Here is a 115,343-nt window from a genome sequence, read left to right as displayed (position 1 = left end):
CAATTCTTAGTAAAACTCTTTGTATTTGACTCTCTAAACATTAATTTTTCAAATACCAAGAAACAATTATAACATAAGCCTAGTATCATAATAGTTGTTCCTAAAAAGCCTCCCTGTGTCAATATAGAAGCATTAATACAATACAATGTTGCAAATGCAAAGCCGCCCAAAATAACAAATTCTATTTCTTGCTTGCCAAAATACGCTCTTGCTATAGATAGTATGGCAATAATTAAGATATCTGGCAATAAAAATGAATTAAATGCTATGCTATGTATTCCTGGAAATTGAAAAGCGTCGTAGAAATTTTGATTGGTTAACAATCCTATCCACCAAAAAGAAATTAATGCTGCTTGTAATAAATATGCTGTTCCTTTCATGAATAATATTTTTGTAAGACTTTTCTTTTAGCTCTCTTTTTTTTGCTCTAGTAATTCTTTTGCCGCTCTTTTAGCAGCTTCAACAAGGCTCGGATTGGCAATTATTTCGAGTAGTTCGTCTGTAGATTTATTTTTAAATCTTTTTTTGAAAAACTCCATATTAGAGGAAGGCTTAACAAGTTTGGACTCTAGGCTTCTTTTTTCCTCCAAATAATCTAAGAAAATCTTCTCATTGGTCAACACATAAGAACCCAAAAAGATAAGTACGCTAATAATATCTACTGTGATAAAAACAATCAGGTCAAAAGGTAGAAAATCTACTCGATTTAAACTGGCAGCAATTGCTATAAGCCCCAAAAAAATAATCCCTTTTCTTCGATCAAAATAAAGCAAAAAACCATTTATTAGCAAAAGACTAGCACCTATAAATGCATTCAACCAATCTGTCTCGCCAAAAATAAGCGTTATAAATAAACCAATAACAAGCATAACAAATGTAAAGACACTACCTTCCTTATTAGGATTCATTTCACCATCGTCATCCAAGACTAAATTATTCATTGCAATTGGGTTAAAAGAGTCATTAAAAATAATAACAACGCTGCTAACGATTGTAAAAAATAAAAAGCGCAATACTCAACAAAGAGCACTGCGCCAAGTAATTACAGGTTGTTATATCTATATAGTCATAAAAACACTCCATTTAGTGTTCTTACAACCTTCTATTTTACCTTAATTAGTTTTGAGATTTGAACTTTTTCAAAGCCTCATTCAAACGAGGAACAACCTCGAATAAATCGCCAACAACACCATAATCTGCCGCCTTGAAGAAAGGAGCCTCAGGATCTTTGTTGATTACAACAATCACTTTAGATTGATTGACACCCGCCAAATGTTGGATAGCACCAGAAATACCTACTGCAATGTACAACGTTGGACGAATCGCAACACCTGTTTGACCAACGTGCTCGTGGTGAGGACGCCAGTGTACATCTGCTACAGGACGAGAACAAGCTGTTGTTGCGCCCAAGATATCAGCCATTTCTTCAATCATACCCCAGTTTTCAGGACCTTTCATACCACGACCAGCAGAAACTACTAATTCAGCCTCTGGCAATGGCACAATACCTTCTACAGTAGATTGTTCTTTCACTTTTACACGTGCCGCAGGAGCCTCAATAGCCAATGTTTCTACTGCTACATCGCTTCCACTTGCCTCTGGACGGAAAGTATTCGGAGCAATAGTCAATACTTTGTTAGTTGACTTGATTTCGTAAGTAGCAAAACCTTTACCAGAGAATACTCCTTTTTGAACAGAGAAGTTTCCAGCAGTAGGTACGCTAATAACAGCAGATGCCATCCCTGCTTCCATACGAACTGCCACACGACCAGCCAACGATTTACCAGAAGAAGAATGTGCAAAAACAACACAATCTGCACCTAGTTGCTCAGCAGCTTTGCTGATAATAGCAGCATATACTTGAGAATCAAAATCATCTGAAGCAGCAACATTGTATACTTTTGATGCGCCATATTGTCCCAACTTGTCAGCACCTTCAGCTGTTCCGATTGTCAAAGCGATACATTCTGTACCCAACGCTTGTGCCGCCAAATTGCCATAAGTTACTGCCTCTAAAGCAGCTTTTTTGATAGAGCCCGTTAAGCTCTCTGCAAATACTAAAACAGCCATATTATTAAATCACTTTTGCTTCGTTATGTAATAAATTCACTAACTCCTCCATGTTCTCTGGATCAATTAGTTTCACCCCAGTTTTCTCTGCTGGGTAGTCGTATTTAACTACAGTAGCCAAATCAGCAGCTTCAACAGCTGGGATTACTGTAATTGGCTTACGCTTTGCCATCATAATGCCACGCATGTTTGGAATACGTTGCTCTGCCATACCTTTAGCACAACTCAATACAAAAGGAGCTTCTACTTCAACCGTTTCTTCTCCTCCTTCTATATCACGATTAATAGTTGCAGTTGTTCCTGCCACATCCATCTTGGTACCATAAGAGATAAATGGCATATCCAAAAGCTCTGCTACCATAGCTCCTACTTCAGAACCATTGTAGTCGATGGTTTCTTTACCTAACAAAACCATATCAAAACCTTCTGCTTTTGCATACTCAGCTATTTGCTTAGCTGTAAATAGAGCACTACTTGCTTCTGCGTCTACACGTACAGCACTATCTGCACCAATTGCCAATCCTTTACGAATAACTGTTTCATTGGCTTTTGGTCCTACGTGAAACAAGGTCACAGAACCACCTACTTGCTCTTTCAACTCCAAAGCACGTACCAATGCATACCACTCATCGTATGGGTTCATTATAAACTGAACACCATTTGTATCAAATTCTGTATCACCATTAGTGAACTTGATCTTAGTAGTTGTATCTGGCGTCTGGCTTACACAAACTAATAATTTCATAAAATTGTATTTATTTTTAAAACTTTCAATATTTTTTGAAACAACGCCAAATATAGATAAGTCTAAGTGATTTTTATAATGAATTTGCACTTTATTTCAACAATTCCACTTCAGTACTCTAAAATTCAGTAGTAAGATCAATTTTTAATACTTATTTGTGTTGATTCTCACCCTTACAACAACAATTTGAGTGGATGGTTGATGCTTTTTTTATCTAAATTGATAGTTTAATATTCAAATTTGAAGTTGTATATTCGGAATACTTTAGGATCTTTGATTCCCAACTTAATTAAGAATGCTTACCAAAATCTACGAATTATGTTCCTTCAAAAACATTTCTTTTTTTATGCATTATGTGCTATTCTAAGCTTACAAAGTTGTGCAGAGCGCGTTGGGTGTATTGATCCAAAAGCCGTTAACTATGATTCTAATGCGCAGTTAGCTAGCAATGATTGTGTTTACCCTACCTTGGCCATCGAATTTGATTTTAAAATGGGCAATCTTCCTTTTGAAATCAATCGAATTTATACCATAAATGGTCATAAAACTGCCTTTAAGGAGCTTCAATTCTATATTTCTCAAATCAAATTAGTACGATCTGATCAAACGTCTATAGAGGTTAATAATTTATATCCACTGGTAAAAAAGACGAATACTCACATCCCCATAGGAACTGCTTTTTTAGAAACGTATGAACAACTTCAGTTCAACGTAGGAGTTGATCCAGCTGCCAATGCTCTGATAACAAACTACTTGACAGATGCTTCCCATCCTCTTGCCTTACAGTCTCCTGATACCATGCATCTAAGTTTAAACGAAGGTTATATTTTTCTAAAAATGGTTGGGAAAGTAGATCGAAATGGGGATGGTATTCCCAATGAAAATGAATCTTTTGACTTTCGAATCGGTAGCAATACTTTATTACAAAGCATTGATTTACCTATCCAAAAAACGTTAACAGAATCAGCAGAAGTCATAGCACTAGAAATAGATGTAGCAATGTTATTAGATAGTGTCAATTTGCAGATAGAGAAAAAAACACATACTTCAGATAACTTTGCTTTAGCTCAAAAAATAGCCCATAATATTCCTCAAGCGATAACCGTTCAATATTAAAACATAGGAGTTATCCATGAAGTAACAACATAACTGATTACTATATCACAATAGTTCGTTGAAAAACTTTATTAGTTTGATAATTAATAAGTTATGATTTTATCGCATTTTGTGTTAAAATTTTGATTATCAAACTAATATAAATGTGCTTTTTTATCTTTTTGGTAACTAAGCTTGCGATCTCACGAGCGTAGCGAGCTAAAAAAGTAAAAAATCAACGAACTACTAATATCAATTACTAGTCTTTTTTAGATTGGACGTATTCCTCAACCAGATCTTGCAGAATATCCAATGGCACCTTTCCATTTGTCAATAAAACTTCGTGAAATTCTCGTATATCAAATTGATCTCCTAACGCTGTCTCTGCATATTTCCTCAATTCCAAAATAGTAATCATTCCTACTTTGTAAGTTACCGCTTGCCCAGGCAAAACAATATGTCGTTCCACCATTTTTTCACAAGTAGATACCTGATTAGGAGTATTCTCTTTATAATAATCAATCGCTTGATTTCTTGTCCATTTTTTGTGATGAATCCCTACATCTACTACCAATCGGCAAGCCCTCCACAACTCCCAAACCAATCGACCAAAATCCGAGTAAGCATCTTGATAGGCTCCCATTTCTTTGGGTAAGTATTCTGCATACATGCCCCACCCCTCAATATATGCGGTATAAGAATCCTCTAAACGACGAAATTGTGGCAAATCAGATAAAGACTCCTCTATAGAAATTTGCAAATGGTGTCCAGGTATAGCTTCATGGTAGACACTAACATCCATTTCATATTTAGGCAAATCCCCCATATCTCTAGTATTTACGTAACAAACCCCAGGTGCATTACTTCCCAATACAGAGGTCTTATAAAAAGTTGTAAATGTCGACTCTCTAAAGGATTCTATAGACCGAACAACAACATCTTTGTTTGGCTTAGAAATAAACCAAGTATCCAATTGCACAATCATTGAATCAATAATTTTTCTTACATTTTTTAAGTAGTCATTTCTTCCTTTGTCTGTATTAGGGTAATAAAATTGGGGATCACTACGTAAAAAGCTGAAAAACGCTTGCAGATCGCCTTTGTAATTTAGTTTTTTGATAATCGCCCGCATCTCTTCATGAATTCGAGCGACTTCTTCTATCCCTAAGTTATAAATCTCATCTGCCGTTAAAGAAGTTGTGGTTTGCTCTCTTAACTTGAAGGCATAATACAGTTCTCCTGCCTCCCATTGCCAAACACCTATACCATCACTTGCCTTGGTTTCCAAAACTTTTAAATGGTGATATAATTTTTGATAAGAAATAATAAACTTTTGATTAAAAGCATCCAACAAACGCTGTTTTAGAGTTGTCTTTTGCTCATTTTTTAAATCAAGTAAAGCTATTTTTTGCTCAAATTTTTTAATAATTAAATTGGGCGCATCAGGTGTCGTCTTGATAATCTCGTTAATAGAAGCCAATACCGTAGGAAACAAAAACTTGGGTAAAATAATGCCCTTTTTTTCACGTATAATCAAACCCGCTATTAATTCATCAATCTTCTTTGGAACATTTCCAACCCTACTAATATACGCTTCAGCATCTCTTAAGTCATTAATTTCATGCTGATTAATTAACAAAGCAGGAATCCTTAGATGCACACCATTCATTGCATTAATAGGATAATTATGATAACGATAACGATAGGCTTCTATTTCTGTTTTGAGTTTATCTTTTAACAACCTCGCACTCAACAAAGTTGCCTCGTCCAAGCAAGCTTCTCTTAGAATACTATCTTCTAAATAACTGAGTATAGCTTGGTTGTAAGAATGCTCAATTTTAAGATGTTCTGTACTCAAGGATGTCCACTGGTTGTTACTATCTTTTCTGCCCAACCTACTTTGCCATTCGGGATCTCGAAGTATTCGTTCTTCAAAGTAACGTTCAAATAACAAATTAGCCTTAGTTGTTCCTGCTTCTATTTCTGCGGTAGTACAATCCCTAGTTAACTCAAATGAATCTGGAGTTTGCTCCTTAAAGAGATACAGATAGCTTACATAAAACAATACCGCCAACAATACCGCAATAACAAACTTAACTTTTATATTAAAATATCCTTCCATTTTAGATTCCAATAGACTATCAAGTGTCAATCTCTTAGACAGAGTGTAGCACTCAACAAACATCAAAAATTCAATTCTATCTTTCTTATTCTACCTTGACATTTACCAATAGTGGTTTGCTAATTTTTTAGCAGATTACTATTAGAATAATACTCCGTTGCTTTTTTAGTTTTCTTACGAACCCGCAGGCTCACGAAGTAAAAACATAAAAAACCATCTTGCATTAGCTTGATTATCAACCTTTTAGCACAAAAGCCAACAAAAGTACATCTTACTAATAATCAACTGCGAAGCACTCATGCAATAAACTAATACGATTTTTCAACGGAGTAATGGTTAGAATAAATCCGTCATCTTATTACAAAATTAATAAATAATGCTAATTTTGCGCTAATATGAATATACTAACTGAAACGAGGCATTTATTACTAAAAGAAATTCGTTTGGAATTTCGCCAAAAATATGCGATTAGCGGCATTTTATTGTATGTTATATCGACTGTTTTTGTCGTTTACATCACATTAGGGCAAGAAGTAGGTGGAGCAGTTTGGGCTGCTTTATTTTGGATTATTGTACTATTTGCCTCTGTCAATGCTATTGCAAAAAGTTTTGTTCAAGAAAGTCCACGTCGGCAACTCTATTATTATGCTCTATCCAATCCTGCTTCTGTTATTTTGTCCAAAATGCTCTACAACGGATTGTTACTTTTAGTTATTTCCTTTCTTGCTTTTGCTGTTTTTTCAGTCGTGGTTGGTAACCCTGTTAAGTATCCAAGTTTATTTTATCAAACTCTTGCACTTGGAGCAATTGGTTTTTCCATTACCTTTACATTCATTTCGGCTATTTCTGCCAAAGCCAATCAGAGTGCCACACTCATGGCTATACTAAGCTTTCCTGTCATTATACCGATGTTAATGACCTTAATGCGCCTAACAAAAATAGCGATAGGTTTGATGACCGATACGGCGTATTATCAAGATATGCTCATTTTGCTTTGCATTGATGTTATCTTAGGTGCCTTGGCATTTATTTTGTTTCCTTATTTGTGGCGAGACTAACTTGTATATTCTGAAATATACTTTCTTATTGATCTAATACAGCAAATTATGAATACCTAATTTGCGCTCTTCTCTTTAGCTTTTCAAGTTTTGGGCAAATCGCTCTCTCTCCTTACATTCTTAAAAACGAGCTACTTACTAATCCTTTAACGCTTGTTATTTATCTTCTATAATTTGCAAATTTCACCATTATTGTATAACTTCATACATATTCGCTGTTTGGCTATTTCTCATCTTAACATATAGCAGATTGTTTGGTCTCAAAATATTATCCCAAAAAAAACACTTATGCAAACACTATTCAACTTTAGTCCTTTTATATTACTATTATTAGCGGTAGCATGTAATACATCTAATAATTCTAATCCTATAAATATTACCGTTTCAGAAACTAGTATTGAAAAAATGGGATTAGCTGACAATTCTATTATCATGCAAGTGGAAGTTACGAACGGAACGAACCAAGCAGCGACTATCCATTGGGATCGCATCGAGCAACAGACCGTTCTAGGATGGACGTACGAGTTAAATGGGAGCACCTCCAATTCAGGCACTTTAAATATTCCTGCGAATACATCTATTGATGTTACTCTGACCATCACACCTAATGGAAATATCGGTGTTGGAATGGGAAGTATAGAGTTTTACGACCCCATGCACCAACAACTCACCTCAAAAACAGTTCATTACAAATCAACAGCACTCAAGGAATATTTTAGATTGAACTTAGCCAATCCTTCCAATGCTACGAGCTATATCAGCAACTCTACTCCAACAGAGTCATACATTCATCATGTTTGGGTTATCAATGATAATACAACTCCTATCGCAGTTCACTGGAAAAGAACAGAAGAAAGTCGCATACCTTCTAACTGGGTACTGGCAGCAAAAACACATGAAATTTGTTATACTCCCCCCATTTTATCCGACGTATTCACCTCTATCCCGCCAATGGATTCCGTGCCTTTTAAGTTAATTTTTGGTCACCATAACCAGACAGGCTATGGAGAAGCAACACCCATTTTTTGGGTCAACACAGATAGTTCAAATAGTGTTAAATCTCAACTATTTACTTACAAGGTTTTGCCTTAACTTTAATCTATGTTTAGATTATGATTCATTAATAATCTACCGTTTTTTTCGTCGCATTATTTCAGAGGCAACTACTGTTGCAGCGCAAGCAACGTTCAAAGATTCAACATCATTGGCCATGGGAATAAACAAGTGCTTGTTGGTTAATGCTTCTGTCTGAGGAGACACACCATCCGTTTCATTCCCCAACACAAAAATCCCCTTGGTCTCTAATGATTCTTTATAAATATTTGTTCCTTTTTCTCCCGACAAACCATAAATAGAATAACCAAAACTTTTTGCTTTTTTCAACACAGGTGTCAAGCGTTCGCATTTTAGAATACGACTCTTAAATACGACCCCTGCGGAGGCTTTGATGACCAATGAATTGAGCTTTGCACAACCCTTTCTTGGCAATATGATGCCATCTACACCTAAAGCCGTACAAGAACGAATAATCATGCCTACATTGCCTGGAGTTGTAATGCCATCTAAAGCAATGAGTGTCAAATCTGCTCCTTGGTGTGCTTCCAAGAACTGAATCGCATCGTCCATTTGTGGCGTATGAACATCTGCTGCAACTCCTTGATCCTGTTTGGGATGCTTAGACATTCTAGAAACTTGATCTGCTTCCAAACGCAAAACTTCAATTCCTCTTCGCTCACAAGCTGCTATAATTTTTTTGATAATATCAGCTTTTGCTTTTCTAGCAATAAAAACCTTAGCGATATCTAAGGCCTCATTCTCTAGAATTTCTAAGACAGGCTTGCGCCCATAAATGGTCAAAAATTGATCTCTTGGATGTTTCATGATTTTTATACTAACACAATCTAATTGGAGGAACAAAGAACTGTTAATAAAAATGAACTTTGCCAACTAAAAACGAGAAAAAAAGCTGCCCCAATTACTTAGAGCAGCTTTTCTATTTATTACGGTATTATTGAAAGAATTCAACAGTATGCTTCTATTTCTAAAAGCTCATTCTTTCCGAAAAGTGAATCTTAACAGATTATTTCACCATCGTTTTTTTCTTTCTAGTTTTGTACTCTTCCATGATTTTTTCAGAAGTAGAGTCAGAAGCAACAGAAGAAGTATTCTCAAATTGTTGAGTTTCGCCCAAAGCTACTTTACCAATGTATCTATTTCTAGGTACGTGGTTAACGTTTTTGTGGCAAATGATTTGATAAGCAGAAGAACCACCAATAGCTGCAATTCTAGTAGACCAACCCAAGAATACTTGATACATTCTAAATTGCATTCTTCCGTATTTCTCGATTACTTGGTCTTTGTTGCTCATCCAGTTGTCATACCATGCAGCAATTGTTTTGCTGTAGTGGATACCAACATTCTCCACAGATTGGATTTCAAATCCTGCTTTTTCGATTCTTCTAAGATCCCAACTTACAGGCATACTTGCATCTGCACCTGGGAAAATATATTCATTCATGAACAATCCCCAAACAATTGTTTCTTGGTCTGGTCCACGCAACAAAGATTTTCTTTCTCTCAAAGCAGCAATTTGCAAGTAGAAAATACCATCGTCTTCCAACAAATCATAAATTTGCTCCATAAATTTTTGGAAGTACTTGATACCTACGTGCTCAGCCATTTCCAAACAAGTAATTTTATCATATTTTCTTCTAGGGATGTCTCTATAGTCCATCAAAAGGATTCTAGATTGATCTTCCATACCATTTTCTTTGATCAATTTTGTTCCCCATTCAGCTTGTTGAGGTGTAATCGTTACACCCGTTGTATCCATATTGTAGTTCTTAGCCATGTGAGCAACCAATGTTCCCCATCCACAACCAATATCCAAAAGGCTTTCACCTTCTTTTAATTGCATTTTTTGTGCAATCAAGTCCAGCTTGTTATCTTGAGCTTGCTCTAGTGTTTCGTCTTCAGTTTTGTAGTATCCAGAAGTATAAACCATACGTGGTCCTAAGAACCATCTGAAAATATCGTTTTGATCATCATAGTGGCTCAAAATAGTCTCTTCGTCCATTTTTTGTGAATGGCTCATGATTTCTGGTAGAAACTCTGTAACAAAGAATTTGTAGTGGTGACCTACAAAGTTAAAATCACACAATTCTTTAATGTTATCGATGAATTCCATGAAATCACCTTTCATATCTATATCACCTTTTAGATAATCTTCTATCCAGTGTCCAGCCTCTACTTTATTGCCAGAGTATCTCTTCTTTAATTTTCTGTTTCTTACTTCAACAAAATCTGAAATTCTCATTATTAATAATGATTTTTTAGTGAATAAAAATTAGGAGTTTTGATTGTAATTATTCTAATGATGCAAGAAAATCAAGTTCCCCCTATTTTAGATTTAAAGTTTGTATATTGGGAGTGTGTAAATCAAAAGTACGATTCATCTTACCACACCCAAACAACGACTAATAATCAAAGGGTTAGCAAACACTAGCACCTTTATAATTATTGTCATGACTTATCTCATCAATTAAATTTAGTCGGTATTGGGTATCGTCTAGTCTAATTTTGCACAAATTTATGTCAATAAATCTTATTATTGTAATAATTCCTAAATTTTATTCGCTCTTAGTGCTTGATAAGCAGATAAACAAACTACACATTCAATTAATTTATGTCACTACTTGCTGCACAAAATAGTATAAAAAAAAGCTATGAATTCATCTCTAACCGAGTTGTTTACCATGCTCTTATTTGGTTCTGTTATATGCTAGCACTGTTATTTTTAGATAGTGGAGAAGAAAGCTTCCTTACCATTCTTAGGAATACAGTTATCCATGTTTTTTTTCTAATGCTTATTGTCTATACGAATTACCTCTATTTGATTCCTAATTACCTATCCAAAAAGCGGTTTATCTCGTACCTTTTGCTCTTGCTTTTTACAGCAGCTGTCGTCATGCCCATTGAGATGGTTTTTCTATATTGGAATATTGCTGAGAAAGAAAATATTGAAGCACAGCTTGAGTTGCTAAAAAAACAATACGGTCACTTTATATTCCTATTTTTAACCTTAATCATTAGTACCATTCTAAAAATCACCAAAGAATGGTTGTTGCAACAAGCGGTACAAAAAGACTTAGAAAACAAAAACTTGCAGTCAGAGTTAAGTTTTTTAAAATCTCAAATCAACCCACACTTTCTTTTTAATACGCTCAATAGCCTCTATGCACTAACGTTAAAAAAATCAGACAAAGCGCCAGAAATAGTGCTTCGCCTGTCTGAAATGATGCGATACATGCTTTATAAAAGTAATGAAAAAAAAGTACCTTTAGAGCAAGAGATTAATTACATTCAGAATTACTTAACCTTAGAACGAACTCGTTACGGAGACAAAGCTAGAATCGAATTTGAATGTGCAGGAGATTCTCCAAGCAACTACAGCATTGCCCCCCTCTTGTTTATTACTTTTTTCGAGAACAGTTTTAAACATGGTTTGAGTCAAAGTATTACCGAAGGATTTGTAGAATGCTTAATTTACATAGAAGACAATACGGTTGATTTCACCATTCAAAATAGTAAAACGAAAGAAAAAGACGAACGCTATTTTCAAGGAGGCATTGGCTTGGTTAATGTCAAGCGACGATTAGAACTAATTTACCCTGACAAATACATTTTGGATATACACGAAACAGATGACATTTATTTGGTCAATCTAAAAATTGATTTAAATTAATCTCTTAATTTCTTAGATAATCCATTGCTTTTATACCCCAATACCAATTTTCTATAAACCATAAAAAACTTTTAAAATGAATGTTATAATTGTTGATGATGAGCCATTAGCACAAGAAGTTATAGAGACTTATATCAGTAAGTTTCCTGCCCTAAATTTGATTGCCAAATGCAGCAATGCTGTAGAAGCTTTCGATGTTTTGAATAGCAATAATATTGACTTGATGTTTTTAGACATACAGATGCCTCAAATATCGGGCATTGATTTCTTAAAAACACTTCCTAACCCTCCACAAGTAATTTTCACAACGGCCTATTCAGAATACGCTATGGATGGTTACGAATTAAATGTTGTTGATTACTTACTCAAACCAATTTCTCTAGATCGCTTTGCAAAAGCCGTTAATAAGGCGGTGGCCAAAGAACAGCAAATTCAAGAAAATGAGCCTAATTTGCCAACCAATACAGAACCCGCAGACTATATTTTTGTCAAAGCAGATAAAAAGCTTATAAAAATTCGATTTGACCAAATCAATTACATTGAAGGTCTAAAAGATTATGTTATCTTACATACTCCAAATGGTCGTGTAGTTACTTTACAAACTATGAAAAGTTTAGAAATTAAACTTCCTTCGGATATTTTTATGCGTGTCCATCGATCATTCATTGTTAATTTGGCAAATATTTCTGTTATTGAAGGAAATACGGTTCAAATTGAGAAAAAAATTATTCCTATTGGAAAAAACTACAAAGATGTTTTGTTGAATATTATCAACAAAAATAGATTATAAAGCCATCGTCACCCCGATCTATTTGCCCCAAGAACTTTTTCATCATCTTTTTCTTGAACGTCCTAATCAAACGTTTGAGATTAAATCAAAGAATCAATGGAGCAAAATCAGAAGTTATATTTATTTCAACTTATCAAATCATTGTCTGTATCAGAAAAGGGATATGTCAAAAAATTCTGTGCAAAAAATGGTGCCAACCCCTCTTATTTAAAATTGTTTGATGCTATAGACTTACAAACAACATACAATGAGGAAAGTATTAAAAAGAAGTTCAAAAATCAAAAGTTTGTCAAACAACTATCTGTTGCTAAAAATTATCTGATCAAATCAATTCTAAGAAGTCTTAGAGCTTACCATTCTGAATCTACCAACAACATTCAGGTGCATGAGTTACTCTTAGAAATAGAAATCCTCTATAACAAACGCTTGATAGGTCTTTGCCAAAAATTGATCAAAAAAACTAGACGAATTATTGAAGAAGCTCAACTCTATCACCATGCCGAAGAATTGGCTTTTTGGGATTTTCGGTTGGCGTTATTACTACCCTCTAGCCATCAAATTGATGCTCATATGGAAGCCAATAAGGCTTTTGCCAATAAAGGGTTGCAAGCAACAAGTGTCTTATCTGAATATAGACACCTTGCCTATGATGTATTTAAATTTGGTATCAAAGAAGGATACTCTAGAGAGGAAAAAGCCAAGACAATGGCGCAGGAGTTTAGCGAGCACCACCTGCTAAAAAATTTGCCTGATTCCAACAATGCCAAAGCAGTAGCTCGATACCACAATATTTGGAATAAAATCCATGAAATAAATACAGATTTTGAACAAGGTTATGAATCTAGCAAGGGATTTGTAAAAGTGATCCAAGAAAACCCGAAGGTCTTTGAGGACTACCTAATGTCTACTGTTGTTCCAGCACATTATAATTTATTGGGTTGTTGTATTTTGCTGAATAAGGAAGCCACTTTTTATCCCAATTTGCAATATTTAAAAGACATTCCTAAAACGTATAAGTCAAAGAATGAAACTATTCACCGTCTTACACACTACTATGCGGTTTCTTTGGAGTTACAGTTTTATACTCAAAATGCCTATTTTGACAAAACACCTGCTTTGCTCCCCGAAGCAGTCAAGATTGTTGAAGAAGGAAATTTGATTGCTTTTGGTTTAATTCTTTTTCATATCGAACTGTGTTATAGTATTGCTTACGCCTATTTTGCACTGGGAGATTATGAAGCATCCGAAACATGGGTTAACAGAACATTGGAACATCAAAAAGACAATCTACGAGAAGACATCATGTGCATGGCACACCTACTTCATTTGGTTAACCATGCAGAAATGGGAAGCATCCAATACTTAGATTATAAATTGCGTTCGACTTACAACTTCATCAAACGAATGGAAAAAATTCACAAGTTCGAGAAAGTAACCTTACAGTTTTTAAAAAAACTTATTAATGTCAAAAACAGTACAGAATTTATTACCTTGATAAAAGTTTATAAAGAAAAGTTTGAAGCTATAGAGCACCTGCCTTTTGAACGCATAATTATCAAGAACTTTGATATTATTAGTTGGATGGAAAGCAAACTTCAACATAAAAAATTCCTTACGGTAGCAGCTTCGAGGCGTTCTAAAAATTCAATGTAACAATCCCTCCCCTTCGGATTTATACCAAATATCATGAAAGAAATTGACCATAAAAAAGCGTTTAAGGCTTGGATAGAAACACCAAATGCTATCCTTCCCAAAGTAGCGATTCAAAGCCTTGACTTAAAAGACTTTGAAGCATTAATGATGCAAAAATCATATCCCGACACCCTGTTTTTAGGTTGCCAATTATCCGATGCTGTTGCAGGGCATATTGTTCAAACTGGTGGTACGGTTATACCAAGTTCCAAAGAAGTTTTGTTTAAATCTCACTTAGCGCATCTTTATACCTGTGAAGAATTGTTTGAAGGGTTTGATCCTAATGATAAAATGGGGTATCACAAAACATTGGATTATAAAATTTATGAACAATATGTAGAGCAAGGTAAAGATTTTCCAAAATCTATTCATGTCAGTCTAATGCGTCGTCTGCACGACCACAGTATCACAGAAGCCTTAATGGAAGCCATTGCTGGTCAAAAAGTCGTTGCTATTATGGGAGGACATGGAATTGAAAGAAGTTCTCCTTTTTACCAAAAAGTAGCTCGTATTTCTTGGGAATTAACACAAAAAGGTTTTCTGCTTGTTAGTGGTGGTGGTCCTGGTATTATGGAGGCAACTCATGTAGGGGCTTATTTTGCAACTAGAAGCCTTGACGAAATGAACGACGGTATACAAATGATGTCCGTTAGACCTTCCAATGCCATACCAGGCAAGGAATACAGCGACTGGGATTGGTTGCATCGAGCCATGAAAGTTATAAAAGCCTACCCACTTACAAGTGATTGGATGAAGGCAAAAAGTATGAGTATCGGAATTCCTACATGGCTCTATGGCCATGAACCTCCTGCTCCTTTTGCCACACATATCGCAAAATATTTTGCCAACTCTGTACGTGAAGATGGTTTGTTGGCAATCGCCAAACACGGTGTTATTTTTGCTCCAGGAAGTGCAGGAACTACACAAGAAATTTTTCAAGACGCTTGCCAAAATCATTATGCTGCTTACAATACAGACTCTCGTGTCAAACGCTTTGTTTCTCCTATGATTTTGTTTGGCATTGAGCATTGGACTAAAGTGCGACCTGTTTGGAATTTAATGCAAACCGTTACGCAAAATCAACGCTATCAAGAGCTACTCAGTCTAACGGATGATGCTGATGAGATTATTAATAAAATTGTAGCATATAATCCTGCCGAATACCAATATCCTTCTTCAATTTAAGCAAAGAAACTACACAACAATAGTTCGTTGAAAACTTTATTAATTTAATAATCAGCAAGTTATACTTTTACTACATTTTGTGTTAAAATTTTAATTATCAACTGCGCAGCACTCATGAAGTACCACGAAGTAGCAGCGCAGCTAAACTAATATAAATGTGCTTTTTTATCTTTTTGGTAACTAAGCTTGCGATCTCACGAGCGCAGCGAGCTAAAAAAGTAAAAAATCAACGAACTACTAACACAAAGTAATGCCCTCAAAATAACAAGTCTTGCTAAGCCCTATTTACGTAAATAATTTCAGGGTGTTGACCATCCTCATCCCTTTTGTTTCTACCAAATAACCCAATCACATAGTCTTGTGCTTCTGGATCTTCGACTTCAGACGGATGGACATAAGTGTACATGCCGTAACCATGTCCTGCAATCACCCAACCTTCGGTTTTATTGAGTGTGATGGTGTTAAAGTCACCTGCGGGAGAGCCAACGTGTACAGGACCAAACTCTTTCATTTTTTGCATGGCAAGTGCTTCAATAGTTTCTCCTTTTTCCAAGTTTTCGATAATAATATACGTTCCATTCTTAAACAGTACCCAATCCTTAAAATGTGGATTGATGGCTAATTTAACATGTTCTATCAAAGCTTCTTTGGTAAGGTTGTTATTTTTCATATCTGACTTTTTCATCAGCAACAATCTATTAGAACATTTGGTTCAATAGAAGCAACTAAAAGGCAACTCTTAGTTGCTTCTCTCATAAATATCAGTCTTAAATCACTTTACTGGCAAACAACTATTTTGGTATAAAAACATTGGTTATCCATTTGTATTTTTAAGCTATAAATACCTGCTGCTTGTTCTTGAAGGTTGATTAAATCATACTTGCCATTCAGCCTCTGTTCTTTTACCTTTCTACCAACAGCATCAAATACTTCAACCATACCAAACTCTTGCAATTCTCCTTTCAAATCTATATAAAAAACGCCTTGATTGGGATTCGGATAGATTTTGTAACCAGTACTTTGCAAACAATAAACCGTACTAATCTTGCTATAACTCGCCTCGTTATTTGCCGCTATAACTTTTAGACGATAATAATTTTGTCCATTTATAGGATTCAAATCCTTGAAATTATAGATTTCAGCTTCATTGATGCCAATTACTTGTCCTATAACCTCCCAATCTATACCGTTAGAACTGCGTTGAATTTCAAAAAATCGACTATTTTTTTCTACTTTGATTTTCCAGTGCAACAAAATAGTTTGATTAGAAATAGATTGTGCTTCGAAATCCAAAAAATGATTATCTAGAATAATAGGTTCGTAATAACAATTGATATAATCCTCCATTGCATCTGTAGTAGATTCATAGCATAAGGTAGAATAGCCATTGGCATCCTCCGCTGCTATTTGAGCATTTGTCAATCCCATTATACCTAAATAATACTTATAGAGTTCTGATCGTAAAACTACTTTCTGTGTAAAAGCTGCGGAGGAACTGCTCCTACATTCTAACCCTCCATTAATAATATTGTTGGTATGGGCAAAACCTTTTGTATACATTTTATTAGCCGAATAGTCTCCAACGTCTGCCCTCCATAAATCATGCATTACTTGATGAGCAGAGGGTTTGGGACATTGAGGCATCATCCAAAACCAAATAGCAGATTTAAAAGCTAATACCCCATCTTGCTGGATAGAATCGGGATTATTCAATAAAATGGTGGCATTATTGAATAAAAATTTACTAAATTGACCATAATTATAATTCCACGACAATTGAATAGGTCCTCGACCATAATACCCCACCAAAGGATTCGGTGGGTAGTCCGCATGAGCTTGCGAGTATGCTCCTGCCCCGTTCGTACTATTGTAGCCTAGTTCATGTACAAAATATAGTCCCCAATCTGCATAATCTCCCGACGCACCACCACCAACAGGCAATTGCCAACCTCCAGTAGTTTCTTTAGATATGTTTGCCAAAAAAGCCCCCAATTCTCTTTTGTTATCTAAACTAGATGTCCTATTGATAAAATCTTCAAAATCGACATTGATAATATTCTCAGGGCTTGGGTTCGTATGCCACCACGGGTCAACATTGGAGTAAATATAGGTGAACTGTGTTGATTTCTTTGTAATGGTTATTAATTGCCCCCAAACACCTGGCTTAATTCTGATTTCTACTAAATAGTCTGACATTTCTAAAGCCGCCTGCATCAAGTTATTGTACGAATAAAAGTCTGCTGTGTACCCTTGAGGATGTACGCCAAATGTCCCTGCTCGTTTGGGGAATAAGGCATCCCACTGCGTTTGAGTTAGTAAACTACTCAAGTTACTATTTTGGGAATATGACTTGAATATACATAACACCAATCCTATTGCTAGAACTATTCTAAATCTTGAGTTTTTTTTGTTCATGATTTTCTTCTTTATTCTTTTATAATCTTAATTGATCTTCCCCTATACAATTCTCCAAATCATTGCTTTAGAAAAGGAATTACTTGTTCATTTTTATGAGAATTCAGTACCTTCAAAAAAATAGTACGTTAGTCCCTTTTAAGAGAAAAAAAATAAAAAAAATACTTCTTCTTATTTTAGTTAAATAAGATTTACTGTTTGAACTTTGTCTAACCGTTGCCATAATTTATATTATTTCTATTTTTAAAAATCACTAATACAAGACAAATGTACCCTAGAAATAGAAATCAAGCAAAAAAAACACAATCAACTGGTTAACAAGTACATTCAATTGGTCAATCGACTACCTATTTGTTCAATTCGGCAAAAAGATAGTCTTTTACATAACACTTAAATAGGTGTAGAGCGATTTTTTCTGAAATAGGAAGGGGTTAGCCCCGTAATCTTTTTGAAATTGGCATTAAAGGTAGATATAGAAGCAAAGCCTACCTCTTTAGCAATTCCTTCTATGCTGTAATGGTCAAAATCCGATGAAGCTAACATTTTCTTAGATTCCAAAACACGAAGTTCATTAATCCATTGACTAAAAGTTTTTTGATAATGAGAGTTGATAGCATCTGAAAGATAGGTTCTATTGGTGTTTATTTTTTTGGCTAACTTTTCTAATGTTAGACCTCTATCTTTATGTATTTCGTTTTTATCAATTACTTCTTCAAGCGTCTCTATTATTTGAGAATAATCCATTGTCTTCGAAATTATCCGCTTTGAATGAACAGGCTCTTTTTCTATCTGTATTGATTTCAGTTGCTCTTTTAGCAAAAATTTATTTTTCTCTCTAAGCAAAACCAATTGTCTAGACAAAATTAGGCACCCTATAACTAGTAAAATGCAAAAGAAGAAGAGTACCTTCTTTTTTTCTGCTTCTAATTTTAATAATTTGGCATTCATTTCTTTTTCCAACTCCTCTCGCTGAATCTTATGAAAGAGATCCATTTCTACAATTTTTTCAGATACGATATTGGTATTATAATGATTGCGGATACTATCTGCTACTTTAAGGTGTATATAAGCACTATCCAGTTGCTTGTTTTTGTAATAAAGATCACTCAACGCATATTGAAACCGAAACACATCCAACTTAAAGCCATTTTGCGCTGCTTTAATTAAACCTTGATAGTAGAATTTTTTAGCGAGCTCAAACGAATCCTGTTTCAAATAAATATCTGCAATATTCCCATACGTTCTTAATTCTGCAAAATTGTCTTTATTTTTTTTTATTATCCCCAAAGCATCTAATAGATAACTTTTTGCTACTTCATTTTTTCCCAAATAGCTATTCGTTAGTGCCATATTCAATTTTAGATACAGCGAATTTCTATTCTGCCCCAATAGCTGTTCATACACCTTAGCTCTTTCAAAAGTTATTTTAGCCGCTTGGTGTTTTAAAGAGGCATTCAAACCAACCCCTATTCTAATAATTTTATCTTGAATAATTTCTTTAGGTACATTACTCGAATCAATAATCAAATCCAAACTCTTTCGATATTGCTTGGTAGCAAATTCGGGATGCATAGAGCGCAAAGCGATGCTTCCCATAGTACAAAAGTATTCAGATTGAACAATAGCAGGATATAAATCTAATTTAGAATTTATAGCAACTAATAGATCCAATGCTCTGTCATGATTTCCTAACTTATCAATAGCTCTTGCATAAGCAATCGTATTAATTATCTTTAAATTTTCTTGTTCTATCTCATTGTTAAGCTGCTGATAGATAGAATCTACTTCATAAAGCTTTTGCCCCGTTTTGTACAATTGAGTGTACAGATAAACATCTAAAATTTCATTTTTTGAAGCAGCCTCAAAAAGGCTTATTTTTTTTATTGAATCTTGCCCTTTCAAAGCAACCACACATAATAAAGTAAAAGTAATTATTAGATTAATTATATTCATAATGCATTATTTAAGAGCCTCTACTCTGTAAATCTATACTTTCTATTAAGGAAAAATGTTGGTATAATAGGCTATTCCAAAGCCCCGAAAAGGAATTCAAAAACTTAAAGCGACATCTAAATATTACTCTTTATCAAGAGATAAAGATGAAGTGTAAAATCATAAAAAAGAGCTAAGAGTAAAATTATTACTCTTAGCTCCTATCTATTTATAAGACGTTGATAATGTCTCTATATCCTATTGCTCAGCAGTATCTGGTTTGACTGCTTCTAAAGTAGTATTTTTTACTTTACCAGAACACAGTACTTCTGCTTCAACTCGGCGATTCATTTCGCCACCATTTTTATATTGAATCAATGGTTGCGCCCCTCCATGATGAATTGTAATGATACGATTGGCATCAATTCCTTTGCTCATTATAGTGCGCTTTACCGTAAATACACGCTTTTGAGAAAGTTCTAAATTTTTGAAAGCATTTCCAAAAATATCTGTGTGACCATGTAATACAATTTTTGCTTTGGGATGAAAAGTCAAATAATCAACAATCATGTTAATTGTTTTCATCGCTTTTATACGTCCCACAAATTCAGCTTTATTATCATGAAAATAGATATTGGAAAGAATCACACGCTCATTGCAAGCTAAATCTTCTATAGAAGCCATTTTTTTAGGCATATAATCAATCGGTTCTAGCGATTTTGCCAAAGGATTTTCAACTACTTGTTCCGTTTTATTTTTTTTGTCAAAAGTAGATTCTTCGGCTAACGTTGTTGCATTATTAATATCTGGATAATTAACCTTTTCTTGTTGACTGTAAAAACGTTGGATAACTGCTTCCATTTGCGTTTCTGTTCCTAAAATTTTGCTATCCTTGGTCTTTAGAAGAATATCATTGCAATTGAATCGTTGTGTCCCATCTTCATCCAAATCACCTCCTATCAAATGCACTGTTCGTACAGAACGAGGCATCATTTCAAAGTGCACTTCACAAGTAATTACATCTCCCTTTTGAGCATTTACTTTTTGGCTTTCGTTAGCTGCCAGCTCTACAACTTTCGCCTCGTCGTTTAATCGAATATTTTTAACTGTTGCAGCTCTAGTAATTGTATAAGCTGAAGAGGTTTCTGAACGTGTCGAAGTTGTTAATTTCCAAGATTGGTCTTTGCCCGCACCATAAAAGCCGACTATGTCATTGTCCGCATTGGCTACATATCGAAAAAAAACCACCATATTGTTTTCAGTGTAATCTATTTTGGAGATGAGAAAATCATCTGATAAAGTTCGGTATTTAGGCAGATAGTCGGTATAATCTGCTTCTGATGTTTGAGGAGCGGCATTTGCTTGGGACAGGCTACATAACAACAAGCCTAAAAAGCAAAAAACTGTTGCAAATCTGCTATGATTTCTCATTTTAATTACAAAGTTTTAAAACTATAAGGGGAAGTAATAATATCTTTAATGCTCTTTTCTATGTCCAAGATACACTTTTTTTTAAAAACTTGTTAATACTTTGACAATTAGTTAAAACATACTTAAATTTTATATCCTTAAAAATCAAGGTTTTTTGCCCCATTATATTGTTTAGTTAGTCAGGTATAGAGGTGATTTATATGACATATAACATTTTGTTATAGCAAAAAGTTTTCATTTAGTTGACACAACAGGTTTTGGAACTTAAGATACAAACTTATTTCGGCGATCTAGCTCGTATAAAATTAACTTTTGTAGACACATTTCTCAATATGTGAACTATTGGGGTAGCGTTTTGAGCTTATCTCCGATTGCAACTATAAATAATAAAAAACTTTGTTATATGTCATATTTACCCTCATGAACTCAGCACATAAACCAATAACAATCAGTTAAAAACCAACCCATTGATAACTAAATTTCAAAAAGCATATTAAGAAACAAATAAACCTAGCACTAGTGGTTATTATTAAATTTATCATTTATTAACATTTGTTTAAGTTCAAAGTTTTTCCTAATTTTATCCGTCCGCTTTCAATATCTCACCATCCCCTCACCAATACTAACCATATTCCTACTTTCAATATCTATCCTTTTTTTTTCCTAACGAAGGAGAAAGGGGAATTTTTTAATCAAAAAAAAGAAGATGGCAACAGTACAGGCGAAGATGGCAACTTTTTTCTTGCGAAAGTTAAAAAGTCGTGCGTTTAAATTAATGGACAATCACACCGTTTTCAGGGCAGAAAAAGAAAAAATTTTCAGCCGTGTTCCTTGTCCTAAATCAGTCAAAGTCAAATACTTCAATATAGAGGGAGTAGAAGCCGCACGATTTATTCCAAGAAAATCAAAATATGCCCATAAAATCGTTTTGTATTTACACGGAGGTGGATATACTTCTGGTTCTATCAAAAGTCATGCTGGTTTAATTGGCAAAATCGCTTCTGAGACAGGTATTCCACACATTGCCATCAATTATCGTTTAGCTCCTGAACACACCTATCCAGCAGCATTGAATGATGCCATAAAAGCTTACTTATGGTTGATAGAAAAGGAGCATTTTAATCCCAAAGACATTATCTTGATGGGAGACTCAGCAGGTGGTGGTCTAACATTGTCAACATTGCTAAAAATAAAAAAAATGGGTTTAGAAAATCCTCTAGCTGCTGTTGTTATATCTCCTTGGACTGACTTAACTGTTTCTGGCGATTCTGCCCTTTCTAACCCAGAAAAAGATCCTATTTTAGACGTTGCCAAAGCAAGAGAATGGGGACAATGGTATGCAGGAAATACGCCTTTAGAGCACCCTTTTGTCTCTCCTTTATTTGGTGATTTGTCTGATTTGCCTCCCATATTAATACAGGTAGGGACAGAGGAAATTTTATTAAGTGATGCAGTGCGTTTTGCCGCATTTGCTGCCATGAAAGATTCCGATGTGACCTTAATGATAGAAGACGGGATGTCTCATGTATGGCATTTTTTCTGGCAATATATTCCTGAAGCTAAAACTGCAATTCAAAATATTGCTCAGTATTTAGATAAAAAAATCACACAACAGGAACCCATCAACGAATGGCAAATGATGCGCACAGAAAGTTCTAATTCTATAGGTCGTAGAACAGCAACTGTTGCCAAACTTTCTTATGAGGCTTTTAAATTGGGCAAAAATGTTTTGAGAAAGAAAATTTCTAACTAATCCGACCAAATTAGCCATACCGCTAACTATTTGCGTGATATATCAAAAATATAGCCGAATGACCATAATTATTTGATCATTCGGCTATAAGTTTTTTGTCTTAATATTTTGTTTATTATGTATGGGTAGTAAGCTCAACTACGCTCCTAAATATACTTCAAAGAACGAACGAATCAGTTTCTTTTCCAATTCCTTTGGTGCTGTTGCAAAAGCTCCTGTTGGGCGGTTGGCAAGGATAACATTCAAAGCCAATGCTTTGTGCCCCAAGACACTTGCTAGACCATAAATTGCAGATGTTTCCATCTCCAAATTTGTTACATTTAAGTTATCATAAGAAAATGGTTCCAGCAAATCAAACAATTCAGGCACAATACTCTCCGCTCTAATGGTTCTATTTTGTGGCGCATAAAATCCAGTTGCAGTCGCCGTAATTCCATGTTTCCATTCTGGTGCTTGAAACAAATCAATCAATGATTGAGAAGCACTGCTGTAAGTTGGAGGAATTGGAAAGTCGAAATTTAAGTTATCTAAAAAAGCATTAAAATCTCGCTTCAATCCCTTCGTTCTCTCATTGAGATACTGTTTATAAAAGAGCATCAAACCATCAAATCCTATCCCATAATCCGCTACAACGAAACTTTCTACAGGAATATCTTTTCGGATAGCTCCAGAAGTTCCTAGGCGAATCAACTTCAAAGCCGTGTGTTCTTCTTTAAAAGTCCTAGTTTTGAAATCGACATTTACCAACGCATCCAATTCATTGACTACAATGTCAATATTATCCACTCCTATCCCACTAGCCAAACAGGTAATTCGTTGATTACCAATTCGTCCTGTTGTGGTAATAAATTCTCGTTTCTGCTTTGTCAATTCAATAGAATCAAAATGCGCAGCTACTTTTTTTACTCGCTGCGGGTCTCCAACGAGGATAATTGTTTCTGCAATATCTTCTGGACGAATTCCCAAGTGGTAAATACTTCCATCAGGGTTTATAATCAAATTGGCGTCTTTTAATGCTTCCATAGTTGTCTATTTCTATCTATTTTATATTCTCTACAAGGAGAAAAATTAATATTTAGGTCGTCTAAAAACCTAAACCTCTAAAGATAGTAAAGAAAAAACGTTGCGACAAGAAAAAATGAACATAGATAGTCCTGTACTATTGAAATGCCTTAAATCTGTGGCGGAGACTTTTTCTGCTCCTCCAACAAGGTTAAAATGCGATCTACTTTATTTTCTAGTTTTTTTACATCTTCTTTAATCATCCCTACCTGCTCTTCCAATTCATCGTTATTATCACTAACCATCGCGTCAACAAAAATAGAATTGACAATTGACAACCCGATAACACCTCCAAAAACTAGTATTATAATAAAGTACAACTTGGTAAAAAATGCCTGTAATAGATTTACTTTCCCACCTTCAGCAATAGCTTCAGGAATCGCATTCCAACCTTCTATTGTAAACACTTTGAACATACTATAGTAGGAAACAATAGGGTCACCAAAATATTCAGGTGCAATATTTTGATACATATAGCACGATAAGATGGACATGATAAACACAAAAAGAAAAAAACCTATCAAGACCATAAAAGAAGCACGCATTGCTTCTCGTATGGAATTAAAAATATGCTCTACCTGTGGAAAGAATTGTATAAATCGGAAGAATTTGAAGACTCGAAAAACTCTAAACACCAGTAAGAAACCAATGTTTGCCGTTTCATAATCAATAAACATTCGTGCAACTAAAGGAGGCAACGATAATAAAATTAAGGCAACATCAAATTTATTCCAAGTAGGTTTTAAATACTCTCTTAACCCAAAATGGCGCCCTTTGACAAGCACCTCTACCAAAAAACAAAAAGAGATAATATCATCAATCAACATAAACAGATGATGCGCCTCTACTCCTATTGTTTTAATTGGAAAACCTTGTAGAAAAATAATCACAGCATTGATAGAAATCAAGGCAAGAATTATCTTGTCATTTAGAAAGATTTTTTTCAGTAGATTCATAAACGGATTATAAGGATATTATAAATGCTGATGGTGAACTATTTACAAATAGTTCACCATCAGAAATTTAAAGTGCTGTACTTTCAAAATCTAAGTCTGAATAATACCTGGATTAAATTTCTCTACAGGTGCATTATTAGCAGCTTCGATTCCTTGAGAGATCACAAAACGTGTTTCTGTAGGGTCAATAATAGCATCTACCCACAAACGAGCAGCCGCATAATACGGTGTTGTTTGCTTGTCGTAACGATCTGTGATTTGATCCAACAATTTCTTTTTCTCTTCTGGTGTTACTTCTTCTCCTTTTGCTTTTTGAGAAGCAGTTTGGATTTGGAGCAAAACCTTGGCGGCTTGCGAACCACCCATAACGGCAACTTTAGCTGTTGGCCAAGCAACAATCAAACGAGGATCATAAGCTTTGCCACACATGGCATAATTTCCTGCACCATAAGAATTTCCCATGATAACAGAGAACTTTGGTACCGTAGAATTAGATACAGCAGATACCATTTTTGCCCCATCTTTAATGATTCCACCATGTTCTGAACGAGTACCAACCATAAATCCAGTTACATCGTGCAAGAAAACTAAAGGAATTTTCTTTTGGTTACAGTTCATAATAAAACGAGCTGCTTTATCAGCAGAGTCAGAATAAATCACTCCACCAAACTGTACCTCGCCTTTTGCGCTTTTCACGACTTGGCGATTATTAGCAACAATCCCAACAGCCCAACCATCAATTCGAGCATAAGCACAGATGATTGTTTTTCCATACCCTTCTTTGTATTCTGTAAATTCAGAATTATCCACCAAACGCTTTATTATTTCTTTACTATTGTATGGTTTAGAACGCTCTGCAGGTAAGATACCAAAAATCTCTTTAGGATCTTCTTTAGGCAATTGTGGTGTTTCTCTAGAAAAACCAGCTGTTTCAAATGTTCCAAACTTATCGACTAAATCTTTGATGGTATCCAAGCAAGTCTTATCATCTGGCATTTTATAATCTGTTACACCAGAAATTTCGCTTTGAGTCGTAGCCCCCCCCAATGTTTCTTGATCAACCGTTTCTCCAATAGCAGCTTTTACCAAATAAGGTCCTGCCAAGAAAATAGAGCCTGTACCTTCTACAATCAACGCCTCATCCGACATAATTGGCAAATATGCCCCTCCGGCTACACAACTCCCCATAATAGCAGCAATTTGAGGAATACCTTGGCTTGACATTTGAGCATTGTTGCGAAAAATACGCCCAAAGTGCTCTTTATCGGCAAAAATCTCATCTTGCATAGGCAAGAAAACACCTGCTGAATCCACTAAATAAATAGTTGGCAAGCGGTTTTCCATCGCAATCTCTTGAAAACGCAAATTTTTCTTTCCTGTAATAGGAAACCATGCCCCTGCTTTTACGGTAGCATCATTCGCAATAATCATACATTGACGTCCACGAATATATCCAATACCACCAACAACACCCCCTGCTGGACAACCACCATAATCTGCATACATCTCATGCCCAGCAAAAGCACCTATTTCTAGAAATTCTGTATCATCGTCAATCAAATAATTGATGCGCTCACGGGCTGTCATTTTACCCTTTTTGTGTAATTTATCAATTCGCATTTGACCTCCGCCCAAACCAATGGTTTTAAGCATACGACGCATTTTAGCAACCTCTAGTTTGTTTGTATCTTCGTTTCTATTAAATTCTAAGTCAATCTTTGTAGGTGTTTCCATATTGTATGATTATAATTGATAGTGTTTTGTCATTTAATGATTTATCTTATCTTGACCGATAATTCTATCATTTTATTTTTGTACAAACCTCCAATAGTTCTAAACAAACATACGAAACTGACTATCAAACCAGTTTAAGATGCTTTTGGTATTTTTCATCTATCAAATGAATACTTTTATTTATTGAATAAATAAAAAACAAAGAACTATTAAATTTCAATACAACTTAATTTTTATGGTTGACAAAGATAGAATTTTTTGTGAAAAAATGAACAGCTACACGGTATAATTTCTAGAGCTTACTTTGCTCTTAAAAGGAACCTTTTTAATGGTTTTCGAGTTATTTCATCCAAATATTAGCAATTCTTTGCATTTAATACTGCGCTACTACTGCGTGGTCGCTCGGATTATTACAAACAATAAAACAATACCCTATCATGAAACATAGAGGCAAACATTCTCAAGACAATACTAATTTTGCTCCCAAATGGCATCCTATTTTTGCAGCGGCAGCAGGAGATTTGTCTTTTTTACTTGGCAAGCAGTATGGCGAAAAGTCCGCCTTGGCTTTGGTTGGCAACCGTTATCAACTGAATAAACGCCAACAAAGAGCCTTGAGTTTGATTACTTGCCCTTCTGACAAACTCTATACTCGCTCTCAAAAAGCTCTTCTTCCGCAAGCTTTAAACAACCAATCTGTAGCTATTGATGGGTATAATTTATTGATTACAATAGAAGCGGCTTTATCAAAAGGATATATTTTGGTTGGTCAAGATGGCTGCTATCGAGATATCGCAAGTGTACACAGCACCTACAAAAAAGTCAATGAGACCATTCCTGCTTTGCTGTTAATTGACAAAGCACTCAAAGAACTCGATGTAAAACACGTTCAGTGGTATTTTGATGCGCCCGTTTCTAATAGTGGTCGATTAAAAGTATTACTCTATGAATTAGCAGAGAAAAATAAATCTAATTGGGATGTTGACTTAGTCTTTAACCCAGACTCTACACTTATTGAGAAAGAAAAAATTTGTATTACAGCAGATAGTTGGATTTTAGATGAAGTAGGAGCTTATTTTGATTTGGCTAAATACATTATCACAAAAGAAATAACGGATGCACTTGTCTTAGATTTCTTCTCTTCCACTACGTCTCTCAAACCTGATTAAAAAAACTTAAAAAAAATTCAAAAAAAAATTCAAGATCTATCTAACTGATTCTGAATAACCAACAAGCAACCTCAAAAAAAAACTTAAAAAAAAGACACATTTTTTCTTCTAAAAATTTGCAAATAAAGAAAACTGCCGTATATTTGCATCGCAGTCAACGAAACGGCTACTAAAAAAAAGGAAGTTTGGCAGAGCGGTTGAATGCACCAGTCTTGAAAACTGGCGTGGGTTAATAGCCTACCGGGGGTTCGAATCCCTCAACTTCCGCACAAAAATACCGTAAACGGTTCTTTATGAACTGTTTGCGGTTTTGCATTTTTAGGACTTCTCGAATGCTATTTTTTGCATTTGAGGTAAAAAAAAATGGACCAATTTCAAAATGATCCTTATACTATTAATATAGTAGAAGCTCTTAGGATCGCAGAAAGCATCAAAGCCACTTATGTACGAAAGGTTTCAGCAGACGAATACCGCAACTTTGTAGATCGCTTTGAAGTATACCTCAAAACAAAACAAATGGAGAACATGAAGCTCTCCGAATTTACCAAACGACACGCCGTCCGCTATTTGGATGACATTCTTCTAAGTCGAAAGGTCAACGCCCTTACTCGAAATAACTATATGCGTGTTATGCGTGCGCTCTTTTATGTCTTAGTTGAACGGGAATATGTCAAAGCAAATCCATTTGCTAATATCAAGCGTCTTAAAGAAACCCAAAAACGCAGACGAACCTTCGGCGACCGAGAAAAGAAAACCATTATACAATACATAAAGCACGAGAATAAACAGCTGCTCCTAGCTATTTGCTTATGTTATTACTGTGGAATGCGTCCCAGCGAAATGCGTCGCCTAAGAATCCGAGATATTGACCTCAAACTAGGCTTAATCTTTCTAGATGGCTCTCAAACCAAAAACAAAGACCTTGGCACCATCACCATTCCCAAAGTACTGCTACCGCTTTTAGAAACCTATCAATTTCACAATTTCCCCAAAGGCTGGTATGTGTTCGGAGCTGGTACCTTAAAACCAGGAGCGCAACAATGTGGACGGGATACGATTTCTAAAAAACATAAAAGGGTGGTTGATGATTTGCACGAATGTCGATTTCTTAGCGATGTAGAGGGCAAAACCTTTTACAGCTGGAAAGATACTGCCGCCAAAGATTTGATTGCATTAGGCTTAAACGTCATGGACTTAAAAGCACACTTTCGACACAAAGAATTAACAACCACCCAAAGATATATGCAAACTTACGGCGGTGTTAATGACAACATTCGTGACGTAGCAAACAAAATTTTCTAACCAATCAAAAAACGTGGAGACTTACAAAACGTCCAAAATAGTCCGACTAGCCCGACACATTTTCACAAATAAAACAAAATCAACCACTTATAAACAAAAATTGCGTCGAACTACAAAAAGGGGTAGTCCGACACACTTTACAATCACTTGATAATCAAAACAAAAACACGTCAGACTTTAGTCCGACCTAGTACGTCAGACAGTCCGACATAGTCCGACCAACCGCTCGACGTCGGACTTTTTTTGCTCAAAAATCTTGTTCTTTGAAATTTTAGCCGCAAAATAAAAATCAAAATCTTTCATTTTGTGACAGTTGAGAGACCTCCGCACGAAAAGCACATAATAATCTATTTTTCAAAATATTACAAATTCAAAATACAAAACCCCACATTTAATAAAATAGAATAAGAGCAACCACAAGCAAGGGCTTAAAAAAACTTAAACTACTGCAGCCCAAACTGGGCTGCCTCTCTATTATAACGTGAGCCAAGCGAACACCGCTTTTTATTGGGTCTCAATTGGTAATTTTGTTTATAGATAGATTTTTTCTATTTTTCATAATCTTATAACTAAACTACAGCAAATGAGAACACTTGCAAATATTTTGTGGCACATCCCTTTCTTAGGTTTTGTAAATGCAATAATAGCGTTTCTTTTAGGCTCCTTTTTAATAATTACCGTTATAGGAGCTCCTATAGGACTAGGACTTTTACAGTATAGTAGATTTCTATTAACACCATTTACAGGAAGCATAATAGACAAAAGAGATTTAGGCAGTGAGCAAAACCGCTTATGGTTAGCTTACGGGCGAATTGTGCAACTATTCTATCTACCTTTTGGTATTATATTAACTATCGCAACAATGATACAAATCGCCTTACTTTTCTTTACTATAGTTGGAATTCCTCTTGCCATTATTCTGGCAAAATCTCTAGGCACTTACTTTAACCCAATTAATAAGATTTATGTCCCTAAAATAGTTGCTGACGAAGCAGCAAGAAGAAAAGGAGAACTACACATTGATAAATATTTTAATAAATAAATCTCCCATTAATATTATGAAAAACCTACTATTATTTGCATTAGGATGCACGCTGCTATTTTCAAGCTGCAAAAAAGAAGATGATCCATTTCTAAATAATCAAGCTCCTATTTGTCCGACAGGCTTCACGGGTCCAACTTGCAATGTAGAATTAGAGCCTAAAAAAATAACAATTCAAGGAGTTAGAGTAATTTTATTTAGGTCACATGATGATAATGGATGGCCTTGGGACTTTGGAAGTGATGCTGACATTTATCTTACCATTACAGGAAATGGAAATTTTTTATTAGAAACATCCGTTAAGTCTAACGCTTCTAGTACGGCTAATCATCACTGGTCTTGTTCTATTCCTATTTATGATCCTGAAGAATTTATGGGCTTCACTCTTTTTGATTTTGATAGCGGCTCAAACGATGACTTGATAGGCTCGTTATTTTCAAAACTATACAGTGAAGGGCAAGGCTTTCCTAGTGTTTTAAAATTTAATAACTCATCTATGCGAGTTGAATTAGACGTTACTTACGAGTTCTAAAATTTGCTTTTGTGAAAAGTATTTCTTATTTTCGTAAGCAACAAACGCCAATTTGTTTTTTATATGCAGGAATTTTTTCTGTAATTTTTAAGTTAGGTTAAATAAAGAAATGAGAGTGCTCCTTTCCTTCCTTGTAGTTCGCTGCATGAAGGACAAATTGGCGTTTGTAGGGGTACTCTCTATTTTTAACAAAAGCAAACGCCAAAAAATGAGTTACGTTAAAAATCCATCCCCAAAATTACTGCAGACATTAAGTTTTATTCAAGAGAATAAATACATGATGTTGGACATTTTATTTGAAGCCTCTACACGGCATTGTATCCGAACCGAGGACAACCAACAATATAAAGACGAGGTACTACTGACCTTTGATTTGTTGAAAAATGTAATTTTGGAATCTTAAAGAAATTGAAGCCTGTCCTTTTGGATGGGCTTTTTTTATATATTAGCTTATATTTGACTATATTGCTTTTTTTTTAATTTACCCACTAAGGAATAAACAATGAACATAAATAAACTATACCAACTTACAATTGCATTGGGTCCTCATGTTACAGATTTCGCCCAAACAATTAATTCAGCCTATCAGTATGTTAACAAAAACAACATATCTTACATTAATTATTTAAATCAAGCTATATCGGTGATTAAATTAATAATTGAAAATAATTTTGATGAAGAATACCCCTTACTTTACAGTGGTTTAGGGCTAGACAAAGTATTCAATGACGATATCATAGCTACAATTGAGAACATTATTCGTATAGAAAATAATTTTAACTTGGCTAAAACTGAAATTATGTCTTTAAGACAGGATTACAGCAAGTCAATAAATCATCTAAATCAACTAGCAAATGGTTTAAAACCCTTAGCCCATTTGTTTACTCCTCATTCTAAATCAGTAAATTCATGCATTAGCTTGCACTTTAAGGAAGGGGTTAACATATTAACACTTGAAGACTTAAAAACACATTCTTCTAAATGGGAACAAACATTAAACTCATTTACAAGATTAGCCAATTCTACTAATAACGATTATACTATTGAAGGGATTCAAAAAGGATCATTACTAATAACTTTAGGCGTGGTAACCAGTACCCTTTTTGCTACACTAAAAGGAATAAACCTAGTTTTAGATGCAGTCAAAAAAATATATGAAATAAAAAATTTAAAACATAGTTTAGAGTCTATAAACACAAGTAATGATGAAGCACTCAATCAGGCTAACAAAATTTTTGAAGAGAAAATAAAAAGTAGTATAGAATATGAAAGTGAGAGAATATCACTAGAACTAATTAAGGAATATAATGACGAAAAACAAGACAAGCAAGAAGTCCAAAATGCAATAAAAATTGGACTTAAAGATATAATGAAATTCACATTAAAAGGTGGTTCTATAGATGTGTCATTAAAGCAATCTGCAACCTCCGAAACAAGTGAACATTCAAAAATCCTTACTGAAATGTCTAAAGAGCTAAAACAACATAATAAAACTATAGAAGAAATAAGAATTGAAATGCACAAAAAAAATATTGATCATAATCTTGACTATTTAGACGCACCATAGCAATAAATTTCTTTTACAAAAAGAGCTTATTTTATTAAGGAAATTTTTCATTAAAATAGCTCTTTTTGTATTAATCTATTTCATCAACACAATTACCAAAATCAAAACAAAAAGCAGCAATAAGCCTAGCCCTCCATAAAGTACAATTTTCCCCTCTGTTGTTCCTAAAAAGCTCCCCTGTTGAGTTTGGTAAACATTGGTTATATCTGGAGCATCTTGTGTTCTGCTAGGCTCAAATAAATCCCACCACTTACTAATAGTACCAGGAAGGGTATCGACTGCCTTCATATAAAAATCTGGGTCTTGCCAAAATTGGTCGTCGTAATTTCTACTGCTCATTATTGTGCTTTTTTAAAAAACGATCATAAAGTTTAATTCCATCAAAACTAACAGGACACCAAACCCAAGCGTTATACATCTCTTGATAAGGCGTTAAACCATATTGATACCAGTAATAATCCCAAAAATCATCCAATTCTATATCCGTTAAATGATTTACAGCTCTAATTTCTCCACATCTATTGCCCGCACTACCAAGAAATGCCAATCTAAATTTATCCGCTAATTTATAAATATGTGCTGCGGGGTTTGGGGGAATGGTAGTATTTGCATTTCCAGAAGGAGTAGTTGGATCAGTTCCTTTATTTTCCTTCCCCAAGACCTTTAGCTCTTTATCATTTGCCTTTAATTGCGTTATTAAGTAAATTACCACTCCTAAAACTAAAAGTACTAGTATACCAAAGAATGCTGTTTTACTATCAATTTTCATACTACCTATTTTAAGAAAAAAATCACCAATCCAAGAATCAAAAGCAAACCAACAAAAATAATGACATCTTGATTGCCTTGATTATACTTTCCTGGTTGCATAAATACAACTCGGTCAAAAGCTTGGTTGGCAGCATCCATATCTTGCGCCTTTCCAACCGAATCAAAAATACCATCAATTAAACTGCCCCAAATACCGCCCCCCATGCCGCCTTGTTCTTGTGCCATAACTAAATACGTTGAATGATAATATAAATAAGGATCATTAAAAGAATAGCACTTGCTATCTGCAGAAAGGTAAATTCTCGCCCCAATATTTTGAATGATCCTTTAGAAGCACGGGCTTTGTACCCTTCGCAGGTTATTCCATACAGCTCCCAAGCCTGCTGTGGATTTTTGCACACATAATCCTCTAAGGTCTGCATAAAACGGTCTTCATTACAAGCACGAATACAATTTTCAAAAAAGGTACCTCCATAAGCATCTTGATGAGGAGCACAAACCCGAAACATACAATCTTTGGTTTCTTGGCATTCGGTGACAAAACCACAAGCCGACCCTTCGTCGTAATAGCCTTGACGTAATTTATCAAAAGACCCTGTAGAGGTTAATAGTGAACTTAATAAACTCATATCCTTTTATTTTAAGTGCCTGTGTGTTCGCAATAGCCCTCGTCTAATACTTGTAAGTGCGCACGGGTCCAGTCGTGGCCATTGGTATCATAATAATACTGCTTTTTGCCTTTAAAATCTTCCCAAGAAATAGGCTTACACCCCTGGCCATCTGAACCGCCCAAGGATTTGTTTTTTTCGGTATTTTTGGAGGAGCTGCTCATCTTTTTACCAAAGAAGAAAAAGAGCAATACCGCCAACAATAAAAACACCCACCAATATTTTTTTACTGCTTTCATAATTATACTTCTATGTAACAATAACCGTCTTCTTTCATTTCGATATCAGCCTCCGCCCAGCAAGCAAATTCTAAAATCTCGTCTGCAGTATTCAGCTTACCAGCCGCCAAGGCTTTGGCTCTATATTTGGCTAATAGCTCATGCACCGCATCATAATCGCCTGTTATCTCTCGTTTGATTCGTTGCTTTCGAATCCGCTTTTCTTCCAAATATTCAACTCGTCCCAAGGTTACACAAGGCGTTGAGGATGTCTCTCCTCCTGTAGTGCCATTTCCTGAACTGCTACCAGCTCCTCCGCTAGACGTGTTCTTTTTATCCTTTTTTGAAAAGAGAACAAAAGCAATTAGCAAAACAGGAATCAAAAGAACCAATAAAATTTTTATAGTATTACTCATATCAAAAAGGCCATTTAGTTTTTATCCAAATTCTTTTGATTCGAATCCAATTAGAAAGACGATCCAAAGCAATATTAATTTTGTGTTCAAATACAAAAAAAACAATGGTTAACAACGTCAAAAAGCCCATTAAAAAACAGACTCCTGTAGCAAACTGCAACTGTCTTTGTAGGTCTGCAATAACCTGGTTATTCAAAGCAAAATAATCGTCTAATTGCTGCCCATAACTTTGAGCAACGACTACAGAAGTTGCTAACAAAAAAAAGTGTATGGCAAGGACTTTTATTTTCGTTTTCTTATCAATTTTATGAATATCTAGTAGCATCTCATTTTATTTTTTTAGTAACATCCAACCTAATAGAATTAATAAAAGAAGTCCCAAGCCAATGCCTAAGATGATCCAAGTTTTATTATTATATTCCTCTGGTAGTCCTGCCTTTTCTGCGGTCTCACTCATTGCTGGATAATCTTTATCCAAAGATTTTAACCAAACTGATTTAGCAAAACTTTGTTTAGAGTTGTAATATTCAATTTGCCTTTTTCTAAAGGCGTTGTTTAGCCGAGCAACGCTTTTATCTATTTGCCTGTTAATGGCTCCTAATGTCAACGGTCCTACCACGCCATCAATGGCAAGACTTTCGCCCAAATCGTTCAACGCTCTTTGCATATTTTTGACACCGCCTCCACTAGATTTCATATCTGCCAAAAAATCTGCAATGGTTTGACTCTTGATTTGCGTTCCTAGAATTTTATTCCAGTAGTTTTGGCGATAAATTTGCAAGGCTTCTTGTTCAGTTAGGGTTTGCATTTCTGCAGCTGTAACAGGATGCCCCCGCCAATTAGACAAAGTAGGCGCAGCAATCGACATATTGGTGCCTGCTTGGATTCCTACGCCTATTTTTCCCCCTGTATAATTGCCAGGATCTTGGGGGTGATTTTGATAACCAGCTTTTATTCGTCTATACCTTCTTTTACCTGGTTTAACCCACTCTTCAAAACTTGCCATGTTCGTTGTATTTGATTCTCTAAAGACCAGCAACCGCCAAGGCATTGTTGCCGTCTGTGGTGCTTGGTGCTGGTGCTCCGTCCAAGTTTGCCCCACTCTCGCTATGATCCGAACAAGAACAAGGCTTCTTAGCTCCTTTGATAAAATTATTCATGCTCTTTTTTTCTTTATAATCTAGGTAAGTAACCACTAACAAAAGAGCTGCTAATCCTAAGCTTAACATTTGAAAAGGCTTCATAAAATCTATTTTTTTATAGGTAATAAAAAAGCTCGCAGCTCCAACAATACAGGGGAGCTGCGAGCCTTAAATAAATATCTAATTATATGGATGCGTTTTTACCCGCAAAGACTATTTTCAATTTTTCCTGAATAGGTGTTAAATTTCACCTGTGTAAATTCAATACCAGGAGCCACTGCATCTGTAATCAATTCCAGATAAAAAGAATCTCCTCCTTTGATATTGGCTTGTGGTGGTTCTTTTCCTATTGCATCATCGCAAATAAAGCCATTAGAGGTATATGTTTTTTCTGATTCCAATTGTCCATTTACATACAAACGAAGCGTTGCTTTTTTGCCTACTGGCAAACTATTAACAATCCCTGTGGCTTGAATGTATCGACCTGTTGCACCATCATACGATTTAGGCATACAACTATCTGGAATTTGGTAATGTACATCTGTTTGTTCTGGACTTCCTGTTTCAGCTTCCATTTGCTCTCTGCTGAAATCGTGTTGAATCAAATAAGATGATCGGTTATCATTAAAAGCAGTCATGATACTATATTTTAAAGTCTTTTTAATTAAGAGATTAGGCTGTATATCCAAAGAGCCAATACCAAGGCTAAAAACAAGCCTATTGTCAGCATGGCAACACTCATTGGCTCAGCCTTTGCATTCACTTCTAAGGCAACAGGTATCGTCGGAAATGTTGACATTTTTAATTCTTTTAGGTAGAAGGAGCACTGTCTCCATTTTGTTGAGCAGCTGCCCACGCAGCTTCTCGCAATTGGTTTCTATACCTTGCTTCTTCCATTCGTTCGTTGCTCTGTAGAGCTAAATAAACCGCTGCGAAAATTAATACTCCAGCAATAATCCAATCTGTTGGTTTCATATTATTAAGCGTTGATTTTGTTTAGACGTTCTTTAACGTCGTAATATTGATAACAAGAGTCTGTTGGAGTGTAATAACTCTTTGACCAACATCCTGTCATTTCGTTATTGATCAAACTTCTTAGAGAACTGTCATTAAATAACCTAGAATACTCATTGACCACAATTCTTAATTCATTGTCATTCAATTTGTATAAATCCAAAATAACATCCTCCCAAGCGGCATTACTCACAGGGTTAAAGATATTCCAGTTTGTAGGATAGATTTGATCGTGTGCATTTTGAGCGATTCGAGTATATTCTGCAGAAGCTTTTCCGTTATCGTCTGTTATTACATCTCCATCCCCTTGTTTGAGTGACAAAGCAGTTTTAGGGGAAAACCATTTGTTTTCTATTCCTAACCAAACCAGTACAGCAATTAGTACTAAGGCAACGATTAAAATAACAGTCCATTTATCCAGCTTCATAATTCAAATTATTCCCAGCCAAAAGCTTTGCCCATTGAGAACCCTCTAAACAAAAGGAACAACAGCAAAACCAATACTAATATGGTTACTAAATTAAATTGCATAACAGTTACGAGTTAATTACATATACAAAGAACAAGAGGCTGGTATCTTTCCAATACTTTTTAAGTAATGAATTGCATTTAAGCGAATACACTGCTCTTTTGTAAGACCTTTCTTTTCGCAAGGATGACCAGCTTCATTAATTTGCTTTTCTGCATTGGCTTTCCAATCTGCATCATTATTAATAAAGTCAATTTGTTCTTTAATTATTCCTTCATGCCCTGCACAAGGTCCAGAAGGCGCAGTTACAATTGGTTCTTCTTCTTTGCTGAAATACCACCACAGCCCGACAGCTGCTAAACCCAAAATTAACACGACCCACCAGTTTTTAGAAAACCACTCCATCTTATTTCTATTTTTTTAATACGATAATCAATAAAATAATAAGGAATACGGCAGCTACTCCACCAATGACCCACCATAACATTTTACTTTGTTGCTGTTGTTGATGGTACATATAATCACCGCTGTAATTCGGTCGACCGTTGGCTATTCCTATAATATCTCCTACTACATCCGTAATACCAGAAGCAAAGCCAGCCCAATTGCCTGGATTTCCAAAGTATTGACCAATAGCAGAGCCTCCCCCTTGGCTAGTAGTTGAAAAATCGGGAAAACTAGCCTGAGCAGCTCCTTCACAATGAGCAGGAACACCACCAGCATCAATACAGCTGTCATAAATATCCCACGCTTGATTCCATTCTTGTTCAGTCATTTTCTACACTACATTAAGCCAAAAAATTAATTTCCTTTTCTTGTGAATTGCCTGTTAAGACAATTTTACTTCTGTTAGGAAGAAGCGAAGTGTATAGGTATTACCAGGAAGGATGGTAGAGGTCAAAGAAGATCCAGCGTCTAACGTTTTGTTGATTCCTTTCAACTCTGTTAGGTTTAAATTTTCTTGCATTGAATTTCTTCCTTTAGATGGATAGATTGTTTTGATAATAGAAACGGTATCCACTTCCAAAGAATCGTCCCAAATAGAGATAGCTCTAGAAAATTGCCCTTCTTTTCCTGCTAATGTTTCAAGGTGCAAATCCTTGATAATAAACTTACCTGTTAGGAGCTTTCTCATTAGCAAGTTATAAGATTTAGAAACTCCCACGATGCTTATATTCCCTGATTGAACATAATTCTGTTGATCAGCATAAGCTCCAATAGCATCAAACAAAACAAATGGCAATTCTTGCGTAGATGAAGTATTTTTAACTTCAATTTCTACATACAAATCACGAGTAACATCTGGCTTTTTGGCTTGTACTTCTTTGCGATAAGCTGCCACATCTGTTGTTGTTACCATTGTATTCTGGTAGTTCGCTAAGCGTTGCATTTGTTGCGGAGAAACAGCAATCATGCGGTTGTATCTTCGATTAAACATACGTTACAATTTAAATTTTCTAACATTCTACTTAACAAAGTAACGGCATTGCTTCCCCTCATGCAATAGTTTGGATTTTTTCGTAATCTTCGATTTTTTTAAACGTATTTTTATAATTATCAAGCATTAACAACAAAAAAAGGCATCCAGTATTTGGATGCCTTAAAAGTTTAAGTCTAGTTCAAGCCCTCTCCTCTTTTGAGGTACTATTTATTAAATAAGATGACATCTTTAAGACATTTAAAGATCATGCTAATCTTATTTTGTTGTGTTTCATTCTCTAGTTTTTGTCTTGAAAGGTATTCAATAGTTGCATCTCCTATCACATCTAAAGATTCCTCACGGTTTTCCTTTAGGTATTGTAATGCTAGTTTTACCTCCTTGCTTTGTTTATCTGCCATTTCTATAAAAATAAATAAGGGATTCAGAATTATAGGTATCTGTGTGTGCCTTAAAACAAATATAATAAGATTTATAAAATTATAAAACTTTTTGTTTCAAAAAGTACAAAATGAAACTTTTTGTTTTATTTAACTTCTTTAAGTCGTTTTAGTGCCATTTGGTAATACTTTGACTGAATTTCAAAACCAACAAATTGCCGTTTTAGCTTTTTGCAAGCTACTGCTGTTGTTCCACTACCTACAAAGCAATCTAAGACGGTCTCTCCTTCTTGTGTGGATGATAAAACAAGATGCTCTATTAATTCAAGCGGTTTCTGTGTGGGATGAATTTTTTCTCCGTTTGTCTTTTTTGCTCCTGAAGAAAAAGCTGGGAACCGCCAAATATTAAGCCCTCTTTTGTGCTTATTGAAGGCAGGGCTAGGATTCGTACAAAAAATAATATCTTCGTGACAAAACGAATAATAACAACCAGGACCACTTTTTTTGTCCCAAGTAATCCGATTTCTAACCGTAAAGATTTGCTCCAATATTGGATAAAAAAAAGGATATGTACGCCAATCACAAAATACATATACCTCTCCATCGGGTTTTAGTACCCTTTTAAATTCCTCAAAAACAATTTTAAAAAATGGCTCCATTAAATTCAAGTCGCTATATATGCCTTTATTGCCATTGTGCGTCATACCACAAAAATAAGGCGGGTCGGTTACAACGGCATTAATAGAATTGCTTTCAAGTTTCTTTAGTCCATCAATACAATTTTTGTTGATAATGGAAATTTGCTTGTTCATAAGTATTGTTTAAAAACATGAATTAATAATTAACTTTGAACAAGTTGAATGTCTAGTTTGAGCAGAGCAAAAAGGCTATTTTGGGCTGTTAATTCTAGCCTTATTTTGTTCTTCTAGCAGTTCCTTTATTAGTTGTAATTCTGCCTTTAGATCATTGTTAAATTGCGTCTTATTATATTGATCATACCCCAGAGCAGCACACCATATAGTAAACTCAAAAAAAACTATACATAAGAATACCTTTGCCTCCTTACTTAGTTTCTTTCTCCTTGTGAAGTTTCTCATTTTTAAAAGTTTTTATAACAGTAGAATTTTCTAAAAACATCTTCTCCCCTTGTTTCTGCTGCAGCTATTGCTCTGTTCATTTTAATAGCAGTCTCAATTAAGGCACGTGGGTTGGCTACTTTGATATCTGATTTTTTAGGTATCGAAGTTAATTTTCCAATAAATAGATATTTGATATACCCCCACATTTTAGGCGGTAAATCATTAAATTGATGTACAATAATAAAAATATCAACGCTAATATGTCTATGCTGAATAACCACCTTTTTTAATGCTGCGTTGTGGTTCCAATTCGGCTCTACATACATGGCAGCATCATCCATTATAATATTTCCATTTCTGAAATGCCTGTGAATGTTCCCCCAAACCTCCTCCGCTCCGTAATCATCAAAGTAAATTTTTCGAACACCTTTTTTAAAGCCCAATGCTTTTTTAGTTGGTGCAATGGCTTTAATATCATCCCAACCTTGTACCGTGGCATTATCTATAATTACTAACGTTTTTCCTCCCAAACGTTTTGCGTGGGCTTTTGTCTCCGTTGTTTTCCCTGTGCCAGTTGTAGCCACATAAGCGTGTAGCATTGTTTGAGCTGTTTCCATAATTAAAGTAGTCCTTTTTGAGCAGCTTGCCCTTTCCTATTTTGCTTTGCCCCTTTGTTAATGTTTCTGATATTATCAGGAGATGCCATCCCCCCTTTTAAGTCTTTTTTTAGCTTTTGGGCTAACTGCCATTTCATGCCTAAGTTAGTGGCTAAGGATACCGCAATAACCACCTCAGGTCCCCAACGGAATTTCCATTTCTTATACACAATGGCGGCACTATCAATCAAATCTTTATACTCTGGAGTATGCAAATTTTTATAGGTTCTAAATTGGTTTGAGTTATCCCAATTCCCATATACATTTAGGCTAAATAATTTAGCTGTTGTATCATCATACCAAAAAAAGAAAAGCCGTGCCGCTGCTCGATCTTCATCGCTAATTGTAGAAGCATCAACAGAAGGAACATCTTCTTGTTCTTCGTCCTGCTCTTCTTCTTCGTCGCTTTGGATCACTTCCCTTGCCTTGCTGCCTCGTTGTTCATCATAAGACTTAGAATCGTCGTTCCCTGCCAACATATCAGTTAAAGAAAGTTCTTTACCTTCCTCTACTGTCGGAGTCTTTTCTGTTGTTTCGATGGTATCATCGTTATTTAGATTTGACATTCTTTTGAGTTTCTGCGTCAATTAATTCATTAATCATTTTATGAAATTGTTCTAAACTATAATTTTTTAGAATTTCCATTTTCAAAGCTTTAGGATCCTCCGATTTTTTATCTTTAGATACTGCCAACTCCATAACTCGTATTTTGTCCCCAACAGCCATAATATTAAAGGAAACCAACACCTCTATAGATTCATCTAGTAAGCCTTCTTCTATTAGGTTTTGCTTTCTTTTTGTTGCAAATTCGGCTATCTTCTTTTGATTCGGCACCAACATTCCAAATAACTTATTAGAAATACCTTTGGGACCTCCTAATACTAATAGCATTTGATTCATAGCTATTTCTTGAAACTTTGAATTTTTTCCTTGATTTTCCATAACATATTTATTAGTAGATTTATAATAAAGCATTGGTATTCCATTTTGGCACTTCATTCCTTGGTGCTCGCTTAGGTACCCAAATTGAACCAATCTTTTGAGTGTATAGCGAACTCTTGAAGTTAATTGTTTTAGCCCCTCCCCTTGTTGATGATACTCTTCTGCACGAGCAGCAACAGCTGCAACTACCAACGCAATATATGCCTCTTCTCCTTGCGTGGTTACTTCCTGTACACAGGCAAAAACGTTTTGTTGTAATTCTATACTATACACCTTTTATTTTTGATTATAAATTTACGCTTTTGTTTCAATAAAATCAAATTATTGATTTTTTAAAACATTTTTGGTTGCTTTTAAGCTTTAAAATAAGTATTTTTAATCAAAAATATGATATTATGCCAAACATTAGTATTCAATTAAAAGAAAACAAAGGTTCTCAAAAACGATATGTTTTTAAAGTAACCGAAACACCTAATTTTTTAGCTACTCTATTTGGAGATAAAAAAGCGGTCTATAAGGTTCTATGTATGTCTCGTTCAAAATTACCGCTTGAAGAAGCCGAAAGGCTTACTAAATTGATCTTTCATAGCAAAGACAACTGGAAACCTAACAAGGGCAAAAAATGCGACCATATAGCGACTTTAGCCGACCACCCTTCTACTACTTTTTTTATTACTAATTCAATATGCAACAATGAATCCGACCATACCAACACTAAGGGCAGCGAAGAAGCTGACAAGCAATAGAGCCATACGAATTGCAAATAATTGGCTATTCTTTACCATGCAAAAACAATCCACTGTTTCATGTTCTTCTATGCTTGAAATTGTATTTTATGGTATACGACACGGTGCTACTTTAAAAGAAGATCCTAATGGAAAAAAGGCGTTGGCTCGTTATTCTTCTAACTCCATTTTTGCCAACAATGAATACAATCAACCGTTGCCCCCTGGTTTGGATATTACGAACCTAACAATCCAAATCTATTTTTTCATAGAGGAAGAAAGTTATATTCAAATTGATAATTTTGATTTTACCAAGCCTTATAACGGTCACCAAATATTATTAAAAAGCCAAGAGCCAAATGATCCTTTGCTTTATGTCAACATTAGCACTTTGTTTAGTATCGCTATGAGCCAAACCGAGCAGCCAGCTGTTAGCGATGCTTCTAAATTTGAGTTGATCCAAAAAGGCAAAAGTAAATACCGAGTTTTTGACTTAGATGGAGGGCAATTTAAAATCCTTCGAGATGATACACTTGCCAATGTGAAACCGTCCTCTCCTACTGGACGTGGTGTTTTAAAAATTTATCGAGCACAGTTAGAAAATGCTTAAACTAAAAAAGCACTCCCAAAAATGGAGTGCTTTTTCTTATGATAGAGAATCTATACGGCTTTATTTCCGTGCCGTTTGCCCCTTGTTTTGTTATAAGCTAATTTTAATTTTATATGTGCCTCTAAGTCGATTTTGTATAGATTTGCTAAATTTTCAATATCAAAAATTATAGAAGAGATAGAATCCTTTGAGAACTCACTGTAAAACTTTGTTAATTGTAAATCTAAAGCTATTAAGTAAGGTAATAGGCTATCAAAAAGAATAGGGCGTTCGTTTTTCGCCCAAAGATTCATTTTTTTATACCCTGCAAAATCTAGCAAGCGAATTACTGTATCAGCTAATTCATCCGCAAAAGAATCCTTTACATTATTCTTAAAACGCTCTATAAAAAGAGCTTCATCTTCTTGGCTCATATACAAAAGTAATCCTAAATATTTCTGCCCTAGTGCTTTTATTTTGGACTCCTTTCGATACGCTTCAAACGCTTCAAATAGTTCTGATTTGATTAATAATATTAGTGTATTATCACTTCGATAATCATCGTACCAACCTGCGTTAATTTGGTCTTGATGAATTGCTTTTGCTAATTGATTGTACTCCATTTTTTAAAATTTACATTCCACAAAAGCCACTATTACACCCTTCAGCTTCAAATAGATTTTGTGTGAAATTTAGTTTTGAAATATAGTTATATGAAATGTTCTTTTTCCAAGTACCTTTGCCCTTTCCTTCTTGGTTGGCGAACCATTGAAATTTATTTGGCTGTTCTATGCTCTGTTGTTTCAACAGAGCGGCTGGACGATGAAAGCAGCCCACACAATTGTTTAACTCGGCAAATCGAATCAATTTATCTTTCCAAAAATTTTCAATATCCACCTTGTCTATCCCATCTTCTATTAATGGAAATTGAGGCATTCTCCATGCAATATTTATCCATTTATTTAGTCCTTTATGCCTTCCTTTGGTGTGCCTTTCAAACGTTGCTTTATACACACTTAAATTATCTTCATTAAGACTTTCAATCATTGTTTTGGCTCTTGAAACTTCGGTGCATCTATAGCCAATATTCATTTTTACAGGTTTGGCATTAAAGTACTCATGCCACCAATGAAAAATTGGGTCTATCTTCAACCACGTTGTACAGTAACGGCGATGTATAGATGGTAACCAACCGCCTTTGGTCTCTAATACTTTTTCAAAAGTTAAGCCACTTACCCAATGTATTTTTTCACCTAAATGCTGCTCCAAATCAAACATCGTGTGTATGATTGTATCATCTTCTAAGGTTCCGTTAAATTCCTTATCTATTCGGCGTTCTACTTTTCGAGCTAAAGCTCTATCCTTAAATCTGCATTGCTTGTCCTCTGTTCTGACCAACGCAAATACTAAGGCATCACTTTTATAATTGGCAGCTATATAAGCAGATGTTTTACCACCACTAATACTAGTCACTATTTGCATACATTATTTTTTTAACTACTTCCATCAAATTTAATCATCTAGAACATCCTCAAAAACAACCAAGGAGAACAATTTAGGACGCAAGTCTTTTAATATAATTCTAAGATAAAGTGCCGTACAAGCACCAAACAAAACCGCTACCCCGCCACCAACCCAGCTACTAAACCAATAAGCATAAAGCAGAGCCACCCCAAAACAAAAAACATACATTGTCAAAAAAAAGAAGCACACAAACAATAGTACATTAGACATATTACGCTGTTTCTAAATTTTTAAAAGTTACCTTTTCATTCTCTGGATCAAAATGAGATTCAATTCCATATTTTTCTTGTAACAACACACAACGTTCCATTGCCTTATTATAATTATTCGCCTTAGTTTCCTGTGTTTTTGAAGTAAAAGACCTTTTATAATTTTTTGCAATTGCATCTTTCAACCGCTTTATCGTATCCACATCGTCATTGTCAATAAAATCTATATCATCTAATGAAATAATTCGCTTTTTCTGTTTAAAAACATTCAAATCTATTACAGCAATTGGTGTTGTTGTCTGACTATTGTCCCCTGCATGCTCTGCTTCTGTCGGTTCTTCTGTCGATTTCTGTCGAGTTGTCGTTTCTTTTTTTGTTAAAGTAGTGTTCAAGCCCTTTCGCTTCCCTTTATTAAGAGGGGTTGAGGGTTCAGGAGCAGGGGATCCATCAAAACGAGTTTGATTTTCACAATACCAATTAAAAGCAATTCCTCCAACACAAAGCAACTCTAACAAAATCATAAACCATCCAATTGACAAACCAACATCATTATTTTCAGTTACCCAAGTATTAACCAACTGTTTGTTATCAGCTTTAGCCATTTTTACAGCTGCTTTTTTTTCATTTTTAAGCGTTTGGATTTTTTGATTAAATTCCAATACTACGGCAGCCTCTTCTGAGCGTAATTTGCCTCTATATTCTCTATTTTTCCGATACTTATCCCTTTCTTGCTGCAGCTCTTTTATATCTGCGTCAAAAGGCGTTTGAATTTCATTTATACTAGCTAAAGGAGGGGCCTCTACAACCATGTTAGGAATGAATAAAGAAGCATAGAAACTCAATCCAACAGACAAAGCCACTACCAATCCAATACTACTACCCAATTTTATAGATGTATCTTGACTTTCGTTGTAATAATTTTTAAAGAACAATCTGGCAATTATTCGTTTTGAAATTTCCAGCACTGTTGCACCAAGGACACCCAATGCTCCAGCCATAAAAATGGCTACCTTTGTATCTAAGAAACTAGACAGCCACAAAAAAGCTAAAAATCCAATTCCAAATACTTGGGTATTCCAACTAAAAGCACTCGCAATAATGGAGATCATATTTCCCATTCTTTTCAAGCCTCTATATTCTTGACAAAAAGGTACTTCGCAAAATGCAGCGTGTGCTCTGTTGATGTCTCTTTGATTTTTAGAGTCAATGCGTTGACTCTTTGCTAAGTTTTCCATATCTTTAAAGTCTGATTTAAGAAAATATTTCTAATATTTTGAACTGCTCTTACCTGGCCGGGTAGGAGCAGTTTTTTTATACATAATTTTTATCTTGCAAAAAGTTGTACATATTTCTTTTGGCTTTAAACATTGTATGTCCTGTTGTTTGACAAAGAATATCATATTTAGCCTGGTTTCTTTCAAACCATACATAAGCCACCGTATCTGAAGCACTTCCTTTAACTGGTTGCGTCCATAAAACATACCGTTTACCATTCGATTCAATCTCCTCTGGAAGCACTGCAAATAAAGCCACCAAATCTTCCCAAAATTCGCTTGCTGGTTCGATAATAGTTGGCAATAGTTTATTCAAAAGTGTAATTAACTTAACGACCTTTTTTCCGTTCTCAATTACAACAACTGAAATAGTCGAGTAAACTTGTCCTTTTTCAACTAACTTAGCAGCTTCAATTTCTTTTAGTAAAGCTTCGTTTTTAGGGCTCAATTTTTCAATACTCGCACGTTCGATAGGGGTAAACGCTACCGTTACAAAATCACCTGCTTTCATTTTTTCCTTGTTTTAAATAATTTGAATAATATTGTTTTGCTTTTCGCTCTGTTTCTTCGATATGCTGCATAAAGTCATTGTCTTGGCTTCCAAACCACCATTTTACAGACTCTAATAAGCGACTATTAATTAATTGCCGACCTTGCAGCGCAATTATTCCAGATAGCAATTCATTATGCCATCTAAATAGGATTAGAATAGCAATGTTTTGAGCTAAAACAATTGCTGCCAATACCCATTCTAATACTGTAAAATCCATTTTAAGCCGATTTTAATTCTTCAATACTTGTTTGTTCTTTTATCTTAATTACCTTTAAAAACCATCCCTCAGCACGTTTGCCGTCATTTCGCTTTTTACGACTTCTACTAAAACCCAAAAATTTAAGAGCTGCTCCAATTTTGTTAGGATTTAAATTCAACCTTGGATAAGCTTCTGAAAAGGCTCTATAAATTTCTGTAGTAGTTAAAAATTCGTCATAATTTTCAGCGTTTCCGATTTCGTACATATCCAAAATTAATTGATGTTCAACATCATATTTTTTGAATTTTTCTTGATATTGTGTCATTATCTTCCATTCATTGGGAGTCAATAAATAATCAAAATCGCCTTTTTGAGAAGCTTTGTGCAGATAATAGGCTTGCGCCCAAAACTTAGTTATATCAATGTCCGCAAAAGCATTTAAATCAATATGCTCTGACACTTTAAAAGTCAAGAAGCGTGTATTCCCGCTAGGATCTTGCAAAATTTCTTGTGGATTAACAGAACCGCAAAAATTAGCAATCCTTGGAGCCATCGTATCACTTTTGCCCCACACACGACGCTTTTTGACACGATCTTGTGTAATTAGACCTTTAAGAGATTCCCATTCTCTTTGGTTCTCCATCATTGCCAACTGTTCATCAATAACAATAATAAAAGTATCTACAAGCCTTAAAACGCTATCGCTATTTTTTGACTTTAAATCAATTTCACCAGAATAGAAATACTCTGGGTATTCAGAAGGCCACAAGCTTTTAAAGAACTTCGTTTTTCCTGTGTTCTGACCACCTACTAGAATAGGGCAGTAACGATTTGTACAAAAGTTGTCAACAAAGACATTGGCAACACTTCCTACAATCCATTTTTTAAAAACCGTATTAAAAAAACCTTTTGGAGCATCTGTTTTAACAAGGCTTGCAACTTGATTGATATAGTCCGTTTTATCATCTTCTAACTTAGCAGCCCATTCTATAAAAATGCGTCTTAAAGGATGTTCTTTTGGTGAAAATTCACTTTCTACGCTCTTTTTTATTTGAGCTGGCGTACTATAAACCCCTTTTTTATACATCAAGTGCTTAAAAAGAGAATTATAACAGGCATCATCCAAAACAGAATACTTTTTTGATTTTATTGCTTTGTATTCAAATTGACCATTCATCAAATTAAGCCGAAAAACAAAATCCTCTTTAAGAGCTTCTTCTAAATAAAATACGTTAACTATTTTATCTCGAATTTTCTTATCTGCAATCCCTAATCCTTCTTCTAAATACTCTACAAATCCCCAGTAATCCTCTTTAAATAACTCTACTTGTTCTTTAGTAAAACCGCTAGTATGTGTTTCTACTAAATCCGTGTATTCTCGAAACAACTTTGCCTTATATGTCGGCTTTTCTTTAGGCTTTTTTAATGCCTTTTTAGAATTGTACTCCTTATAGATTCCTTTTTCATGAGGGTAGTATTTGGTATAAGTCCATTCTACCATACTACTAATATCCTTAGCAGGAGCATCAAAATTATTTAAAAAGAAATCCGTACATTCATCTTCTTTAATACCGTATTTAAAAGCTTCAATACAAAACCATTTTAGATAATCGTGTTTTCTTCCTTCTACATAGCTATGCCCATCTCGTTCCAGCTTATTCAACAAATTAGAAAAAGTAGCAGCGAGAGAATCACTATTAAGGGAGTGGGACGAGGGGAATGATTCTACTTCGCTGCTCGGCTGTACATTTTCTTTTTCTTTTGGTGTTGTTACGGCAAATAAATCTGTTTGAAATTCAAACGCCTTTGCATCTTGATTGTAAACACAATCAGGATCATAACTTACATAACATAACCTGTTTATATTATTGCCAGAAGGATCTGGTCTTACGCCTGTCAATTTTTGATAAAAGTCATTAACCGCCTTAAAGGCTTTTTTGTGGTCGGCTCTATCACCTCCAACCTTTACAAACACCTTGTACCCACGTCCACTAGGAGATAAAAAACAAACATAGGTATATTTGCACTCTTTAATTAAATCGGGAATTGTAACCAAGTCATAATCCGTCAAATTATCAAAATCAACAATTACCAAACGATTATATTCTAATAGATCCTCCATTTTAGGAGGGCAAGGGCGTTTTGTTTTTTTATTATAAGATTGTCTTAATACTGCAGACGGTGTAATACAAGGAAGTTTGGTTTTGGCTTTAGTATATTTTTCTTTCGATTGTTGAAATATTTTTCTTAAAGGAAAGATATACTTATTAAACCAATAACCGTCTCGTATATTATCACAAAATAACTTTATGTCAATCTCGCCTACTTTCTCTCCAAATGTATTTTTGTATTCTGTACAGCGCATCTAATAAATTTTTAAAAAACAGGGACAGCCCCCACTATCCCTGTAAAAAAACGCACCAAGGGTACGTTAAAAATCCATTTCTTTAAACTTGTTGCAGCGACAGGACTCGAACCTGTGACCTAGTGCCTATGAAACACTCGAGCTAACCAGCTGCTCTACGCTGCTTTTTTTAAGTAGGGGGCAGCAAACCATGTATAAAGCTGCCCCCAAAAATGTAAGAACCCCAAATTTCAAACCTCAGATAAAACACCTCTTTACGAAAACTATATCTTTTTAAGAGAACTCAAATCCAATCTGTAACAGCTCTTTGGCGGTCAATTTCTCAAAACCTGCTTTAGTTCTTTGTACTAATTCTTTTGGTTCTATATCCATTACCTTAGCTAACTTTTCAATCTCTTCTAACTTTGCTTTTGTTGGATTCTTGAAAACAAATTTTTGGCGATTAGGAGTGCCAAAAACCTTACTTTCTAAAGTGCTAAACTCAGCAGCTGTCATTCGATGTGAAAGAAACTTTTCTAAAACACCTTTTTCTACTTTCTGTTTTCCGTTTTTCATAAAACTAATTATTATATTAGCATAATTCTTGCTCTAAAATTAGCATAAGCAAATACTATTAAACAGTATTGCAATATTCAATATTTGCAAATGCAAATTTTATTATTCTCAAATATAAACCTGAAAATTTGCAAATGCAAATTTTTTCATAACTTTTTTATGGAATTTGATAAAATTGACAAAGAAGTACTAAAAAGGATTATTAAAGTCGTCAATGATAAATACGATGGTGTAATGGCTAAATTTTGCCAAGCAATGGGAATAAAGCCTCCTAGCTTTTTTAGTACGCTAAAAAGGGAGGGCGATCCATCTTATAAATTATTAAAAGCGATTATAGGAAAACACAAAGAAATAAATCCATACTGGCTGATGCTGGGAGAAGGAGAAATGGAGCAAGTCAATTTTTCAATAGAAAATCAAGACTTAAAAGAAAAGTTAGAAACAGCTGAAAAAGAAATTATCTATCTAAAAAAGATAAATAGTTTGCTAGAAAATCAAAAATAGAGCTTATGACGGCTAATGATCGAGTTCGAACAATCATACAAAAGCTAGGCATTAAGCAGCGTGATATTTTAGAAAAAGAGCCACGTTTGAAACAAAATACATTAAGTATTAATCTAAAAAATTCTGACTGGCCTAATGGATATTTAGCCGCTGCTTTGTCTAAATATTGGGGGGTCAATTTGAATTGGATTTATACAGGAGAAGGGGTTTCAATGCTGCAGCAAGTAGAAAAAGAGGCGCAAATAAGCTATTTAAAACAACAATTAAAAGAGTTGTCGAGCACGTCAGACTAAGGGCAGACAACTTTCGTTTTCTAGTCCGACGCTACAAACACAAAGAAAATCAACGCTTTACAAGCAACTGACAGACTAACCATACTGTTTTTTTTATTAAAGTATAAAAAAACACCATATACACTCCCAAGAAAAGGGCTTAAACACAAACTTGAACTTTTTCTTAAACTTTAGGGAATGGGAGTTTCGAAAAAAATTAAATAACAGGAAGAATATCATTCGACGGTCTATTGTGCAAATGTTGCTTTCCCTCAACTTCCGCACGATAAAACCGTAAGTAATTCACTCGAATTATTTGCGGTTTTTCTTTTTATTTCCCAGTCTATTTTCTAGCATCGTCTATCTTTTTAGCTTTCTTATTCTATTCAAGAATAAACGACTTACACCCCTCCCTAAAAGAATTTTTCTTTTTCAATTATTTCTACTATCCTTTATGAACAAAATCCTCCCTAAAACAGTTACAATAAATAACTGCACCTTAAAGTAGATGCTAAAAAATAAGGCTATATTTTATCTTTCTGGACGATTACTAAAACAAACACATTGGTTTTAACCTACATGATTATTCTTATCAATACATTTTACTGATTGTTGCTAATACGAATTGAGTTTAAAACATTTCAATAAATTCTAATTTAGTTTTTACTTTAACAACAATAAAATCATCATGTTTACTGAGTATAAAAAAGTGGGATGCCATATATTCCAGACACACATTCGCTCCCCTAGTCTAAGCGTATTATCTCCTGTCAGTTATGCTGTTATCAAACGAGAAAGTTCCCCCAAAAAAGGTATTAACCAATTCAGCAACTTATTCTACTAAAAAATACCTATCAATCGTGTCTTTTATCTTAAAAAGAGCCAGATCCTATCCGTCACAAAAAAATAAGTTAGCGTTAAACTTTTATTTATTACTTTCTACTCTGCCCTATTTTTCGGAAATTTAGTCGACCAATTCTTCAATCCTTTTTCATTTAAGTCTTTAAAATTTATGAATTTAAAACACATTTTTAATAGCTTTCTTTTTACGCTCCTGTCTATTATTTGTATGAACACCCTACAAGGTCAAAGTATAAAGCCCTATAATAAAGCTTTAATATGGCGAGGCTTTGAGCATCAATGGACCTACAACCATCGAATTAATAGAATTGGCAGCCTAGTTTCGATGCAACAAGATAGTGGATACTGTGTACATTATAGCGCAACAGGCTTGGGCTCTGATAGTACCTTTGCGACAACCCATTATACTTATGTAGAATCACCAAATGTTTTTTTTAAAGAAACTGAGATCAAAATATTGGTTAATGGACATGAAGGAGACTTATTAACAAAAACGGAAAACATTTATTTGGATTTAGATAAATGGATGCAAGGCAAATCGCATTATGATGTACTTGTCAATGGTTTTGAAGTAAAATCAATGACCAAAGCAGACCAACTTCAACTCCTCCATTTTTTGGTAGAAGACCCCCTGTACATAAAGGAAACAAAACAAATTTATCTAACAGCTAATTTTAATTTGGTTACCAACTGTAGAACACTTGAATGCGAGCTTTTTAAAGATCAAACAGCCTATGAACTTACGCTACATTTGCTGGTTATTGGTTTTGAAGAAGATGCAGGAGAAATTAGAAATTCATATACTACTAGAAATTATGCTTGGGATATTGCTGTAGAGGTAGAAGACGTTAGCAAAGAACTCACTATTCAAGGGCAAAAAGATGAATATCCTACTGCTTGTGTCGGCATCAAAGGATTGGGGATTGTATTAAATGAGGAACATTGGCTCTTGCAGTTGGATAATTACATCACTCCTCTAGATTACAACGAAGAAAATGGACAAATGCGCAGCCATGTCAATATGAAAGTTATTGCATGGAACAATGGAATGGAAAATTTTTCTGTAGCTCCCTTTAAAGCTGAATTTGCAAAACGAAAAAGTGGCTATGCTATGCTAGATACGAATCCTAGTTTAATTCAGTTTTCTGATGCTAAAATCAAGCATGGGCAAAGCAAAACATCCTTGTATTGGCGTGGTAGAAACAAAAGCTCTGAGGCTCCTGAGGCCGAAAGCATCAAAAACATTACTAAACATTTAAATTTCGATTAAATATGAAAATCATTCTATCCAATTCTCTAATGCTGCTCTTGCTTTTTTTCATAAGTACTTCTAGCATTTTCGCGCAAAAAAATGGTGTGAGTGGTTATGGACATACTGAAATTTTGTATGTCGGTTCTGAATTATCTGGAGATGTCTATCTTGGTGCTGGTGGTGGTATTGTTGTTAACGACAACTTCCAATTTGGAGTATACCTGAGAGCTCTTAACAAACCTTATAAGTACGATTTATTTGAATCAAATCCCGATAGTTTGTTTGGCAAAAACAATCATCCCTTTTCTCGAAATGATTTTGCAATTTCTAGTAGTGCTAGTAATATCGAAACAGGTGTTAATGTTGGTTTTAATGTGATGCCTGACAAACCTTTTCAAATTACATTTAATGGAATGTTAGGTCTTAACACGGTATCTTTCAGTGAACTTACTGCCATCGAAGACCCTAATAATTCTATAGGGGTCATTTTTGAAGATGATTTGTATACTATGTTTGGACTCAATAGCTCCTTGGAAATAAACTTACAAGTAAAAATTGGTGGATTTCTTAAACTTGGAGCCAAAGGAGGATATCATTTTGCAATTATAAATGGGGAAACACGCAATGGCAATCTGCTCAAAAGTCCTGCCATGTTTTCAGGTCCTTATGTGGGCGCTAGCGTTGTATTTGGTAGTTTTTAGGCTGAGTCTCTTTCTGCAAATCGTAGAAAAAGTAAGGATACAATCAAGATTTTTCAGCAGAAAAATACTTGTAGTTTAGTATATCTACGGCTTCTTTAGTCGGCAAGGAATTAATTATTTTAATTCCTTTTGGCTTTTTTTTGCATAGCTGTTGAGAGTTCTTAAATTTGCCTCGTCTAATGGAACGCTTTGTCAACTTACAATACTTTGTGACAAAATCGTATCCGTTAAACTACACTACTACTCGGTGGTATTTCAAGTTGATTACCATCAAAATCCTTTTAAACGCCCAAAACATAAAACATTTATAATCAACACCAATACAAAGATACTTTTTTGTTTTTGCAACAGCAAAGCGAAAAATCTATGCAGTACTAAACTTACACATTACTATAATAAACAATCATGATATTATCAGATAAGGAAATACTAAAAGCAATTGAAAATAAAGAAATTGTAATCGAACCTTTTGACCCAAATTGCTTAGGTACTAATTCTTATGATGTACACTTGGGAAAATATCTAGCCACGTACAAAAATCGTGTTCTAGATGCCAAAAAGCATAATGAAATTGAATCTTTTGAAATTCCAGACGAAGGTTTTGTCCTTCAATCAGGAATGCTTTACTTGGGGGTTACCGAAGAATACACAGAAACACATAATTCTGTTCCTTTTTTAGAAGGAAAATCTAGTGTTGGACGTCTGGGGATTGATATTCATGCCACTGCTGGAAAAGGTGATGTTGGTTTTTGCAACACTTGGACATTAGAGATTTCATGTACTCACCCTGTTCGTGTATACAAAGGTATGCCTATTGGGCAATTAATTTATTTTATGGTACATGGCGACATAAAAACGTATTATAACAAAAAGCAAAACGCAAAATACAACGAACGTACCATCCGCCCTGTGGAGTCCATGATGTGGAAGAACAAGTTCTAATAGGAACTCCTTTTGCTTTATTCTTAATTAATATGCGTCCATGACCACTTTTCTTGTTATTGTTGGTACTTTTCTTCCTTTTTTGATAATTTTTGGAATTGTCATTCGAAAAAGTGCACGCATTCAAGAAAAGTTGCAACGCTTGGAAGAGGAACGCAACGAGTTGCAAGACCTCAACTCATTGCTAAAAATAGAAAAAGCAGAACTCCTAAAAAAACAAGCTCAACTAGATCAGGAACTTAGCTTAGCGATACAAAATAATAGCCAACAACAAGAAGCACTAGAGTTGTATGCTACTCGACAAACGGAATTTCATATTATTAAATTTGGGCGAATTCCAGCTTGGGGTAGTCCTTCTTATAGTATTTCGGTAGATGCCTTGGGCAATGTCCTTTTTCATGGAAAAGAAGCGGTTCGGCTAATTGGCTTTTTTCAGTGGAAAATTTATAGGAAACGTATTCATAACCTTAATAACATTATCAAAAAATCAGGCTTTTTCGATATCAAGGAGCCTTCTTTTAAAAGTTCTATTGATAATATTTCGGGTGTTGTCATTGAAATTTATCTCAAAAATGGGTTTCACAAAAAAATTACTTACGATCATGCTGCCAACTATCCTATAGACTTAGGTTTTTTGGAACGAAAGTTAGATATTATCTTAGGCACTCAAAAGCTTTGGCTTTATTGGGATCAAAATGTTGTACAATTCTCTATTAAAAGAGGGCTTAACTACAAAGTTTCTTTTATTCTAAATCAAGGCTTGCTCTATACCATTTTAGGGGAAGAGTACTTTAGTGATGCGTATCAAGATGGCTGGGAAAGCCTCAATAAATTGGTGGTAGAATATGAGCACTTATTCTCAGAAGCAACCAACTATTCTTACCAAAGACACCCTCGTGACACGATCTGGGTAGAACTAGAAACTGGTTTTCGCTTTTTAATTCTCCCTGACAAACACAAAGAGCTTTACCATCGCTTTGCTAAAATTGTTGAAGATTACGGCAATGAATTGCAAAGCAAGACCGAAAAGTAGGCTAAAGGGAGGAACTTTTTTGTAAAGATGTCTGTTTCCAATCTTAGTTATTGCTAATCATAGTCATACCCCCCATTCCATAAATCCTTATTTACATCCCCTAAGTAACATTTTAAACACTTCTACAAATCTATCCCATGGAATCTATAGAAATAAATTTGGACCTTCCTCCCAAAGAAAGGTGGCATTTTGCAGCTAACTATCGTACAGAAATCAACGAAACTATCGCTTGTTATTGGGTAGATTTAGCAGATTATGTAGCACTTATAGAAAGCGTCTTAGATAACTACAAAGCATTATTTATTCCCTCGAGTTATCTCGAAGAGATTGAGTGCATTGCCAATTATTGTGATTATACTGCCGATCAAATACTGATTGCTAATTTATATTACGACATTGTCAAGTTTGCTTTTGCTTGTACTGCCTTTGCTTTTGAAAAAGACGGTAGCATATGGCATGCCCGTAATCTAGATTGGTGGACAGAAAATGACGTTTTAAAGAAATACACCAAAATTTTTACGTTTACCAAAGGTGGTCAGACTGTTTTTCAATCCATTGGTTGGGTTGGTTTCGTTGGTGTTCTTTCAGGCATTAAACCTCACCGATTTTCAATTACCTTAAATGCAATCGTGAGCGATGAACCTCCTATGATGGCAAAGCCTGTTAGCTTCTTACTTAGAGAAGTTCTTGAAGGAGATTATCACTTTCAACAAGCGCAAAACATGCTTGAACAAACCACTATTGTTTGCGATTGTTTATTACTACTATCTGGAACAACTGCTGGGCAAATGCTCGTTATTGAACGAACACCTCAATCAAGTAAAACTAGACAAGCTGCCAATGGTTTTATTATTGTTACCAATGATTATAAAAAAATCAACTACAAAAGCAATAACCAAAGTGCTCTCAAAGACACGTCATGTGGTCGGTATAATCGCACACAGTTGTTGCTAGAGCGAGAACTTCCTTCCAATCCAATTGATTGCTTTTCCATCTTAAATGACAAAGCTGTTAAAATGCAAATCACAGTGCAACAAATGGTTTTTAATCCCCAGCAAGGACTCCTTGAAATTAAAGTTCCTTAAAATACAAGGCAACTAGGGCAATTACAATTAAATCCCATTAATTCTAATGCAACACTAAGAACAAGACTTGTGCAATAACAATCTTCATAATCAATGCTAACGGAAACATCATGGCATAACCAAATACAGGAATTCTATTTTTTGTTCTTGAGGCTGCAAAATCCAGAATAGCAGGCTGATTGGATACCATGCCCATCAGAAAACTAAATGGTAATTTTATAATTTTATAACCTACAAATAAAATAGATAATGCTGTCAGTAGGCTGATAACAGCACTTGCTCCAAACACATAAATGCCTTCCATAGAAAAGCTATCAATAAAAGAATTGCCAGAACGAACCCCAATGGCAGTCAATAACAAAATCAATCCTATCTGTTCTAAAGTAACATTGGCAGAATATGGCAGCGACCAGACAATTGGTCCCGTTCTTCGCAAGGCTCCTAAAATTAGTCCTACAATTAAAGGACCTCCCGCATAGCCTAGCTTAAAGCTAAAGCTTGATCCTAGGTTTAATTCAATAGTTCCTAAAATTAATCCCAAACCAATTCCTAGTCCAAAAGAAAATAGATTTACTTTACTAGATGCTTGATAAGAGTCCCCAAAAAGTTTAGACAATTTTTTAATATCGTCCCTTTGTGCAACAAATCGAATTCGATCTCCCAACTCTAAAATCGTATCCCCATTTGCCAGCATATCAACATCTCCCCTTCTAATTCGTGTGATTTTAGCATAATATTTTTCCTCTAAATTTAGGGATGCAATAGAACGTCCAGCCACTTCTGGATTTGATACAAAAATTCTAGTGGTATCAAAATTAGAACGATCGTAAACCATAAGAGAGTCGGTTTCTTTTCCTAAGACTTGTTTCAACCTAGTCAACTCTTCTTGATTCCCAACTACAGTCAAAATATCTCCCAACAAAAAATGGGTATCTCGGCTAATTAAGTCCATCTTTTCATCTCGTATAATCCGACAAAAGGCAACTTTCCATTGATGTTTTTTTAACAACTCTCTAAGTTTGATATGCGTTGCCTCCACCTCACTTACTTCTATAGATATGCGCTTCAGTTCTTGTTCCAAAGGATAATGATCCTGCAAGTTTAGTTTTTCTTTTTCATAATTAATCCGAAATACTTTTTCCATAACAATAATGGCAATAATACCTCCTAAAACGCCCATTGGATAAGAAAAAGAGTAGCCTACGACCAGCTCTTGCGTTAATTCTGCAGCTTGCTCCTTCGGAAAAGTATTGCTCATATAATCAATTACTCCTGCTAAAGCAGCTGTATTGGTGGTACTTCCTGCATACGCTCCTGTAATCGTAGCAGCAGAAAAGCCAAATAAATACCATAAGGTAGCTGCTATACATCCCGATAAAATGAGCATGGATATAATAAACAGAAAATCTCGAATGCCATTTTTGCGATAAGATTCAAAAAAAGCTGGTCCCGAACTCAAGCCTATAGAATAGACATAAATCGACAACCCAAGCAATAAAACAATTTCTGGAATTTGTAATTGAGCATCTATAGCACCAAAAAACAATCCTGTAAACAAAATGGCAGCAACGCCTAAAGAATTTCCTTTGATGGATATATTACCAATTAAATACCCTAAAGAAGCAACAACAAAAAGCAACAACAAGGGATATTCTGCGAGGATTTGAATCATTGTTAATCGTATCATTAGTTCGCTTGAACTACACAGTAGCAGCTAACTAAGCTTGCGAGCTCACGAAGCAAAACAAGTTAAAAACTAAAAATTAGTCAACTATTATTGTTATTGTATAATAGCTATTTTATCTTTCTAAAGAAGTTAAATTCAAAGATGGGAAAAATTCCCAATAATAAGCAATTATTGGATTCAATGTTTAGCCACCAATCAAAATCATAGAGCGATTTTGTCCATGATTTTCTGGTTTAGAAAATGCTTCTAAACTCTCCCAACCACCTCTAGCAGGTGCTTTTGACTGAATACTTTTCAGAATAATTGGTCGAATATCTTCCCCTGCTCGAAATGGCGTTAATAAATCTGTTTCGCTGGTTGAAAACAAGCAGTTTTTAATTCGTCCATTCGCTGTTAAACGGATTCGATTGCACGTACCACAAAACGGATTTGTAATTGTACTAATAATAGCAAAAGATCCTTGATACCCTCGTACTTTATAGTTAACAGCAGTATCGTTGGGTTTATCTGCTATCCGAAGGATATTGTTTTCATTGTAATAATTAGTTGCTTTCTCTACAATTTCTGCTAACGAGATACCTTTTTTCCAATCCCATTGATTTCCATCAAAGGGCATAAACTCTATAAATTGAATTTGTAAATTTTGAGCCTTGGTCAATTCTATAAAATCAATAATTTCGTCAAAATTAATGGCACGCATCAAAACAACATTAATCTTTACATGAAAGCCTTCTGCTAATAATAAATCAATATTTTGGCGTACTTTCTGAAAATCATCTCGCTTGGTGACCAAAGCAAATTTATCCCGATCCAATGTATCCAAACTAATGTTAACAGCCTTTAGTCCTGCTTTTTTAAATGCCGCAACAAACCGATCTACAATAATTCCGTTTGTTGTAATTGCTAATTCTACAGGGAGTGCTCCGAGTGCTTCTATAATAATAGTGGCATCTTTGCGGACTAATGGTTCTCCACCTGTTAGGCGAATTTTTTTCACGCCCATTTCGACAAATGTGGTAGCAATTGACAAAATTTCCTCATAAGTCATCAAGTGCGACTTAGGAGCCAACTCTACTCCTTCCTCAGGCATGCAATAAAAACAGCGTAAATTACAACGCTCTGTCAAAGAAATGCGTAGATAATCATGTATTCTATTATGTTGGTCCTTAATCATTAATCCCTATTTTCCTTCTAAGATTTTTTTTTCTCTAATTGATTCGATTTCTAATGTCTATCATTTCTGCCGCTACGCTCACGGCAATTTCTGCTGGGCTTTTGCATTTGATAGGAATGCCTATTGGCGTTTTGACCCGCTCAAAATCTGCTTCTGAATAACCTTTTTCTAGCAATATAGTTCGAATTCGATTGACTTTAACTTGGCTTGCCATCATTCCAATATAACAAGCCTCTTTTCGAATTAACTGACTCAATATCAATGTATCTAAAGCACTAGAAAAGCTCATAATGACAATATAATCTCGTTTTGTACTTGGAACAAAATTAGCTACTTTTTTATAGTTGGTTATAATTTTTTTAGAAATAAATTCGTCATATTCCTCTGTTGGCAAATCGGCTCGGTTGTCAATTAAGACCACCTTAAAATTAAGCCACGCAAGTTGACGGCACAATGCTAAGCCCACATGCCCTCCTCCGATTAAATAGACTCGATCTTGATTGTTTATTATAAAACGATAGGTCCAATTTTCAATAGAACTAAAAGTATATTCAAACTTAGGCGCTGCGGCATTCGCTTCTTCTACAACTAGCGTATTATCAGCAGCCAACACCAAATGATAATCTTTTTCATCTGTACAAGCCCATACTATTTTCTCAACGAATGCCTTGTGTTCTCTATTCAAAAAGAAAGTCAGGACTGTCTGTTCACCAGAACAAGACAGACCCGACCATTTACTTCTATCACTTTTATCATGGACTAGTTGCTGCCGAGTACAAGTATTGGTTGTAGTTTTTAATAATTTTTTGCATACTTCTACCTGTTTGTATTCCATAGCACCACCGCCTATTGTTCCGTACATACTAGCATCTTCACTCACCGCCATATAATGTCCTTGTCGCCCAGGGCTACTCCCTATACTTTCGGCAACAAACATTAGAGCAACCCGTTGATTGGCATTGATTTTTTGAGCAACAAATTTCCATAATTGTACTTCTTTCATTCAATAATTGTTTGAATTTGTGAGGTGCTTTTTTCCCTTTAGTTAGGTTAGCAATTATTTATTAGCACTTCTGCGGTGCTACTGCATGGTTCTAACAAACTATTGGCTTCTTATAATGATTCGATTATTGAGCGCGGCGACCTTTTAATATTGCTAAAAAAGAACGACTTCGAATCTCTTCTAGTGTCAGTCCTGTTGCCATTGCTTCCTCTTCTGAAATTGCACCACTATTCATTCCTTTCAAGAAATAATTCAACAAGCCTTGCCCCGTTGCCGCATCATCAAAAATATCTGTTGTCAAGGTTGCTCTAGCTGCCTTATCAATAAAATTTTTCAACCGCAAAGCTGCATCGCTATAACTTTCCAAGAAAAAGGCATAAACAGCCGCATAACGAGCAATAAATTGCGCAGGGTGTAAATCCCATCCTTGATAAAATCCATTCCAAAGAGAATGACGGACATGGTCATAGCCCATTTTCCAAGCACGATGTACAATCTCTGTATTTTCTTTTAATTGAGCATAACTTAGCTCCTCTCCTCGATGAGGCCCTACAGGCATTACATTTGTTGCTCCATCCGACAACCAAATTCCAGTATGTGCCAAGGCTACTTTTGTCATATGGTGCGCAAAATCACAAACAGGATGATCCATTGTTTGGTACTTAGCAGTGATACTACAAGAAGCCGTATAATCATAAGTTCCAAAATGGCAGGCAATTAAACGCCCTTTGCTAGCACGGATAAAACGCATTAAAGGATTTCGACCTTCCTCTCCCATAATAGATTGCGTTGTCTCAACCATCATTTCCATTTTTAAAGCCCCTTTAGCAATGCCATTAGCAGCCTCCAACCATTCAAACAACTGCACTAATGCTTCTACTTGTCCTTCAATGGTTACTTTTGGGAGCATTACAACAAAATTTTCAGGCAATTGCCCGCCCGTTGCTGCGCAAAGTGTGCTAATAAAAATATCTAGGGTGCGAATTCCTCTCTCTTTTAAATCTTCACTAAAAGGCTTGATTCGTATACCAATAAAAGGCGGCAAGGTTCCTTCTTGCATCCCTTTAGCAACTTCTTCCGCCGCTCTAGCTGCTGTTGCATCTTCCTCTTCGTCACTTCTATTACCAAAACCATCCTCAAAATCAATTCTAAAATCTTCTAAAGGCTCATGCTCTAATTTTGCAACCAACTTATTGTAGACGGTATAAGCCAACCAATGAGGTTCTTTTTTTCGTTCCACCTCTGGCAAATTATCCAATCGTTCTTGAAGAATTTGAATTTCATTAGTACTCGTAGGCAAATATTCCCAACCTTCCAGTTTTAACACACGACCCAATACACAAAAATTAGGTGCATAATATTTTAAACTACTGATAGCTTTGGTTTGTAATTTGGTAACAATTGTTGCATCAAAAAGATTAGCACCACCATATACAGTATGTACTGGTTGTCGGTCTGCTCGATCGCCTTTATAAATTTGTTGAAAAGCAAGGTTATGTTTGCTTAACTCGTTGGTAACAGCACTTTTTTGTGCTGGGGTTATTGATAATTTCATATATTACTGTATCGTTAGTTTAACAATGGAGAATTCTACTTAGACATTAAAAAAAAGCAAACACTGCCCCCTTCAGTCTAAACTTTATTCCAAGATAAAAATAAAAAGATAGGACTTTTAAAGCTAAAAAAAAATACCTTCTGTATATTTTCGGCAAAAAAGGAATTTCTTGTTTTTGAACGATTACTTTTTTGTTTGACCATAATTTTTTTTTTTAGATCTATGCAATTCTTAGTCTGGCTCCAAAAGCCTTATCCTGTTTTAGAGACCTTCTTTCAAAAAGAAGTTTTAGCCTGTAGCTTTGGGCTATTTATTTATCTATTTTTAACACTTTTTCAACCATTCAATATACAAGATATTGCTAGCCAAGAATCTAGATACATTTTAGGTTTTGGAATTGTTACAACAGTTTTCATGAGTATCAATTACTCCTTCTTTCCCCTTCTTTTCCCTGTTTGGTTTCACAAAGAATCTTGGACAGTTGGCAAAGCACTATTGTTTATTATTTTTAATATTCTATGTATCGCATTCGGCAATTATTATTACCATATTTTCAGCACTGGAAATGACCTTTATATTTTTGATTTAAGCAGCTTCCTATTCATGACGACTATGGTTGGTATTTTTCCTGTACTTTTTTTTCTTTTCACAACCGAACTCTTATTATCCAAACAATTAATAAAAGAAGCCAATACTATCAACAAGCAACTTGTAATCGAACAAAAAAATAATTCAGCAACCTCCGTCATTCATTCAATCCAATTGCAAGGAAAAGCATCTACTGATTGCCTAAACTTAGACTTGCAACAGTTTCTATTTGCTCAATCCGAAGGCAATTACTCTAAAATACACTATTTTAAAAATGATTTTCTACAAACCAAACTACTTAGAGTATCCTTAAAAGAATTAGAAATACAATTCAAACAATACACTGAAATTATCCGATGTCATCGCTCTTTTATTGTTAACAAAAATCATATTGCCTCTCTATCTGGCAATGCTCGTTCATGCAATATTCATTTTATCAATAGTAACCTAACCGTTCCTGTTTCTAGAAGCTTCTCCAAAGAGAAATTGATTTAATGAAAAACGCTCCATAAATGCTAACCCTATTAAAAATGTACTTTCTAAACGCATTCTTAGAACAGAGATTCCCATTTATCCCTTTCATTTCCCATCTATCACAAAGACTTGATTGTAACGTATTTTAGTTTTTATATTGGAGCTTTATTCTTCAACCACAAAATTTAATCTACGATGAAAAAATTAGGCGTCTTTCTAGTTTATTCTCTTTGTCTTATTAGCTGTTCTACTATTATTCCAATATTTACAAAAAAGAAGCTCGCCAGCCAATCATTTAGCTCGTTGGCAACTTCTGCTGATCATTATTTTTGGAAACACTTTCACGAAGGTAATTATGACAGTATCCCACAAATACTACACCTCCTAAAAGCAGCATATATAGAGAACCCTAATAATGCTACGCTTGCTGCACATATTGGTTTTACGCATGCCTGGGCACTATCAGAACGCATTCGATTGCCTAAGCCCTCCGCTAATGTCATTGACCATGCCACATTAGCAAACAAGTATTTTAAAGAAGCCATGCAATTAGACCCCAGTGATATACGGCTAAAAGGGTTTCATGGTGATTTTTTAATGTCAGAAGGAAGCATTGACCAAGATCAAAAGAAGATCGTCAAAGGGTACCTTGAGACTAAAAAAGTCGCTAGACAATGGCCAGAATGGGGAGATTTCACCTTGAGTTATCCATTAAGTTTATCTAACAAAACAGACAAACGATTTCAAGAGTCCATAGATTTAATGTGGCACAATGCCGATGCTTGTGCCTATGAAAAAGTAGATCGAGAACATCTAGATTGGAAAAAATATTATCCTCTATTAAATACAGATTTAACAGAAAAAAATAGGCGAGCTTGCTGGAATACTTGGATTGCTCCTCATAATTTGGAAGGTTTTTTCATTCACTTTGGCGATATTTTAATCAAATCAGGTGACTTAAAAAAAGGACTTATGATGTACCAGAACGCTAAGTCTGTTCCCGAATATGAAAGTTATCCATATAAAGAAGTTGTCGAGCTTCGAATAAAAAATGCTCAAGAAAATCTCCAACGTTTTAATCAAGCTATTGAAATTTCAAATGGCAATAGCAACAATGTCCTAATGATTAACAGCAAGATTTCATGCATGGGATGTCATCAGAAGACAAAATATATTGCTCCTGATACTTCAAGGTCTTATGTTGCGCCACATCTAAAAAGATAATCATTAAACCTATGGCTCAATATCCTCTGATACAGGGGAAGAAGTCGTAATAATAAGCCTAAGAAAAGAAATAATTAAAGCAAACATGGAGGTGTACATAATTAAAGCAATCAAATTAGCACCAGAGTCTCCCACAAAAAGCTGCGTAAAACTTTCTGTTTGTGCATCTAATAAACCTAAAATAATAGCTAAAATTACTGCAATAATTAAAATAAAGGGGGTGGATTGATTGGAGTGCATTTTCATAATAAAAATCGATTAGAACAACGAGTATCTCAAAATAGCGTTTATGTAGTCATTCTATAAACGCTATTTTGAGACCAACATTAATTTAACAGTGGAGCAATATCTTTGGTAATTGTTTAAAAACTTAGCAAACAATTCCTTCTTATAATAAAGACGTTGTCCAACTCATATTGGTTGGTATTTTTACTATGCAAATATATATAAAAAACATATCAACTTAATCAACTCCCTCTATAAGTTGAAAATCCAAAAGGATTTAGTAACAATGGCACGTGATAATGTTCCATATTAAAAGTTTCAAATACAATTCCTACCTCAGGGTAAAATGTCTTTACATTCAGTTTTTCATAATAACTTCCCGTTTCAAAAAACATCCTATAAATTCCAGGGCTAATCGTTGTTCCTTCTTTCAATAGATCTCCAACACGTCCATCTAAATTCGTTATCCCCGTAGCGATAGTTTCCCATTCTTTTCCATCTTTTCTTTGCAAACGAACCTGCACTCCTGCTGCTGGTTTGCCCAGACTTGTATCTAATATATGCGTTGTAATTTGACTCATGCTAATAGTTTTTGAATTCTCAAAGTGGTAATTTTATGCTGTTCTCCTGCTGCAATTTTCAACTCTGTGGCTCGATCATTGGGCAATCGCTCCAATAACAAATCCAACATTTGCTGCGCTGTTTTCCCTGTTGCAAAAACAATAAAAATAAATCCAAAGCGAGCTTCATAAGCAGCATTTCCCTCAGCCAAAGCTTCAATCACCTCCATAGAGGCTTGTTGTACTAATTTTTGCTCATTACCAGCCCAATCTTTAGTTGCTTGGAATTTTTTTGCCAGACTATTAACATCGCCAATTTTAGGGTGTCCTTCAAAAGCCTCTAAGTAATCTAACTCTGAGCATGTATTCCAAATACGGTCAGAGGCTTCCTTCAAATCATGGATTGTTTCAAAAGGAAACTCGGCAGCCAATTCCTTGTACCATTTCTTAGCAGCACAACAATACTCTAATTTTTGTTCCAAATCACCCAAATTGAGTTCGTTTAATTCTTCCAAAGTCATACGTCTTTTTTTTAACTTCACATTCAACATTACTTCGTCCAAAATCAGATTCACTTAATTATCAAGGATGCTTTTTATGTTTTTCATAGCCTCTAAACCGACCATAACAAACTGATGACCATAAAGAGCGAACTAAATCACTGCACAACGAGCTATCACACAACAGCACCAAATGTAATCAACGGAGTATTCATTCAAACAACAAGACAATATAGAACCAATCAATAGTCCTAAACAAAATTACCAAACAATCGCATTCTGCTCACCCCCCCATCTGGATAAATATTCAAACGAACATGAGTAAACACTTCTTCTGTTGGTATATTATTATAATAGTGTTCTTGATCTGCTTGCAACTTCTGCTTGGACAAAATTTCTTTCCAAGGCAACTCATCTACATTCTCTGCTGTTACAGCGCTATGATTGGGCAAGTTAATTCCATCTAAAGAAAAAGTATCTGGATAATTACCTTTAAAATGACAGGTGTCAATTAATGCTTGATTAATTTTGCCAGGTCTAGCCAATTTTACAACTACCCAATCACGATTATGCAAAGTTCTATTTCGTTTAGTTTCCCATCCATCACCCATATTTAGCCCTCTATTAGGCATAATTAAATTATCCATATGGCTAAAGAACATATCATTGCAAAGAATAGCCTTCGCGCCCATATTAGCCGCAGCTAAATCAATCGTGCTATTTTCATCATACATTGACCAATCTACATGCACGTGACCATACACTTTAAATCTGGCAATACCTCCATCTGGATAAATACGGAGTTTTAGATGTGTATAAATGTAATCTGAATACATATCAATAAAATGCTGTGACCCAGGTTTCAAGGCAATTTTCTTAACCAAGTCATCCCAATCATCATGATTCAATACAGTGTCTACATCTGCATCCAAAGGCAAGCAACAAGCTTCTACAGAAGCATAAGGAGGATGATTTCCTAAGAAATGATTGGTATCAATATCTAATCCTCTTAGGCGTCCCATTGCCCCTAACTTTATAATACAAAAATCATGACCTTCTGTCCTCTTTCTTCTAGACTCCCATCCGTCCATCCACTTGCCTCGATCTGTATATTTGTCTTCTATAAAAATACCTCTACCAGGTTTCAATAAATTCTCCACTGGAGCAAAGAAATCATCTGTACAATACAATGCTTTTGCACCAAAACGTTCTGCGGCTAAGTTCTGTAAAGCTGTAAAATCTGGTTCTTTCATTTTACTCAATTTGATATTTTAACAATAGAACAATTCTCTTCAAAAAAGCACACGCTGCTATGACTACTTGTTCTACATTTAGGTTAACGATTATGGATTACATATGACAATAAATTGTCAAGAATTGCTAAGATAAGAATACTTCATAGAATATAGAACTTGTATAGAATTCGCTTCTCTTTTTGCATTAATTTCCCCTATTACTATCCAATTCAAAACTACAAAATAATGACTACTATACCAGCTATTTTTTGATTAGACCTCTACAAGGTATAAATTTGTTTTTTCATCTTTTATTCCAATTTCTACTATAAAAATTCAACAAATACGATTATAATTGAGTCTAGCTCCTAAACTAAAAGTCAAAATGGGAAAATATTAAATTTTTTAAAATCCATAATTAACAGACAATCAATAGAGTTAAAAACGGCATTAATTTAGGATTTTATAAAGAAACAGAATGCAGAGCTCTGTTACTCGAATTTTTTTAAAAAAAATATTCTTTTTATGCTCATAATCAACAAAATAGAGCTCTGTTCTTTTTCCTAACTCATGATTATAAAATAAAAGAAACAACTTTTATTTTTTGTTTATTCAAAAATGGTATAACTTTAATCATTACTTTATTTGATGCCAAATAATCTCCATTTTTTTGAATATTTAGAAATAGATAAAAAATGCTTGCAAATAATCTTTTTTTAAGGTTTTTTAACTTTTTTTTGTTATTTTTAGTGGCAATAACTTTCTCTGCATGCAAAACATACTCAATATGAATCTAAAATTTGTACTTATCCTTAGTTTGATTTGCTTTTTTGGGGGCAAAACACAAGCACAGGACAACTTAGAATCTCTTTTGAGCATAGTTGAAACTGGCAAAACTTACGCTTTGTACAAAGCAAAAGCTGGAGATACTAAAATAATCAAAGAAACTAAGACACACTACTTGAAACTTGTTCCAGCAAAATATGAAACGGTATTAGATACAATCGAGCTTGCACCTGCGTTGAACGGTAATTTAGATACTAGTAATTACTTTATTCAGACCGAAGTTTTGGTTCTAAAAGAACCTGGTGCGGAATGGAAAACAGCCAAGGTTTCTCCTTTGTGTAGAAAAGATGATGGTGTGCCTCACCTTGCACTTTGCTTATTAAAAACAACGCCAGATTATAAAATTGTACATCGCAAGTTTTTTCCTTTTAAAAACATCATTGATACTACCACAACAGACTATGTTATTCCTGCTGAAACGATTATCGTTAAGCGCAAAGTATTAGTGCAAAAAGCACGTATTTACTATGTCACTGCTGAAAAGAAAAATGAGCTAGGTCCAGGAGAGAAAATAATCGAAATTCCTGCGGGTTCTTGGAGACAATGGGCAGAAATAGTTTGTCCTTTTGGAGACTTTAATGACCCTTCTATAGAAGAAATCCAAAAAGCTCTCAAAAAACAACAATACGACGTTCGAATCACAGGGAAATTTGACGAGCAGACAAAAAGACATTTGATGATGTTTCAAAAAGATAATATGCTCACAGATGATGGAGGAAATGTCACCCCCGAAACTTTAGATCGGTTGGGAGTCAAAAGAGAAAAGTTAATTCAAATTGATTTCTTAAACTAAGCTTCATTTTTTACCTTTAAAGTAACAAACGTCATTCTAGTCTATAGAATGACGTTTGTTTTTGTTATTTACGTTGTCTAAAAACAACCAACATAGTACTATCATTTCACGACCATTCTTAATTTATTATCTGAAGCATGAATGCCTGGCAAGAATTAGTAAGACAAGCTTTGATTGGAAATATTTCTAGTAATAAAATTTCTCCACTCCTTCTGGAGCAGTTTCGCAAATATGGTTTAAGTATAGCTTCCAACCAAACTCCCGAAACTATCTTGTTGAAAGCCGCTGCCATACAAAATAAATTGTATAGCGTTGCACAGGTTCCCCGCTCTACGCCATCTGAAACGGAGCAGGTTGCGCCTAAAGAGACATGCAATTATTATCACCCTCAACGCAGGTATCAACTTCAATACATTTTGAAGCATCGATATGACGAAATGCTAATAGAATTTTTGGAATTGTTAAAAGATCAGTGTCAAATCATTTCTCCCGAACTTTTACCCGAACTGCTAGATTATGGCATTAAGCGCCCTCATCTGCAGGAGTTTATTATTGCTTGTATAGGTAATAGAGGAAAATGGTTGGCTCAATTTTCAGAACAATGGACTTACGCACACCCTTTGATAGAAACAGATGATGTATTCTTTTATGGAAAATACGAAGAACGTCTACATTTTTTACAGAAAGTTCGTGCGGCAAATCCTACTCGTGCAATTGAGTTGCTTGAACAAGTTTGGGAGAGTGAAGGATTCAATACAAAAGTTGGCTTTTTAAAATTACTCCAACAAAATTTAAGTTCAGGCGATGCCTCATTCTTAAATACAGCTCATCAAGACAATCGTCAAGAAGTTCGAAACCAAGCAGCTATTTTATTGGCTTTGATTCCTGATAGTCCGTTAGTTCAAAGAATGCAACACTTAGCAACAACACTTGTTAGATACAATCTCAAGAAAAAAAGTATTGACATAGAACTGCCGAGTTCTTGTACGGCACAAATGAAACTTGATGGGATTGCTCCTCGACAAATTTTTATAAAGGACCATGGTCCCAAAGCCAATCAATTGGCTCAAATCATCTCTAAAATTCCACCGCAATGGTGGGAAAAAACATTTTGCCAAAACCCTCAACAGCTTTTTTTATTGGCTGCCAAAACCGAATGGAAAAATATATTTGTTTGGGGCTGGGCTATGGCTGCTAAGAATTTTAATTCTAAAGATTGGATTATTGCTTGTCATCGCTTTTACCTAGATACTTTTTTCAAACACAATTGGTCCAATATTTCTATTGATTTTTTATATCAAGACTTGCCCAACGATTTGTTTAATGCTCTAGCAGGAGAATATTTAAAAACAGACAATCGCCTAACATTGTCCGATGACCATCCTATTATTTCATTCTTACTAGCAGAAGGGCAAGCTTGGAATGACGTTATTACTAAAAAAATTATCCAACGCATTAAAAATACAATAGAACAGGATACTTATGTATTTCAATGGAGCATTAAAGCGGTTATCAAAAGAGCAGCTTTTTCTATACCTCCCAAACTTTATGATACAGTAAGTGAAGGTTGGCCAACAGCTTCCCAAGCATGGCATTCATGGCAAAAAGAAGTAGATGCTATGCTATCGATTCTAAAAATACGACAGGAAATGTACGATTTAGAAGATTTTACCATTCATCAATAATGTGATGATCGCATCAAAAAGCATTCTATTCGCCAATTGATTAATCCCAAAATAACATCGAAAATTTCCTCAAAGTTAGCAGATCCTCGTTGCCTTCTCCCTCAACAAGAGGGTATACATCGACATACCGTACTTGTGTCATGGTATTGTACTCTCCTATGCTATGATCCAAATAGATGAGTGCTGCGATTCCATAACGGCGATCTTCTTTTATATAATTTTTGCAATAAATTTTCACATCAAATAGCCCCGTTTCTGGTACAATAGAATATTGTACGAGTATTTCGTCCTCTTCAAACTGAATGCCATCAACGATTGCTGGTAAAAAGCCTATGGGCTGACGATATTTGCAGGTTTTCCAACCTTTGATAACAGGAAAAGCATCACACAACTCTTCCACCCAAGGAATTCCTTCCTTTCGACCATCACAACTAATAATTAAGACATGATCCCCATTTTCTTCTATGGTCAATTCAGGTATTAACAAATCACAATAGCTTTCAAGCTCTGCACAAAGGGCTTCATAAGGTTGAGGGTTTGTAAAATCACTTTTTAAGAATTCCTCTAATTCTAGTTTGTGATTGGCTAACCAAATCCAAAAATCAATTGCTTCCATTCACTATTTCGCTTAAATTTCTGAATTAATAGATTCCCACAACATATCTTTTAACTCAGCTATTCCTATTTGTGCAACAGATGAAATAAATACAGTAGGAACATTTTTAGGCAGCTCCTCTTTCAACATTTCTTTTAGTTCTTCGTCTAAGATATCAGCTTTTGTAATTGCCAAAATGTGGGGTTTGTCCAATAGTTCCTCGTTGTATTGCTTCAACTCATTGACCAAAATCTTATATTCTTTGGCTATATCATCACTGTCCGCAGGAACCATATACAACAAAGTGGCATTTCGTTCTATATGCCTCAAAAATCGGTGTCCTAGCCCTTTACCCTTGTGCGCATCTTCTATAATTCCAGGAATATCTGCCATTACAAAAGAACGATTATTACGATAACTAACCATTCCCAAATTAGGCACTAAGGTAGTAAATGGATAATCGGCTACTTTCGGTTTGGCCGCAGATAGTACCGACAACAAAGTAGATTTACCTGCATTAGGAAAACCAACCAAACCTACATCTGCCAAAACTTTTAATTCAAAAATCTTCCATTCTCTGCGTCCTGCCCCAGCAGGAGAAGTATAAGTTGGAATTTGATTGGTTGGCGATTTGAAATGCCAGTTTCCCTTTCCTCCACGACCTCCAGGTGTAACAATGACCGTTTGACCATCTTCTGTGATTTCGTGTTCTATTTCACCTGTTTCAGCATCTTTTATCAAAGTCCCCAAAGGCACATCTAAAATAACATCTTTTCCTTCTGCTCCCGAAGAACGACTTGATCCACCATTCTCACCTTTTGTTGCAATCACATGTTTTTTATATTTCAAATGTAATAAGGTCCACATTTGACTATTTCCTCTGGCAATAATATGCCCTCCACGACCTCCGTCTCCTCCATCAGGTCCCCCCGTACTCGTCCATTTATCTCTAAAGAAATGTGCTGATCCAGATCCTCCTTCACCAGAGCGACAACAAATCTTTACATAATCTATAAAATTTGAATTATCCGCCATAAACTATCTTTATTATACGTCTAATGAGTTTTTTAACGCTTCAGATTTAATTGACTGTTAGTCATTTTTTTAATAATGCTCAAACACAAACAAGAACCACAAAAAACTGATTAACAAAACCTTAAAAACTAAAACAAACTAAAATGTGTTCTTCTAACAATCTATTGTAATAAACTATTGTTCAAACAAAACGACAAAGTTACATTTAAAGTTTCAAAGTATAAAATGTAGGGAAAGTATCTTTAATTTTAATCTTTAGTTGACTTAAAATAAGTAGGAAGTTTTTTCTCTATTTTTAATCAAAAAAAAATGATTATCACGAAACCATTAAACAGGTTCCATGATAATCATTACTTGTCTTATTTACTAAAAACTGTCCAGCCAAATGATGACCACTTTACGTTAGCGCAGTATTATTAGACTGCACCTTCTACTTGATATTTCCCAGATTCAAACTGAAATGTCTTCATCAATTTATTCCAAGTATTGATTTGTGCCACAGCCAACGTCAAATAGCAAATTTCTTCTTTACTAAAAAATGATGTTAATGGATCGTATACTGCATCTGGAAGGTTTTTTCTAGTGCCTTTTGACAATGTTTCTGCAAACGTCAGAACAACCTGCTCTTTCTCTGAGAAAAGTGATGTTTCTCTCCATACACAAAGCATCGACAAGCGCAAATCGGATTCTCCTAAATGTTTCAATTCTTTGTGGTGCATATCGACACAATAGGCACATAAATTCAACTGAGATACCCGCAAACGCATTAGCTCCAACAATTGTTCAGATAAAGAGGATTGTGCTATAAATGTTTCCAAATCTCTCAACTTTTCAAACATTGCACTCGGTACATCTTGATAGGATATTCGTCCCATTTCTTTTAAGTTTTAATGATAAAAATTTTAATAACTCAAAAGTAAGCGACCTCAAGCGCAAAAAAATTAAGAAATCTTAAGAAAGAAATTTTGCCTTAACAATAGTTCGTTGAAACCACGCAGTAGCAGCGCAGCTAACTACTACCTCTACCTTAAAATAATTATTGTTTTTTCCTCAACTCGCTCAAATACTCTGGTGTAATTTCTAGGTACGAAGCTAGCATATACTGAGGAACTCTTTGAGCAAAATTAGGAATTGTTTGCATCAAAAAATCATAGCGCTCCTTACTGCCTTTGCGCATATAAAAATCCGATCTTCGTTGAATGGCAATTAGGGTTCTTTCTGTTATGATTCGAAACAAACGTTCTAGTTTGGGAACCTTCTCGTACAGCATTTCCATATCTGAATGACTCAAGCGCAAAACACTTGTTGGTTCAATTGCCTGAATGGATACCATCGAAGGAGTTTGATGTTTAAAACTTTCTAAGTTGGTGATCCACCAATTTTCTATGCCAAATTGCGTAATGCATTCATTACCTTTATCATCAATATAAAAAGTACGCACCAATCCTTGAAGGATGAAAAAATAATATCGACAAACTTGTCCTTCTTGTACCAACCAACCTCTTTTCTTAATCGTTTTTTGTTCTAGTTTTTGATAAATAAAATCTACCTCCGCAGTTTCGAATCTAAGATCGTAGCGATTCAAATAATTTTGCAGTTGAACTTTAATAGAATCAGTCATAATACTCTATTATTCTACTTGTTTCTAAGATCAATTCTTCACCATCTTTGTGCCACTTTTTTAGCCAATTTCCATTTGCATCGTACTCATACTGATAGTGGACCACATACTTATCAGCGGGTGTCAAACCACTCTCAATTTCCACACAATTACCCTGCTGATCATAGGTATAGTGCATTTTTTCGATCATAACGCCATTCTCATATTCTATAAGGCTAGTACACTGGCTTTTGTCATCAAAAATTTGCATTGTCTTTCGAATTACCGTTTTGGGTTTACCTAAGAGCTCGTCCAAGTTCTTACTTTCTTTAGTAGCTATTTTTTGGTAATAAACTTCATCCACCTCTACATTGGTTGCTTCTCGTACCGTATAAATCATCTGAATAGGATTAGCCGCAGCATCCATCGTGTATTTTTTAACAGCAACCTTTCGATTAGGCGTATAAAAAGTTTCTTTGACGACATTGCCAAATGCATCATTTTCATAAACCTTCATCTCTCTTATATAATCTTGATGTGCTCTTTGAGTAGCTTTCTTTGCCAAGAAGCCATTATTATCATAGGCATATTTTACAGTCGTAAAGACTTCTTTCCCATCAATAGATTGGCTAATTTCTCTTAACAATTGTCCTTTATCACTATATTCCAATATATATTTATACCCATTTCGACCAGTATCCACTGTCTGATAAGCAATCAACTGCCCTTTGGCATCGTATGTATTTAAAATTGTATCTGAAAAATAGGTAGAAAAATCATCTTCTGGATCATACATTCGACCACCATCATAAAGTTTCAATGGATTACCAAGACTATCAAACTCATAAGTATGCCCACTAAAGCCCTTTGAACCAAAAAAATTCCCTTCCTTAATCAAACGCCCCAGAGCATCAAACATCACAATAGAAGAATCTCCTGTTTCACTCAACGAAAGCACGGACTTAACCTTACCTTTCAATTCTGCCTTTTCTTTATCATTATTAGGGCTGATTCTTTTCTGTGTAGCTTTAGAAATAGAGGAGATAAGAGTTGTTTCCTCCTTATTATACTCCTGTTGTGAAGTAGCTCCATTGCACGAAAAAAGTCCCCAACTAAGCAAAATAAAACACCACCACTTATTCATAATAAGTAATTTTCTGCTCTATAAATTGATCTGCTACATCATTATAATTGTAACGAATTTGAGTCGTCCAATTTCCGTTTTGGTCATACTCATACTTGTACTTGTAAGTATCCGAAGGATTGACGACTCCATTTCCTGTAAAGGCAATATCTTTTATTTTATTTCCTTTTGTATCGTATTCGTACTTTCTTTTATAACTAGGGGCATTATCTCCTGTAAAGATAGACTGTTGTATTTCTTGCCCTTTTTCGTTATAAGTGTACAGTTGTTTTAGCTGAAGTTCATCTTTCTCATCATAAATATTAGTTTCTCTCAATCGTCCTTGATCGTCATAAGCATTCACACTTCTACTTTTACCCTTACTTTCAACAAAAGAAGCTCTATTCTCAATCTCATTTCCATCCTCATCATATACATAAGTCATTTGTTTGACAATTTTTCCATTGACCGACTCTTCGCTAGATATTAATTGATTGTTAGTATTATATTCATAAACTATCGTTCTTGTTACATTGTCATCTGAATAATTGCTTTGAGATAGTTTATTCTTGTCATTGTAACTATAGCTCCAAGTACTAATCGGCTTATTTTCTTCATTATAGGTCAATAACTCCACTTTATTTCCCAATTCGTTGTAAGTTGTTTTTATACCTCCTTGGGCGGCTCCATTAGTCACATAACCATCTTTCACAGTAGCATCATATACCAGTACCTCTCTAGATTTTATTTTCCCTCGTAAGTTTTTTTTAGCCAAATCATTCTCAACTTGCACCTTGGGTGAATCTTGTTCCAAGCTGGCTGTAGTACTATCTACACTATTTTCGGCAGAAGTATCGGAGGTACTCTGCTCTGTTGTACAAGCAATCAAGTTCCACATCAAAAATACTAGGATTAACTTTTTCATCATTTTATATGTTTTATCATTTTTTCGGTATAACTGCAATAGATATTCTGATTGTAGTTCTAATACGCTGCTCTCGCAAAAATCAGCACAACGATTTATTATTGTAGTGCACTTAGTTTTATGCAACAATTTACGAGCTTAAAAGAATACAACGATCTCTACGCAAAGCTTCAAAATTTATAGGAAAAAATATAAAAAAAGAATAAAATTATTAACTTAAAACTTAGTTTTTACAACTACCTTCCGTTTAAGATTACAGTAAGATTTTAGCTAAAAAACGACTATATCGTTTTATTCGCGTAATTGTAAAAAAAATAATAGCTAAACTGTCTTTCTTTTTCCACCATTTACTTGCCTCCAATTTTATAATATTGACATCGTTTTTTATCGTCAACAATCGGTTGTTTTCAAATATTCTATCTACAATGCCAAATGAAATTTTAGACAATTCCTCTACATCAGAACTGGTTGTTCGTTCTACATTATTAAATTTTGTTGAAATATTATTATTATTCACTTACACTATATTCCTCTTATATATTTGTTTGGGTTTTGATTCCAACCTTACCATAGGTTACCCGATTGTTGTTCTTATCATTCTTTTAAATTTAAAGTTTATCTATTCCTGTAGGAAAGCTTTTTTAGAATATCAACAGACTCAAGAGATAAAAAATATTCGTAAAATTAAAGATGGCATAAGCAGATTGGTTTTTATCTGTACAGGGATTTGCATTAGCCTTATTGGCATAGCGATTATTAGTTATAACCTACCATTGCTACTAGCCTCTTCCCAATCATTATCACTTAACAGCTTAATCCTCTTTATATGGACATTAGTAGTCGCTGCTGTCCCCTCCATGCAAATTTACTATATGTCAAAGACAGCCAACATATTCCACTTCATTACAAACCAATAAATGTACGCTTTATTTTGCCCTCTTGCACAAAGAGCCTTTATTATATCTTTATTCAAAATACACTCCTAATAAGTTATTAATTGGTTATATTAATTCACCTTTTAACGATTTCGCCCAAAATATGTTTATTCAAAATTCTATCTACAATGCCAAATGAAATTTTAGACAGCCCCACGCGTGGTAATTTCCAAAAGATTCGCAAACCCTATACTAGTATCTTAGAATATATTATTCTTATAACCAACGGTATATTTATTGTTCTTGGTGTTTTTATTTGTTGGAGTATTGCATTAACAGAAGAAAACTGGCTTTTTTTGATTAACCCTACCGTTTTTGTACTTCTATTTGGCATCCCCCCTTTTCATTTTGTTTACAAATGGCGAAAAGCATCCCAAGAATATGAGACAACTCAAAACACCAACTTATTAAAACCACTTTCTAGCCACGTTGCCATTTTTTTAGCTCCTGTTATTTTAGGGCTTTGGATACTCATATTTCTATTTTTATCCAGTTTTTTCTTCGCTTTAACAGAATTTGACAGCAATGCTACTCAAGGTAATTTCCTCTTTTTATGGCGATTAATGGTACTTTTTTTGCTCATTGCCTTAGGTCCCATTCAGTTCTTTTTCATTCGTAATACCAACAAAATCAGCCAAAAACTTCTTCGTCAACAGCCTACATAACACACCAATATATTCCTTGTACTAAACTTCGATTCAAAAACCATTGCACAACAACGAATGATAACCTCATCTGATAAAAAAGCAATCCATTATGCACGAACACAACTTGCTAGACGATCTTCATACACCAAAGCTAAGGAAACCTATTCATACCGTGCTTGAATGGATATTATTAATTGGGCATTTGCTACTAGGAATGTACTGCGTTTACGAAACATTTCTTGCCTACTCAATTACTGAAGAAATTATCTTAATCTTGCTTAGTAGCCTTGCCATAGGTTATATTTATTCTTGGCATTATTTTTCGATAAACTATGATCATAATAATTCAAAGAATACGGTTGTCCCTGTTTATCTAAATCCGCTGAGATTTTTGAGCTTTTTTATCAGCACTTTTTTCTTTTTTATTGGCTTTCTTTTTACAAATTTTGAAAGGTATAAATTTGATGTTAGTTGGAATTTAGCGCAGTGGATTACACTACTTTTTCTTATTGTAGGGTTGTTGCAACTGGTTTATAGTTTATTAACACCAACCACTAAGAATAGAATACAATAAAAGTAAAAAGTCTTAACATTTTTAAGCCAAACAAACTAAAGCTGTTAATTATAGACTAAAGCAGATTTTTGTAGGTGGTAATGTATATTTTTTGTTTAAATTTACACATTAATTGATCACTTAGAGTTATCATTAGTCTACTAAAATCACACAACAACAGTGCAACTCACAAGCAGCCTATTAACTCACTAGACATTCAAACTACCTAGCACAAAGCATTTATGCCACTAAAATATCTTTTGCCATTTTTATTTATCTGTCTCTGTTTTCATTCCGTTAGTTGGGGGCAAATCTCTGACAAACCACCTGTAAAGGATAAACTAGAAAGTGATAGTTCTAAGATAGAGATTATCAATATTGACAAACTTAAGGAACGGACAACTCCACAAGGGATTTTTAGAGACTTAACAGGCAATGTTCATCTAAAGCAGAAAGAGATGCATATCTGGTGCGATACGGGTTTCATTTTTCCCAACAGGCAAGTTGAAGCATTTGGCAACGTTCAGATGTTACAAGATGACAGTATCCGAATCTTTTCCGATTCACTTTATTACGATGGCATTCAACGCTTTTCCAAACTCCGCCAAAATGTAGTCCTCAAAGATACAAGTATGACCTTGTTTACAGACAAATTAAATTACGACTTAAATACTCGAATTGCTACTTTTCCTGATGGTTCCTTAATTGAGAGTGATACAACAACTCTAATTAGCAAAAAGGGAACGTATAATGCCAATACCAACATAGCGCATTTTTCAGACTCTGTCCGCATCACCAATCCTAATTACAAACTAACAGCTGATTCTCTAGCGTTTAACACTCAAACAGAAATGGCTTATTTCTTGGGACCAACCAAGGTGTATAATGAAGAAAAAATGGTCTACTGTGAGGATGGATTTTATGACAGCAAAAAGAATTATGCAGAACTTTATAAAAATGCTCGCTTTGAAAATCGAGAAGATGGCAAATTGGAAATAGCAGAAGGTGATACGATTATTTATGATGGTGCCAAGGATATGTATTATTTAATAGGAAATGCCTATTTTCAAAATGACGATCAAGAAGTCTTTGCCGACACCATCCTAATGGATGGTAAAACTGAACAATATACTTTTAGAGGAAATCCCAAATTCAAAAGTCGAGATACCACAACAAATCAATCGATTATTGCCAATAATTCTGACTATGATGCAATGAGCAAAACGATGATCTTTAGAGGGGATGTTAGGGTCTCACAAGATCATCAAATTATCACGACAGACAGTTTGGATTACAACACAGAAACCAAAAGCGGCATGGCGAAGGGGAACGTTGTTTGGCAAGATACTTCTGCCAATTTAAAAATCACTTGTGGTCAGGCTTTTTACAACGATAGCACAAAATACCTCTTAGCTCATTTAAATCCTATTTTGACCACTTTAATTGACAACGATACTATGTGGTTACGTGCCGACACCTTAATTTCTTTGCCTGATTCTGTCGATGTCGATCAGCGCCATTTGTATGCTTTTCATCATGTAAAAACATTTAAATCCAATGTTCAGTCGCTCTGTGATTCATTGTATTATGATGCTATAGATTCTACCTTTTATTTTTATCAAGATCCTATTCTTTGGGTAGATGGCACGCAATTTACAGCAGATACGATTCATGTTGCTATGAAGGCATCCAAAATAGATCAAGTACGTTTATTTGAAAAATCCTTGATCGTTAACACCAATGAGGGCACTTTTTTTAATCAAATCAAAGGGAGAAACGCCATTATACAATTTCAAAAAGGAGAAATAAGAACAATGAATGTTCGAGAAAATGGGGAAACCGTTTACTATGCCGTAGATGGAGAAGGCGCCTATATGTTAGTAAATGATATTGATTGTGCTTCTATGGTATTGTTTTTTGACGAAAATCAGATACGACGAATCCGCTACGAAGGCAAACCTAAAGCTGTTGTCTACCCTATGCATCAAGTTGATCATAAAAGTTTATATTTAGCAGGCTTCAAATGGCTCGATAGTTTGCAAATTAAAACAAAATATGAATTCCTTGGTATTCCAGAACCTATTATCCTTGATAGTGTTCTTCTCGATAGTAGCTATTTGGATAGTACTAAAATAGATAGTACATTGTTACTTGACAGTTTTGCAACGGAACAGTTGGATTCTAACAGCAGACACCAAATCGATAGTCTTTCAGCAAAAAAAGCGAACAAATTGGGCAACTCTAGTAGTTCTAGCGAAGATAAATCAAAAGCTTCTAGTCAGAAAAAATCCAAGTTAAACGCTCAAGCTATAGATCCGAAATCTCAAAAGAAGAAAAAGAAAAAATCCAAAAAGAAAAAATTATTTTCCAAAAATCGCCAAGCTAATGAAGGATAAAATTTCCCTATTTATTAAAAGTATTCAAGATTGTGTGATTATTATCAATACCCGAGGTATTATTGTTGATAGTAATCCTGCTATTTATAAAGTGTTGGGATTTACTCCTGAAGAGTTAAAAGGTAATAATGTTTCTATGCTAATGGGAGCTCCACACCAAGCCAAACATGATCAATACATTCAAAATCATCAAGCAACAGGAATTGCAAAAATAATTGGCATTGGACGAGAGGTTATTGCAGTTCACAAGGATGGCACAAAGGTTCCTGTTCGCCTAAATATTAGCGAGTTAGAATTGGACGGTCACTTTTTTTATGTCGGTATGTTGCATGATTTAACCAATCAACTTTCAATTCAAAATCATATTAATAAAGTAAATTTAGGCTTAGAAGAAGAAGTCCAAATGAGTAATCGAGCATTGAGAGAGGCTATGGAAAAAATGACTCAAAGTAAACTCTCTTTGGAACAAGAAATTCTAGAACGAAAAATCATACAAGAACAATTACTTGCCGCTCAAGAAAAGATTAAAGATGCCCTTCAGAAAGAACGAGAATTGAGTGAGTTAAAAACTAGATTTATTTCCACGGCTTCCCATGAATTTAGAACTCCTCTGAGTAGTATTCTTTCGTCTGTATCTTTAATTGAACGATACACCACTACCGAAACACAAGACAAACGTCTCAAGCACATTAATAGAATTAAATCCTCTGTCCAAAATCTTACTCAAATCTTAGAAGACTTTTTATCTTTATCCAAATTAGAAGAAGGAAAAAAACAGGATGCTAAGCATATTTTTGACCTTAGCGCCTTAATTCATGCTACAATAGAAGAAGTAAGTACCTTTGCAAAATCAGGGCAAGAGATAGAGTATCAGCACAGTGGAGATATTAGTGTTATCTATTCTAATACTCAAAACATAAAAAATATTCTCATCAACTTACTTTCTAATGCTATAAAATACTCTCCTTCCAATAGTAAGATTTATATTAGCACTATAATTGATGCTACCACCATTACAATTAGTGTTAGAGACAAAGGCATTGGGATTCCTTTGGATCAACAAAAACACCTATTTTCACGTTTCTTTAGAGCAGATAATGCTATTGCGATACAAGGAACGGGGTTGGGGCTTTATATTGTAAAAAAATATTTAGAAAACATTAATGGAACGATAGACTTTGTTAGTCAACCTGGCGAAGGAACCACGTTTACCATTAACATTCCTAAAGAAGATTTTCAATGAAAAAAATTCTAGTTATAGAAGATAATTTAGAGGTTCGAGAAAACACCTGTGAAATTTTAGAACTTTCGGGCTATGAAGTATTTAGTGCTGAAAATGGCAAATTAGGCGTTCAAGAAGCCTTGGATAAAATGCCCGATTTGATTATTTGTGATGTTATGATGCCTGTTTTGGATGGTTTTGGCACCCTCAAGGTTTTGCATAAAAATCCTAAAACCACTCATATTCCATTTATTTTCTTAACCGCTAAAGCGGAAAAAGAAGACTTTCGAAAGGGAATGAATTTAGGGGCTGATGACTATATTACAAAACCGTTCACAGATATAGAATTGCTAGAAGCAATCGAAATTCGCTTGGAAAAAAATCAGCATATCGCTGCACCTACTTCCACTCATAATGTCTTTTTTAATGTAGAAGAACATTTTCAAAATGTCTTAAAAGAATTCTTAAAGGATAAAGAGCATCGTTTTTACAATCAAAAAGATCTTATCTTTAGAGAAGGTAGTCATCCACGTTCTGTTTTTTGGATTAAAAAAGGCAAAGCACAAACGTTCAAAAGTCATGAATATGGCAAGGAATTAATCTTGTCTTTATATGGCAACCAAGACTTTATTGGAATTAGTGACGCCTTCAGAAATAGTCCTTATCAAGAATCAGCTGTTGCTATTGATGATACAGAAATGGTTTTGATTCCCAAAGATGAATTTATGGAGTGGATGCGCTCTGATAATAGCATTGCTCAACATTTTATTCATTTACTTGCAATTAAAGCAGGCGAAAAAGACAAACATTTGCTTGAATTAGCCTATAGCTCTGTTCGAAAACGTGTTGCAGACTCATTACTTCGTTTATTCAAACATTACAAAGAAGATGATGAGCGTTTATTCCAAATTAGCATACGACGTGAAGAATTGGCTCATATTGTTGGTACCACCAAAGAAACAGTGACTAGAACACTCTCCGAATTTAAGGAAGAAGGCTTGATAGATGTCAAAGGGAGCAATATTACCTTGCGAGACATAGAAGGCTTAGAAGCTACTCCTGCTTAAGTTTTTTAATTATTTCGTAATAAGTTATTCGATTCAGCTTAAATCTCACTATTAATAATAACAGTACTATAATTTCAAATAAATTATCATGATAACTTGTAAGGACAAACAATTTGAACTTTTTTTGACAAGCGATGCTATTCAGACACGTCTAAAAGAAATTTGTGCAGCGATTAATGTTGATTATGTGGATAAAAAACCTGTATTTTTAGGTATTTTAAATGGTGTATTTAGATTAGCAGGAGATGTTTTCAATTATGTAGATATAGAATGTGAAGTAAGTTTTGTAAAATTGAAGTCTTATGTAGGTACACAAAGTAGCGGTGCTTTAACAACTATGTTGGGATTGGATGTAGATCTAAAAGGACGTCATGTAATCCTTATGGAAGATATTGTTGACACAGGACGCACTTTGCATAATTTTTTGCCAGAGTTAGAAAAAATGAATCCTGCATCAATTGCTGTTTTAACCTTGTTAAACAAACCTGATGCTATGGAGCATGACATTCCTATGAAATATATTGGTTTCAAGGTTCCTAATAATTTCTTGATTGGTTATGGTTTAGATTATGATGGATGGGGACGGCATCATAATGACATTTACACAATTGTTCAATAAACCTGAGAAATTTCTCTTCTTTGAGAGCAAAGAAAAATAACTCAGAATGACGAATAGTCAATTGATACGCTATTCTGAGTTATTGTTAAGAATCTTGTTTACTTTTTCTTCCGAAATATTCAACGCACTAGCAATGATAGAAGTAGGGATATTATTTCGATACATCCCTAAGACAGCCTCTATTTCTTTTCTCAATAACCCTTTTTCCAAGCCTTCCTCTCTGCCTCTTTCCAAACCTTCTTCTCTACCTTTTTCCAAGCCTTCTTCTCTTGCCTTTAGTAAATCTTCCGCATCCGCCATTTTAGTATGCTGTTCACTAGCAATATCTCTCAATCGTTTAAGATAATATTTATACTCCTGCTGCTCTTCATAACTTAAGCTCATTTTATCCAGCTTTTTTTTAGCAGCCTCCAGTCCTTTAGCTGTGAAGTTCTCTTTTACCTCCCCATTCTTTAAAAAATAAATCCACTCATCTAGCTTATCTTGAACAGCATTGTTGAATTGGCTAACCTTTATCAACCAATATTCAGGAAAGATTTCATAAACACTATCTTTTTTGTAAAGTACTTTTTGTTTGTCCGCCAAGTTCAAAATATCTCCATGATGAATACCTTTAAATTGGTTTTTACCATGGTATATATAATCTTTCCCCTGCCCTAAATCAAAGTAAGCAATAGTTATAGATATTATTTTCTTTACTTTTGCATAAGCTTCACCTTCGCTAATGTGTTCTGTAATAACTTTAGAAGTTCCATATAAAATTCGATGGAAATAATCATATTCCTTGCTGTTTTGGACCTCTATAATAACTAAATCCCCCTTCGAATCCTCTACTAGGATATCTACCCGATTGTGCTTATCATTTTCATCCTCTTTATTGCTTTCACTTTCCAATATTTGTTTGATTTTGATATCTTCAGCAAGTAATTCACTTAAGAATCCTTCTAAAATATCAAAATTAGCTTTATTTCTCAAAAGCTTTTTTATTGCCCAATCAAATCGTATGAGTTTTTTTTCTTTTTTCATATTATAAATATACAAAACAATGGGTTAAAATGCCAAAAAATGAAACAATTTGTTTTTTTTTATAATTTCAATATTCGTAGTCCAATGATAGGTTAATCAATTCGTTTATAAGATAGTAATAGACTTTTTTCCTGAACAGAGTTTAAGTCTTGAGAAGTTTGCTCCATTATCAAATCAAAATGCTGCTTCATTCTAGGTTTATATACGGTATTTTTTTCTATTTCTAATATTTTGTATGCAATCTTGTCCAACACACTCCAATCTTCAGGGTGTAAGTCTAGCCACCAAGAAAAGGAAGTCTCATATATTTCATTTTCAATAGATAGCTCAACTTGTTCACCATCTCTCCACTCCAATTGATTATCATTTAAAGGAAAAATACTTGGAAGGGTTGTCTTGATTAAATTCAACAACTGATTAAAAGGTGCACTAGAGCTTATCTCCCCTTTTTCCACTAAGATATAATCTTTTTTATTCGTGCCATTACTTCGTTTCAAAGTTGACTTTATTACATTCCATTCTTGGTCAAAGCAATACATTTGAAGGTAAAAAGCATCTACAAAAGGATTGCTATAAAAAAAATGAATGGAGATTGTACGTTCTGTCGTTTCTCTATAGGCATTTCGGAGAATAAATTTACTTTGTTCTATTTCTGAAAATTTTTCAGGGAACCATTCTTTCTCATTCATAACAAATTAGTATAAAGAAATTTACGCACAACCGTCAAAAGAAATTAATCAATACCTCCCTCCAACGATTGGCTTCTTTAGAATTGCTGGCATCGGCAGCTAAACGATTACAAGCAACTTGAACATTATCCCGAACGAACTCTTTTGGTGTTCCCATCACAATTGTTTTCATATACGACTCAGCTGCTTTCTGATAAGATTCTTCCTCAAAATACAAATGCCCTAATTGTAAAAAAGCTTGTTTTTTACTTTTGGGATACTGTTCCATCATCCACTCTAGCAAGTACTTTGCTCTAGACACATCTCCCAAATCCAAAGCTGCTTTAATTTCTTTTTCGCATTGTTCAAGGCTAGTTAACTCGGCTCGAAAGCAAGCATTAAATGCTTCTACTAAAGCATCTACCTTAGCATTTCCCCTTGATTTCAGCAAAGTTATTGTTCCTTCTTCTGTCAAAGCAAAAGAGAGTATAGGATTAGCATCCAATAAAGCAAGGTTATTATTATTAAAAAAGTTGAACCCAATTCTTACACCTTGCAATAGAACTTTAAATTCTTCTATATGCTGTTGAAAATCATCCCACACGACTTCCTTTACATCATCCAAAGATTTTCTTATTGTTTGTAACAATTGAACCACATAATCATTGCTTTCCCAAACTGTAACATACACTAAAAGTGCTTCTATCATTTCGAGAGCATCATAAATCGCATTATAGCTCGCATTAGAAAGACGATGTGCAGGTGATTCCCAATGGTCTAACCCCTTACACAACAAAGCCAACGCCTGCTCAAAGTTTCGGGAAGAATAAGCCGCAAAAGCTTGGTGTGTAAATTCAATATGTTTTGACATTGCTATATAACTCTATTTTTCGCTAGATGTTTTGGGAGTCTCATAATCTACTATTTTTAGGCTACAATACAATCCTTATTGATGCAAGAATTTATATTTTTTCTGTAATAAAATCCGCAATCAATTTCGTATAAATATCAAAGCCCATAACCATTGGCACAGTACTGTGTTCTCCACCAGGAACTCGTCGAATTACTTTGTGTGTTCCATTATAATTTTGCTGAATCAATTCGCCATGATGAATGCCAACAAAAGCATCATCTATCCCATGAATCCATAAGAAGGGAGCTTGCACTTTTTGAATTTCCACAGAGTTATCTATTTCTAAATTACCATAAAAAGAACCAGGAAATGACACTTTTGCAATGTCTTGCACCATAAAGTCAAAAGAAGCAAATGGTGCTTCTAATATCAACTTGCTGGGTACCATTGTTCGAGGGTTTGCTGTTAATTCTGTAGAAGGAGCGCCCCCCATACTAAAGCCATAAATCACTAACCGATCGTTGGTTAAACCTTTATCTTTCAACCACCTCATACAAGCATCTACATCATAATATAGCCCAGCTTCTGTTGCTTTCCCCGTCGATTTTCCATATCCTCTATAATCCATAAACAACACCCCAAAACGATTTTTTCCTCCTGCATTTGCTAGTAGTTTGGCTCTTTGCCAATAATAGTCCATGTGTCCCGCATTGCCATGACAATACAAAATTATGGTATCTTGATTGATCCTAGATATATCTCCAATATAAGTGGCGTAAATCGTTTCTCGATCATCTACTGGACCTGATTCCAATGTCATTAAATGAACTAAGTGATCGGGAATTGCATAAGAAGCACCTAAAACAAATTTTTGTTCTTCGTCAAAAGCATCAAACTTATATTCCTCTATTTGAGTGGGATTGTATAAAAAATTGTCTAATCGACATCCCACCAAAACAATTGAGATAATCAACAAGAAAAAAACTAATTTTTTCATAACACTTGATTTTGCCTATTCACTAAATCCAATAGTTAGCTGCGCTGTTACTATAAATCATTACTTCATTATAAATTATTCTTATTTGACTAGGAATACCTAACAACCAAAGTAATGTGTTCCAACTTAAAACTTTCGATATACAGAAATATACACTCCCCATGATCCATAACCATCTACTCCATTAAATTTTAGAGGCGTTCCCATGTTACTAATTCCTGGTGCAATATATTTTCCTTCTATTGTATAACGCATCTTTTTGTTTTCAAAAGTATGTCCCAGAGAAAAACTAGGATAATACAATTGCGTATTAACACGTCCTTGTGCACGCTGCCAAAAATCAAACCACGATCCCCAATTTAAGTAAAAATAGTGCTTGTGCTTAGGGATATAATTCCAATATAAATTAACATCTAAGACTGGGTACAATCTAAAATTTGCTTTAAACACATCTACAAACATTTGACTACTTGCACCAATACTTAGTCCAGGAAGATACCCTTTTTGAGGACGCAAAACCTCCCCCACAACTCCAAGATCCCATTGAATTGTTCCAAAAATAGCTGAAGTAATGTGTGCAGCTCCAAAAACTGTCAAATTAGAATCCACCCCATATCCAACGGTTACCGAAGAAAAAGGTACAGGAATTTTTGTACCTGAAAAATCTATAATTGGACCGCCAAAATCCAAACCTACTGCCACCTCCTTTTTTTCTAAGGGTTTTACGATACGTGTAGAATTACAGGCGGACAAGACTACTAAATAAGTGATTAGCAACAAAGGGATACATTGTTTCATATATTTTAACGATTATTTTTTGTTTGTCTTAATCTTAACAAATATTAACCTGTTAATTATTCCATTCATGAACAAATCAATGCCTAACCAAAAGCTCATTAGGAGAAATAGAACTTCAAGCCCCCTTTGTCCATCTATTCTACATACAGTACCAAGCCTTTTAAGTAGTTCCCTTCAGGATGAAATATATTAACAGGATGGTCGGCTGGTTGTGTCAATCGATGCAAAACCCTTACTTTTCGTTTTGCCTCAATGGCAGCAGCAGTTATAGTATTATAAAAAAGTTGGTTATCAACAACTTGAGAACAAGAAAATGTCAATAAAATACCACCTTTTTTCACTAATTTCAGACCTTCTATATTCAAGCGTTTATACGCTTGTATTGCTTTATGACGCTTCGCTACTGTTTTGGCATAAGCTGGTGGGTCTAATACCATAACGTCATATGTTTCTTGTTTATCTTTTAAAAATTGTAAGACATCTGCTTTGTAACTTTGGTGATTGGCACTAGCAAAGCCATTCAAAGCAACATTTTTTTCGACCAATTCTATTGCCTTTGCCGATGCATCTACAGAATGAACCTCAGAAGCCCCTGCCTGTAAAGCGTATACAGAAAAACCACCCGAGTAACAAAATGCATTTAATACTTTTTTATCTTTACAGAATCGACGCAACAAGTTTCGGTTATCTCTTTGATCCAAGAAAAAACCAGTCTTTTGCCCCGTTTCCCAATTCACTTCAAATTGACAACCATTCTCAATAATAACATCCGAAGCGATACTTTCTCCCCAAAGCGGTCCATTTTCCATGCTTTGTGCATAATCCTTGGGCAACGAGTTTTTACTTTTATCATAAATCCCCGTAATTCTATCCCCAAACACTCGCTGCAAGCCTTCTGCTATTAGATGCCTAGACAAGTGCATTCCTATAGTATGTGCCTGTACCACAACTGTTTTGTTATATACATCGACAATCAATCCTGGCAAGCCATCTCCTTCTCCATGAACCAATCGAAATGCTGTTTTTTCTAAATCAACTAGTCCAATTTTTTGGCGCATATCAAAAGCTGCTTGCAATTTTTGATACCAAAAATCAGCATCAGGAACAATCTTTTCAAATGAAAAAATCTTTATAGCAATACTTCCTTCGTGGTAGTGTCCCATTGCCAAAAAATCTCCTTGTCGACTGTAAACTTCAGCAATACTTCCATCTTTTGCTACCCCTTCTTTGCGGGCAATAGCTCCCGAAAAAATCCAAGGGTGAAAACGGCGAACAAAAGTATCTTTCTTATTTTTTAAGTGTATTTTTATAATTGAGTTGTCCATAATTGTATTTCCTACATCTCATTCAGAATTGTATTCCTTGCAACAAAACAAATAAAATGTATGGAGTATTAATTTTAGCAGCCTTTAATTAAATAGTAAGTAATAATGTTAGTAGTTCGTTGATTTTTTACTTTTTTACCAAAAAGATAAAAAAGCACATTTATATTAGTTTGATAATCAAAATTTTAAACAAAACACAACAAAAGCACAACTTGTTGATTATCAAATTAATAAAGTTTTTCAACGAACTATTGAATGTATTACAATTAAAAATTGTAGGCTGATTGATAAAAAAAGATAAACATTAAATTAACATAAAAAAAACATTTGCTGATCGAATTTTCATTTCGTCATCAAAAATTGACAAATTAGCTACCGTATATTCTAAATCTCTTCAGAAAACACTTTAGAAATGCTCAACTTTCGCTCAAGTTCCCTTACGCTAGTGTTCAGAGCATTCTTGTTTTTACAAAAATCATAAACGATCCGATCTGGGCGAATCAGTAAAAATTGTGCTTTATTTTCTTTCATCCAAATCTGCAAGGCGCCCTCCTTATCATACAAATTTTGAGCATAGCGACCATCTTGTACAAATTTTTGTTTTTGAGGGGTCAACTGTATAAATTGAGTGCCTAACATTGCCAAATACTCCAGCGCTCTAGGAGTTAAAGCATCTACAGGATTTTCATTAAACCCTAAGACTACAAAGTTGTGATTCAAAGCTTGATTAAAAGAAATGATATCTCCTTTGTGATTGGCAACTTTAGGAGAATGCATCACACGCCCACACGCCTTAGAAGTTCCCACAAGATCAGCTTTTAGACTAGTAGCCAAATCTAAATTCCTCTTTAAAAACCACTTCGGTATAATTGGAATAAAACTTTTGATCCACCGAAGTCTACTAGACTGAAACAACCGTTTTATCCACAAGTTTAACTTAATCAAACGCTCTACATCTGCTTGCCTTTCCTTTTGATAGGTTTGTAACAAATCAATAGAAGCCTTTCCCTCTTGTATTAAACCTAATTTCCAAGCTAAGTTGTACAAATCTTTAATACCTGCCGAAAGCCCCATTCCTAAATAAGGTGGCATCACATGAGCAGCATCGCCCAATATTAAGACTCGTCGATCCTGCCATCGTTCCAAGATTTTAGAATCAAAATTATAAACAAAAGCTGACTCAATATCTAAATTAGTAGGATTCAATTCAGATAACAAACTACGCACTTTTTCAGGTGTTTGTTCGGCTTCAATATTTTCAGTCTCAATTTGAAACTCCCAGCGTTGCTGTTCTTGCCCTTTTGCCATTTTAATAACAGGAAACTCTGCATCATAAATTGTTTGGGCATATTTTTGAGAAGACGAGGAAGTTTCTTTTCCTACCGTATCTACACAAAGGATAGAAGAATGAAAATTATAATTCTTAATATCAATATTTAAGAAATCTGCAATGCGACTGTACTGACCATCGCAAACCAACATAAAATCCGCGGTTAAGGTAACAAATGCTTGTTTTCCTGTTGGCGTGATATAAATAGTCACATTATCATTATCTTGTTCAAAAGTTTCTACCTCATATCCCAAGAAAAGATGAATATTTTTATGTGCAGCAGCCTTCTGTTGTAATACTCTCTGAACACTAGGTTGATAAAAGCCAACCAAAGGCGCAAATTGACTGCGACGCGTTTGGTTGAATTCTAATAAAACACGTTCTTTTTTATCTATAATTTGGGTACCTTCCAAAGGGTGTAGTAAGTCTTTGATAGAATCCATCAACCCTAGGTGTTCTAAAATTAACAGCACCTCATCATCCATTCGAGCAGATTTTGCTAACAAAATATCTGTGGCCTGTTTTTTTTCTACTACCACTACTGACATTCCCATATCTGCTAATAAAAGAGCAGCTAAATTACCTAACATGCCATACCCCGCAATTAGAATATCATATTCTTTTTTCATCTAAGGAGTTTATTCTTAATTTTAGTTTTCTAACCATCTCTCATTAAAATGTGCGACCTTCTATTTTTTCAATAGCGGCTCTCCACTCATTCGGCACTCGCACACTATGTCCCTTTTTTACATCAATCAAAACAATAGTACACTCCGCAATTGCTGCTACACCAACTTTAGGACTCACCATTTCGCAAGTCATTTGCAAACTAGCATGTCCCAATTTAGTAACCCCTACATTCATAGTTAAGGTATCGGGATAAACAACAGGTTTTTTATAACTACAAGAAATATTTGCCAATACAGGAATTTCATCTCCTTTAAATCCAGCTAGTTCAGGTATGTCATCAAAATATTTTACCCGAGCTGATTCAAAATATTTTAAATAAACAGTATTATTAACATGTCCAAACGCATCCATATCGCCCCACGCTACTGTCTGTTGTGTTTTTACTTTAAAATTCATTTTTTGTTGTTTAAAATAGTCGTCCGTTAATCACTTCGCATACTTGTCAATCTTCTTGCGATTTATTGAAGTTGTTCAAAATGATTAATTCTAATCATCTAGCAAAATTAAGAAAGAGTTTGACTTTTTAGAAAATTATGTTCTGTTTAGGAACTTAATTTTTATTTCTGGCGTAATTTAATACAAATAGTATTACCATCATACAAAATAGTTTTACTTTAAAAATAAAAATTAAACTTTTATGCATTCAAGATTTTTTATTCTTTTTTTTGAAAAAATGAATACCTATTTTAACTTTTAGATTATATTTAGTTTAGTAGCTCGTTGATTAGCATCATGAGCGCTTTGCTTTTAGTTAGCTTCGCTATTCATTTCCCCCGATATAAATGATAACCACCACCACTGACTAATTGTACACATTATGCTAGAATTAGTCATAAAACTTAGAACTTTAAACCAAAATCATAAACTTTTGATTGCTGCTAACTTTGAAATGAGTCACTTTACTACTAGTTGATTGACGTTTAGTTGTAATTAAAATACTAGAACCACTATAAATTTTAACTCTATGGGAGAATTAATCACTGCTGCTTTCTCGACCTCCAATCTTTTTTTAACCTTATTATTGGGTTTGGTAACACTGTACTGGCTTAGTGTTATTGTTGGAGCAATTGGAATGGATTCATTAGATTTTGACTTAGACCTAGATGCTGATATTGATGTAGACGTAGATGTGGATGTAGATGCCGACATTGCTGCGGATGTAGATGCTGATGCTGATACGGATACAACTAGTGTTGGATCTGCAGGTGGTGGTAGCCTATTTTTAGGAACACTTCGTTTTTTCAACTTTGGTAGAGTACCTTTCATGGTTTTACTGTCAACAATCATTCTTTGTTTGTGGTCCATATCCATTTATTGCAACCACGATGCTAGTTGGATCAACCCAGGAAACTCTACTTCAATGGCAGCTGTTCTTTTCTTCCCAAACTTAATTATAAGTCTACTTTTTTCCAAGCTATTAACAGCTCCCTTGGTTCCAATTTTTGCAAAATTAAATACAGCTGAAAAAGCCCTTGTGATTGATGGCAAAGTTGGTACTTTAATGACAAGCATCAAAGAGGAAGAAACAGGTCAATTAAAAATTGACATCAATGGCTCTATTGTTTCTTTGAGTGTACAATCCAATGATGGGAAAGCCATCCAAAAAGGAGAAAAGGTCGTTGTCATAGAAAAAATGGACAATGGCAAAGCTTATATAGTCCAAAAGATTGAACATCATTAATGCTCTACTCTTTCATCCTCATAATTTGTCCAAAGCCAACTCCCTGATACTAAAACAATCGATAACTTTGATTAACATTTCACTGATCACATTACTCCGTTAGAAAATCGTATTCGTTTGATTCATTATCAATAGAGTTATCAAATCATTGCAAGTTTAGTGCTTATTTTTCTATTAAAAAGTAAATACTAAGCTTCCGAAAACGTTCCCTAACCACCCTAAAAAACTACTAACAATATGGGGTTTCAAATCCTGATGATTACTCTGTGTTTTTCATTCGTTCTACTAATTGGATTCGTCCTACTAATAGCTTGTACTCACAAAAAAGTACCTCAAGGCAAAGCTCTAATTCGTACTGGTTTTGGTGGCGCTATCGTTGCACTAGATTCGGGAATTTTTGTGCTGCCAATTTTACATAAAGTAGAAGAAATAGATCTAACACTCAAGCACCTTATTGTTGAAGAAGAAGTATGGACAAAAGAAGCAACTACATCAATTGTAAAAGCATCTTTCTACTTTCGTGTTAGCAACGATTTGAACGCTATCCTTGAGGTAGCTCAAAGCATTGGATGTAAAGAAACTTCGACAGTTCAGACTATACAAGAACTTTTTTATAGCAAATGTGTAGAAGCACTCAAGATCGCCGCTTTTGAGTACACTCACAAAGAATTGCGGCAACATCGTAGAGCATTCAAAGAAAAAATTTTAGTTACAATTGGAACAAACTTCAATGGCTATATCCTGGATGACTGTGTGGTAGAACAGGTCAAACAGCTCTCTCCTCCTCCATTAACACAGAGTATCTTTGTTTTATTGGATCAGAATGTTCCTTTGAAAAAAGGCGAAAAAGTTATAGTCGTAGATAAAATAAATGACGGAAAATCTTATATTGTACGTCGATTCTCAAATTCGGGATAAAAATTAGCCAAACCTTAATTTTTAATAAAATTCTGGAACTTTAGCAAAAGAAAAAACATTATTATAATACACTTACTATTACACAAAATAGTATTCCTATTACACTCAAACAAACCCTATTTCTATGAGCACACAAAACAACCATTATACTGTTTTATTGTGGATTCGGATGCCCTGTCTATATATTCCTCAATATTACCCTCCTGATAGTTATGTCTAAACGACTGAACTAAAAATCAAAGTGACCAAAACATTATAAAACTCTTTCATAAAATAAGCAACACAATTTGTAAATTTTAGATGCAGATTTATGTTGCTTGCCTAACTCAAAATTAATACACATGGGATTTACAATTTTGATGATTGTCCTTGGTGGAATCGTTGTTATACTACTAGGATTTATATTATTAGTGGCTCGTGCCCACAAAAAGGTTCCTCAAGGAAAAGCACTAATTCGTACAGGATTTGGCGGTGCCAAAGTAGCCCTTGATTCGGGTATCTTTGTTATTCCTATTCTACACAAAGTAGAAGAAATGGATATTTCGCTAAAAACAATCGAAGTTGAACGTGCTGGTTCTGAAGGTTTGATTTGTAAAGACAATATGCGTGCAGACATTAAAGTGGTGTTTTTTGTGCGTGTCAATAAAGACGAAAAATATGTCGTTGAAGTAGCTCAAACTATTGGTTGTTCGCGTGCCTCTGAACAAGCTACTCTGAATAGTCTATTTGATGCTAAATTTTCAGAAGCATTAAAAACAGTGGGAAAAGGCTTCGATTTTGTAGATTTATATACAGAACGTGAAGAATTTAAAAAAGGTATTCTCAAAACAATTGGTACCGACTTGAATGGTTACATCTTAGATGACTGTGCTATTGATTACCTAGAACAAACGTCTCTTTCTGATTTGGATCAAAAAAATATCTTGGATGCACAGGGTATCAAGAAGATTGAAGAATTAACTTCTATAGAGCAAGAAAGAACGAACCAAATTCGCCGTAATCGTGAGCAGACCATCAAGGAACAAGATGTTGAAACTCGAAAAAATATTTTGCGCTTAGAAAAACAACAAATTGAAGAAGAGCAAAAACAAAAACGAGAAATTGCTGAGTTGACCACAGAGCAAGAAAATGCAGCCAAGCAAGTGATGATTAACAAAAATTTGGAAACCGAATTAATCCAAAAACAATCAGAACAAAAATTAGGTGAGGCTGAAGAGGACAAACAACGCCAAATTATTTTAGCTCGACTCAACAAAGAAGAGTTAGAAAAAGTGCAACAGCAATTAGTAGAGACCGAAGAGCAAAAAGCGATTGAAAATCGTGAAAAAGTAGTGGGTATTGCAAAAATTGAAAAAGAGAAAATCTTGGAAGAAAACAAACGTGATATCCAAGTCATTATCAAAGAAAGAAAAGCAGAAGAAAAGAAAACGGTAGAGGAAGATCAAAAAATTGAAGATGTCAAACAATTGGCAGCAGCAGAGCGTGCTAGAAAAGTAGCTGAAATTGAAGCTTCTAAAGAGGCTGAAATGCAAAAAATTCTTCAAACTCGCAAAGCGGAAGCAGACAAGCTTTCGGCAGAAGTAAAAGCTCAACAAGTAGTAATTGAGGCAGATGCTAAAAAAGCAGCTTCTCAAAAAGAAGCAGAGGCTCGTAAAATTAATGCAGAAGCCTTAGCTGCGGAGGAAGCTACCGTAGGTCTAGCAGAAGCTGATGTCATGAAAGCGAAAGCCGAAGCAAAAGAAATGGAAGGAACTACAGAAGCTAATATCTTACAGAAAAAAGCAGAAGCGGAATCTAAAGCCATTCAATTAAAAGCGGAAGCGGAGCGTGTCAAAGGATTGGCGGAAGCAGAAGTCATCAAAGAAAAAGGTCAAATTGATGCTACCGTAACAGAGCAAAAAGGATTGGCAGAAGCAAAAATCATTGAGCAAAAACTAAGCTCTGAAGCTAAAGGTATTGAAGCCAAAGCTAATGCGATGAAGCTTTTGGATGGTGTTGGTAAAGAACACGAAGAATTCAAACTCAAATTGGAGCAAGAAAAAGCAATTAAATTGGCTGAAATTCAAGCTCAATTGGGAATTGCAGAATCTCAAGCTAGAGTTCTTGCATCTGCATTGCAACAAGCTAAAATTGATATTGTTGGTGGTGAAACGAAATTCTTTGATAGTATTATCAATGCTATCAATAAAGGAAAGTCGATTGATCGCATGATTGGCAATAGTGACAACTTGCAAGCTATCAAAGGGGCTTTATTGGGAAGTGGTGATGATAATCTGATCGCTAGAGTCAGTAGCTTTGTAGAGCACTATGGTATTAGCACTGAATCGGTGAAAAATTTAACGCTATCTGCTTTGTTGTCTAAAATATACGCCAAAGCTTCTGGTGATGACAAAGATGTTGTCATGGGTTTGATCGAAACGGTTAGCCGTTTAGGCATGGGCGGTGAAGAAGCTAGCAAGTTATTAAAATAAAGCTTATAACCAAGAGTCCTACTAGTCGATACAATAACTAGATATGCTCTGATGATAAATGAGGAGATGCTAAGCATCTCCTCCTCTTTTCAAAACTTCTATAGATACCTATATGCTACAACGCCTTTTCATATTTATTCTATTTACAATAAGTTGTTTGACAAATGCTCATGCTGCTACTTTTCCAAAATATCAAGAAGTAGTAGAAACTCTTATTCATACGACGGATCTTTGTGCTGTCAATTTTGGACCAGGCACTAAATTGAATATTGAAAAACGCATAGATGGGTATTGGGTAAGTATTGCTACTTGGGACTTATCTGCTCTTCATTACGATTTCCAGCAAAGGCAACTTTTTTGGACCGCAAAAGAACAAAAATACAATGTTGTGCAATTTACAATCAAAGGAGCTGACAACACAACAATATCAAATCAGCATCTTTTGTCGCCTTATCGAAGTGATGGTCAGCAAGATCCTTATAATGTCCATCTATTTTACGGGTATAATGGCTGGTACCAAGAAGTGATTAAGTGGTATGCCTCTATTGAAAATCAACGCACATTAGAGGATTTTGAATGTTACTCTTTGGGAAGGGCTTACTCTGATTATGCCAAAATTCTACTGTCTGACCCTGGCACCGTTTATTATGCGCTTTCTGAAGATTTTTTAAGCACAGATGTCGCTAGCTCTGAGCGTATCCACTTATATCAGTCTATTAGCGATAAAGCGATTCATTATTTCTATCAAACACATCTTCAAAATCCCAATTGGAGTACAATTACAGGTAATATCTTTACGAAATATTCCAATGAGGTAGTGATACAATATCAAAACTTAGCTTCACACGTCAAACACAAAGAAGCTTTAAAAGTTTTTAAAAATACAAATCTGTATACCGAGGCGACTTTGGCTTTTGCAAGTAATATGTTAAAAAGTTGCCCTCCCAATGCGATCTTGTGGACGTATGGTGACAACACTTCTTTGCCAATGTTCTATTTGCAGCAAGTGCACAAGGTTCGTCCAGATGTTTTGGTAACAGATGCGTATCAATTGAGTTTATGGCGTTATATTGATTATGTACAGAATAAAAAAATTCACGATAATCCCATTACGCTTCCTTTCGATCCTACGCTTTATTACAAAAATAATAACGACTATATTTTAGTTAACGACAATGATAAATACTCTAAGATTGACCATTTACAACTGATTTTAGAAAAAGAAAATGAGGTTAAAACTTTTGAATCAAAGACCATTCAACTTCCTTTGGAAGGAGAAAAGCAATTAAGCATTGAGATCAAAGGCAATTATTTAATAAAAAATGAATGGATTAGCCTCTTTATTTGGGCTTATAATCAACGACCACTCTGCTTTTTATACGATTTTAAAATGGGGTATCTTTCATTTACTAAAAATTTAGCTATAAAAGAGCAGCTCCACCCTTTTGGGACTATCTATCGACTTGATCACGAAACCTATACCATTCCAAGTGACGAAGAGATAGAAAAACGTTATGATATTATTACCAAAGATTTGGAATGGCCTTTAATGGAAACAATTGCCAAAGAAGATTATTCTCCTTTCAATCAATATATGTGGTCGGTTATTATGCTGGCTAATGATTTGCACAACAGTGATAAAAACCATCAAGTTATTGCGCTTTTGGAGGATTTTAGGTCTAAATTTCCATTAGATACGACTGCAACTAGTTTTAATAATCTTTTTTATTTTATTGATTTGTATTTTAAGGCTGCCGTTCCAAGTAAAGCAGAACTACTCATTGCCACAATATTTGAAGGTTTATTGGCTAAGAAAAACTTAGACAAAACAGAATTCCGTTTTGTCCAACAAGTAGACACTATTTTACAAAAACAAAAAATTGATAAATTCAACAAAATTATACAACAACTATATTTAAAATATAACAATACTCCTACATGGGAATAAAATGATTTGTCCTATACAAATTTATTTCTTTGAGGTTGTTCAATCCTAAATTTTCATTAACAAAAGACATTTTTAATTGTAGTACACCATGCCTAATAACGAAGCATTTCACAAAGACATTATTAAGTTTCAAAAACTAATTCAAGTTTTTCTAAAAAATTACAACTCAGATTTACACACGAATTTAAATGAACTTAATCAGCAATTGTTAGAAGTTCGCAAGATTACGATTCCTATTATAAAATCTTATCAAGCAAAATCGACGGATATCTCTTTGGCTACCAATGATGATACCGATAAAGAACCAACAACCTGTAACATTACAAGTGTTCGTATTTTAGAACCTTTAGAATATAAAGGTGCAAGGCGTTTCGTCCTCCCCAAAGGAGCCATTCAAATACAAATAGAAACAGATACTACTACTTGCAGCATTGATTCGCTTGACAAAAAAGTCGTCTACTCAAATGGCAAAGAAGAAAATGCGCAACTAAATAATGTTAGCCGCCAAGGCAAAATCATCAAGGCATCTATCCCCATAGATTTTACAGGGCTTGCTGCAAAAACAACGGCATCTGTAAAAATTGGCACCTATTCTTCAGAGCGAGTTATGTATATTCCTAGTAGCAATGTCGATGTTTCTTCTGATAAAGCAATAAAAGATACAGTCGAAAATTATACCCGCTGGGCAAAAACAATGAATCTTGACTATAGTAATCTTTCTGAGAAAGATATGACCGTCATTTGTCCTAGTTTAAGCATCAAGGATGGTGAGGTTGTTGTTGTCGATTTTGAAAAAGAATTGCATAAAATTCCTTTTGTTCAGAAAATTCAAGGAGGGCTTAACTTACAAACACTTCCTTTCGGAGATTTGGAAAATTTAGTTGATGAATGTTCCAGTATTGCTTATATTTTGCGACGAGCGCTGGCTTCTATTTCTTATTATAACGATATTCTAAATGGTTTGGGAGCATTGGTTGAAGATACAGAAACGGTTCAACTAAGCAACACACTAAATCAGGCTTACAAGAAACAATGTACAGATAGTCAGAATGTATTGACAACAATCAACAATCAGATCAATGCAATAGCAGATTTTAAAGTACTGGTGATGGCTGAATTGATTGCTAAAAGCATTCCAGAAGACTTAATCAAGCAATCCAATGCTTTAAAAGAAATGGTTGTTAGGCACAACGCTACACTTGATCCTATCTTGACAGAAACGAATGCCTACTTCGATGGTTCGGTCACATTCAATACCTTTCAAGAGTGGAAAGCCGTGCTTGATAGAATCAACCCTATTTGTGCGCAAGCTCAAGCCGAATGGGATACTCCTTGGAATGCCTTAAAAGCTGCTGTTGCTTCTTATGAGACCAATAATCCTGAAGGGGCTAAAAATAAGTATTACACACAATGGAAAAGAACGGATTATAAGAGTTTGCAAAATCATATCGTATCAGAGCAAGACCCTACGATCTCGACTATTAGTACGATTAAATATACCTTACAATCCATCCAAGATGCTGTTGACAAAACAGGTGGCGATGGCACCATGGAATTTGCAGAAGGCGAAAATATAGTATCCTTGGATGAAAAAAATAAATTCAAAGATAAAACGATAGCTACTACCTTTGACTTTGAAGATACAGGCAAACCTGTTTTTAAGGATGGTCCTCAAAAAACAGATGTTAAACAGGGTCAGGTTGGAGATTGCTACTTAATGTCTGCTTTAATTTCTTTAACTAAAGACAATTCAGACTTGCTTCGAAGTATGATTGATGACCAAGGAGACAAATGTGTTGTTACGCTTCATCAAGGAGGAGTGCCAATTAAAGTGGAGGTAGACAAAAAGTTGATTATTAAGAAAATGCCAGGATATGTAGATTCTACTCCTGCGGCACAATATGGTGATGATATTTGGGTCGCCATTATAGAAAAAGCTTACGCCAAACTATTAGGAAGTGACAAAACAGATCCAGGTGGAAATTTGATAAAAATAGAAGGTGGTTCTACTACTCAAGCTTTAGAGGTTCTATTAGGAAATAAAGTAAAAACTCCTAAAGAAATTTATTTAGATGCGAATGGGGCAATTGTTCAAGAAAACCCAACAGAAACCGTTACCAACCCGATTGTATTGTCTAATATCAAACTAGATGTCTTAAAAAAAGTGGTCAAAGCTGCGAATGATGCAGATTATGAAATTCACGTTAGTTCTCCAGACAAATATAAAGGCTATACTTTGGGAGATCACGATATTTTGCCCATTGATGCCCACCATTACATGAGTTTTAACCATGCCTATTCTTTGGTTGATGCAACGAACAATACTGTTACGATTCGAAACCCTCATGGTGATTCAGAACGAGAACAAGGACTATTTTCTGAATCGGTAAAAATAGATGTAACCAATTTGATCACAGCGATTGAGGCACTTGAAAAAGATTATACAACCAATGCAAGTGTTGACAAGAGTAAAAAAACAGCAATGGATAACGCGATCAAAGCTATTAATGAAAACACCCTCATTGCTTCTAGATTTAGTCGCAGAATCGGTAACTGGAATGATTGGATTGCTGATCTAGTCTTGGACAACAACGATAATAAATGGAAACCGAATGGAGAGTTGAGAAGTAGGGCTGTTCGACGTTTGGGAACACGCATTACAGATCTCAAAGAAAACATAGTTGAAATTGCTGATCATAAAGATAAAAATAACAAATTGAGAGATGGTTTTCTCAACAAAACCGTTCGCCTCAATGCAGAACAGACGATTACTTACGAGGTCTTAAAAGAGTATTTTGATAGAGTTAATTTATCTATTATAAATCCTTAAAAGAACTTGTTACAAATGATTCAGATACAAAAATCTGCTTATGTTATTTTCCTAGCTTTTTTCTTGATGTTCTTGCATCAAGAAAAAAGCCAGGCTCAAGCATATCAACGTATTCCTCTTTCCAAAGGGGCATCCGTTTGTGTAATTGCTGATAACATTGTAAATAAACCTAAAGACAAAAGCCGTTACCAGAAACCTTGGGATAATATACAGTTTAATGGAAAAAAAGGTCTAGTTAGCATTCGTGTAATCGAAACAAGTGCCATTAAGGAGTTTGATAAAACAACTCCAACAGCATCTTTGATTCGATACATCTTAGAGGATTATTTTCCTATTGATTCTAATTGCATCTTTTCAGACACCTTAAAAATGGGCAAAATTAAGCAAACCTATCCTTTTGTAGATTTAATACAAACCTCTAAATTTCAAAACTATGAGGGATATTGGGGCTTTTCTAGCAACAAAATTCGTTGTATTCTTTCTGAGGATTGTCTTTATATTTTATATGTTCATTGCAATCAACTTGGAGACACCAAAGAAACAGCAATTCAAACACGAAAGGATACTAAACGTGATTTTGGACGCTTAATTTGCTCTTTCCAAATGCCTAAACAATAAACATCAAAACAACCCAACACAAAACAATTCAATCATGGCTGATGACAATAAAAACATAGAAGAAGTAGAAGTAAAAGAGGAAAATACGCAATTGGAAAGTGGCACCTATGAGATTATCAAAGGGCGGCTTAACAAGAGTGGTGATGACCTTCGACAACGTTTGGAGCAGTTGAATGCTGAGCGCAAAAAAGTATTTGGCTCCATTGAAATGCAACTTATTAGCAACGAACGCATTGAAACCAAACATGAATGCATCGCCAGAGATATTTTTGCTTTAAACAATACCTGTATTTTTGGTTATAACATCCGAATGGGGCTCAAAGATATTGAGCTAAAAGATGTTTTTAGCATCTATGAGTTTAAGGACGACCATAGTTTTAAAGCAACCAATTTGGATTTATTGACGGTTGGCAATGAAAAATTTGTCTCTGATTTTAAGAGTTTATACCGCTACTCTAAAGAGGTCTATTTTCTAAAATTTGCAAAGGATAAAAACGATCCTTTCTTCTACATGGTTTTTAAAGATGGGAATAGCGAGAAAACTTTTAAATGGGAAATTAAGGGGGACAGATTAATTTATGATGCGAGCCCTGGTGATAAAAAGTATTACTATCCAGATCAATTTGAATTTAAATGGGAATCGGTTCGCTTAGAAATGTATCGCCAAGGTGAACACCCCCATATTTCTATTTTAGATAAAGTTTTTGTAGAAACAGTTGGTGGCGATCTAACCATCAAGATTGAAGACAATACCGATACAGGTAAAGGCATCTATGCAGAGGATGTTAAGCATGCCAATCAAAAAATTAGCGATGCAACGGTTAGTTATGCCGATTTGGACAATCTTATTGCCATCCGAATTAAGCCTTACCAAGAAGATTTTCGATATTTTATTTATAATGTAAAATTGCAAACCGTTCAACGGGTTGATGCTTTGGAAAACTCAGGCGTATTATTACCAGGCAAACAAGGATTGGTTTTTTCTAATGGATTTTATTTGCAAACAGGTGACTTTAAAATGTTTGACAAAACCTCTGGAACGGGCAATCTGTTTGAACGTCGTATCCAATCTCCTAATGGAGAAGATCACCTCTATGTTTTTCACAATCCTTCGGATGGTTCGTATATTTTGTTGTCTTATAATGTTATCGAACAAACGGTCAACACTCCTATTGTTTGTCATGGTTACACCTTGTTTCCTAATGGAGAACTGTGCTACTTTAGAAGTGAAGAGGCTAAAACATCCCATCATTTAATTCAAATTTGGCAAACGCCTTATATCAAAGGAAAAATCATTCCGTCAGAATACACGGACTCTTTCCTATACAAAGTATCGAATAAAGATATTGTCCGAGCGATGGCTGAAGCTCAGGAGTTACTCAGTCTTTTGGGCAAAGACGATACATACAATGATTTATATTATGACTTAAATAAGCGAGCCAATGTATTGTTAGATTCTTACTATTGGATTAACAATAAGGAAGCTTTTAATTTGGGGGAGCCTTTGAGTGCCATCAAAACATCTGCTAATACGGCTATTGATGAATTTGAAAAAGTCCAAAGCATCAAAAAAAGTACTAGGGAGGCTATTCGGGCAACTCAAAAAAAAGCAGTCGCATTATTCAAAGATATTAACTCTACTTCTTATTTAAAAATTGACCAATTCGTACAGCACTTGGCAGATTTGAGGGTTATTCGAGGAGAGGTTATTTCACTGCGAGAATTGCGTTATACAGATATTCCACTCATTGAAGAACTGGAAACCCAAGCCGCAGAAATCAATGCCAAATTGTCTAATGAGTGTGTCGATTTTCTATTAAAAGATGATGCTCTACAACCTTACCTAGAGCGTGTTTCAGAAGCGCAAGATGAGATTGAACAGGTAGAAACAGGTCGACAAGGCAAGCAACTCGAAGATCGTATTGATGCCATTGGAAAAGAGCTGGAATTGTTGATAGAAATTGTTTCTAATCTTAAGATTGATGACCCAACGCAAACTACTCGTATTATTGATAATATTACCAGTATTTTTGCTACGCTCAATCAGGCTAAAGCTGCTATCAAACGACGTTTGAGAGATTTGACAGGAGCCGAAGCCGTAGCAGAGTTTGCTGCTCAATCTAAGTTGTTAGACCAAGGTTTGATCAATTATCTAGATATTGCTGATACCGTTGCCAAATGCGACGAGTATTATACCAAAATGATGATTCAGATTGAGGAACTGGAAAGTAAATTTGCAGAATTTGATGAATTTATTGTCAAAATAGCTGACAAAAGAGAGGAAATCAACAGTGCCTTTGAATCTCGCCGTTTGTCTATTATTGAATCTATCAACAAACGAACCTCTGCCCTACAAAGTGCTGCTGAGCGCAATCTAAAAGGCATTCAAAATAGGGCTAAGAACTTCAAGGAAGTAAATGAAATCAATGGCTTTTTTGCCTCTGATTTGATGATTGAAAAGGTACGAGATACCATCCAAAAGCTGGTGGAATTGGGAGATACCAATAAAGCCGATGATATTCAAACCAAGCTTAAAACAATTAAAGAAGATACAATCCGTCAGCTTCGAGATAAGAAAGATTTATTTTCTGGCGATGGAAATTCAATTAAGTTCGGAAGGCATTTCTTTTCTGTCAACAAACAAAAATTGGGTTTGTCTATGACCTTAAAGGATGGTAAGATGTATTATCATCTAACAGGTACTGGTTTTTATGAAGAAGTTGTGCATGAAGAATTTTTAAAAACCAAAGATGTTTGGGAACAAGGTATTGTTTCAGAAAATAATGCCGTGTATCGTGCCGAATATTTGGCTTATGTTGGCTTTAGACAACTACAAAAAGAAAATGCTGACTTAATTTCTGAAGAAGTATTGCCTTTTGTGCAAAAATTGATTAATCAAAGAGCGACTAAAGAAGAAGGTTATAGCAAAGGAATTCATGATTTGGATGCCTCAAAAATTTTAGAAGCACTACTCTATCTAGCCAAGCACATTGACTTATTAGTTTTTGATGCAGATGCACGGGCTATGGCAAATTTATATTGGACTAAATTTATATCTGAGGAAAATAAAACTACGTTCAATAAACAATTAAAAAGTGCGGGGATAATTTTACAAGTATTCCCCAAAACACACGAATTTGACTTTTTGTTGCACAACTTAGAGGAAGAATTAACCGCTTTTGCTACTCAAACAAAGCTTTTTGAAAAGCATTTGGCTCCTCAAGCAGCACATTACTTATTTAAAGAAATCTCTAGGCAAGATCATTTTATTGTTAGTGGAGATGCTCATGATTTGTGGGTTGGTTTCCAAGAGTTCTTAGAAAAAAAGAACGCTATGAAACATTTTACTACAGCACTTAAATCTTTAGATAATAATTTAGTAGAGCAATATCAGTTGACTAAAAAATGGCTCAATGCTTTTGTGGAGCAAAGTGAAAATTCAGATTTCCCACAATATGTCAATGAAGTTGTAACAACAATTCTTACTGAGAACTATCAAGAAAGTCATGTTGTTAATGTCAAAACGCAACAAGAAATAACAGGGCTCCACGGCTCGCATAACGTTGTAGGGAAAGGTGGTACGTACCATTTAAATTACAATGAATTCATGCAAAAATTAGATCACTATACTCGTAGCGTCGTTACCCAATACGAGCAATTTGTAGAGATGAAACGCCGCTTGGCCAATGATTTTAAAGAAGAATTGCGACTGAGTGAATTCCAGCCTAGGGTCTTGAGTTCTTTTGTTAGAAACAAACTGATTGATCAACTTTATCTCCCTATTTTTGGTGATAACTTGGCGAAACAAATTGGTACAGTGGGTGACACAACTCGTACGGATAGAATGGGTATGTTACTCTTAATTTCGCCTCCTGGTTATGGTAAAACAACCTTGATGGAGTATGTAGCAGATCGCTTAGGCTTAATTTTCATGAAAATTAATGGTCCTGCTATTGGGCATCATGTCATCTCTTTAGATCCAAGAGAGGCTAATAATGCAGCGGCAGCCAAAGAACTTGAAAAGCTCAACTTGGCACTGGAAATGGGCGACAACATCATGATTTATCTTGATGATATTCAGCATTGTAATCCTGAGTTTTTGCAAAAGTTCATTTCCTTAACCGATGGGCAACGTAAGATAGAAGGAATTTATAAAGGAATTACCAAAACATACGACCTAAGAGGAAAACGAGTTTGTGTGGTTATGGCTGGTAATCCATATACAGAAAGTGGCGATAAGTTTCAAGTACCAGACATGTTAGCCAACCGTTCGGATATTTATAATTTAGGAGATATTATTGGAGATACCAAAGATGTCTTTGAGTTAAGTTATATTGAAAATTCACTAACATCGAATGCCATTCTTCAAAAAATGTCTGCCAAGAGTGCCAAAGATATTTATTCGGTCGTTAAAATTGCTCAAACAGGAAGTCGAGAAGGCGTCGAATTTGAAGGCAATCATACCAATCAAGAGATTAGCGAATATGTAGAAGTTATCAAAAGAATGTTAACAATTCGAGATGCTATTCTCAAAGTAAATTTGGAATATATTCGCTCTGCGGCAATGGAAGATACTCATCGCACAGAACCTGCATTCAAACTACAAGGTTCTTATCGAAACATGAACAAATTAGCAGAAAAGGTTACGCCAATTACGAATGATCAAGAGTTAAAAACATTGATTATTTCTCATTACGAAGGAGAATCTCAGACTCTGACATCTGGTGCGGAATCCAATATGCTAAAATTCAAGGAGATGATTGGAGCCTTGACAGAAGAAGAAGCATTGCGTTGGGAGCAAATTAAAAAGGCTTTTAACAAGGATAGAATGCTTCAAGGTAGCAAAAACGATCCAATGGTTCAAGTTGTTGCTCAACTGTCGCAATTCTCCGAGCATTTAAAAGATATTCACCACTCTATTCAAGAAGGAATTGAAAAAGGGGCAACCATTAGTGATGCCAAACCTGCAAAAAAATCGGGTGGAATTAGCTTTAGAAAAAAGTAACACTATTTATTAATATTATTCATCAAACCTATTTTACCATGAGTTTTACAGAACAACTAGACAGTGGCATGAACACTGAATTAAGCATCACCAACGAATCTAAGGGATTTTTATTAACCGCCTGCAAGTGGGCTAAGTTTCTAGCAATTGTTGGATTTGTCGGTATTGGTTTATTGGTAATAGTTGCAATTGCTATTCTTTTTATTGGTTTTGCGCCTGGAGGATTTGATAGTCCTTTTGGAGGCATGCCCGTGATGATGATGCTAATCTATTTAATACTGGCTTTATTTTATTTTTTCCCCACACTTTATTTGTACCGCTTTGCAGTTCTTACCAAACGAGGTATCGAAAACACGTCTAGCGACTTAGTGACCACTGGTTTTGAAAACTTAAAAGCTTGTTTCAAATTTGTGGGCGTTACCATGGCAATTATCCTTGGTTTTTATGCGGTTATGCTAGGAATTGGTCTTTTGACAGCAATGGCAGGTTTCTAGGTTTAGATCGCGCCATTAGAATAAATTAGACATTTAATTTGTGACCGTTTCGTTTATATGTATTATAAAATAGTCGTCATACAAATGAAGCGGTTACAAACTATTTCTTCTCTGAATTTTGATAATACTATAAATACACTTATCACTGTATGAAAGATCATTTCAAACATACTCTTCAGAAAATTGAATTAGTTAAAACTAAATACGATATACTAAGGCAAAGAGAAGAACAGTTTAATATTTTTTCTGTTCTTTATAAAAATCATGAAGAAAAAAGGCTTCATTCTCGTTTTATAGCAAATTTATTAGACCCATTTGCCTCCCATGGGAAAGGCAACACTTTTCTTTTCATCTTTCTAAAGTTGCTTCAAGATGAAATAGTTAAAGAAAATCATTTTCAAAATGCAATTGTTTATCCAGAAGAATGGAATAAAAAAGAAAATGCAAACATTGATATTTTAATCATTGATAGATCCTCCAAGCATGCAATAATTATAGAAAATAAAATATATGCTGGTGATAGTAATAATGAAAAAGGTGGGCAATTAGAAAGATATTTTAACCACATATTACAAATTGAAAACATCCCTAAAACACAGATAAGAACGTACTATCTTACCCTTGATGGTCATCTTCCATCTTCAGAAAGCTTAGGTGACTATAAGATTCTTGAAAATATTAATGGGAAATGTCTAGCCTATGAGCAAATAATCATTGACTGGCTAAATCTATGTTTACCTATGGCTGTAGAAAAGCCTTTTTTAAGAGAATCAATATTGCAGTACAAAAAATTAATACAAAAAATGACTCATGACGATACAGAGATTAAAGAAAGAATACGAATCAAAGAAACTATTGGCACAAATGAACAAACTTTAAGAGCGACTAAGTATCTTTTGGATAATTTTGATCATGTCAAATGGCATACTTTACATGATTTTTGGGTAGAATTAGAAAAAGAGCTAACCGACAAGTTTCATTTCTCAGTTAAATCTTGCTTAGAAGGAATAACGCATATTGCACACTACAATTATAACAAAGCGGAAGAAAGTTGCGGACTATATTTCGAAAACAATAATGGTTATAAAGCTTTTATTTGGCATGAAAAAGATAGCTTTCTATATTGGGGAGTCGAAAAAGAAAATCTCTCTGAAAAATATTCTGAAAAATTAAAAATATTAAAGGATCAGAGCCAAATACAAGAGGCAACAACTTATTGGTGGAAAGATTTTGAATTTGAAAATGGAGAAAAACTATTTATCAAAGACTTTTCACTAGATAATACTTTTAATTTAATCAATCCTGAAATTAGAATAAATACAGTTACCCAAATTGTAACACAAGTATCAACCTTTCTATTCGATACACTTGGAGAAGAGTAATAGCGTACATTTCTATTTTTTATTTAGGGAGATTCAGTAGTAAAATAAAATATACTTTATCAACCATCAGCAACTCTAACGACAAATAAAATTATAGTCAATTTCAAAATACAAACTTAAGAACGTAATAAAAATGCTTCCTATTTCTCAAGATCACCAAAGTAGAAAACAAGAGATTGAATTCTTTTTAGAACAGAAATCACCAGTTCATTTTTTGATTATAGACGATGATAAATCGTTAAATGGTCTGGCTCCCCAATTAAAATCTCAATTAATTTTGACCAGTTATTTAAAAGGATTTGATGAAGAGAAACGGATAGAAGCATTAAAAAAATTATCTCTTTCCCTTTGAGGTCTTCTCGTTACACCAATATATTAGGAACTAACAAAGTTGCTCTATTATAACAACTCTGCTAGTTCCATCAATTCTAATCTTTAATAAATCTTAATGTCTTCACATTGTCTTTATGTACTATTTCTATGAAATAAACTCCTCTTACCAAAGAGGTAACGTCATACATAGCTTGTGTACCATTTAATTCATCGTGGAACATTATTCTTCCTTCTAAATTGAAAACTTTCACTTGATAAGTAGCATCTTTTTCTACTTTTAAGTACAAGTTCTTTCCCACAGGATTAGGGTAAATCATTGCTCCTTGTAACTCAAATTTAGATACCTCTGTCGTAACAGGTTCTGTTGTGAAACTCCATACTGTAGACCATGGCGACTGCCCTGCATTATTGCGACCTCTTACTTTCCAATAATAAGTTGTGTTCCCACTAAGATTAGACAGTGTTGTATTTAGCTGAGTCGCTGTCACGTCTTGAACTCCTGTTGTGAAATTGCTACTAGTACTATATTTAATTTGATAATTGCTAGTATTTGAAATAGAATCCCAAACCAATTGAATGGATGCTACAGGAATATTTGAAGCGCCATCTAGTGGACTAGATAATAAAGGTGCTGCCACTAATTGATATTGTGTGGTAAAGCTCCATGTCGATCCAAAGTTAGACGTATCATTGGCGTTTATAATCGCTGCGCGCCAGTAGTAAGTCGTCCCAAAGTATAAATTTGACAACGTGTGTTCTGAAGAATTGATTCCTGAATTGCCTGACACATACAACGGTGACGTGAACGATGGGCTCGTATCTACTTCATAAATATATCCGTTATTACCTGACATTGCCGACCAATCTATTGTTGTTGTTGTCCCCAATCCTTGCGCGCCATTACTAGGAGAAACATTATTCACACCATCTCCTGTCGTAAAGCTCCATGTCGATCCAAAGTTAGACGTATCGTTCGTGTTTATTACCGCTGCGCGCCAGTAGTAAGTCGTCCCAAAGTATAAATTTGACAACGTGTGTTCTGAAGAATTGATCCCTGAATTGCCTGACACATACAACGGTGACGTAAACGATGGGCTCGTATCTACTTCATAGATATATCCGCTATTACCTGACATTGCCGACCAATCTATTGTTGTTGTTGTCCCCAATCCTTGCGCGCCATTACTAGGAGAAACATTATTCACACCATCTCCTGTCGTAAAACTCCATGTCGATCCAAAGTTAGACGTATCGTTCGTGTTTATTACCGCTGCGCGCCAGTAGTAAGTCGTTCCAAAGTATAAATTTGACAACGTATGTTCTGAAGAATTGATTCCTGAATTGCCTGACACATACAACGGTGACGTGAACGATGGGCTCGTATCTACTTCATAAATATATCCATTATTACCTGACATTGCCGACCAATCTATTGTTGTTGTTGTCCCCAATCCTTGTGCGCCATTACTAGGAGAAACATTATTCACACCATCTCCTGTCGTAAAGCTCCATGTCGATCCAAAGTTAGACGTATCGTTTGTGTTTATTACCGCTGCGCGCCAGTAGTAAGTCGTTCCAAAGTATAAATTTGACAACGTATGCTCTGAAGAATTGATTCCTGAATTGCCTGACACATACAACGGTGACGTGAACGATGGGCTCGTATCTACTTCATAAATATATCCGTTATTACCTGACATTGCCGACCAATCTATTGTTGTTGTTGTCCCCAATCCTTGCGCGCCATTGCTAGGAGAAACATTATTCACGCCATCTCTTGTCGTAAAACTCCATGTCGATCCAAAATTAGACGTATCGTTCGCATTCATTACCGCTGCGCGCCAGTAGTAAGTCGTTCCAAAGTAAAGATTTGCTAAAACTCTTCCTGAGCTATTTGCTGGAGTTGTTCCTATTTCACGCAAAGGAGAATTAAATATTGGGCTTGTATCTACCTCATAAATATATCCTGTAGCTCCTGATATATACGCCCAATCAATAGTAGTAGTAGTAGATTGATTTTGTGCACCATTGCTAGGAGAAACATAGGGTAACGTATTGCTTGTAGTAAAGCTCCATGTCGTGCTATATGCTGAAGTATCAATAGGTCCTTTGGTTGCTGCTCGCCAATAATATGTTGTTCCAAAATACAAATCTACCAAAGTAACACTTGATCCACTAGCATTCCCTATTGTATGCAAAGGAGAGTTAAATGCTGGTGTTGTATCCAATTCATAAAGATAACCCGTATTTCCTCCAACAGAAGTCCAGTCCAAGGTTATTCTTGTTGGCTGTCCCATTGCTCCATTAGACGGAGCTATATTGTTGGGTGGATTAATTGCCCAAACATTAAAAGATATAAAAAGCGTAGTAAATAAAATAAAGTATTGCATTTTTTTAGATTGTGTTAAGTAAGTTATAGATCCACGCAATAGTCGTATTGCATGAACTGCCCATCTTTCTGACAAAAAGGCAAGCAGGTAATATACTTTCTCTTTCCCCAAATACTATTCCTCCAAAAAAAAGAATGCAATCATATATATTTGTAGATACTTGTATAGAAGTAGCTTTAATAACATAATCTACTATCTATCAAGCTTCAAATAATAACTCATAGTATTCTTAAAATTTAGCCTTCGATATCTTCTACAAGCTTATTCTGTATTTCTTTCATCGTACCATCTGTCTGACGTTCTTGAATAACTGATTGGTAACGTTTCTCGTCAATATAATCCTTGTTTTCAATTCGGGTGGCAACAAATTTGCCCTCTTGATATTCATAAATTGTTTCAACATAAGATGCTGCTGAGTTTCGTTCAAAAGACAAAATCTGCTTTTTATGAGTATCAATACTTGGAAGCGATAAATCCATGTCTGTATTTTCTTCAAATTGTTGGGTTGCAGGGTTATAAATCCAATAAGCATAATAAATATTGGCATTCCCTATGGCCTTAGGAATTCTTACATCGGGAAATCCATCAAAATTAAGATCTTCAAAAGTAGGCATAGATGGACCATCCTCTTCATACGGTAATTCTAAGTCATCTAAGGTCTGAAAGATGCTTGTCTTTCCTTGAAGATGAATATCAATTTTCGAGATAGATTCTTTTGCTCTATCTGTGGTTATTTTGCCTTCAAAAACCAATAATTCAGGGTCCTCTTGTGCTGTATTTTTTGTTATTTCTACTTCCGTTGCTATAGTATCTGCTGGAGTGTTAGTACTTGTTTCTTGAGTGGATTCAGAAGGATTGCAAGCCAATAGACTTACTGTTGAAAAAATGGCGGCGTAACAGGTGTTTTTTGTTATCATTTCTACAAATTTAAAAGAAGTTGGTTGTAATATAGTTAAGCTTAACACAACGTTAAGAAACAGAATAAATCTTCAATTTTAAAAGGATTGTTGTATTTTGTTGATAGAAAAACAAAAATCAGATATGAAACAATTACTACCATTCTTTGCATGTATACTTTTAATGCATTTTTCACTTGCACAAGCACCTGCCAATACCGCAACTATTAAATGGATGACTTGGGATGAAGCTGTTGCCCAAGCTAAAAAGGATGAAAAACCGAAGAAAATATTTATTGATTTTTATACGGATTGGTGTGGATGGTGTAAACGTATGGATGCTTCTACATTTGCCAATCCGACAATTGTAGATTATATGAATCGCAATTATTATGCGGTCAAATTTGATGCGGAATGTATGGATACAATTGTTTTTAATGGCACAACATTTATGAATTCAGAGCCAACGTTCAAAAAAACAGGCGCTAGAGGCAAAGTACACATCCTTGCCTATTCCTTATTGGAAGGGCAATTGAGCTACCCTTCTTATGCTATTTTGGATGCTAATTTTAGCCGTTTGCATATTCTAAAGGGCTACAAAGATGTAGAACCCATGCTTGGAACTCTAATTTTCTTTGCTGGAGAAGAATTTAAACATTACCATAATTATATTCATGCTCAGTGGCAACGAAATCTTAAATTGCAACAGCAACAACAAGAGGCTGCGGCTAAAGCTAAATAATTGTTTGAATTGCAACACTTTCTCTCGCTTAGAAATTGCTAGTAGCCTTTTATCTGTTGATAATAAATTGATTAGACAAACTAATCATATCAGTATGATAAAGCTTTTTAGCAATTAAAAAAAAAGACTTTTTGCTTTTTCTTAATTCCTACATCCACCATTACTTCGTTAAAACCGCGTAGTTAACTAAAAGCAAAGCGCTCACGAAGTAAACTAATACGATTTTCCAGCGGAGTAAAACACCATAAAATTAACACCTCCATAAAAGGCTATAAAAACAAATAAAAAAGAACAAAATATTAAGACTTCCCCCGTCTTTTTCCATATATCCCCCTTTTTTTGTACTTTTACCCAACTCATTCTTTTACCTTTTCTGTCCCTATACTATGAAATGCTACCTTGTCCTCTTGTCCCTATTCCTAGGTTCTTTTTCATTCCTACAAGCCCAAACCTTAGATACTATACAACTCCAAGCACTCAGCTATGGAGAACTTGATAGTATGATGATGCTAGAATATAATAAAGGAAATTTTGCAGGAGCCATTCCTTACCTAAAACAAGGTGTCAAGAAAGCTAAAGCAGAATTTGGCTCTATGGATTCTACCTATAGTGTATTTCTTGGCAATCTTGGCTTCTTTTACAATCAGTTGGGGCAATATTCCGATGCTGAGAAAATTTATTTGGAGCAAATTACGGTAAAAAAAGAACTCTATGGGGAGCAACACCCCAAATACTTGAGCGCGCTCAATAGTTTAGCTATTTTATATTTTAGAATGGGCAAATACGATGCTTCGGAAAGCTACTATAAACAAACCATTCAACTTAGCAAACAACACTTAGGAGAAGATCACGCTACCCACGCCAATGCCCTTAATAATTTGGCATCTTTATATATTCAAATTGGCAAATTCGAAGAAGCAGAGCCCATTTATATGCAATCCATAGGAATCATCAAACGTACTGCGGGAGCAGAACACCCTGACTATGCATTTGCACTCAACAACTTAGCTTACTTATATTACCAAATGGCTCAGTTTGAATCCGCTGAACCTCTTTGGTTGAAGGCTACTGCTATTCGAAAAAAAACGGTTGGCGAGCAACACCCTGATTATGCTAGTTCTTTAAATAATTTATCCAAGTTGTATCAGAAGCTTGGAAAGTTCGAGGAAGCAGAACCTCTAATGTTTCAAGCGGCAGAAATTATCAAAGCTTCCTTTGGCGAAAAGCACCCCAAATATGCAACTTACCTAAGTAATTTGGCTTCCTTATATGAGTCTATGCTGCGTTATGAAGAAGCAGAACCCCTCTATCAACAATCCATCCGAGTTGCAAAGAAAAGATTGGGGGTTCAACACCCTGATTATGCTAGTTCTCTCAATAACTTAGCTCATTTATACCATGAAATTGGTAAGTATGAAGCCGCAGAACAACTTTACTTGGAGGCTCAAAAAGTATGGGAAAAATCGGTGGGGAAAACGCATCCTGATTATGCTATTTCTTTAAACAACTTGGGTAGCTTATATAGTTCTACTGGCGACTATACAACTGCGATTCCTCTATACCAACAATGCTTGAATATTTATAAGTATTCTTTGGGAGTTACCCACCCTTCTTACGCTACCTGTTTGAACAATATGGCGATTTTATATGAAAAAATGCAACTTTCTGATACAGCTTTTGCTTATTGTATGGCAAGTATTGCTACCAATAGTAGAAATTTTGAAGCCATATTCCCTAATTTTTTTAAAAGAACAGATTCTCATACAACTGCCCCTTTGTACCTGCCTCATAACTGTTGCCGTGATCTTTCTCCTAAAGACTTCTTGAAACTATCTCAATTAGATTATAACAGTGCTCACGTTTTTAATAAGTCGTTATTCAATTTGCTAGGAATTTCTAAAACACAAGGCAAAACATCCAAACAAAAACTAGAAGCCCATTACAATATTTGCAAAGCGGCCATGCAGGTTAACGAGCATATCCGAAATAGTTTTTCGGCAAAAGCTAATAAATTGAGAGTGTTAAAAAACAACAGCATCTTTGTTAAATACGGTATAGATGCTGCCTTAATGCTGGATGATGCCACTTATTACGATGAAGCCTTTAGCTTTTCAGAACAAAATAAATCCGTTTTATTAGCCGATGCTGTCAAAGGAAATCGAGCAAGAGTCTTAGGTGATTTACCCGATTCTTTGGTGTTGAAAGAAATTAAACTCCAGAAAAAAAAGGATCAACTAAAAAAACGAAAGGCAGAAAGTTCTTCGAACGAAACAACTATAGCAATTACAGCGGAAGAAAATGCACTTAATCAAGAAATTGATGTGTTCTTGAACTCTCTTAAAGACAAATACCCCAAATATCATCATTTAAAATATGAAAACATTACAGTAAATGCCAAAGAAATACAAACTTCTCTAGCTCCCAAAACGTTACTGTTGGAATACTTCGTCACCGACTCTATGACGTATCTCTTTGCGATTAGTCCAACTAGTATAGAGCTATTTCCAATTGATGTCAAGAAGGAAAAACTGAAAAAACAAATTGAAACCTTACGATTTGCACTTAGTCGTTACGATTATATCATTAACAAATCTGAACTTGCTCAAAAACTATATACAGAATCTGCGTACTGGTTTTATAAGGAAATGTTGTCCATAGCACTTCAAGGTAAGGAGATAGAGAATTTAATTATTATCACAGATGGCGAGTTGGGACATTTGCCATTTGAAGCGTTTCTATTGGAATCAATACCACAAGGCAAAATTAATTATGCTTCACTTCCCTATTTGGTAAAAGATTATAATATTAGTTACAACTACTCTGCAACTCTTTGGAAAGAAAACCTAGAGATTCAACAAAATCGCAAACAGACGAATAACCACAACAATCACCAAATGTTTGCTTGTGCTGCTAGTTATCCTAAAGTAGATTCCTCTCTATTAGATTTGCGTTTGCCCAATATATTTGATATGCGTCATTCTCTAGTTCCATTGCCTCAAACAAAAACAGAAATCAAAACGTTGTCCAAAGTATTCGATGGATTGTTTTTGACCAATGATTCTACTAGCGAAGCTTTTTTTAAAGAACATGCCCACGAATATGGTGTCATTCATTTGGCAATGCATGGTCTTCTTCATCCTAGAGTTCCCATGCTATCTTCATTAGCATTTACAGAAAATAAGGACAGCTTGGAAGATAATTTCCTTCAAGCTCACGAGGTAGCTCATTTGCATTTGAACGCAGATTTAGTTGTTTTAAGTGCTTGTGAAACGGGCTATGGAAAATTTGAACAAGGAGAAGGAATTGTGTCCTTGGCGCGCTCTTTTATGTATGCCGGTACGCCATCTCTTGTGGTCTCACTTTGGCAAGTTAATGATCAGTCTACTTCTGTTATCATGAACTATTTTTATCATTACATTGCAGATGGAATGCCTAAAGATGTCGCATTGA

At 34.9% G+C, this 115,343-nt stretch carries 113 protein-coding genes and 2 tRNA genes (2 of these 115 only partly in view); 46 read left to right on the top strand and 69 right to left on the bottom strand.

Annotated features, from left to right (window positions below; translation table 11 throughout):
- The 4 genes from QP953_RS14145 to QP953_RS14130 form a co-directional block, all read right to left on the bottom strand.
- Positions 1-380: the 5' end (the start) of a methyltransferase gene (locus QP953_RS14145; protein ID WP_309555536.1), read on the bottom strand. 511 nt of this gene lie to the left of the window's left edge; only the first 380 of its 891 coding nucleotides appear in the window; its start codon is at positions 378-380; its stop codon lies off the left edge, out of view.
- Positions 381-407: 27 nt separating this feature from the next.
- Entirely contained in the window at positions 408-941 is a 534-nt protein-coding gene (locus QP953_RS14140) for a hypothetical protein (RefSeq protein ID WP_309555535.1), read from the bottom strand.
- A gap of 175 nt (positions 942-1,116) precedes the next feature.
- Positions 1,117-2,070: an electron transfer flavoprotein subunit alpha/FixB family protein gene (locus QP953_RS14135; RefSeq protein ID WP_309555534.1), complete on the bottom strand. Its 954-nt coding sequence runs from the start codon at positions 2,068-2,070 to the stop codon at positions 1,117-1,119.
- A 4-nt stretch (positions 2,071-2,074) separates the two neighbouring features.
- Complete coding sequence (locus tag QP953_RS14130; RefSeq protein WP_052599053.1) at positions 2,075-2,815, bottom strand: electron transfer flavoprotein subunit beta/FixA family protein; 741 nt, start codon at positions 2,813-2,815, stop codon at positions 2,075-2,077.
- A gap of 318 nt (positions 2,816-3,133) precedes the next feature.
- Here QP953_RS14130 and QP953_RS14125 point away from each other — a divergent pair, with 318 nt between their 5' ends.
- The gene (locus QP953_RS14125; protein ID WP_309555533.1) at positions 3,134-3,931 is read left to right on the top strand and encodes an MbnP family protein; all 798 of its coding nucleotides are present in this window, start codon (positions 3,134-3,136) and stop codon (positions 3,929-3,931) included.
- A 238-nt stretch (positions 3,932-4,169) separates the two neighbouring features.
- On the opposite strand, the gene QP953_RS14120 is transcribed toward QP953_RS14125, so the two are convergent.
- A complete protein-coding gene (locus tag QP953_RS14120; protein ID WP_309555532.1) occupies positions 4,170-6,032 on the bottom strand; it encodes a DUF885 domain-containing protein in 1,863 nt (620 codons plus the stop codon).
- A 395-nt stretch (positions 6,033-6,427) separates the two neighbouring features.
- On the opposite strand from QP953_RS14120, the gene QP953_RS14115 reads away from it, so the two are divergent.
- A complete protein-coding gene (locus tag QP953_RS14115; RefSeq protein ID WP_052598966.1) occupies positions 6,428-7,090 on the top strand; it encodes a heme exporter protein CcmB in 663 nt (220 codons plus the stop codon).
- Between the two features lie 288 nt (positions 7,091-7,378).
- Positions 7,379-8,182: a hypothetical protein gene (locus QP953_RS14110; RefSeq protein WP_309555531.1), complete on the top strand. Its 804-nt coding sequence runs from the start codon at positions 7,379-7,381 to the stop codon at positions 8,180-8,182.
- 36 nt (positions 8,183-8,218) lie between these two features.
- Here QP953_RS14110 and QP953_RS14105 read toward each other — a convergent pair whose 3' ends face one another.
- Positions 8,219-8,971, bottom strand: a complete 753-nt coding sequence (locus tag QP953_RS14105) for an RNA methyltransferase (RefSeq protein WP_052598968.1) — start codon at positions 8,969-8,971, stop codon at positions 8,219-8,221.
- 199 nt (positions 8,972-9,170) lie between these two features.
- Complete coding sequence (locus tag QP953_RS14100) at positions 9,171-10,406, bottom strand: cyclopropane-fatty-acyl-phospholipid synthase family protein (RefSeq protein WP_063833170.1); 1,236 nt, start codon at positions 10,404-10,406, stop codon at positions 9,171-9,173.
- Positions 10,407-10,775: 369 nt separating this feature from the next.
- Between QP953_RS14100 and QP953_RS14095 the strand changes: the two genes are divergently transcribed.
- The 4 genes from QP953_RS14095 to QP953_RS14080 all read left to right on the top strand — a co-directional run bounded on the left by QP953_RS14095 (position 10,776) and on the right by QP953_RS14080 (position 15,501).
- Positions 10,776-11,834, top strand: a complete 1,059-nt coding sequence (locus QP953_RS14095) for a sensor histidine kinase (protein ID WP_052598969.1) — start codon at positions 10,776-10,778, stop codon at positions 11,832-11,834.
- A gap of 76 nt (positions 11,835-11,910) precedes the next feature.
- Entirely contained in the window at positions 11,911-12,624 is a 714-nt protein-coding gene (locus QP953_RS14090; protein ID WP_052598970.1) for a LytTR family DNA-binding domain-containing protein, read from the top strand.
- Between the two features lie 96 nt (positions 12,625-12,720).
- Positions 12,721-14,277 carry a hypothetical protein gene (locus QP953_RS14085; RefSeq protein WP_052598971.1) on the top strand — a complete coding sequence of 519 codons (1,557 nt, stop codon included), beginning with the start codon at positions 12,721-12,723 and terminating at the stop codon, positions 14,275-14,277.
- A gap of 33 nt (positions 14,278-14,310) precedes the next feature.
- On the top strand, positions 14,311-15,501 hold the full coding sequence (locus QP953_RS14080) for an LOG family protein (RefSeq protein WP_052598972.1): 1,191 nt from the start codon (positions 14,311-14,313) through the stop codon (positions 15,499-15,501).
- A 274-nt stretch (positions 15,502-15,775) separates the two neighbouring features.
- Here the strand turns inward: QP953_RS14080 and QP953_RS14075 are convergent, their stop codons facing one another.
- From QP953_RS14075 to QP953_RS14060, 4 genes are all read right to left on the bottom strand, one after another.
- Complete coding sequence (locus QP953_RS14075) at positions 15,776-16,186, bottom strand: hypothetical protein (RefSeq protein ID WP_063833171.1); 411 nt, start codon at positions 16,184-16,186, stop codon at positions 15,776-15,778.
- A 92-nt stretch (positions 16,187-16,278) separates the two neighbouring features.
- Entirely contained in the window at positions 16,279-17,829 is a 1,551-nt protein-coding gene (locus tag QP953_RS14070) for a glycoside hydrolase family 19 protein (protein WP_309555530.1), read from the bottom strand.
- 477 nt (positions 17,830-18,306) lie between these two features.
- Positions 18,307-19,869: an AraC family transcriptional regulator gene (locus QP953_RS14065; RefSeq protein ID WP_309555529.1), complete on the bottom strand. Its 1,563-nt coding sequence runs from the start codon at positions 19,867-19,869 to the stop codon at positions 18,307-18,309.
- Positions 19,870-20,106: 237 nt separating this feature from the next.
- Entirely contained in the window at positions 20,107-21,279 is a 1,173-nt protein-coding gene (locus QP953_RS14060) for an OmpA family protein (protein WP_052598975.1), read from the bottom strand.
- Between the two features lie 706 nt (positions 21,280-21,985).
- Between QP953_RS14060 and QP953_RS14055 the strand changes: the two genes are divergently transcribed.
- On the top strand, positions 21,986-23,032 hold the full coding sequence (locus QP953_RS14055; RefSeq protein WP_052598976.1) for an alpha/beta hydrolase: 1,047 nt from the start codon (positions 21,986-21,988) through the stop codon (positions 23,030-23,032).
- A gap of 138 nt (positions 23,033-23,170) precedes the next feature.
- On the opposite strand, the gene QP953_RS14050 is transcribed toward QP953_RS14055, so the two are convergent.
- The 3 genes from QP953_RS14050 to QP953_RS14040 all read right to left on the bottom strand — a co-directional run bounded on the left by QP953_RS14050 (position 23,171) and on the right by QP953_RS14040 (position 26,766).
- Positions 23,171-24,055, bottom strand: a complete 885-nt coding sequence (locus tag QP953_RS14050) for a nucleoside phosphorylase (protein WP_052598977.1) — start codon at positions 24,053-24,055, stop codon at positions 23,171-23,173.
- 149 nt (positions 24,056-24,204) lie between these two features.
- Positions 24,205-25,050, bottom strand: a complete 846-nt coding sequence (locus QP953_RS14045; RefSeq protein WP_309555528.1) for an ion transporter — start codon at positions 25,048-25,050, stop codon at positions 24,205-24,207.
- A 90-nt stretch (positions 25,051-25,140) separates the two neighbouring features.
- Positions 25,141-26,766: an acyl-CoA carboxylase subunit beta gene (locus QP953_RS14040; protein ID WP_052599055.1), complete on the bottom strand. Its 1,626-nt coding sequence runs from the start codon at positions 26,764-26,766 to the stop codon at positions 25,141-25,143.
- A gap of 455 nt (positions 26,767-27,221) precedes the next feature.
- Between QP953_RS14040 and QP953_RS14035 the strand changes: the two genes are divergently transcribed.
- From QP953_RS14035 to QP953_RS14005, 7 genes are all read left to right on the top strand, one after another.
- Entirely contained in the window at positions 27,222-27,953 is a 732-nt protein-coding gene (locus tag QP953_RS14035; protein WP_052598979.1) for a DUF434 domain-containing protein, read from the top strand.
- A gap of 179 nt (positions 27,954-28,132) precedes the next feature.
- A tRNA-Ser gene (locus QP953_RS14030) sits at positions 28,133-28,220 on the top strand.
- A gap of 96 nt (positions 28,221-28,316) precedes the next feature.
- Complete coding sequence (locus tag QP953_RS14025; RefSeq protein ID WP_309555527.1) at positions 28,317-29,255, top strand: site-specific integrase; 939 nt, start codon at positions 28,317-28,319, stop codon at positions 29,253-29,255.
- 583 nt (positions 29,256-29,838) lie between these two features.
- A complete protein-coding gene (locus tag QP953_RS14020; RefSeq protein WP_309555526.1) occupies positions 29,839-30,297 on the top strand; it encodes a YccF domain-containing protein in 459 nt (152 codons plus the stop codon).
- A gap of 16 nt (positions 30,298-30,313) precedes the next feature.
- Positions 30,314-30,829, top strand: coding sequence for a hypothetical protein (locus QP953_RS14015; protein WP_309555525.1), 516 nt, complete (start codon positions 30,314-30,316; stop codon positions 30,827-30,829).
- 208 nt (positions 30,830-31,037) lie between these two features.
- Positions 31,038-31,232 (top strand): hypothetical protein, encoded by a 195-nt coding sequence (locus QP953_RS14010; protein ID WP_309555523.1) that lies wholly within the window; start codon positions 31,038-31,040, stop codon positions 31,230-31,232.
- Between the two features lie 99 nt (positions 31,233-31,331).
- On the top strand, positions 31,332-32,396 hold the full coding sequence (locus QP953_RS14005; protein ID WP_309555522.1) for a hypothetical protein: 1,065 nt from the start codon (positions 31,332-31,334) through the stop codon (positions 32,394-32,396).
- 75 nt (positions 32,397-32,471) lie between these two features.
- On the opposite strand, the gene QP953_RS14000 is transcribed toward QP953_RS14005, so the two are convergent.
- The 21 genes from QP953_RS14000 to QP953_RS13900 all read right to left on the bottom strand — a co-directional run bounded on the left by QP953_RS14000 (position 32,472) and on the right by QP953_RS13900 (position 41,862).
- On the bottom strand, positions 32,472-32,735 hold the full coding sequence (locus QP953_RS14000) for a hypothetical protein (RefSeq protein WP_309555521.1): 264 nt from the start codon (positions 32,733-32,735) through the stop codon (positions 32,472-32,474).
- Positions 32,725-33,165 (bottom strand): hypothetical protein, encoded by a 441-nt coding sequence (locus tag QP953_RS13995; RefSeq protein ID WP_309555520.1) that lies wholly within the window; start codon positions 33,163-33,165, stop codon positions 32,725-32,727. The genes QP953_RS14000 and QP953_RS13995 overlap by 11 nt, the downstream gene beginning before the upstream one ends.
- A gap of 5 nt (positions 33,166-33,170) precedes the next feature.
- A complete protein-coding gene (locus tag QP953_RS13990; RefSeq protein ID WP_309555519.1) occupies positions 33,171-33,392 on the bottom strand; it encodes a hypothetical protein in 222 nt (73 codons plus the stop codon).
- A 2-nt stretch (positions 33,393-33,394) separates the two neighbouring features.
- Positions 33,395-33,796: a hypothetical protein gene (locus tag QP953_RS13985; RefSeq protein WP_309555517.1), complete on the bottom strand. Its 402-nt coding sequence runs from the start codon at positions 33,794-33,796 to the stop codon at positions 33,395-33,397.
- Positions 33,797-33,807: 11 nt separating this feature from the next.
- Complete coding sequence (locus QP953_RS13980) at positions 33,808-34,074, bottom strand: hypothetical protein (RefSeq protein WP_309555515.1); 267 nt, start codon at positions 34,072-34,074, stop codon at positions 33,808-33,810.
- A 2-nt stretch (positions 34,075-34,076) separates the two neighbouring features.
- The gene (locus tag QP953_RS13975) at positions 34,077-34,469 is read right to left on the bottom strand and encodes a hypothetical protein (protein WP_309555514.1); all 393 of its coding nucleotides are present in this window, start codon (positions 34,467-34,469) and stop codon (positions 34,077-34,079) included.
- Position 34,470: 1 nt separating this feature from the next.
- The gene (locus QP953_RS13970) at positions 34,471-34,794 is read right to left on the bottom strand and encodes a hypothetical protein (RefSeq protein WP_309555512.1); all 324 of its coding nucleotides are present in this window, start codon (positions 34,792-34,794) and stop codon (positions 34,471-34,473) included.
- Between the two features lie 6 nt (positions 34,795-34,800).
- Positions 34,801-35,475: a glycosyl hydrolase 108 family protein gene (locus QP953_RS13965; protein ID WP_309555511.1), complete on the bottom strand. Its 675-nt coding sequence runs from the start codon at positions 35,473-35,475 to the stop codon at positions 34,801-34,803.
- Between the two features lie 19 nt (positions 35,476-35,494).
- Positions 35,495-35,713: a hypothetical protein gene (locus QP953_RS13960; protein ID WP_309555510.1), complete on the bottom strand. Its 219-nt coding sequence runs from the start codon at positions 35,711-35,713 to the stop codon at positions 35,495-35,497.
- Between the two features lie 98 nt (positions 35,714-35,811).
- Positions 35,812-36,249, bottom strand: coding sequence for a hypothetical protein (locus QP953_RS13955; RefSeq protein WP_309555509.1), 438 nt, complete (start codon positions 36,247-36,249; stop codon positions 35,812-35,814).
- 26 nt (positions 36,250-36,275) lie between these two features.
- The gene (locus QP953_RS13950; RefSeq protein WP_309555508.1) at positions 36,276-36,410 is read right to left on the bottom strand and encodes a hypothetical protein; all 135 of its coding nucleotides are present in this window, start codon (positions 36,408-36,410) and stop codon (positions 36,276-36,278) included.
- A gap of 11 nt (positions 36,411-36,421) precedes the next feature.
- A complete protein-coding gene (locus QP953_RS13945) occupies positions 36,422-36,586 on the bottom strand; it encodes a hypothetical protein (protein ID WP_309555507.1) in 165 nt (54 codons plus the stop codon).
- 4 nt (positions 36,587-36,590) lie between these two features.
- The gene (locus tag QP953_RS13940; protein ID WP_309555506.1) at positions 36,591-37,052 is read right to left on the bottom strand and encodes a hypothetical protein; all 462 of its coding nucleotides are present in this window, start codon (positions 37,050-37,052) and stop codon (positions 36,591-36,593) included.
- 120 nt (positions 37,053-37,172) lie between these two features.
- Positions 37,173-37,499 (bottom strand): hypothetical protein, encoded by a 327-nt coding sequence (locus tag QP953_RS13935; protein ID WP_309555504.1) that lies wholly within the window; start codon positions 37,497-37,499, stop codon positions 37,173-37,175.
- A 7-nt stretch (positions 37,500-37,506) separates the two neighbouring features.
- On the bottom strand, positions 37,507-37,869 hold the full coding sequence (locus QP953_RS13930) for a hypothetical protein (protein WP_309555503.1): 363 nt from the start codon (positions 37,867-37,869) through the stop codon (positions 37,507-37,509).
- 54 nt (positions 37,870-37,923) lie between these two features.
- Entirely contained in the window at positions 37,924-38,532 is a 609-nt protein-coding gene (locus tag QP953_RS13925) for a hypothetical protein (RefSeq protein ID WP_309555502.1), read from the bottom strand.
- A 206-nt stretch (positions 38,533-38,738) separates the two neighbouring features.
- A complete protein-coding gene (locus QP953_RS13920) occupies positions 38,739-38,933 on the bottom strand; it encodes a hypothetical protein (protein WP_309555501.1) in 195 nt (64 codons plus the stop codon).
- A gap of 125 nt (positions 38,934-39,058) precedes the next feature.
- On the bottom strand, positions 39,059-39,724 hold the full coding sequence (locus tag QP953_RS13915) for a site-specific DNA-methyltransferase (RefSeq protein ID WP_309555500.1): 666 nt from the start codon (positions 39,722-39,724) through the stop codon (positions 39,059-39,061).
- 287 nt (positions 39,725-40,011) lie between these two features.
- The gene (locus QP953_RS13910; RefSeq protein ID WP_309555499.1) at positions 40,012-40,608 is read right to left on the bottom strand and encodes a hypothetical protein; all 597 of its coding nucleotides are present in this window, start codon (positions 40,606-40,608) and stop codon (positions 40,012-40,014) included.
- A gap of 2 nt (positions 40,609-40,610) precedes the next feature.
- Positions 40,611-41,213, bottom strand: a complete 603-nt coding sequence (locus QP953_RS13905) for a hypothetical protein (RefSeq protein ID WP_309555497.1) — start codon at positions 41,211-41,213, stop codon at positions 40,611-40,613.
- The gene (locus QP953_RS13900) at positions 41,197-41,862 is read right to left on the bottom strand and encodes a hypothetical protein (protein ID WP_309555496.1); all 666 of its coding nucleotides are present in this window, start codon (positions 41,860-41,862) and stop codon (positions 41,197-41,199) included. The genes QP953_RS13905 and QP953_RS13900 overlap by 17 nt, the downstream gene beginning before the upstream one ends.
- Before the next feature lie 122 nt (positions 41,863-41,984).
- Between QP953_RS13900 and QP953_RS13895 the strand changes: the two genes are divergently transcribed.
- Together QP953_RS13895 and QP953_RS13890 are read left to right on the top strand one after the other, a co-directional pair.
- Complete coding sequence (locus QP953_RS13895) at positions 41,985-42,335, top strand: hypothetical protein (protein ID WP_309555495.1); 351 nt, start codon at positions 41,985-41,987, stop codon at positions 42,333-42,335.
- Entirely contained in the window at positions 42,283-42,924 is a 642-nt protein-coding gene (locus QP953_RS13890; RefSeq protein ID WP_309555494.1) for a hypothetical protein, read from the top strand. The genes QP953_RS13895 and QP953_RS13890 overlap by 53 nt, the downstream gene beginning before the upstream one ends.
- 50 nt (positions 42,925-42,974) lie before the next feature.
- Here QP953_RS13890 and QP953_RS13885 read toward each other — a convergent pair whose 3' ends face one another.
- The 9 genes from QP953_RS13885 to QP953_RS13845 all read right to left on the bottom strand — a co-directional run bounded on the left by QP953_RS13885 (position 42,975) and on the right by QP953_RS13845 (position 49,582).
- Positions 42,975-43,526, bottom strand: a complete 552-nt coding sequence (locus tag QP953_RS13885) for a hypothetical protein (protein ID WP_309555492.1) — start codon at positions 43,524-43,526, stop codon at positions 42,975-42,977.
- Positions 43,527-43,536: 10 nt separating this feature from the next.
- Positions 43,537-44,385, bottom strand: a complete 849-nt coding sequence (locus tag QP953_RS13880; RefSeq protein ID WP_309555490.1) for a hypothetical protein — start codon at positions 44,383-44,385, stop codon at positions 43,537-43,539.
- Between the two features lie 30 nt (positions 44,386-44,415).
- Positions 44,416-44,637 carry a hypothetical protein gene (locus QP953_RS13875; protein ID WP_309555489.1) on the bottom strand — a complete coding sequence of 74 codons (222 nt, stop codon included), beginning with the start codon at positions 44,635-44,637 and terminating at the stop codon, positions 44,416-44,418.
- Between the two features lies 1 nt (position 44,638).
- Positions 44,639-45,871: a hypothetical protein gene (locus QP953_RS13870; protein WP_309555488.1), complete on the bottom strand. Its 1,233-nt coding sequence runs from the start codon at positions 45,869-45,871 to the stop codon at positions 44,639-44,641.
- Between the two features lie 76 nt (positions 45,872-45,947).
- Entirely contained in the window at positions 45,948-46,421 is a 474-nt protein-coding gene (locus QP953_RS13865) for a hypothetical protein (RefSeq protein ID WP_309555487.1), read from the bottom strand.
- Positions 46,408-46,680, bottom strand: coding sequence for a hypothetical protein (locus tag QP953_RS13860; protein WP_309555486.1), 273 nt, complete (start codon positions 46,678-46,680; stop codon positions 46,408-46,410). The genes QP953_RS13865 and QP953_RS13860 overlap by 14 nt, the downstream gene beginning before the upstream one ends.
- 1 nt (position 46,681) lies before the next feature.
- The gene (locus tag QP953_RS13855) at positions 46,682-49,027 is read right to left on the bottom strand and encodes a VapE domain-containing protein (protein ID WP_309555485.1); all 2,346 of its coding nucleotides are present in this window, start codon (positions 49,025-49,027) and stop codon (positions 46,682-46,684) included.
- Positions 49,028-49,118: 91 nt separating this feature from the next.
- Positions 49,119-49,192: transfer RNA gene (locus QP953_RS13850), tRNA-Met, on the bottom strand.
- Positions 49,193-49,300: 108 nt separating this feature from the next.
- Positions 49,301-49,582, bottom strand: coding sequence for a hypothetical protein (locus QP953_RS13845; protein ID WP_309555483.1), 282 nt, complete (start codon positions 49,580-49,582; stop codon positions 49,301-49,303).
- Between the two features lie 90 nt (positions 49,583-49,672).
- Between QP953_RS13845 and QP953_RS13840 the strand changes: the two genes are divergently transcribed.
- The 7 genes from QP953_RS13840 (at position 49,673) to QP953_RS13810 (ending at position 56,232) form a co-directional block, all read left to right on the top strand.
- Positions 49,673-50,086, top strand: a complete 414-nt coding sequence (locus tag QP953_RS13840; RefSeq protein ID WP_309555480.1) for a hypothetical protein — start codon at positions 49,673-49,675, stop codon at positions 50,084-50,086.
- 5 nt (positions 50,087-50,091) lie between these two features.
- A complete protein-coding gene (locus QP953_RS13835; protein WP_309555478.1) occupies positions 50,092-50,379 on the top strand; it encodes a hypothetical protein in 288 nt (95 codons plus the stop codon).
- Positions 50,380-51,370: 991 nt separating this feature from the next.
- Entirely contained in the window at positions 51,371-52,489 is a 1,119-nt protein-coding gene (locus QP953_RS13830; RefSeq protein ID WP_052598980.1) for a hypothetical protein, read from the top strand.
- 2 nt (positions 52,490-52,491) lie between these two features.
- Positions 52,492-53,172 (top strand): hypothetical protein, encoded by a 681-nt coding sequence (locus QP953_RS13825; RefSeq protein WP_052598981.1) that lies wholly within the window; start codon positions 52,492-52,494, stop codon positions 53,170-53,172.
- Between the two features lie 405 nt (positions 53,173-53,577).
- Complete coding sequence (gene dcd / locus QP953_RS13820) at positions 53,578-54,114, top strand: dCTP deaminase (protein ID WP_052598982.1); 537 nt, start codon at positions 53,578-53,580, stop codon at positions 54,112-54,114.
- Positions 54,115-54,154: 40 nt separating this feature from the next.
- Positions 54,155-55,147 (top strand): DUF6438 domain-containing protein, encoded by a 993-nt coding sequence (locus QP953_RS13815; RefSeq protein ID WP_052598983.1) that lies wholly within the window; start codon positions 54,155-54,157, stop codon positions 55,145-55,147.
- 137 nt (positions 55,148-55,284) lie between these two features.
- Complete coding sequence (locus QP953_RS13810) at positions 55,285-56,232, top strand: C45 family autoproteolytic acyltransferase/hydolase (RefSeq protein WP_309555477.1); 948 nt, start codon at positions 55,285-55,287, stop codon at positions 56,230-56,232.
- A gap of 43 nt (positions 56,233-56,275) precedes the next feature.
- Here QP953_RS13810 and QP953_RS13805 read toward each other — a convergent pair whose 3' ends face one another.
- From QP953_RS13805 to QP953_RS13790, 4 genes are all read right to left on the bottom strand, one after another.
- Complete coding sequence (locus QP953_RS13805; RefSeq protein ID WP_081909624.1) at positions 56,276-57,919, bottom strand: aspartate:alanine exchanger family transporter; 1,644 nt, start codon at positions 57,917-57,919, stop codon at positions 56,276-56,278.
- 184 nt (positions 57,920-58,103) lie between these two features.
- A complete protein-coding gene (gene moaA / locus QP953_RS13800) occupies positions 58,104-59,093 on the bottom strand; it encodes a GTP 3',8-cyclase MoaA (RefSeq protein ID WP_052598986.1) in 990 nt (329 codons plus the stop codon).
- Between the two features lie 34 nt (positions 59,094-59,127).
- A complete protein-coding gene (locus QP953_RS13795; RefSeq protein WP_309555476.1) occupies positions 59,128-60,096 on the bottom strand; it encodes an XdhC family protein in 969 nt (322 codons plus the stop codon).
- A gap of 124 nt (positions 60,097-60,220) precedes the next feature.
- Positions 60,221-61,651, bottom strand: a complete 1,431-nt coding sequence (locus QP953_RS13790) for a DUF6986 family protein (RefSeq protein WP_309555475.1) — start codon at positions 61,649-61,651, stop codon at positions 60,221-60,223.
- A gap of 222 nt (positions 61,652-61,873) precedes the next feature.
- On the opposite strand from QP953_RS13790, the gene QP953_RS13785 reads away from it, so the two are divergent.
- Both QP953_RS13785 and QP953_RS13780 read left to right on the top strand, forming a co-directional pair.
- A complete protein-coding gene (locus QP953_RS13785) occupies positions 61,874-62,734 on the top strand; it encodes a LytTR family DNA-binding domain-containing protein (RefSeq protein ID WP_052598989.1) in 861 nt (286 codons plus the stop codon).
- A 174-nt stretch (positions 62,735-62,908) separates the two neighbouring features.
- Positions 62,909-63,937, top strand: a complete 1,029-nt coding sequence (locus QP953_RS13780; RefSeq protein WP_309555474.1) for a hypothetical protein — start codon at positions 62,909-62,911, stop codon at positions 63,935-63,937.
- A 9-nt stretch (positions 63,938-63,946) separates the two neighbouring features.
- Here QP953_RS13780 and QP953_RS13775 read toward each other — a convergent pair whose 3' ends face one another.
- The 4 genes from QP953_RS13775 to alc all read right to left on the bottom strand — a co-directional run bounded on the left by QP953_RS13775 (position 63,947) and on the right by alc (position 66,475).
- Entirely contained in the window at positions 63,947-64,183 is a 237-nt protein-coding gene (locus QP953_RS13775) for a hypothetical protein (protein WP_052598991.1), read from the bottom strand.
- Between the two features lie 221 nt (positions 64,184-64,404).
- Positions 64,405-64,743 carry a hydroxyisourate hydrolase gene (uraH, locus tag QP953_RS13770; RefSeq protein ID WP_309555473.1) on the bottom strand — a complete coding sequence of 113 codons (339 nt, stop codon included), beginning with the start codon at positions 64,741-64,743 and terminating at the stop codon, positions 64,405-64,407.
- Entirely contained in the window at positions 64,740-65,243 is a 504-nt protein-coding gene (gene uraD, locus QP953_RS13765; RefSeq protein WP_052598993.1) for a 2-oxo-4-hydroxy-4-carboxy-5-ureidoimidazoline decarboxylase, read from the bottom strand. Before uraD ends, uraH begins: the two co-directional genes overlap by 4 nt.
- A gap of 230 nt (positions 65,244-65,473) precedes the next feature.
- Positions 65,474-66,475, bottom strand: coding sequence for an allantoicase (gene alc / locus QP953_RS13760; protein ID WP_052598994.1), 1,002 nt, complete (start codon positions 66,473-66,475; stop codon positions 65,474-65,476).
- A gap of 769 nt (positions 66,476-67,244) precedes the next feature.
- On the opposite strand from alc, the gene QP953_RS13755 reads away from it, so the two are divergent.
- Both QP953_RS13755 and QP953_RS13750 read left to right on the top strand, forming a co-directional pair.
- Complete coding sequence (locus tag QP953_RS13755) at positions 67,245-68,096, top strand: peptidoglycan-binding domain-containing protein (protein WP_197043909.1); 852 nt, start codon at positions 67,245-67,247, stop codon at positions 68,094-68,096.
- Positions 68,097-68,233: 137 nt separating this feature from the next.
- Positions 68,234-69,781: a DUF5691 domain-containing protein gene (locus tag QP953_RS13750; RefSeq protein ID WP_309555472.1), complete on the top strand. Its 1,548-nt coding sequence runs from the start codon at positions 68,234-68,236 to the stop codon at positions 69,779-69,781.
- A 40-nt stretch (positions 69,782-69,821) separates the two neighbouring features.
- Here the strand turns inward: QP953_RS13750 and QP953_RS13745 are convergent, their stop codons facing one another.
- The 7 genes from QP953_RS13745 to QP953_RS13715 all read right to left on the bottom strand — a co-directional run bounded on the left by QP953_RS13745 (position 69,822) and on the right by QP953_RS13715 (position 75,576).
- Complete coding sequence (locus tag QP953_RS13745) at positions 69,822-70,397, bottom strand: hypothetical protein (protein WP_309555471.1); 576 nt, start codon at positions 70,395-70,397, stop codon at positions 69,822-69,824.
- Positions 70,398-70,409: 12 nt separating this feature from the next.
- Entirely contained in the window at positions 70,410-71,411 is a 1,002-nt protein-coding gene (gene obgE, locus QP953_RS13740; RefSeq protein WP_052598999.1) for a GTPase ObgE, read from the bottom strand.
- A gap of 416 nt (positions 71,412-71,827) precedes the next feature.
- On the bottom strand, positions 71,828-72,286 hold the full coding sequence (locus QP953_RS13735; RefSeq protein ID WP_309555470.1) for a carboxymuconolactone decarboxylase family protein: 459 nt from the start codon (positions 72,284-72,286) through the stop codon (positions 71,828-71,830).
- Positions 72,287-72,447: 161 nt separating this feature from the next.
- Positions 72,448-73,032: a Crp/Fnr family transcriptional regulator gene (locus QP953_RS13730; protein ID WP_052599001.1), complete on the bottom strand. Its 585-nt coding sequence runs from the start codon at positions 73,030-73,032 to the stop codon at positions 72,448-72,450.
- Complete coding sequence (locus QP953_RS13725) at positions 73,025-74,155, bottom strand: hypothetical protein (protein ID WP_309555469.1); 1,131 nt, start codon at positions 74,153-74,155, stop codon at positions 73,025-73,027. The genes QP953_RS13730 and QP953_RS13725 overlap by 8 nt, the downstream gene beginning before the upstream one ends.
- Complete coding sequence (locus QP953_RS13720; RefSeq protein ID WP_156039854.1) at positions 74,148-75,062, bottom strand: hypothetical protein; 915 nt, start codon at positions 75,060-75,062, stop codon at positions 74,148-74,150. Before QP953_RS13720 ends, QP953_RS13725 begins: the two co-directional genes overlap by 8 nt.
- Before the next feature lie 250 nt (positions 75,063-75,312).
- A complete protein-coding gene (locus tag QP953_RS13715; RefSeq protein WP_052599004.1) occupies positions 75,313-75,576 on the bottom strand; it encodes a hypothetical protein in 264 nt (87 codons plus the stop codon).
- A gap of 546 nt (positions 75,577-76,122) precedes the next feature.
- On the opposite strand from QP953_RS13715, the gene QP953_RS13710 reads away from it, so the two are divergent.
- From QP953_RS13710 to hpt, 6 genes are all read left to right on the top strand, one after another.
- Positions 76,123-76,659, top strand: coding sequence for a hypothetical protein (locus tag QP953_RS13710; protein ID WP_309555468.1), 537 nt, complete (start codon positions 76,123-76,125; stop codon positions 76,657-76,659).
- 91 nt (positions 76,660-76,750) lie between these two features.
- A complete protein-coding gene (locus tag QP953_RS13705; RefSeq protein WP_052599006.1) occupies positions 76,751-77,215 on the top strand; it encodes a hypothetical protein in 465 nt (154 codons plus the stop codon).
- A 221-nt stretch (positions 77,216-77,436) separates the two neighbouring features.
- Positions 77,437-79,590 carry an OstA-like protein gene (locus tag QP953_RS13700; protein WP_309555466.1) on the top strand — a complete coding sequence of 718 codons (2,154 nt, stop codon included), beginning with the start codon at positions 77,437-77,439 and terminating at the stop codon, positions 79,588-79,590.
- Positions 79,580-80,833: a PAS domain-containing sensor histidine kinase gene (locus tag QP953_RS13695; protein ID WP_052599008.1), complete on the top strand. Its 1,254-nt coding sequence runs from the start codon at positions 79,580-79,582 to the stop codon at positions 80,831-80,833. Before QP953_RS13700 ends, QP953_RS13695 begins: the two co-directional genes overlap by 11 nt.
- Entirely contained in the window at positions 80,830-81,879 is a 1,050-nt protein-coding gene (locus QP953_RS13690; protein WP_052599009.1) for a response regulator, read from the top strand. The genes QP953_RS13695 and QP953_RS13690 overlap by 4 nt, the downstream gene beginning before the upstream one ends.
- Positions 81,880-81,967: 88 nt before the next feature.
- On the top strand, positions 81,968-82,498 hold the full coding sequence (hpt, locus tag QP953_RS13685) for a hypoxanthine phosphoribosyltransferase (RefSeq protein ID WP_052599010.1): 531 nt from the start codon (positions 81,968-81,970) through the stop codon (positions 82,496-82,498).
- Between the two features lie 69 nt (positions 82,499-82,567).
- Here hpt and QP953_RS13680 read toward each other — a convergent pair whose 3' ends face one another.
- The 8 genes from QP953_RS13680 to QP953_RS13645 form a co-directional block, all read right to left on the bottom strand.
- Positions 82,568-83,524 carry an Rpn family recombination-promoting nuclease/putative transposase gene (locus QP953_RS13680; protein ID WP_309555465.1) on the bottom strand — a complete coding sequence of 319 codons (957 nt, stop codon included), beginning with the start codon at positions 83,522-83,524 and terminating at the stop codon, positions 82,568-82,570.
- A 92-nt stretch (positions 83,525-83,616) separates the two neighbouring features.
- A complete protein-coding gene (locus tag QP953_RS13675) occupies positions 83,617-84,213 on the bottom strand; it encodes a hypothetical protein (protein ID WP_309555463.1) in 597 nt (198 codons plus the stop codon).
- Between the two features lie 34 nt (positions 84,214-84,247).
- Positions 84,248-85,063 carry a hypothetical protein gene (locus QP953_RS13670; protein WP_309555461.1) on the bottom strand — a complete coding sequence of 272 codons (816 nt, stop codon included), beginning with the start codon at positions 85,061-85,063 and terminating at the stop codon, positions 84,248-84,250.
- A gap of 91 nt (positions 85,064-85,154) precedes the next feature.
- On the bottom strand, positions 85,155-86,042 hold the full coding sequence (locus QP953_RS13665) for an alpha/beta hydrolase (RefSeq protein WP_052599014.1): 888 nt from the start codon (positions 86,040-86,042) through the stop codon (positions 85,155-85,157).
- 126 nt (positions 86,043-86,168) lie between these two features.
- The gene (locus QP953_RS13660) at positions 86,169-86,840 is read right to left on the bottom strand and encodes a hypothetical protein (protein ID WP_052599015.1); all 672 of its coding nucleotides are present in this window, start codon (positions 86,838-86,840) and stop codon (positions 86,169-86,171) included.
- 134 nt (positions 86,841-86,974) lie between these two features.
- Positions 86,975-88,165, bottom strand: coding sequence for a class I SAM-dependent rRNA methyltransferase (locus tag QP953_RS13655; RefSeq protein WP_052599016.1), 1,191 nt, complete (start codon positions 88,163-88,165; stop codon positions 86,975-86,977).
- Positions 88,166-88,549: 384 nt separating this feature from the next.
- Positions 88,550-90,124 carry an FAD-dependent monooxygenase gene (locus QP953_RS13650; protein WP_309555460.1) on the bottom strand — a complete coding sequence of 525 codons (1,575 nt, stop codon included), beginning with the start codon at positions 90,122-90,124 and terminating at the stop codon, positions 88,550-88,552.
- Between the two features lie 43 nt (positions 90,125-90,167).
- Positions 90,168-90,581, bottom strand: a complete 414-nt coding sequence (locus QP953_RS13645) for a thioesterase family protein (RefSeq protein ID WP_052599018.1) — start codon at positions 90,579-90,581, stop codon at positions 90,168-90,170.
- 568 nt (positions 90,582-91,149) lie between these two features.
- Between QP953_RS13645 and QP953_RS13640 the strand changes: the two genes are divergently transcribed.
- The 10 genes from QP953_RS13640 (at position 91,150) to QP953_RS13595 (ending at position 107,884) form a co-directional block, all read left to right on the top strand.
- Positions 91,150-91,866, top strand: coding sequence for an OB-fold-containig protein (locus tag QP953_RS13640; RefSeq protein WP_052599019.1), 717 nt, complete (start codon positions 91,150-91,152; stop codon positions 91,864-91,866).
- Between the two features lie 237 nt (positions 91,867-92,103).
- On the top strand, positions 92,104-92,784 hold the full coding sequence (locus QP953_RS13635; RefSeq protein WP_052599020.1) for an SPFH domain-containing protein: 681 nt from the start codon (positions 92,104-92,106) through the stop codon (positions 92,782-92,784).
- Positions 92,785-93,125: 341 nt separating this feature from the next.
- Positions 93,126-95,255, top strand: coding sequence for an SPFH domain-containing protein (locus tag QP953_RS13630; protein ID WP_052599021.1), 2,130 nt, complete (start codon positions 93,126-93,128; stop codon positions 95,253-95,255).
- 112 nt (positions 95,256-95,367) lie between these two features.
- On the top strand, positions 95,368-97,203 hold the full coding sequence (locus tag QP953_RS13625; protein WP_309555458.1) for a hypothetical protein: 1,836 nt from the start codon (positions 95,368-95,370) through the stop codon (positions 97,201-97,203).
- 88 nt (positions 97,204-97,291) lie between these two features.
- On the top strand, positions 97,292-100,033 hold the full coding sequence (locus QP953_RS13620; protein ID WP_309555457.1) for a C2 family cysteine protease: 2,742 nt from the start codon (positions 97,292-97,294) through the stop codon (positions 100,031-100,033).
- A gap of 15 nt (positions 100,034-100,048) precedes the next feature.
- The gene (locus tag QP953_RS13615; protein WP_052599024.1) at positions 100,049-100,651 is read left to right on the top strand and encodes a hypothetical protein; all 603 of its coding nucleotides are present in this window, start codon (positions 100,049-100,051) and stop codon (positions 100,649-100,651) included.
- Between the two features lie 34 nt (positions 100,652-100,685).
- Positions 100,686-105,656, top strand: a complete 4,971-nt coding sequence (locus QP953_RS13610) for a DNA repair ATPase (protein WP_309555456.1) — start codon at positions 100,686-100,688, stop codon at positions 105,654-105,656.
- A gap of 38 nt (positions 105,657-105,694) precedes the next feature.
- Positions 105,695-106,150 (top strand): hypothetical protein, encoded by a 456-nt coding sequence (locus QP953_RS13605; RefSeq protein WP_052599026.1) that lies wholly within the window; start codon positions 105,695-105,697, stop codon positions 106,148-106,150.
- Between the two features lie 149 nt (positions 106,151-106,299).
- Complete coding sequence (locus QP953_RS13600) at positions 106,300-107,532, top strand: PD-(D/E)XK nuclease family protein (RefSeq protein WP_309555455.1); 1,233 nt, start codon at positions 106,300-106,302, stop codon at positions 107,530-107,532.
- Positions 107,533-107,665: 133 nt separating this feature from the next.
- A complete protein-coding gene (locus QP953_RS13595) occupies positions 107,666-107,884 on the top strand; it encodes an HAD domain-containing protein (RefSeq protein ID WP_309555453.1) in 219 nt (72 codons plus the stop codon).
- Between the two features lie 76 nt (positions 107,885-107,960).
- Here the strand turns inward: QP953_RS13595 and QP953_RS13590 are convergent, their stop codons facing one another.
- Both QP953_RS13590 and QP953_RS13585 read right to left on the bottom strand, forming a co-directional pair.
- Positions 107,961-110,255 (bottom strand): fibronectin type III domain-containing protein, encoded by a 2,295-nt coding sequence (locus QP953_RS13590; RefSeq protein ID WP_309555451.1) that lies wholly within the window; start codon positions 110,253-110,255, stop codon positions 107,961-107,963.
- 236 nt (positions 110,256-110,491) lie between these two features.
- Complete coding sequence (locus tag QP953_RS13585; protein WP_309555450.1) at positions 110,492-111,172, bottom strand: XAC2610-related protein; 681 nt, start codon at positions 111,170-111,172, stop codon at positions 110,492-110,494.
- A gap of 124 nt (positions 111,173-111,296) precedes the next feature.
- On the opposite strand from QP953_RS13585, the gene QP953_RS13580 reads away from it, so the two are divergent.
- Positions 111,297-111,893: a DUF255 domain-containing protein gene (locus tag QP953_RS13580; RefSeq protein ID WP_309555448.1), complete on the top strand. Its 597-nt coding sequence runs from the start codon at positions 111,297-111,299 to the stop codon at positions 111,891-111,893.
- A 386-nt stretch (positions 111,894-112,279) separates the two neighbouring features.
- Positions 112,280-115,343, top strand: partial view of a CHAT domain-containing tetratricopeptide repeat protein gene (locus QP953_RS13575; protein WP_309555445.1) — the 5' portion only. It continues 215 nt past the right edge of the window; 3,064 of the gene's 3,279 nt are visible here — the first part of the coding sequence; the start codon lies at positions 112,280-112,282; its stop codon lies beyond the right edge, outside the window.

Source organism: Aureispira sp. CCB-E (genome assembly GCF_031326345.1).
Classification (GTDB): domain Bacteria; phylum Bacteroidota; class Bacteroidia; order Chitinophagales; family Saprospiraceae; genus Aureispira.
Note: the sequence above shows the minus strand (reverse complement) of the source record. Positions and strands in the feature narration are given on the sequence as shown.

What these genes read in the sequence shown, in the direction of transcription:
- QP953_RS14100 (WP_063833170.1), bottom strand. Translation starts at nt 10,406, where the DNA reads ATGAGAATTTCAGATTTTGTTGAAGTAAGAAACAGAAAATTAAAGAAG.
- QP953_RS13680 (WP_309555465.1), bottom strand. Translation starts at nt 83,524, where the DNA reads ATGAAAAAAGAAAAAAAACTCATACGATTTGATTGGGCAATAAAAAAG.
- QP953_RS13945 (WP_309555507.1), bottom strand. Translation starts at nt 36,586, where the DNA reads ATGAAACCAACAGATTGGATTATTGCTGGAGTATTAATTTTCGCAGCG.
- QP953_RS13855 (WP_309555485.1), bottom strand. Translation starts at nt 49,027, where the DNA reads ATGCGCTGTACAGAATACAAAAATACATTTGGAGAGAAAGTAGGCGAG.
- QP953_RS13630 (WP_052599021.1), top strand. Translation starts at nt 93,126, where the DNA reads ATGGGATTTACAATTTTGATGATTGTCCTTGGTGGAATCGTTGTTATA.
- uraD (WP_052598993.1), bottom strand. Translation starts at nt 65,243, where the DNA reads ATGACTTTGGAAGAATTAAACGAACTCAATTTGGGTGATTTGGAACAA.
- QP953_RS13865 (WP_309555487.1), bottom strand. Translation starts at nt 46,421, where the DNA reads ATGAAAGCAGGTGATTTTGTAACGGTAGCGTTTACCCCTATCGAACGT.
- QP953_RS14000 (WP_309555521.1), bottom strand. Translation starts at nt 32,735, where the DNA reads ATGAGCAGTAGAAATTACGACGACCAATTTTGGCAAGACCCAGATTTT.
- QP953_RS13695 (WP_052599008.1), top strand. Translation starts at nt 79,580, where the DNA reads ATGAAGGATAAAATTTCCCTATTTATTAAAAGTATTCAAGATTGTGTG.
- QP953_RS13785 (WP_052598989.1), top strand. Translation starts at nt 61,874, where the DNA reads ATGCAATTCTTAGTCTGGCTCCAAAAGCCTTATCCTGTTTTAGAGACC.
- QP953_RS13875 (WP_309555489.1), bottom strand. Translation starts at nt 44,637, where the DNA reads ATGTCTAATGTACTATTGTTTGTGTGCTTCTTTTTTTTGACAATGTAT.
- QP953_RS14140 (WP_309555535.1), bottom strand. Translation starts at nt 941, where the DNA reads ATGAATAATTTAGTCTTGGATGACGATGGTGAAATGAATCCTAATAAG.
- QP953_RS14125 (WP_309555533.1), top strand. Translation starts at nt 3,134, where the DNA reads ATGTTCCTTCAAAAACATTTCTTTTTTTATGCATTATGTGCTATTCTA.
- QP953_RS13930 (WP_309555503.1), bottom strand. Translation starts at nt 37,869, where the DNA reads ATGACTGAACAAGAATGGAATCAAGCGTGGGATATTTATGACAGCTGT.
- QP953_RS14050 (WP_052598977.1), bottom strand. Translation starts at nt 24,055, where the DNA reads ATGGAAGCATTAAAAGACGCCAATTTGATTATAAACCCTGATGGAAGT.
- QP953_RS13720 (WP_156039854.1), bottom strand. Translation starts at nt 75,062, where the DNA reads ATGATGAAAAAGTTAATCCTAGTATTTTTGATGTGGAACTTGATTGCT.
- QP953_RS13835 (WP_309555478.1), top strand. Translation starts at nt 50,092, where the DNA reads ATGACGGCTAATGATCGAGTTCGAACAATCATACAAAAGCTAGGCATT.
- QP953_RS13620 (WP_309555457.1), top strand. Translation starts at nt 97,292, where the DNA reads ATGCCTAATAACGAAGCATTTCACAAAGACATTATTAAGTTTCAAAAA.
- QP953_RS13845 (WP_309555483.1), bottom strand. Translation starts at nt 49,582, where the DNA reads ATGAAAAACGGAAAACAGAAAGTAGAAAAAGGTGTTTTAGAAAAGTTT.
- QP953_RS13975 (WP_309555514.1), bottom strand. Translation starts at nt 34,469, where the DNA reads ATGAGTAATACTATAAAAATTTTATTGGTTCTTTTGATTCCTGTTTTG.
- QP953_RS13825 (WP_052598981.1), top strand. Translation starts at nt 52,492, where the DNA reads ATGAAAATCATTCTATCCAATTCTCTAATGCTGCTCTTGCTTTTTTTC.
- QP953_RS13960 (WP_309555510.1), bottom strand. Translation starts at nt 35,713, where the DNA reads ATGAAGCCTTTTCAAATGTTAAGCTTAGGATTAGCAGCTCTTTTGTTA.
- QP953_RS14085 (WP_052598971.1), top strand. Translation starts at nt 12,721, where the DNA reads ATGGAGCAAAATCAGAAGTTATATTTATTTCAACTTATCAAATCATTG.
- QP953_RS14110 (WP_309555531.1), top strand. Translation starts at nt 7,379, where the DNA reads ATGCAAACACTATTCAACTTTAGTCCTTTTATATTACTATTATTAGCG.
- QP953_RS14120 (WP_309555532.1), bottom strand. Translation starts at nt 6,032, where the DNA reads ATGGAAGGATATTTTAATATAAAAGTTAAGTTTGTTATTGCGGTATTG.
- dcd (WP_052598982.1), top strand. Translation starts at nt 53,578, where the DNA reads ATGATATTATCAGATAAGGAAATACTAAAAGCAATTGAAAATAAAGAA.
- QP953_RS13880 (WP_309555490.1), bottom strand. Translation starts at nt 44,385, where the DNA reads ATGCAAATAGTGACTAGTATTAGTGGTGGTAAAACATCTGCTTATATA.
- QP953_RS13790 (WP_309555475.1), bottom strand. Translation starts at nt 61,651, where the DNA reads ATGAAATTATCAATAACCCCAGCACAAAAAAGTGCTGTTACCAACGAG.
- QP953_RS13910 (WP_309555499.1), bottom strand. Translation starts at nt 40,608, where the DNA reads ATGGAAACAGCTCAAACAATGCTACACGCTTATGTGGCTACAACTGGC.
- QP953_RS13940 (WP_309555506.1), bottom strand. Translation starts at nt 37,052, where the DNA reads ATGAAGCTGGATAAATGGACTGTTATTTTAATCGTTGCCTTAGTACTA.
- QP953_RS13805 (WP_081909624.1), bottom strand. Translation starts at nt 57,919, where the DNA reads ATGATACGATTAACAATGATTCAAATCCTCGCAGAATATCCCTTGTTG.
- QP953_RS13690 (WP_052599009.1), top strand. Translation starts at nt 80,830, where the DNA reads ATGAAAAAAATTCTAGTTATAGAAGATAATTTAGAGGTTCGAGAAAAC.
- QP953_RS14075 (WP_063833171.1), bottom strand. Translation starts at nt 16,186, where the DNA reads ATGAAAAAGTCAGATATGAAAAATAACAACCTTACCAAAGAAGCTTTG.
- uraH (WP_309555473.1), bottom strand. Translation starts at nt 64,743, where the DNA reads ATGAGTCAAATTACAACGCATATATTAGATACAAGTCTGGGCAAACCA.
- QP953_RS13610 (WP_309555456.1), top strand. Translation starts at nt 100,686, where the DNA reads ATGGCTGATGACAATAAAAACATAGAAGAAGTAGAAGTAAAAGAGGAA.
- QP953_RS13985 (WP_309555517.1), bottom strand. Translation starts at nt 33,796, where the DNA reads ATGAGTTTATTAAGTTCACTATTAACCTCTACAGGGTCTTTTGATAAA.
- QP953_RS13640 (WP_052599019.1), top strand. Translation starts at nt 91,150, where the DNA reads ATGGGAGAATTAATCACTGCTGCTTTCTCGACCTCCAATCTTTTTTTA.
- QP953_RS14115 (WP_052598966.1), top strand. Translation starts at nt 6,428, where the DNA reads ATGAATATACTAACTGAAACGAGGCATTTATTACTAAAAGAAATTCGT.
- QP953_RS14055 (WP_052598976.1), top strand. Translation starts at nt 21,986, where the DNA reads ATGGCAACAGTACAGGCGAAGATGGCAACTTTTTTCTTGCGAAAGTTA.
- QP953_RS14045 (WP_309555528.1), bottom strand. Translation starts at nt 25,050, where the DNA reads ATGAATCTACTGAAAAAAATCTTTCTAAATGACAAGATAATTCTTGCC.
- moaA (WP_052598986.1), bottom strand. Translation starts at nt 59,093, where the DNA reads ATGATTAAGGACCAACATAATAGAATACATGATTATCTACGCATTTCT.
- QP953_RS13725 (WP_309555469.1), bottom strand. Translation starts at nt 74,155, where the DNA reads ATGAATAAGTGGTGGTGTTTTATTTTGCTTAGTTGGGGACTTTTTTCG.
- QP953_RS14095 (WP_052598969.1), top strand. Translation starts at nt 10,776, where the DNA reads ATGTCACTACTTGCTGCACAAAATAGTATAAAAAAAAGCTATGAATTC.
- QP953_RS13705 (WP_052599006.1), top strand. Translation starts at nt 76,751, where the DNA reads ATGCACGAACACAACTTGCTAGACGATCTTCATACACCAAAGCTAAGG.
- obgE (WP_052598999.1), bottom strand. Translation starts at nt 71,411, where the DNA reads ATGGCGGATAATTCAAATTTTATAGATTATGTAAAGATTTGTTGTCGC.
- QP953_RS13735 (WP_309555470.1), bottom strand. Translation starts at nt 72,286, where the DNA reads ATGGGACGAATATCCTATCAAGATGTACCGAGTGCAATGTTTGAAAAG.
- QP953_RS13675 (WP_309555463.1), bottom strand. Translation starts at nt 84,213, where the DNA reads ATGAATGAGAAAGAATGGTTCCCTGAAAAATTTTCAGAAATAGAACAA.
- QP953_RS13905 (WP_309555497.1), bottom strand. Translation starts at nt 41,213, where the DNA reads ATGTCAAATCTAAATAACGATGATACCATCGAAACAACAGAAAAGACT.
- QP953_RS13755 (WP_197043909.1), top strand. Translation starts at nt 67,245, where the DNA reads ATGAATCTAAAATTTGTACTTATCCTTAGTTTGATTTGCTTTTTTGGG.
- QP953_RS13815 (WP_052598983.1), top strand. Translation starts at nt 54,155, where the DNA reads ATGACCACTTTTCTTGTTATTGTTGGTACTTTTCTTCCTTTTTTGATA.
- QP953_RS13780 (WP_309555474.1), top strand. Translation starts at nt 62,909, where the DNA reads ATGAAAAAATTAGGCGTCTTTCTAGTTTATTCTCTTTGTCTTATTAGC.
- QP953_RS13615 (WP_052599024.1), top strand. Translation starts at nt 100,049, where the DNA reads ATGATTCAGATACAAAAATCTGCTTATGTTATTTTCCTAGCTTTTTTC.
- QP953_RS14035 (WP_052598979.1), top strand. Translation starts at nt 27,222, where the DNA reads ATGAAACATAGAGGCAAACATTCTCAAGACAATACTAATTTTGCTCCC.
- QP953_RS13710 (WP_309555468.1), top strand. Translation starts at nt 76,123, where the DNA reads ATGCCAAATGAAATTTTAGACAGCCCCACGCGTGGTAATTTCCAAAAG.
- QP953_RS14130 (WP_052599053.1), bottom strand. Translation starts at nt 2,815, where the DNA reads ATGAAATTATTAGTTTGTGTAAGCCAGACGCCAGATACAACTACTAAG.
- QP953_RS13890 (WP_309555494.1), top strand. Translation starts at nt 42,283, where the DNA reads ATGAATCCGACCATACCAACACTAAGGGCAGCGAAGAAGCTGACAAGC.
- QP953_RS13745 (WP_309555471.1), bottom strand. Translation starts at nt 70,397, where the DNA reads ATGGAAGCAATTGATTTTTGGATTTGGTTAGCCAATCACAAACTAGAA.
- alc (WP_052598994.1), bottom strand. Translation starts at nt 66,475, where the DNA reads ATGAAAGAACCAGATTTTACAGCTTTACAGAACTTAGCCGCAGAACGT.
- QP953_RS13660 (WP_052599015.1), bottom strand. Translation starts at nt 86,840, where the DNA reads ATGAAACAATGTATCCCTTTGTTGCTAATCACTTATTTAGTAGTCTTG.
- QP953_RS13955 (WP_309555509.1), bottom strand. Translation starts at nt 36,249, where the DNA reads ATGACTGCTTTTAATGATAACCGATCATCTTATTTGATTCAACACGAT.
- QP953_RS13995 (WP_309555520.1), bottom strand. Translation starts at nt 33,165, where the DNA reads ATGAAAATTGATAGTAAAACAGCATTCTTTGGTATACTAGTACTTTTA.
- QP953_RS14105 (WP_052598968.1), bottom strand. Translation starts at nt 8,971, where the DNA reads ATGAAACATCCAAGAGATCAATTTTTGACCATTTATGGGCGCAAGCCT.
- QP953_RS13920 (WP_309555501.1), bottom strand. Translation starts at nt 38,933, where the DNA reads ATGGCAGATAAACAAAGCAAGGAGGTAAAACTAGCATTACAATACCTA.
- QP953_RS13700 (WP_309555466.1), top strand. Translation starts at nt 77,437, where the DNA reads ATGCCACTAAAATATCTTTTGCCATTTTTATTTATCTGTCTCTGTTTT.
- QP953_RS13590 (WP_309555451.1), bottom strand. Translation starts at nt 110,255, where the DNA reads ATGCAATACTTTATTTTATTTACTACGCTTTTTATATCTTTTAATGTT.
- QP953_RS13655 (WP_052599016.1), bottom strand. Translation starts at nt 88,165, where the DNA reads ATGGACAACTCAATTATAAAAATACACTTAAAAAATAAGAAAGATACT.
- QP953_RS14010 (WP_309555523.1), top strand. Translation starts at nt 31,038, where the DNA reads ATGAGTTACGTTAAAAATCCATCCCCAAAATTACTGCAGACATTAAGT.
- QP953_RS13935 (WP_309555504.1), bottom strand. Translation starts at nt 37,499, where the DNA reads ATGGAGTGGTTTTCTAAAAACTGGTGGGTCGTGTTAATTTTGGGTTTA.
- QP953_RS13950 (WP_309555508.1), bottom strand. Translation starts at nt 36,410, where the DNA reads ATGTCAACATTTCCGACGATACCTGTTGCCTTAGAAGTGAATGCAAAG.
- QP953_RS13795 (WP_309555476.1), bottom strand. Translation starts at nt 60,096, where the DNA reads ATGAAAGAAGTACAATTATGGAAATTTGTTGCTCAAAAAATCAATGCC.
- QP953_RS13885 (WP_309555492.1), bottom strand. Translation starts at nt 43,526, where the DNA reads ATGGAGTACAATCAATTAGCAAAAGCAATTCATCAAGACCAAATTAAC.
- QP953_RS13580 (WP_309555448.1), top strand. Translation starts at nt 111,297, where the DNA reads ATGAAACAATTACTACCATTCTTTGCATGTATACTTTTAATGCATTTT.
- QP953_RS13775 (WP_052598991.1), bottom strand. Translation starts at nt 64,183, where the DNA reads ATGAAAATGCACTCCAATCAATCCACCCCCTTTATTTTAATTATTGCA.
- hpt (WP_052599010.1), top strand. Translation starts at nt 81,968, where the DNA reads ATGATAACTTGTAAGGACAAACAATTTGAACTTTTTTTGACAAGCGAT.
- QP953_RS14060 (WP_052598975.1), bottom strand. Translation starts at nt 21,279, where the DNA reads ATGAGAAATCATAGCAGATTTGCAACAGTTTTTTGCTTTTTAGGCTTG.
- QP953_RS13860 (WP_309555486.1), bottom strand. Translation starts at nt 46,680, where the DNA reads ATGGATTTTACAGTATTAGAATGGGTATTGGCAGCAATTGTTTTAGCT.
- QP953_RS13980 (WP_309555515.1), bottom strand. Translation starts at nt 34,074, where the DNA reads ATGAAAGCAGTAAAAAAATATTGGTGGGTGTTTTTATTGTTGGCGGTA.
- QP953_RS14135 (WP_309555534.1), bottom strand. Translation starts at nt 2,070, where the DNA reads ATGGCTGTTTTAGTATTTGCAGAGAGCTTAACGGGCTCTATCAAAAAA.
- QP953_RS13730 (WP_052599001.1), bottom strand. Translation starts at nt 73,032, where the DNA reads ATGACTGATTCTATTAAAGTTCAACTGCAAAATTATTTGAATCGCTAC.
- QP953_RS13965 (WP_309555511.1), bottom strand. Translation starts at nt 35,475, where the DNA reads ATGGCAAGTTTTGAAGAGTGGGTTAAACCAGGTAAAAGAAGGTATAGA.
- QP953_RS13840 (WP_309555480.1), top strand. Translation starts at nt 49,673, where the DNA reads ATGCAAATTTTATTATTCTCAAATATAAACCTGAAAATTTGCAAATGC.
- QP953_RS13665 (WP_052599014.1), bottom strand. Translation starts at nt 86,042, where the DNA reads ATGAAAAAATTAGTTTTTTTCTTGTTGATTATCTCAATTGTTTTGGTG.
- QP953_RS13990 (WP_309555519.1), bottom strand. Translation starts at nt 33,392, where the DNA reads ATGGCACAAGAACAAGGCGGCATGGGGGGCGGTATTTGGGGCAGTTTA.
- QP953_RS14080 (WP_052598972.1), top strand. Translation starts at nt 14,311, where the DNA reads ATGAAAGAAATTGACCATAAAAAAGCGTTTAAGGCTTGGATAGAAACA.
- QP953_RS14025 (WP_309555527.1), top strand. Translation starts at nt 28,317, where the DNA reads ATGGACCAATTTCAAAATGATCCTTATACTATTAATATAGTAGAAGCT.
- QP953_RS14020 (WP_309555526.1), top strand. Translation starts at nt 29,839, where the DNA reads ATGAGAACACTTGCAAATATTTTGTGGCACATCCCTTTCTTAGGTTTT.
- QP953_RS13925 (WP_309555502.1), bottom strand. Translation starts at nt 38,532, where the DNA reads ATGTTTAATCGAAGATACAACCGCATGATTGCTGTTTCTCCGCAACAA.
- QP953_RS13810 (WP_309555477.1), top strand. Translation starts at nt 55,285, where the DNA reads ATGGAATCTATAGAAATAAATTTGGACCTTCCTCCCAAAGAAAGGTGG.
- QP953_RS13585 (WP_309555450.1), bottom strand. Translation starts at nt 111,172, where the DNA reads ATGATAACAAAAAACACCTGTTACGCCGCCATTTTTTCAACAGTAAGT.
- QP953_RS13895 (WP_309555495.1), top strand. Translation starts at nt 41,985, where the DNA reads ATGCCAAACATTAGTATTCAATTAAAAGAAAACAAAGGTTCTCAAAAA.
- QP953_RS14065 (WP_309555529.1), bottom strand. Translation starts at nt 19,869, where the DNA reads ATGAATATAATTAATCTAATAATTACTTTTACTTTATTATGTGTGGTT.
- QP953_RS14015 (WP_309555525.1), top strand. Translation starts at nt 30,314, where the DNA reads ATGAAAAACCTACTATTATTTGCATTAGGATGCACGCTGCTATTTTCA.
- QP953_RS13600 (WP_309555455.1), top strand. Translation starts at nt 106,300, where the DNA reads ATGAAAGATCATTTCAAACATACTCTTCAGAAAATTGAATTAGTTAAA.
- QP953_RS13595 (WP_309555453.1), top strand. Translation starts at nt 107,666, where the DNA reads ATGCTTCCTATTTCTCAAGATCACCAAAGTAGAAAACAAGAGATTGAA.
- QP953_RS14005 (WP_309555522.1), top strand. Translation starts at nt 31,332, where the DNA reads ATGAACATAAATAAACTATACCAACTTACAATTGCATTGGGTCCTCAT.
- QP953_RS13605 (WP_052599026.1), top strand. Translation starts at nt 105,695, where the DNA reads ATGAGTTTTACAGAACAACTAGACAGTGGCATGAACACTGAATTAAGC.
- QP953_RS14090 (WP_052598970.1), top strand. Translation starts at nt 11,911, where the DNA reads ATGAATGTTATAATTGTTGATGATGAGCCATTAGCACAAGAAGTTATA.
- QP953_RS13970 (WP_309555512.1), bottom strand. Translation starts at nt 34,794, where the DNA reads ATGCTACTAGATATTCATAAAATTGATAAGAAAACGAAAATAAAAGTC.
- QP953_RS13915 (WP_309555500.1), bottom strand. Translation starts at nt 39,724, where the DNA reads ATGAACAAGCAAATTTCCATTATCAACAAAAATTGTATTGATGGACTA.
- QP953_RS13870 (WP_309555488.1), bottom strand. Translation starts at nt 45,871, where the DNA reads ATGGAAAACTTAGCAAAGAGTCAACGCATTGACTCTAAAAATCAAAGA.
- QP953_RS13830 (WP_052598980.1), top strand. Translation starts at nt 51,371, where the DNA reads ATGAATTTAAAACACATTTTTAATAGCTTTCTTTTTACGCTCCTGTCT.
- QP953_RS13635 (WP_052599020.1), top strand. Translation starts at nt 92,104, where the DNA reads ATGGGGTTTCAAATCCTGATGATTACTCTGTGTTTTTCATTCGTTCTA.
- QP953_RS13650 (WP_309555460.1), bottom strand. Translation starts at nt 90,124, where the DNA reads ATGAAAAAAGAATATGATATTCTAATTGCGGGGTATGGCATGTTAGGT.
- QP953_RS13750 (WP_309555472.1), top strand. Translation starts at nt 68,234, where the DNA reads ATGAATGCCTGGCAAGAATTAGTAAGACAAGCTTTGATTGGAAATATT.
- QP953_RS13645 (WP_052599018.1), bottom strand. Translation starts at nt 90,581, where the DNA reads ATGAATTTTAAAGTAAAAACACAACAGACAGTAGCGTGGGGCGATATG.
- QP953_RS13625 (WP_309555458.1), top strand. Translation starts at nt 95,368, where the DNA reads ATGCTACAACGCCTTTTCATATTTATTCTATTTACAATAAGTTGTTTG.
- QP953_RS13670 (WP_309555461.1), bottom strand. Translation starts at nt 85,063, where the DNA reads ATGTCAAAACATATTGAATTTACACACCAAGCTTTTGCGGCTTATTCT.